Raw genomic sequence first — 115,343 nt, 5'->3', positions numbered from 1 at the left:
GCCAAGCCTTCAAAGTCTTCAGCCGGTTCTCCGGTTTCATCATCCAACACCGTATAAAGCATCTGACCTGTCAAATCATCCTTATGAGGTTCTGCTTCAACTGCCTGACCATCCATATTGGAAAGATGTCCGCCAGGAGTTAAAAGCTGTACCAGAACTTTATTGATACCTGGGTCAGGAAGCAGATTTCCATCTTTATCCGTTCCCCAGTCTGGTTCATACCGGCCGGTATCTTCGTCATAAGTTCTCTTTGGAAGCATACGTGTACGTATGCTCTTGTTCTCATCAGGAATCTCATATGTGATCTCATTTTGCAGACCGTCGCTGTTTTCATCCAGCCAGATATAATCACCGATATATCCCCTGCCTTCCGGTGCGTTGACATATACCATCGCATCGTTGGACTCCGCCGGGTTCAGAGACTGCCAATATCTTACAAAGGTATTGATGGAGGAATAATTCCTTACGGTATTCCTTGCATTCTCCTCTTCCATAGAGATAGGAAGCGTTCCATAGTATACTGGCAGATTCAGAGGAACCTTCTGGTCATATCTGAGCGTAAACTTCGTCTGACCTTTCATCTCGTAGTCATTATTGAAGTTCACCGCAATATAGCGCAGGCCACGTAAAACTTCTTCTGCCAATTCAGGGTCATTTTCCTGAAGCTCTCTGATTTCATCGATCTTTACATAATGATCTTCCCAATCATATCCATAAACAGGGCGATCCTGAATCAAACCAGGGCTAACGGTTTCACCCCTGAATTTCATACGCATCACTTCATAATAATTAACACTGATGCGGTATTCCGGATTAATGAACAGATCTTGATCATTTACTCCAGGTCCGGTGATCGCACCGTCGGTTCTGCTTACAGGTCCAACATAAACCGTATATAAATCAGGATCGACTTCAAATTCATTCTTTCCTGCCTGTCTGTACAGTTTAAATGAAGCATTATTTAACATGCTGTATGGTCCCCACATGGACTTTCTTGGCACTGCTTTAACTCCGTTTTGTGTCTGCAGTCCAATAATCTTGGAATCTCCCAGTTCCGGCAGCATATCGAAGATCATCGGATCACTATAGGAATTGTCCGCACTGTTTTCAAGATATGGCTTCTTGTTCAGGATTTCATCTCGGTAGTGATAACGCTCTCCCTCTAAAACAGGAATCGGATATGTGAGAGGTCCTCCATCCACATTTAACAGGGATTTTACAAGTTTACTTCCCGCAGTTTCAGTACCAGGTTCAAATTCTATCTCTCCTGACTGGACAATGATCATGTTATCCTGAGTGGATTTATCTTCGTCGTAATCGTACTGGTCAGCCGCGGTACTATATGGGATTTCTTCATCGCCTAACGGTGGATTCTTTTTCAAGGTTCCATAAGCATTGGTACTATAAATCGAAGTAACCGTGGTCTTGGTTCCGTCCTTATTTTCGTTGGTTGCAGTAATTCTGCCCATATATTCAATGATAATCCTGTCTCCCGGCATCAATTGTCCATCGAATTCGAAGCGGACAAAACGTTCGCCGCTGGCTAAGGATTTACTGAATATTACGGAATCCTTTGGTTCTTCCGTTCTCAGTACAATCGATGTTTCTTCATTCTTTTCTCCGCCGTCTAAAGATTCAACATGGTAGGTCCAAAGCAGGGTTCGCTCCGTCGGATAATCAAATTCGGTAGTATAATCATCGTCCAGCGCACTTCCCTTCACTTTTTCGTAAGGTACATACTCTAAGGAATCGATGGTGAATATGGAAGGAATGGTTGCCGTAGTCGTAGGCTTGTCCATAACATCCTCTTCATCATGTTTACCTTTCAGGTGTTCCTCATCGATATTATCCAGTTCCACCTTGAACTTCATGGTTCTTCCCTTTGTCAGAACCGTGACGCCGCCTGAAGTATCAACCCAGTTATAATGCTCTTTACCGTCAATATCCCTTGAATACTTATAGTACTGATGGCTGAGGTAATGTTCCAGAATCGGAAGTTTCTGAACCATTCTGAAACCTGCCCTTTTCTTGGAATCCAGCGCCTGAGTGCTTATATCGTCAAGCTGGGTAAACAGTCTGTGATAATGGGCGGAATAGGAGATCGCACCGCTGTCCGGTGTATTGGAATTTAAGGAAACCAATATACCGTTCTTATATACGTCATCCACGCCTTCCCTATAGTCAGTAATATGATACGGTTCCTGGGTATTAGGGTTGGTATTTTCTCCGTCCTCATTCAGCTCCGCCTTCAGATCCGACATGTTCTTCCTGTCTTCTCTCTTTTCCTTCGGCGTTCCGTCGCTGTTAGGATCTGCATCGATATCCAGCATGAAGCCTTCCGGTATCGGATATTTCTCCGGATCATCTGTGGAGATGTGCCACAGAAGCTGGTTCATATCCTGTCCCACGGTCTGCAGTTCGGCAGATGGGATCTCATACACCTTATTCGTTTCCACATCGCTTTCCACAAGCTTATTCCATATTCTAGTGCCGTCCTCATACTCTGCGTCGACATCAAAGTCATCGTCTATCGTCATACGCTGTTCTTTGGTCTTCGACCGGCTGGAATAATAAACAGTCACTTTCAGATGTTTTTTAAGCTCATTTCTATAAGCGTTTGATGCGGATGCCACGAATTCCGGCTGTTCTTTCTCATCATAAACGAGACAGACTTCCTCTGGAATATACCATTTACCGGTAGAAATCTTTTTCACCGTATTCAGCACTTCAATTGCACCAGGATAATCCTTATTCAGGTCATTGTACATCTCCGCTTTATTAATTACGGAATAAAGCGGCAGGTCATTCAGCAGATATGCATTGGCCTGGTTGCCTTTCTTAATTCTCGCCTCATCAATATAAATATCAATTGGCGTGAGGGCCTTAAAGTCGGGAACAGTCAGGCTTCCGTTGCTCTGAAGCACAACCGGTTCATCCGTATTGATTCTGGAAATTCCGTCGGCTCTGGCGATCTTAAATCCGAATGCGCTGTCATATGCATAACGATCCGTTTCTCCTTCGTCCTTCACCTTCTGGTTCCAGTTATCCTTAAACTGGTTCAGCCTTCTCTCTTCGCTGCCTTTCACCGTCTTTCCGTCTGTCATGAATGCGTCCTGTTTCACCGTAATTCCGGCCGCCCCATCCACATAACGGCTGGTGTCTTCACCGCTGTAATAGCGGATGCTGTCTTTATTCTGTCCGCCTAACCGGTAATCGGCAAAGGACTGATCAGTAATTTCGGAATAATCTCCATCCAGACAATCCAGGTTGACAAAGACTTTATTATAGTAAGTATCCTTACTCAATCCATCCTCGTCATAATCTTTTTCATCTGTCGGAACCGTATCCACACGGGTTCTGATCTTCAAAGTGAAGTCGTCTCCCGTTTTCAGATATCCGGCAGGATGTTTACCGCCAATCATCTGTTTGTAAGCGTCTTCCTGACCGGCCGCTCCCTCAATGGTAGCAGGCGGGATTACGGTGATGCTTACGAATTTCACACGGTCGTGTCCTTCTTCCGGCTTCTCAGCAGAGTTATCAATGATGGTCCATCCAGCTGCTTCGGCTTCTTCCTTCGTTAACAGAGTTCCGTCCGAAGTTTCGATCATGATCGCTCTGTCGTATGCCAGAGTGCTTGGCAGATAGTCGGAGAATACAAATGCTCCGTGAGCCACGCTTCCGCTTTCAGACAGTTTCTGTGATCTCAGAATCAGGTTATCCCTATATTCTTCCTCCAGCTTCATCTGCTCTTCATAATCATCTTCATAATAACCGGTTTCTGAAGGAATAGCTTTATCCAGTTTTCCGTAAGAGGTATCCCATTCGGAATCCGAAGCTTCATTCTTTACTTTCACACTATACCAAAGTCTTGTGCCATAAGTAATTTCATGGTCGGTAAGTTTCTTTAATATGGTTTCCGTATATGTATTTTCTTCGAAGTCTGCACCGCAGGAGTTCTTGCCAAATGCATGTTTTCCCTGTTTATAGTCTTCATGGTCATGAATATCATTTCCATGGTAATCCGGGCTTTGATCCGCATCTCCTCCGATGTATCCATCAGGTAGGATGCCCTTAGGATCTTCGTGAATCTGCTTATCCAAAGTAATTCTCGGATTCTTGGTTCTGATCTGCATAACATTGGATACAAACCGATCGGCCACACCGCCGCTGTCTTCCTTATAACCGATAATTCCGTTTCCGTTCACATCAAGGACATCATAACTTACGTTTAAAGCTGTCCTGTCTGCATAATCTTCCACATTCAGGCTAAAATCAAATTCCGTTCCCTCTGTCATTTTGCCAATCAGGCTCGGATCCTTAATTCTGCCGTTCATACCGGTACTGTCAAGACGTTTATCATTGAGAACATGCTTCTTGCCGCAAACCGGGCAATCCCAATCAATCTGGCTGTATTTAATGGATTCTTCCCCTACATAATAAGGATTATAGCCATACATTTCGGCCAGTTTCTCATCCGTAAAGAACTTGTATCCAGGAACTTTACTTCCGGTAAAGCTGCGGTTCTGCTGCCATCTTTCCAGATAAGCATCCACTTTGTTGCCGTCTTTATCCACCGCCTCAGGCATCTCAACCGCCATGGCATCAAACCTGATATTCAAGCGGTTATTCCATTTTAACGCCGGTGCATATACGATATTATACATATCCGCATATGTGAGTTCATATTGTGGATTCATACTCAAATCTAATGAAGAATAGACCCTCATATAAGGAACAAAACGGACTAAATAGCGGTTTACAGGATTTCCGTTCTCATCTTTATCGATGAATTGGACTTCTGTTATATATTTATCTTTGGTAACAACACTAGCCTTGTTATCAACTGCCGGTTTGCCGTTTACCACATCTGTAACATCCAGTTCAAAGGAAATTCCTCTGTCCTTCACTTCCCGGCTTGTAAAGTCGATCAGTTTGCCGTCCTCACCTAATCCATTGCGCGGATAAGGTACTCCGTCTTTATCCACAGGTACGATACCGTATGGCAGCAGATCTGTGAATACCGGCATAGAGTAGTTTCCTTTGCCCGTCGCCCAATGGTTGCTTGCATCCATTAGCGAAGGAACTGATTTGGTATAGATGCCTTCCCCGTCTTTGTAATGGATATTATTATCGACATTCTGCATCTGCTCCCAAACAAACTGGTTTTCAGCAAACATGCTTACTTTAAAGGTACCGTCTTCCATCGCCTGATAGAATTCATCGAATTTGCTCTCTCCATACTTATTATGAAGCGCTGCATCCTCGCTGCCGTCCACTTCAGACCAATGCCTGATTAACGGGCTCTTAACTTTGGCCTCCGTACCGCTGACCGCATACTTTCTGTTATTACCGGTTCCATCTCCCACCGGAATATAGTTTATATATTCCTGATCCGGGATATGCGGATTAACAATCAGTTTCTGGTCATCATTTCCCGTAGCCATTCCATCAATATAAGTTCCGCAAAGCTGATTCCGATAATCGAAATACATCACATTCGGAGAATAGAACTGCGGTTTCATATACAGGTAGGTGGTAGGATAACTATAGTAAGTCCTGTAATTCCGGATACCATCCATGCCATACGTCTGGCTGTGAAGCTGGCTGTAATTACCCATCTTGATAATATCGCCGCGCCAATGGTTTCTGTCATAAATCTGATAGTAATCCTCATTGTGAATACCTGTGTCAGTTTCTGAATCCGCTTTCTTCTCAGTATATGGAGCTACGTATAAAGTGTCATGGTACAGGTTGTTTTCACTTTGTCCATAGACAACACATCCAAGATCCACATACATCTGATAATGGTCTTCATCATCACCTCTGTTCCACCATTTTGTCAGAGGATCTTTTATGGTGATCTCTACTACCCACGGCTTCATAATATCCTCACCGCTGTAAGTAAACATCTTGCCACCGTAATATTCTTCTGCCATCTGCGGATCCATCGGTGAATTGGCTGCCAGATGATTCGTCTGATTCACACCATCTTCAACCAGAGCCATGTTCGGAGACTGAATGATTCTGACCTCAAATGATTCAGGATCTAAGTACTCGCCAAGATTAGGATTAATGCTGGTGCCTCCCATATAAACTTCAATCTGTGACTTATCCAGGCCATTTTCCGTAGTATCTGAACCCGGTCGTCCCAGCAACGGCATCACACCTCTTGGAAGTACATAGGTGAATACTACTCCGTCCAAATCCCAGTCGCCATAGTTTGCCGCATACAGACGGGCTATATACGTTTCACCGAACTGGAAGCTTCTGGTCGGTGACATATTCTGTGCATAAGAACTGTTCACACTGCCTGGAGCCTGATCAGTTAAGTTCAGGTCGTATAACGCCACAGCAGGATATTCCGTAAAATTCACCTGTCTGTCATTTGTCTTGTTGTCATAGTATGTATCCGGCAGGAACTGGCTTGTTCCGTAAAGCCATGCTTTCTGAAGATGCAGGCTGTTGGAAGCCCAAATCAGGTTTTCCGGCTTCTCGGTTTGTGCCAAATTGCCTTCCCATTTTTCAACTGTATTATAAGTACGTTCTTTTAAAACATCCTTATAATAATCTCTATAATGGAAATAAGTTCTGTTAGTGCCATAATTTCCATAAAGCGGTTCCGGACGTCCTTTTTCTGTATCATACATACGGTTGGAATCCATAAGGTTCTTACCGACATTATGATTATAGACCGTGGACAAACCATTGGTTTCAGATATCTTGACGATTACCCTCTGCCGCCTTGAACTGTCCATATCGACATCCCATGCTTTACCATTGGCTCCGCTTTCATAATGGCTGTTGGAACCGTTGATGACCTTCTCTATATTTCCATAGGCGCCAGGCATATAGGCCATGGATTCACCCAGGAATTCACTTCTATGGATCATCATATCATCATGATAGATTTTTGCATCCTCCGGTTTTTCATACGGAATAAATTCTTTTACTCTTCCGCCTTCTCTTAAACCGGTTACCGCCACATCGTGAATCAGATTATCCATATCCATCATCTTCTGTTTGGTGTCATCGATCGACGGATATACCACATTATCATTGTTATACGCGGTAGTTCCCGTATAGCTTGTATAGCCATACTGTCCGAAGCTTGGTAGATAGGCGCTGTTGTTCTCATAAGGAAGTTCTGCAATCCGCACTCTTGGGAGACCGTTTAGTTTCGCTTCCACAGGGTAGATCAATTCAATCTGTTCACCCGGAAGCAAAGCAGCCGTATTCTCTTTGGATTCGCTCGCATTATCAAACTTATAAGTATAGATAAAATACGTGATTTCATCTGTTGTCACATCATCTGTCAGGCTGACGGATTTGTTGTTACCGGCTGAGAATGCCTTATTCAGTTTGTCATTGTCAACCGTAAACGCACCGCCGATATCCTTTTCTTTCACCTGGTAAACCGTAACGATTGGTTCTGCCCAAGTTGGATCATTTTCATCCTTCAGGGAACCGTCTGCCCGGTACCATTTAATCTGGAAATCATCCGGGAGGGTTACTTCTGTCGGATTAGACGGATCCTCACTGACGTTCAGTCCCATCTCGCCTGGCATAATCACATAAGATGCAGGCACCTTATCTATGATGGTCGGACTGTAAAGTTCACCGGTTGCAAGACTGCCGTAAGGATCATTAATCGAACATGCTTTCTTGGAATCCTGTTCTTCACGGTTCAGCGCCAGCAGGGTTACCTTGTTCCAGATCTTCTGTTTCGGACGATATCCCTTAATCGTATTGGCTTCGTTTTCAGGCATCATCTCACCCTTGGAAGAATCTTCCGCAAACTTTTTCAACTGATCTGCCGTCTTGGCATTTGTATCTTTATTTTCTTCAATGTCATTGACACCTTGAATCAGATACTGTTCTTTTGCATAGTCTTCCACAGCAAATGACTGGCTGTCTAAAACTACCTGCGGCAGTCTGCGCCTTACGGTCAATTCTGATTTGCCGCTGATCTGGTAACGGTAGGAATCCACCTCTCCCTCATCATTCAGGCTCAAATGGTCATGCCGCCAGTAACCGGTTATGCCGACTGCCAGAACTCTGGTGTACTGGTAGCTGGAACCGTTGTGCAGCTGGTTATTATCCGCATATTTCGCAATACCGATAATCTCAACCGGATCCATTGTCAGATAAGTTTCCTTATTGTCTTCTTCCGGCTGCCCGTAAGCTGCTATGTTGGAATATCTCCATTTGAATCTGGCAATCTGGTATGTGTCGATCGGTTCTGTATCTTCTTTTGGCTGGCCGTTTTCATCTAAATCAGTCAACCTGTAACCGTCTCCGTTTACTTCGATCCAGAAATCATTATAGCTCTTTGTCCACGGATCTTCGTCACTGCCGTCAGATTCCAGGTTATCACGTAGATCATCCCTCAACTGTACAAAATATCTGGCTTCCTGATCCTTCTCGGCATTGGAATTCGTCGCATACATAACCTTAGGAATCTCGTTCATGAAGAATCCCTGCTGATCCAGAGCCTTGTTTCCGGTTACCTGAGTCCGATGGTTGACGTCGGAATAGCCATTATAATCATAGTTATTGCCGATAAAATCTGCCATCACATCGAATTCATCGATATCGTGCCGAACGTCGTTACGAATCATACCGTTTGTCGGTTCGTTTGCATTAAAGCCTTGCTCATTCTTTTCATATGGTTCGCCAACTGTCAGTTTAGCCTCTGCACCGTCCACGTTATTTTCCATATATAAAGTGGATTTAATTGGTATTTCAGGTTTATAAGTCTTCGCACCATAGGATTTCACCCAAGCCTGGGTTGTCTTTCTGTTTATATCCGACTCTTCGGTCAGGTTAATGCCGGCTTTCACCGCATTATACTCTACCGTACTGTCGTTCTTTTTAACCTCCTCTACGATTTCCTTAATACGATCTGCATCATCATTAAATTCGATATTTGATTCATTTCCTGTTCTGTCATCGTTTCCGAAATAGAACGGTTCATATCCGTGAGCCGGAAGAGCTCCGATATAAACATTGGATTCCTTTAATTCCTGACCGCGGTAATCTGCCGGCTTGCCTTCGTCATCCGTAAAGTTGTCCTCTACTTCCAGCACTACCATGATGCGTACACCTTGGTTAATCGGAATTACTGCATTATCAAATCTCCAAACGATATCTGTGGTAATATCCTCCTGCTGTGCAGGTTCATATACCGGAGCAGATCTCAGGAATGCAGGTTTATTAACCGGTTCCTCTTTTTTCTCGCTGCTGACCCGATCCACCAGTTCAGTATCATGAGGCAGACGTTTAAAGACAATGTCACCGTCATCTGTTACTTCTCTTGTAGATGGATCATATGCAATCAATTGGATTCTGTCCTCAGGAACAGTTACATCCGTTTCCGGTTCTGTTACTTGAGGATCTTTGCCTTCCGGATACTTCACTTCCGCACCATTAATATATGGTACCTGGTATCCGCGGTAAACCATCTCAGGTTCGTCTTCCGTACCTTCTTTAATGATCGGTTCCGCATCCACTGTATAGCCTTCTGCCTCACCCATGCCGTAGCTGGTTTCCGGCAGATAGATCCATCTGGCAATTCTGGTTCCTTCCGGAGCCTTAAACCGGATAACCGGCTGATTCCAGGAACAGGTAGCGCGATCCGGATCTTTTTCGTTAATAACGGTGATGAAGTAGTTAAATCTGTCTCCAGGCACCAGGTTACGAATATTAACCTGGTAATCAGGTTTCCTCGGATCGTAATCAAACTCATCCGGATCATCCTGTTTGTTATAGTCACCTGTCATTGGCCGGTTCTTTTCATCTTTTTCCGGCGCATTAGGATCAATCTGTTCTAATTCGGCATCTTTATAAGGAAGCCGGTTTACTGCAATCTCCAGCCTGGTAGCACGATTATAGAAATCGAGTATCCGGTTGTCTCTCACAGTGAGGTATTTCGTTTTGAATTCAGATCCTTCTCCGCTGGCCTGCTGTTCCGGATTTTTGGTTTCAGTCATATTAATCACATGAACGCCTGCTGCCTGAACAGTCAGGGAAACATAATCTTTTACAGCATCTTTCAATCTCAGCGTAAACTGGTCGGTATCAATGGATGGCAGGGAATTGTAAGTATCTGTCCACGGCATCCGGTTCTCCCATGTCTCTTCGACCTGGGCATCGCTTTCTGTCGCATTGCTGTCGGTTGCCTTCTTAAACTTCTCATCCTGTCTTCTGTCTACGAAAACGCCTTCCATCATGATATCGATCGGAAGCTGATCCTTAGGAGTGATTTCTACCTTCTCTCCATCCTTTTCTTCGAAGACTCTCGTACCTGTCAGAGTTGACTCCGGTTGGAAATAGCGGGTCTTGTTCTTCTCATAATCCACCAGCCATTTACTCTTAACACGGATATGGTAATTATAAGAAGCTACATAGTTCTGAATGTAAATCCGCTGCACTCCGGTTTCAGGTTCTGTATAAGGCATCTCGATTGGTTTTAGAACACCATCAAAGAACATCTTCTCCAGATCGATCACATAATACTTGTGAGCATATGTATCGTCTTTCTCAGCAAACCGAAGCAGTTCTTCGTTGCCTTCTTCCGCAGCCTTTTCAGCTTCTTCCATAGTCGGTACCAGATGCATATATTCGCTGTATACAAACCGGTCAATTCCTTCCGTTTCTTCGGTGTCTTCTCTCACTTTAAGAAGTTCCACTTGCGTATCCGGATCAGGAACAACCTTGTATTCCCGCTTGTTACCGACACTGGTTCCACCCTCTATCTTCACTAATTTACCCATAGTCAGATTCAGGCGGTCCGCCTCAAAGCTATAATCGTCATACGGTCCCTTATCGATAAACTGTGCCGGTATCCAGATCTTCTCCAGACGGTATCCGTCAGGAAGATCATTGACATAGTTCATATCTTTATAATAAGCCGTATTCTCGTATTCCGGATTCTTGATTGGATTCCCTTCAGGATCCAGTTTATTGCTGCCATCCGCATTGGTCAGGTAGCGGTTCTGCTTCTTGGTAGTGTTTTCAGCCCAGATACGGTAACGCAGCTTCATAGGCGACTTATTATCACCTGCAAAGTCGTATACCCGTGTCATCTCCGGATCATCCATGGTATCGATGTTGACTTTAGCAGCCGGCTGAACATAATCAGCCCACCAGTATGCATCATCGTTCTTAACTATAGGTGCGCCCAGCTTATATTTCTCATCCTTATCCTCGTTATCAAATCCCCAGAAGTTTCTGTTGATGAATTCTTCAGAAGACATCGGTTCACTGATCATCTTATTATAAGCGGTCTTATAGAACTTGGCCTGTACGCTGTTCACCTTGCTCGGCTCTGCGCTGAGATTCTTCATGCGGTTTTTAATTACATTAGAACGCTCCTGCTGTACCTGAGCGGTCGTCCATGCACTGCCGCCGGTTAAAAATCTGTTGCTGTCATAGCTCTTCCAAATATCGTGAGCCGGTTCATAGTAATCAACAATGATATCATTTATATTACCCCAGATATAGAAGTCCGGAGCCGCACCATTATCGTCTCTGTGCACACCGTTAAACTCACTGGCGTTATCACCATTTCCAGGTATATTCACAGCGGTAAAGGTAACCTTTACAGGATATTCGTTTTTCTTCACCTCGATCACATTGGTAGCTGCCACGATGGAATCGTTAAATTCATCATTGGACATCACTTCCGTGATATCGTCTCCTGCCAGCAATGCATTGCTCTGGGTAGCGGTCATGTTGGTCAGATCAGTTCTCATATCATCATAGTGGAAATAAATCTTTCCTGCGCCGGCCTTATTATAAGTTTCTGACACGCCTGGCATGATGATCGGATTGCCTTCTTCATCCACGTCTACTCCATCACCCGGAACTGCTGCGCTGAATAAGGAAATGCTGCCCCGCGCCCTCGGATTGGATCCAGGTTCTACACTGTGTTTCTGCGTGTTGCCATAAATAGCACCTCTCGGAACTTTTACGGTTCTTGTGGATACGGTTCCGTCAGTGTTTCTGGTTTCTAGTTCAACAGTTACGGATTCCACATATGGGATCATACTTGGAGCAACTTCCAGATATCTGCTGAAGAAGCCCTTGTACCATCCGTCTTCCCTTGTAATGGCCGGAAGAGTGTCTTCGATTTCTACGCGGTCGATATGGGAGAACTTGCCTGCCCACTCATCGTACATCTTCATTGTCTCGACCGGAGCATAATTCCTGATGTAGAGGAACCAATAGCTTGTATTGCCACAGTAATAATAACCACTGCTCGAAGTGTAGTAATGCAGATGATTACATTCCTTGTAGGCTCCCTGATATGCTGCTGTAAAGCCTCCCTTCCAGTAGGATTCCCATCCCGGAATATAGGTATGGCTCTTCTCAACACTGTTCGGGTGAGCCACTTGGCCGATCTTTAATGTATATGGTCTTAAATCATTATAGTTGGCCATGTTCTTTAATCCGGCATACGTTGTCGTATAAGAATCATTCCATACAGAACTGTCATACCACTTATTGTCAAGGCTGCTGTTATTAATTACCAAGCTTCCCTTGGCGTCACGTACCGGATCTCCATCAGCATCACGGACATATCCGTTTCCATCTCCGATTCCTACATCTAACAGATTATCCGCATTCTTAACATTGATGATTGCCCGATCTCTCAGATACCTGCTGTGCCACTCATCCCAATGCTGGTAAGAGGTGCAGTAGTAATATTGAGCATAATAACCATGTCGAATATCTCCATGATAACAGCGTAGTACCGTACCCTCATCCCAGAAGCTTCTACCGCCTTCATTGACCGTATGAGTGAAATAATTATAATATCTGCGATATGACCAGTTGCTCTGCAGATGTTCCTGTGCAGATGAAGCTTTAGAACTGTCAGCCAATGTATCCCCGGCTTTTACACCGGTATCTCTTCTTGGCTTAGATACCCTGTTTTCCGGATCTACCATCAATTTTCCAACTAGTGCATCCCTATCCTCTTCCAGAATTTCATTCTCATTCCGGTTGTCAAACTGTTTGCCAAGTTCTATAGAAGTGGTTAAATTGGCCTCCTGCTGCCCTAATTTGATCATTCTTCCTGTAATCTCAATGGAATGTCTGGTATCCTGTTTCACTTTTGAGTTGAGATTAATCTTGCCGGGATGAACCTGATTGTAATTGGATGCTTCATAACTGCTCTGTCCCATAGCTTTCCACCAAGTAGTATCCAGGTCATCTCTTGCAGCCTGAGAATCGATCCATTCCTCATACCAGGTTCCCTCATCTGCCAAAAGCCTCTGCCACTGGTCGGAGCTGTTTAACGCCGCCGGGTCCTGATTAATGCTCATATGGATAGTTACAGATTTAATATCACCCTTAGTTACATTAATTGATGGCGGCCTGTAATATGGAGTCGCATGGTCATAACCAAACTCTGTCTGCTGAGGATTATAATCATCACCCGGAAGAGCATCCGACATAGTAGAAAGATCTATATCGTCTTTAAAGTTATAACGATTGGTATCGGCTAAACCGATTCTCCACCACATAGTGCCGTTTCCATCTTTTGCCATATCCTCAGTCAAATAGCTTTCCGAAGATTTCGTCATCAATGTATAATCAATTAGTTTGCCGGAGTTATCAATAATCTTGTTGTCTCCGGATTTAATCTTCTTACCGGTTGTATCAAACTGATCTGGCTCAAAGCCTGCATGGAAAGATGTCTCAGATTTCAAATACTCGGACGCATTTGCATTCGCCGCATTTCCGCGCCATCCGCCTGAACCCTCGCTGACATTGGTTTCTCTAGCATTAATAACTAGATCGTCAAATGCCGATCCTCCGCCATAGGTTACATACTCCACAGTTACACTATTGACAAATGGCCTCAATGCAGGACGTAATTTAACATAGTAAGCGTCAAATCCGTCTACAGGAAGATCAATCTTCATGGTAATATCCGCTGCTGCACTCAGATCCTGAGGTTGTACCGCCATATTATCCGAATGCTGTCCGCGCAGATAATTAATCTTTGAAATATCCTGATAGGAGTAATTGCTGCTTCCTGACGTAGCATAAGGTATTGGTGTTGCATAATTTGTAGAATTGGTATCCCAGGAAGTCTGTGCCCATTGCTGGAAATCCACCGTATAGCTGGCTATCGCTTTATAGCCTACTGTCAGCACATTGTTATCCTGATAGTAATGGTCATATCTCCTGTAACCTGTATTCTTATTCTCTGTTCCTGCACCGCCATTCAGCAGATTATCTGTGTATCCTCCATATCCGTATAAGTTTCCTCCCCAATAATGATGGCTGCTCGTCCCGCCATAATTTACATTGAAACTCTGGCCGGAGTAATTAGATCCATAATGATTTCTAGCCGCTGATGCAGGTTCATCATAACGGGCATCCAAGCCATATTCCCTTGCAAGACAGGCAGGATGCTGATACTGCAAATCATCTCTCACCAGACGTCCGGTTCCCCAAACATCGGAAACTGTTTCATCGTCAAATCTGAGGGACGGATCATCGCTGTCTTTAAATACCGCGCTAATCTTGCTGTCAAAGAACAATTTTGGTGTAAAGATGTGGGTCGTGTCATCATCTTCCCTCTCCAGCTTCACATTGTCTTTGTCCTTTTCAATCTTCGTATCCGGTTCTGAAATATCAGGTGTGCCATATACCTGGTTATAATCGCGTCCATACAGGAAGTTTCTGAAATAACCCCAGGTGCTCGTTATGCTCTTCGCGTCGGCATATTCCAGGTTTGTATCGGACATACCTACAAAGATAACTGCCTGATTCGGGTCCACATCACTTTCTTTCTCTACAGATGGCAGTGAGCCGACCGATCCTGCATCATCCCGCTTATTCAAATCTCCGTCAGGATTCCTCATAGGTTTAAAGCTGGTTCCTTCAATGGTTATACGTCCAACGTTCTGGATTTCGCCCCATTTAACAATTACATCTCTTGGGATTACCACATCGCCTTCCCGCAGCTCATAAACGCCTTCTGCCACGGAATAAGGATTACTATTCTTGTAAGTTTCGGCATCCTCTTCAGTAACCGGATGCAGAGTCTTAATTCTTAAATCTTTTTCTTCTTCCGGTGCTGATTCATCACCGGCCTGCTCACCTTCTTCTGTTTCCTTATCTTTATCGTTCCAATCATCTCCGGTAAATTTATTGCCGTGATATTCCACTATCCAGCGTGCCGGTGTAGGAACATCAACGGAAAATCCTCCGTCATCATCTAAATCGCCGAAATCCACAGGCGGCATCGGCATATCTTCCAGTCCATCCGACATAGAAGCATATGGATATTCTCCCTCAGGATACTGATCTTCTCCTGCGTTGTTATGAGCATTGCGGATGATAATGTATTTATCCGAATCATCCTTATCATAGATTACAACCCGGTCAAAGACCGCAGAATCTAAGAGTTCTTTTCTCAGAATCACATCTAACGTATGGAAACCTCGGTTATCCTCTGTGGTATCCGTTTCTGATCCGGTTACAGCATTGAGAATCTTATCCACGGTTCCGACTTCCGTTCTTGGCGTAATCTGCGGAACAAATTCAAAATGGAAGTTTTCACTGGATGAAATACTGTCGTTTGTCAGGCGGTAAATCACCTGGAACTCCCGACCATACGGGATAACGGTCCATTTCTCATTTTTGTCAATCGGCACCAGGGAATTACCCACCCAGGTGTTCGTCCATAAAGAGCTGTGATCCTTTGTATAGATATCGCGCTCATAGAACTTCAAATCAGCGTGTACTACCGGCCTGGATTCTTTGATGATAAAGGTCGGACTGCTGGAGTCGGAATTCAAGTTCACATCAGGCATTCCTGCCGGATGATCCACAAATGTGGCCGGAGCGGTCATCTTGTTATTGATATTGGATACATTCCAGTAATCCTGGCGGGTCACATCATCTGCATAGCGGTCGATCGTTCCATAGAACTGGAGGATTCCCCTATCGTTTCCGGTAACACTGTTATCAAAGGAGTTAAACTCTATAATAATCTGATAAACATCTTTTACCTGATCCTTATCCGGATAGGAGTAATAAATCACTTTCTTCAGCCGTCCGCCCTTAGTGGCATCCGACATGGAGGCCGTCTGCGGTTTCAGCAGAACATCCGTTACTTCCTCAATCTGTTCCTTATTCTGATCGGTATATACATAATCCCATTCGGATTTGTATTCCCTGAAATCAATTTTAGTGCCCAGTTTCCGGTAGGTTCCGTCTAACTCCCCAAACCAATCTTTATTCTCCATGTATAAATAACCGTCGTCGTCGATCCAGCAGGTGTCTTCTACCGGATTGCCTTCCAAATCGGTTTTCTGGGATGCATACCAAACGCTTCTCGGAATCATCAGATCGCCGTTTTCATCCACATACATCTTTCCGTGCTGCTTTCGTTCTGAATTGGTCATCGCATCGTTTCCGATGGACGGCTGATTCGGAATTGCATTGCTTGCAGTGGAAATGCCGTATTTTTCATTATGGTACGCAAGCATTGCGGCCATAATATCCTGCTGGCTGATGGTGTATTCAAGCGGATACGTCTTTTTAGTTTTTTCATCATACCAGGTGTTATTCCGGTCAATAAGACGGATCGTTCTGATCTCCGTTAAATTATTATAGTTCCTGTCAGCCTCATTCAGCACTTTAACGCCATAGAACATATTCGGACTGTAGAAGAGTTTCTTATCAATCCGGATCGTATTCAGATGGAATCCTCTTCCGGCTTCTACCGCCGTCTTAGTGGCATTATCCCCTTCCACGTTGCTGTTAATCGGGAAGGTTACGGTAAATGTTGGTCTGGACATAATACTTTCGCTGGTATTGCCCAAACGGTATTGGTAGCTGAGCCCCTGCTTCTGGTCATTGGATATGGTAAGTGTGGTCTTTGCTCCATCATACAGACGAGTCGGGCTATTGGGATATTTAGGATTATAGTTATCCTTAACCGCCAATCCGTCAACGCTTGGGTTGGACGGACCTGACCGGGCCAGATTCATGACGCCCGTACTCATCTTCTCCAGATAGGAAAGATCCAGAATGCTAAGCGGATTGGACCAGTCCCCTTTCACCATCGCCTGCTCCGCCGTATCTCTCAACTTTCCGTCGGAAGGAAGAGCTTCTTTATGTAATGGTTTCCAGGTGTCGTCGTTCTTTTCATATTCATACAGGAATCCGTTCGGATTACCCTGGAAGTACATGAGACTGCGGTTGGAATACCTCTGAGTGATACCAGGCGCCAGGTTATCATTGTAGAAGGTATTTTCCTTATACCGTCCCACTTCGATAACGATCTTGCCTACATTATCTACATATTTCTTCCTGTCCTCATACTCAGTTTCAATCTCTTCCTGATCTTCTCTCGCTGCATTGGAATCGGATGCCACCTCAACCTTTTGCTGAGAAATTCCTCTTCCCCATGCGGCCTTAGGAATATCAAGGATTAATTCGTCTGCATCGTTCTTCTGAATAAAGTCGCTGATTATAAATTCAGCGTCAGCATCCCCAAACTGTTCTGCAGCATATTCCTTATCCTCATCACTCAATCCGGTCAAACTGTCGACATAAGCTTTTCTCTGTTCAGCAATAATCTCCTCCAGAGTCTTATCATGAACAAAATCTGTGAGTCCTTCCGTATCAGAGTAAGAAACTATCATACCATTGAATACCAGCAGTTTGAATATCTCAGTTAAACTACCGTCAGACTTGTACTTGACAATCTTCTTATTGATGCTGTCCCAGCCGTTCTCCTCACCAGGAGTCCAAAGTGCATATGTCTGGGCGATTTCCGGTGCCCGGTAATCATAGATATCAATCGTCTGGATGTCAATTACTTCTTCAGCCTTGTAAATTATATTACCATCCTCATCAAACTGGTAATTTCCCTCTTCATCCAACGCAGGAACAATCCTGTCATGGGTGATCTGTTTGATGAAATTCGGATCTGAGATCATGTGTTCCAGTCTGAATCCGGTAGCCGTTACCTCATCAGGGATCTGGCCCAAAGGAAGATCGAATACAAATTCGCCTCCCCGCATATAGCTTGGGCTGTCATTACCTATGGTTGCCCGGTAATCATTGTCCTTTCCTATGTAAACCTTTGAATTCTGGACATAATTGTAGTTATCTACATTGTTATGTCCTTCCATCAGCATATATGGCTTAGCAGGCAGGATTCTGAGAGTTCCGCCGCCGCTGTTGCGATGGCGCATATCTTGCCTTGCTTCTTCGTCGGCATTCGGATTAATAACCGACAGTTCATACAGCTTCATATTAGTCTCATAGGTGTCTTCAAAGCTGGCTTTCAGTTTCAGATCCCGGTTAGCCTTCAGATAATCTTTTCCGTCCTCTTCATATAGATATCCGTTAGGGATTCCTTTAACGAACAGTGCGGAATCACGGAAGCTGGCGCTTTCAGCCTTTGTATTCTTACCATCGTATTTGGATGTTTCGATAATGATCTTGGCCGGATAAATGATATTGCGTTCCTTGTCCGCATATCGGCTGTCATCCCAAACTGACTGAGGTATATTCAGATACTTCACTCCCGTATCAGTAGTCTTTATCAAGTCGGCAAGTTTAATATGAATATCTCTTTCTTCAAATTTTACCGGCGTATCCTTATGGTCTATCAAACCTTCCTTATCGTCAATGACCATAATCAGACCTTTATCCACCGCATCCTGATATTCTTTGGTCACAATTCCGTTTCCGTCAAACCGGCTCACGTCTTTAACTCTGAAATCACGGATCTCCACACGATCCAAATCGATCTTAGGCTTAACCGTCTTCACCAGATTGCCTTCCTCATCCCGTGATTCGATCACCACATTGGATGTAATCCGGCTGATGAAGTTGCTTATAGCCTTTGTCTGCGGATTGACAGAACTGAAGCTCGAAACCTGATATCCCTGTATCGTGCCTCTCTGAATCAGCACGCGTCCCGCCTGATCCTTGATCTCCGGAGTCGTGGACAATGGAATATCTATAATTGTTTCGCCGTTCTTTACGTTGCCAATGCTCTGATTTCTCAAAAGCACTTCGTAGAACGTATTTTGTGCATCCAGACCTGTTTCCACAATGCTGATGGAATCATTATAGCCTCCGTTCGGCCCTGATTTTCTGGCAGTATCCCATGCCTGAACCAGTGCCCTAGGATCTGATGCCACAGCTCTCAGCGTTGCGTATCCGTTTCGTCTGTAACGCACGCTTTCTCTCTCTTCGGCCGTTGCATTCGGATTAGTCAGAGACTGGTTATAAAGATTAATATTCGTCTCATACTTATCTTCAAAGCTGGCTCTCAATTTCAGATCCCGGTTCATCCTCAGGTTTTCTCCATCCGATTCGAACAGATAACCGTCAGGCGTTCCCTTAACATACAGGATGGAATCTCTGGAATAATAGTAATCACCCGGTGAATTTTTGCCTTGGTACTCTTTCAGGCTTATAATCACTTTAGCCGGATAGGACACATTACGGCTGTTATTTAAATTGTTCCGGTCATCCCAGACACTATCCGGAATATCCAGATATTTAACACCACTTGCCGTAGTCTTAATCAGATCCGCAAGTTTAATATCAATATCTTCTTTCGTGACATTCTTACCTGTATCATGATGGTCGATCAATCCCTCTGTATCATCCAATACTACAATCAGACCCTGATCCAAAGCAGCCTTATATTCATCCGTTTCCTTACCGTCTGCATCGTACCGTTTGATATCTTTTACCCGGTAATCCCGGATTTCGATTCTTTCTAGTCCGATTTCTTTTTTCGTTACAGTCACCGGCGTTCCATTGGAATCCGTGGCTACAACTTCTACATCCCTTGTAATATAAGGAATAAAATTGTTGACAGTTCCGTTCTCAGGATGGTAAGAACCGATGGATTCTACCGCATATCCCTGAATATGATTCTTCTCAATTGCAATACGTCCGTCAATATCCTTGATCTCCGGCGTCATGGAAAGCGGTACATCAATCACAACTTCACCGCCGCTTACTCTGCCAATGCTTTGGTTCCGTAAAACCAGTTCGTAGAAGGTCTGCTCTGCATCCAGACTGGTTTCCACCACATTTGCGCTGTTATAGCCTGATTTTTCATAGGCGGAACCGCGCTGCGTATCCCATGCCTGAATCTGCATCTGAGGATCAGACGGTGTAATAGCTAACGTAGCAAAGCCTGATCTTCTGTGTTTTTTCGCTTCCTTCTCATCTGCCGTTGCATCCGGTTTAAGAATGGAAAGCTCATACAGATTGATCTCAGATTCATAGGTATCTTCAAAGCTGGCATTCAGCTTCAGATTCCGGTTAACCTTCAGAACTTCACCGTCCAGATCAAACAGGTACCCATTAGGAACACCTTTAACAAACAACGCGGAATCCCTGATAGTTTCCGCATCCTCAGTTCTCGGCTTTCCTTCATAGTTCTTCATATCGATAATCACTTTAGCCGGATAGAGAATATTGCGGCGGTTATTATCCTTGTTGCCGTCATTCCATGCTTCTTTCGGAATATCCAGGTATTTCACACCTGTGACAGTTGTTTTAATCAGGTTTTCCAGTTTAATATCCGCAAGCTCTGATGTAAAATCCATCTCACTGTCTTTATGATCCAGCAAACCGTCTGTATCATCAAATACTACGATCAGTCCCTGATCCAATGCGGTCTGATATTCACTGGTTATCTGCCCCTGGCTGTTATACTGTTCTACATCCTTAACACGGTAATCGCGAATTTCAATCCGTTTCAGATTGATCTGTTTCTTTATCACAATAACCGGTTCACCATTTTCATCCAGTTCCTTCACTTGAACATCCGATGTAATATAAGGAATAAAGTTGCTGACTGCACCGCTCTTTGGCTGATAAGAGGTGATAGCATCTGCTGCATATCCCTGAATCGTGCCCTTTTCAATTGCAACTCTGCCGTCAATGTCCTTTATTTCCGGTGTTTCGGATACAGGTATATCGATAACCACCTGACCGCCTGCCACTGCTCCGATGCTCTTATTTCTCAAAAGCAGTTCATAGAAAGTCTGCTTTGCATCCATACTGGTATTCACAACTGCATTGGTGTTATATCCGGCATTCTGGTAAGTGCCTCCCCGCTGTGTATCCCATGCCTGTACATACATATAAGGCTCAGATTTCTGCAGTTTTAAAACAGAATAATCTTCTTTCTTGGCCGTCTCAGACTTGGGATTTGCTTCCAGCTCGAAAGCATCCGCCCACGCCGCATTAATCTTTAAGTTTGTATTCTTATTATAGATCTTTATATCCTGGCCGTTCTCGTCTTTGCCGTCCGTCAAATCATAAAGATATCCGTCCGGACTTCCCCAGAACTGCAGTTTGGAAAGGTTGGTAGGAGTCGTATTTGCCACTTTATAGTTGCCGTTAGGTTTATACTCATCTACCGTAATCTCTACGGTTCCCACATCCGGAATCAGATCTTTCCATGCGGTATCAGGAATTTCCAAGGTTCCATCCTTTATAAACTCGGACAGTACCTTGTTGGCTTTTTTCCGTTTTGCATTTTCTTCTTCTGCTTCTTCTCTTTCCGCATCGGACATGGAAGCGGTATCGATTGGATCTTCAAACAGGTATTCTACATATTTAATCTCGTCTTCTTCGTCTTCCGGCGTTTTATCACGCTCTACAAAACGGAGTTTTCTGATACCTGTATAGTAGTAATCCTGCCACAGAAGATTTCCGTCGTCATCCCTCTGTCCAATATTCTTCAGGAATTTATCGTCAGAAGTAATCTTGCTGAGGATAAAGCCGCCGTTTGTTTCCGGCCCTCCGTTAAGTGTAATGGAAGTCGGCATAATTGCTGTGAGGCGTCCTTCAAATATGGTAGCCGCACTGTCATTTCCCAAAGTCAGCTGATATCTTGACTTCTTGGCGCCGATGGCACTTTCAATGGTCTTATCTTTGCTGTGGGTCTTATCGTTGGCGTAATGGGTATCATCGTGATAAGCCACCGCCTCAATCGTAGGTGCGGAAGAAACCACATCCATTCTTGCCCAGCCGTAATCTGCTTCTTTACTTCCTTTATGTGCACTGCCCTTAACGTCGGTTTCCCACAGATCCTCAAAGCTTGTGGTCACTTTCAACTGGTTGCTCGGCGTGTACTTATTGGTACCGTCAGGTTCCGTAGTCTTGGTATATACATATCCGGACGGAGTACCTGCTACAGTAATCATACCTAAATTGTCCGGAGCAATACCGTTAACTCCAGGAAGCGGTTCTTTCTGGGACCATACCGTACCGTTCCAATTCAGAACATAGGTCGGGTAATGCCATCCATAATCATAATACTCAGTCTTACAGCTTTCTCCGTCATAACCGTTACTATAAATCACAGTGTTGTTGTCATTAGCAGTATTTCTGCGGTATTCATCCACTTCGATGATAATTGTCTTAACATCCTTCACCTTATGGCCCGTATCATACAGGAAGTACCCGTTATTCGGATCTTTCTTATCGTCGATTCTGTTCCAGATAAACTGTCCATTCTTAAACAGGCTGCTGATCACATCGTAATCATTTAATTCTACATATGCGTCCGCATACTCCGGATCATTCTTATTATAAGAAATATCTTCGATTCTGATGGATCGGATATTGTATCTCTTCTCTGTCTCAATCTCTTCATAGCCGATATTATTTAGGAATGCAGCGTTCAGAGAGATTGAATTCGTCGTATATCCGCTAACCTTCTTCTCATCAGAGGAATAGGTTATTGGCAGATTGATCTGTATTCTGCCGCCGTCCTGAATCATGGTCCGGCTTTCATTTCCTACATCGATACAGAATTTGGTATTCTTGGCTCCAACTGTGGTAGCCACCCAACGGGTCACATTGTTATACTGATCCCGGTCTGTCGAGTGAGTGCTGCCGCTCCAGGCCACCGCATTAGTATACGGATCACTGGCGTTCAGATGAAGATAAGCGCTGAGAGAATCGGTTGTATAATCGGATTTAACCGGGGCAGGAGACAGACTCGGAGAAGCCAGTTTAGCCGCACGCTCTTCATATGCGTCTTTCCATATGCCATAAGCTCTGAGGTAACGTTTTGCATTGAAGGCAGTTTCTCCCTCTTTCTCATACAGGTAGTTATTAGGATATCCTATAAATCGGATGCTGCCATTTGCATTTTCAAAAGGATTCGTGGCGGTTGTATACTTATAAGATCCCGCTTTAATCACAACTCTGGATGGGTTTTTCACCTTTCCTCCGGTATCAGATAACTCATCATTCCAGGCCTTCGCCGGAATTACCAGAAGACCGCTCTTAATGTAGGACTTTAATTCATCTCCCTCGATCACGTAAACTTTATCCGGACCCGGGTCTTTGTCCACATCCGGGTCATAGGAGAAATCATACAGTGTGACGCTTTCCAGAGAATATTCTCCGTCATTCCATCTATCTCTGATATTCTCCATAAATACGGAATCCGATCTGATCTCCTGGAGCACATAACCGCTGATCTCATCCTTCTTATCCTTGCTCAAATCCAATGTGACATCCAAAACCGGTTCGCTCATATAGATATTCTTATATGGATTTTCATAACTGGCAGTTGAACTGCTCATATTACCTACCCGAATGGCGTCTCTGCGGTTAATGTTCATCAGGTTCATACGATATGTATTGGAATCGAACGGCACTCTTGTGATCGCTCCGATACCGGTCTGAGAACCTCCCTCGGATGCATAGTTCGTGCCGTGGCGGCCGGTTTCATGAGAACGGTAGCTTCCGATTGCCAGTACATCTTCTTCAGGAGACGGAGGCTCGATCTTCAGTGACGCTTCTCTCGCATCGGATGCAATGACCGGTTTCGGATTTCCGTCTTCGGAATTCTTCATTTCATGAGTATCCTGCCATTTGATCTTCATCTTCAATTCTCTGGTATCCAAACGGTAGGATGGTTCATCATCCTCCGCTGCACCCGGAAGCTCCGTGAAGACATATCCGGTAGGCCGTCCATAGAAATACATGCTGCTGAGATTATCCGGAGCTGCATTGGAATCGTCAAGTCCCCTCAAACCATATTTATTTACCCACTGGTATTTCGTATTTGCACGGTAGAAATCCACTTTAAATACGACTTTGGAAGGTTTTGTAATTCCATGTTCCAGCCAGACTTCTGCAGGGATGGACAATTTTCCTCCAGTTATGTATTTCTTCAGTTCTTCACCTTTGATTGTATAATAATCTTCGCTGTCGAACTGGTACAAGGTTACTGCATCAAGCCCCTGTTCCTCAACCTGCTGGCCATTCTCATCCATATATTTATGGGTAGTAACGGTGATCCATGAAGTGTCGGATTCAATCTTCGTCAGTTCATATCCCTTTACATTGCCATCCATATCACGGCTGATTGGAAGGTCTACTACCAGGTTACCATTATAGATATGGGATGGGCTGTGGTTTCCAATAACCGCCTGGAAGTATGTTCCCTCGGCATCAATTGAACTGTTTGCAACTCCGATACCATACTGGTTATATACTGCTCTTCCGCTGGAATCTGTCGTCCAGCGCTTTTTATCTATGGACTCTTTATCCATCTCAAGGGTATTGCCTTTTACATAGATTGACAGCATTGGCAGGGAAGCCGCCTGGGTAAAGCGCGCCTGACGTTTTGCATAAGCGTTCTGCACGACTATGGATTTTGGATCATAATCTTCCGCCTTCATGGTTCCGGCAGCTACGATTCCTTTTGCTTCATAATCAGTTGCGCTGCTGCCTGCTCCGTCATATGTGGTCAGCATACCGTAGAAGACCATCTTATTCCGCTTTAAGGAGTATTCCGTATTGTTTCCTTCATAATTATCATAGGCAACATCTACCTTTTTCAATATGAAGTCTTTGTCAATCTCAATATCTGCTCCCTTGACGCCGTCCTTTTCCACAATCATAGATTCCAGACGTGCGGTATCGTAAATCTTCTCTTCTCCGTTCACATCATACAGAGTGAGAACCGGATTCTTTCCATATTCTAATAAATTGTCAATGTGCACGATGCTGGTAAGGAATCCTTTTTTCTCCTTATCCACATCGATGTCAACCGTAAATACCGGATGTGGCATATCGGAAACATTATCATAACCGGCTATATTTCTGGAGGTATAGTAATGCTTTTCTTCCGTCTGCTGGAAATTGCCGAATTCAAACTCAAAACGATGCTGGTATCTGTCGTATTTTTCCAGATCCAGAGTATTGCCCATCGGAGCCCACAAATAGTTATCGGCTGCATTATATCCTCTATAGTCCCCATAATAATACTCTGAATTTCCCGTATTATTTTCATATATCCAGCGTCTCATGTAATCGCCGTTATAGCTGTCAGGGGTTTGTATCGTATCCTGAGTGATATATTTCTGCCTATCCTGGAACTTGGAATAAGCATCCACCTGCATACGTGGTCTCTGAACTACAATCCTGTCTCTGAAATAGGTCTTCATCCAAAGAATCTCAGGAATATCCTTATTTAGCATAAAGTTATAACCTTTACGGCGGTAGAAATATCCCTTGGCAAAAATACCTGTGTTATTCGACAAATTATAATTAGGAGTTTCTCCCGTAGCTCCTGAAGAAACTGTATCCTGTGTATATTCATTGATCCGTCCGTTAACTATAACTTTTACCGCTCCGCCCGCAATATCTTTATTCAGCTTTATGCTGTTAAAATTAACGCGGATGAATTTAACGGCTTCCATCGGTTCCTTGTTGTCCTTAGCCAGAAGTTCATCCAGATCTTGTTTCGTGATCACCAAATCTCCGTCTTCTGTTATGTATTTCCGGATATCATATTGGTTCGCTTCCTTCTTATCCGGTATAGAGCGGAAAATCTGGGTGTCGTTGATTATAGGCTGGTTATGGCTGGTCCAAACGCTTTCGCCGGAACCAAACTGCAGTTCATATACTCCGGTGGTCTTATCCAGCTCTTCCTTATCAATCCTCAGTTCTTCAAATATAAAGCCCCGGTATTCCTCAACCTCAGTGCCTCTCGGATTGGCATCCGTTTTCTTTTCCGGATCCAATACCTTTTTCTTTTCCACCGGCAGTGTGATATCCAGCAGCACATCCAGCACATTGTGCGGACTGCGGTCAAACACATCTGCCGCATTCGTATCATAAGATGGTCCTACAAAATATTCATAGCGCTTGATGAAATTATTATACGGAGCATAGATAGTAGGCACTTCATCTGCCTTTACGGAGTATGATATGGCATCTTTGCCCAGGATCTTCTCTACATTATTTTCATCTTTTTGTTTTGCCGTATAAGCGGACTGATGTTTCACATAAAGAAGATTTGCATTCTTAATGCTGAGAACATGGCTGTCCGTACTCTTGCCATAGTAGGAATCCTTTGTATTTGGACGGGCTTCTTTCGTTCTGAACTCACTGTCCACTTTAAAGTCTCCGCCTACGTTGGCTCCGCCGATTAACCGGACAAAAACCTTGGACTTATCGGTATCTCCTTCAACGGAACGGAAGGTGATAACAACCTGGTGAGGTACGGCAATACCATTGTCAAACCACATGCCTTCATTGATCACAAGGTCTTCTTCTTCGGTGTAAGTGCCGTTCTCAGGATACGCTTCTCCATATAATTCGCTGTCTATAGGAGTTACGCCGCTCCATTCATAGATCGGTTTTCCCTCGATATCGTACATCAGAGTCCCCTTACTTACTGTAACAGGATCTCCGAAACGGTCGTATGTCTGAGTACCGTCTTCTTCAGCGGTCTTTTGGAAATGGCCGATGGTATACGGGGTTTTTATCACAGTCGGCGTTACCGGATCAGCATCGTAGATGTCGATCTTCTCAATATCCGCATATTCATACATTTCCTTAGGAATCACAATCTTTTTTGTGATAAATCCTTCCGGCCTGTCGTGAACATCCGGGTTCAAGCGGTTCATAATATCTAAGTTCAGCACCGACGGCTTCATTCTGGAAGCGTTCTTCGTATAAATCATGGTGGTAAAGGAAACGTCTTCCGCTCCCGGATCACCATCCTGATAATTATATCCGTTGGACTTATATACGCTGCCTAAACTGCTTCCATTTGGATAATAGCTGTCATATCCTTTCATCACTTCCAGATAAGTATCTGTAACCGGATCAGGATTCAGGTAGGTCTTAATTGCATCGTAATCCACCTTTTTAACCTTTGCCTTTTTACTCTCATCTGTACGTGCGGAGAACAGACCGTATAAATCCAGATCCTTTTCATAAACATTGGAACTTCCCGACAGTTCCGCATTAATTCTGGTATCTGTTGTGACACCCGTTTCAAGATCCGTGCCCTCTTTCAGATCGGAGTCTACATTAATGAATTCAACTACGATCTTGCCCAGATGCTCAATCGCTGTTCCATATTTAGAATCCGGTTTTGCCCATGCTTTTTCCGGAATGATATACTGTTCTGATTCCTCATCATAGAACTGGTTCAGCTGGTGGTCATTGGACCAATCCAAGATCTCCACCTTTTCCTTATGACCGTTTACAGTAACCTCATACTCTTTCATATTCGTCTTGTAAACGACCACATGATTCTCGTCATCCGCATCGATGAAACTGATCTTGCTGATAATACCTTTTGGAGAATGTTCAAATACTCCTTTATCTGAAAAATCAGTTACCTCCACATATTCCTTGGTTTCCTGATCAAGGTAGAACCGGTCAACCGCATCGATCGTAAACTTTCTGGAAACAAAACCGCGATGATTTTCCTGCTGTGTTTCCTGATTGCCATCCGTCAGAGGTATCTCAAACTCAATCTTGCCAATCGGCATAACAGCGGATGAATCATTTCCCATTTTTATGTGGTGGCGGTATAACTGGTCGTATGGAATCTCAAGTTTCTGTTCACGAACCGCAGGATTCTGATCCTTGATGCTCTGATATGTCTTATCCTTATAATCATAGGATAGGCTGATCTCCAAAGTTGGATTTGCCATCTCAAATTTCAGGATCGCTTTATCTGATCCCTTATATGGTTTAGGTTCCAACTTCTTCTCATCTTTAATATAACCTGTGATGTCATGCTTGACTTCCGTTTCACATTCACGAAGGCTGTGGCAGGTTCCAAAAAGCTGATAAATCACATTTTTCGTAAGCTCATCCAGAATTTCCTGATCTTCTTCATTTTCAAGAGGCTTGAACTCATCCCAATTGGGAACTGCATCTTCTCCTATAATCTCATCCACGCCATAGACTTCATCATAGTTTATCGTAATTTTACGCAAAATACCGTCCCAAAGCCCTTCGACAACCGTTCCGTCTTCCTCTTCATAGGTTGCGTACAAGTAGATTTCATCTTCTATCAGGTTACCGCTCTCATCCACTCCAAACAGATTCAGCAAATCCTCATTTTCAAGGGTTACCTGTAGCAGATCGGATTCTTCTGTCTCCCCATAGTCAAATACAATATCTTTAATATCTCCCGTAAGCATGATCTCTTTGGGGATACGGAATTTCGAAGCCACAAATCCAGATTTATCCACTACTTTCTTGGTACCGTCTTCCTGTTCTTCTTCCTCCCGGATCGTTTCAAAAGGAACTTCAATCTCAACTTTCGTATTGTAAGCCCGGCCCCTTGTGCGGTTCTGCAGACGGTAAACGTAACTGCCATACTCCAAATCCATAGGAGTCTTCAGTTTTTCGTCATCCTCTTTTACAACTCCCTTGATCTCAGTATGAGCCCAAGCTTTAAAATAAACATCTGATTTTTCCGCATCGGTTTCAGCAGTTTTGTCGTTGATCTCATACTCTTTCTTTGTATAGAAGTAACCCTTCTGATCACTGATGTAATCTTTAACTTCCACATCCGTATTCAGATCGCCAAACTCCTGGTAGTCCATACGCGGATATCTAAAATCAGCTGAGTTTGTAAATTGACCGCTGATTCTGGGAATACCAATGATTTTTACGTATCCCGGACATTCATCGCCAGGCAGGAAAACGCTCTTATAATTAATGCGCAGATCCTGTCCTAATTTCATATTGCCGTTCAGTTCCAGGTAATCTTTTATCTGTTTATCAACTTTAAGTGTCCAAACCGTCTCCTTACTTCCGTCTTCATAAACTATAACTTCACGTTCGATTTCATCTTCCACAAAGTCAAACCAGGACTCTTCCTCATTTTCATCAAGCACCTGAATCTGGAACTTTGGAACATCATAGTAGCTTTCGTCGCCCTCTTCATGCGGTACCCGGTAATCTACGCCGACTCCTCTCAGGTAATCTTTCGTAGCCAGCCAATAGTTAATTCCCTTTTCATCCGGCACGTCCCCTTCCATGATGAACTGAATCTGTGTCAGATCGTAAAGCTCCGGCAACGTGTCTAAAACGTAAGGGCGGTAGATCGGAACGGATGTGTGATTTTCATTATCCGGAGTTTTAAGCGGGTTCAACCTATATCCCAACGGACGTCCCACAGCTGACATCTTTGTCTCCAGCTGCTTATCTCCTTCAAAACCTTCTGCGCTCTGCACCTGGAAATAAGTTCTGGCATCCTTTTCCTTATTCCATAAAATATTATTGCCGTAACTTACCGTAGTATCTGCGCTGACACTGGCGGAATACTCTTCTCCTGCCATCTTAGCCGGGAACTGGTTGTCATACGGAACATACATACGGTAGCGTTTTTTAGAAGGATATTCCATCTGATTGCTGGTGTCGGCTTCCTGCTGCTCCAGGTCCTCTTCTTTCACAAGTCTGGAAGCAGGTCCTTCAATCGGTTCCTCTTCTTTTTCTTCTTCCACTGCCGCAGCCTCTTCAGGCTGTTCCTCAGGAGGAAGATCATTAATCAGCAAAATACCCGTTTCATCAGATCCATCTTCACTCATCAGCTCTGCGTCAGGTGTTTCCTCCAAAAATTCTTCAGGATGATAGATCTGGTGCTGCATATGTGGCGGATATAATGTCTCTTCTCCATGAATGCGGATCGTAGTATCACCATTCATATAGTAAGGCACGATCTTAACCAAGGGCTCTCCGCCCGCGCTGAATCTGGGGTCGTCCAAAACAGCATAAGGATTTTCTTCCGCTTCAAAAGCAGCCGCCAGTTCAGGATCATTCAAATTATAAATACCGGAAGCGTCCAGAATCAAAGCGCCGCCCAGATTGTCATATTCGGAGACATAATCTTCTGTCAGCTCATGCTTTGCCATCAGATCCGGTCTCATAGCTTTTAAGTGGTTATCTCCCCAAACGCCGGAAAATGTCTGGTCTGCCGAAAGGTTATCCCGTCCCAGCAGATATGTATCATTGAGCATTGGGTCTCTTAAACTGTCCGGATCTTCCGGATCACAGAGCCATTTGATCAGCTGGTTCTGGTCAGTTTTAACGCTTCCGCCCGCAGGAAGCCATAACGCCATATCAAATTTTTTAAAGATAGCCGTATCCGGCGGCAGATCGTTGGGATCAATTTTATTTCCTTCTTTTCTCGGGAAGTCCCAAGTACCGTCCGGCTTCTGTACCATACCGGATGTGTTGGATATCTCAAAGTCATAGGAAGCATAATTGTATTTCTGCCAGCCTAAAGCGAAATTATTGACAGGATCATCCTGTCTGGCGTCCAGCTTGCAGTCCCAGTTTAAGTTGGTGTAGAATAAATTCAGTTTATTCGTTTCCGAACTGTCCAGCTTATTACCGGGGGTAACGCAGCTGTCAAGTAAATATGCATCCGCATAGATAGCGCTATTAGATATATTAGTTAGCGGCGCATAGCGGTCGTAGTGAGCCCAGGTAAATACTCTGGCCTCTACGCCTTCCGGCAGGCTCTCTCCCGGCACGGTCCAAAACCGGAAAGATGTTATGAAAGTAGGAGTTACGTTCGAAGTGATGATATCTTTTTCCAGTACTGTTAAGGCTCCTCTGTACCATCCAACCGAACTTCCCATCTCCGGATTTTCTCTCGGCCATGCTGAATTGTCATATCTCGGAAGTTTGATTCCGCCAAGTTCTTCATGTACAAAACCATCATCGGCGACCGGCATAATGCTGTTCTGCAGACTTTCCAATTGCTGTCTCAGTGCATCGCTTCCTGTTGCCTCCGAAATAACGTCGGCTTTATTCTTCTTTTTTGCATTGCTGCCGGAAGCCGTATCAGTTTCCTCTTCTTCATCCGTCTCATCCAAATCATCTTCAGACACTCCCAGAGTTTCGGCTTCCAAAAGATTTAATTCCTGCAGCGCTTCCTCTGGATTTGGGAAAAAGATATTCCAGCGGTCTGTAGAAGCCATATTCATCTCCACGCCGCCTAAAAGCACATCTCCCGGCTTTTCCGGTTCAGAGCTGTAGGAATAGTAATAGTGGGTTTCCTCACTCTCTTCATCCAACGTGCTGAAAATATAAGGCAGTTCAAAATGGACACCAATCTGGGCAAAGCTTCCTTCACCGCTGGCCGTAACGCTGGATTCAGTCGTCACGATCTCTCCCCGCTTTAAAGCCACCGTCCCTTTGGCTATCGCAAGTCCCGGATCAAAATCCGTACTTCCTCCGCTGGTTCGGGCTAAACTGGTTCTTAAAATGGTATACTCTTTGTCTCTGATATCCTTTCGAGAACTGTTCTCCTCTTTAATCTGCGAATACGGCTTCTGTACAGCTCCGAAAGCCGTAGTCGGCAAGGCAGTCTGCAGCAGCATGCAGAAGGCCAGAATCATGCTGACAAATCTCCTCCCATAATCATGCCATCGCTTCTTCCACTCGTTCATGAAAATTTCCCTCCGTTATCGTATTTATACGATTTTTTAAGTAAAAAAGCTCTTTGAACGCTAAAAAAATTTAACATATCAATGCTAAATTCCAAGTCCTCATTTATGCTATTTTACATTTTCTGACAATTAATATAGGGCTATTATACCTCCATCGTATAATTACGTCTACCGTTTTTGAGTAATTTCTTTAATTTTTTTTTAATTTGTAACCGTTTTTTTAAATTCTTTCTTAATTTTTATTATATCGATGCAGGATTTTTATCTATATACAAGAGAAAAAGTCAAAAAAAATGCATGATCTGACGGTTTTTCCTTAAAACCGCGCCGTAGATCATGCAATTTATGAATGTCGTATAAAAACCGTGGGACTTCCCCTTCTTCATACGGTATTTTCTACAATTTCAAATCATTCCCGCCAAACACCGATTCCGCCTTCCGCGTCTTTCTGTCCACCCTGTACTGGGCAAATCCCCGGAAGGATTCCGGCCGGTCTATCTTTCCTACGGTCAGCACAATGGTTGACTTTGTTACGGATTCAATCTTAATATCCAGATTTTCTTCATCCTGAAAAAGCCCGGCGTCTGCCAACGCATTCTTCATCAGGTATATCGCGGTACTTTCATTGACAGGAGGAACCGTCCACGCTCCGGTAGATGCAGAGAGATAATACCAACGGCCCTGATCCTGAATCCATCCGGTCTTCATCCATCCGTCTTCATCAAAATAATACCATGTTCCGTCTGTTTCCAGCCAGCCCACCGCCAGGCTCTTATCCTCATTCTCATACCGGTATCTTCCGCCGTCATCCATGATCCAGGTTCCCGCATAAGATACGGCCGCCTGGCTGAGAGCCAGAATCATAACGGTACCGGCCAGGGCAGCCATATTCTTTCTAGTTTTTCTCATCTTCCATTCCTCCCAGCTTAATATCAATGTCCACCAGTTCTTTTCCGTCTTCCACCTCATACAGGAATAGGTCGTTCAGATGTTTCCTTATCACCCTTCGCCCCCCTACATCGCCGCTTAACTCCATCAGTTCTTCTCGGTACTTCATGGAAAATACGGCCGGGTTGCCGAATTCCCCCTGATGGGCCAGACATCCGATTCCCTTCTGGCTTTCCTGCCACGCTCCAATCAAGTCCCTGATCGTATCCATTTTCAGATATGGCTGATCGCAGACGGCAAAGCACACTCCTCCGTCAAAATCCTTCAGGCATTCCAGGGCCAGATGTATGGAATGGGAAATCCCCAGTTCCGTATCATAGTTAAAGATCACCTCATATCCCTCTTTTTCCAGATCATCTGCAATCTCCTGATACTGGGTGACGATGATCCTCCTCTCAAACAGGGAGTCCGGCAGCTTGGCCAGCTGGTCTATAATATGCCTGTACATGGGTTTTCCCGAAAACTGATATAAAAGCTTATTGCCATGAAATCTGCGGCTGCTCCCTGCAGCCAGAAGTACCAATGAAAGACGCATTCCTTCCTCCTTCTGTTTCCCATCTGTTCTATTTTTTTAAAAACAAAATGCTCTCTTCCGGAATCACAATCTCCTCAGGAAGATGTCTGCAATATTGTTCCTTCCATTCTCTCTTAGGAATTTTCCACCAAATATCATTATCCAAAACCGCTGTAACCTCAAACGGATCTTCCAGCATCTGCTTCACCCTGCAGGGAATCACATTTTTCACATCTGCCGCAGTGCTCCGCCTGAAATAATGAGCGCGGATGCCGATATGATCAAATTCTTCCGGAACCGCCTTTTCAAAAATAAGTTTCGTATTCCACTCAGGCACATCCACCTCATGATCCGATAAGCGCAGGGCAGGCACAATATTCTTACAGCCGGTCAGCTTCGCAGCGGCCACAGCCTTAGGATCGGCGAACACGTCCTTTGTCATGCCGGACACCACCATATTGCCCTGTTCCAGCACATGAATGTTCCGGCAGAAACGGTAAATCTCATCCCTGCTGTGAGTCACCATAAGAATATCCCCCTGATACTCCTTCAAAATATTCAAAAGCTCCAGCTGGATATTCTCCTTCAAATAATAGTCCAGAGCTGAAAACGGCTCGTCCAACATCAGCACGTCGGGGCCGGAAGCCAGAATCCGTGCCAGAGCCGCTCTCTGCTGCTGCCCCCCCGACAGCCGCCCCGGGTAATTATCCGCCAGATCTTCCACCTGCAAAAGCTTCATACACCGGTCGGCGTTCTCCCGCCTCTCTCTTTTGTCCTTTCCGTCAGCGGCGATTTCAATATTCTGCCTTACCGTCATATTAGGAAATAATGCATAATTTTGGAATAAATAACCAATTTTTCTATCCTGTACTCTCAGATTAATCTTTTTCTCCGAGTCAAACAGCACCCTGCCGTTCAGGACGATTCGTCCTTTATCCGGGGTGATGATCCCGGCAATACATTTTAACGTCATGCTCTTTCCGCAGCCGGAAGCCCCTAAAATCCCATGGATTCCGCTGTTTTCATCCGTTTCAAATGAAATGCGGAGAGTGATGTCTTTAAGCTTTTTTTCCAAATCAACCGATAAACTCATATCCGCTCTCCTATATTAATACTTCTTTCATAAATGCGCAGAATTACTTAGCAGTTACCCTCTTTCTTCTTATTACATAGTAATTCATACCGCCTACGATCAACAGAGACATCACTACAATAATTGTAACATAATCTCCGGCCTTGTCCATATTTCCGGCCGCAACTTCTGAATAAATTGCTAAAGGAAGGGTTCTGGTCTTCCCCGCTATATTGCCTGCGATCATAGCTGTGGCCCCAAATTCTCCAAGCCCCCTTGTAAATGCCAGCACTCCGCCGGACAGCACTCCCGGCATGGCTGCAGGCATGATGATCTTTCTGAATATGGTCCACTCGGAAAGTCCCAGCGTTCTTCCGGCATAGATCAGGTTTTCATCCACCTGTTCAAATGCTCCCCTGGCCGAGCGGTACATCAAAGGAAAGGAGATTAAGACAGCGGCCAGTACCGTGGCCCCCCAGGAAAAAGCGATCTTAACCCCAAAATACTCGATAAAAAAGCGCCCTATAGGCCGTTTCACCCCGAACAGATACAGAAGAAAAAATCCGGCCACCGTAGGCGGCAGAACTAGCGGAAGGGTCAAAACCCCATCCAAAAACATTTTCAAATTTTCGTTTTTCATATTCACGACTATCCTGGCAGCCGCAAGACCCAGAAAAAAGGTAATGCAGATCGCCGCTGACGCCGTTTTAATCGATATCACCCAAGAAGCCATTTTTAACCCTTTCCTATGCTTATAGAACATAAAAACTGAAAAGCGGTGCGCCAAGGCTTTAACACATTGCTTGGCGCACAGCCGCTTTTCAGATCCCTGATCTCTGTTACTTTAATTCTTTGTAAACCCATATTTCTCAAATACCGCAGCCGCTTCGTCCGTCTGCAGGAATTCCACAAACTTCTGCGCTGCATCTTTATGCATCGATGCGGAAACCACGCCCACCGGATAAATCACCTTTTTTGCCAGGCTTCCTTCCGGCGCTTCCGCTATGATCTTCACATGTTCGGTTGTGGCCGCATCGGTAGCATATACGATTCCCGCATCTGCGCTGCCCTCAGCAACCCAGTTCAAAACTTCCGTAACATTGGTTCCCAAACTGGCTTTTTTAACAACCTCATCCCATAACCCGAGGCTGGTCAGCGCTTCTTTTGCATATTGGCCTGCCGGAACGCTGTCCGGATCGCCTACCGCGATGGAATCAGCGTTTGTGATATCCTCAAACGAGCTGACTTTAGAATCCGTTCCCTCCGGCACGATCAATACGATCTTATTCTCCAAAAGTTCCACAATGCTGTCTCCATCAATCATGGACTCATCCTTCAGAGCGTTCATCTGTTTCATCGCCGCCGACATGAATATATCCGCTTCCAGACCTTCTTCGATCTGAGTCTGAAGCTTTCCTGAACTGTCGTATGTAGCTTCCACTTTGATTCCCGGATATTTTGCTTCAAACATGGGAATTAATTCATCATCATAAGAATACTTCAAGCTGGCCGCTGCCGCAACAAGAATTTTTTCTTCTTCACCGGCTGCCTTTGTATCTTCCGGTGTTTCCGCTTTTATTTCTTCTTTGGTTGTCTTAGCTTCCGTCGTTTTTTCTGTTTCTGCTTTTGACTCCGCTGTGGTTTCCGCCTTTGATGCAGGCTCCTCTGTCTTAGCTGAACCCTGGCAGGCTGTTAATGCCATCATTGCCGCCATCATAACGGCCGCTGTCTTCATCATGCTGCTTTTTCTCATAATCTTTCTTTTCTCCTTTTTCATTTACTTTGCGGCACCCATGTACCCGATTGAGGCCGCTTTCGTTATTCTCAATCAAGAATAACGAATCTATAAAAAAACACCTTAAAGTGTTTTTTTATTCTCATAATAGAAATGATGCAGAATCCCCTCCAGCACACCGCCGCCGATGGCCGTAGCTTTATCTGAAATGGTAAAACAGTTTTCCACATTTCCCCTCGGATCCACATCCCCGGACTTCATTCCTGTTTTCACCATCACTCCATCCTGCAAAAGCCCCCGTACTACGCCGCCGACCTGTGCATAGATGGGCGAATCCCCGGAATATCCCACCAGATCGCCCTGGCTGACCAGATCTCCAATGGAAACGCATCCCTTAAATACACCGTCCGCCGTGGCCCGGATAATCCGCTCTTTATCGTATCCTCCGATCATCCCCGGAACTCCTGTATTAGGAATGGCGCTTCCGCTCCAGATACAGCGGCCCAGATTATGCCCTCTTTTTGTTTCAACGACGCAGTGGCAGTCCTCTCCGGCCGTAAATCCCGGCCCCACGCCGATGACCATATCCGCGTCCGTAATCTTCGTTCCCAGATTGATTTTAGCCAGGATGGCATCCACCACCACATCCGGCTTCCAAGTTTGGCGCACAGACGCCTGCTCGTCCGCCACAACCGCGATCTGTCCATTCTGATGCGCCTGTTCAATCTCGTCCAAATCCCGGCAAAGCACTCCTGTAATATCCTCCACCTGCATGGTTCCCTGGTATACGGCCGGTGAAAATGCCACCGTCCTCCTCACCGTAGTCGGCACCGGAATATCCGTCATCACCACTAAAAAACCGCTTCTGTAAAGCCTGGCCCCAATTCCGCTGGCCAGATCCCCGGCTCCTTTTATCAATACCTTCATCGCGCGCACTCTCCCGCCTTCCCTGTCAATATATCGATTCCGTGAGGCAGCGTGTCCAGCACATATTCCAACGCCTCTTTAACCGCCTTAGGGCTGCCCGGAAGGTTAAGAATTAAAGTCTTTCCCCTCATGCCGCAGACCGCCCTGCTTAACATCGCCCTCTTTGTAATGCCCATGCTGTAAGCTCTGATGGCTTCCGCAATCCCCGGAGCCATGCGGTCACAGACGGCCAGCGTCGCTTCCGGCGTAACATCCCTTTGAGAGAATCCCGTTCCTCCGGTGGTGAGAATCAGATCACACCGTTCCTCTCCGGAAAGCCTGATCATCTCCTCCTTTAAAACCTCGATCTCATCCGGCAGTATCCGGTAACTCACAATCCGGTATAAATCGTCCGGCAGTATCTTTTCAATGGCCGGACCGCTTAAATCTTCCCTCTCTCCTACGGCTCCCTTGTCACTGGAAGTAATAATTCCTACTCTGTACATACGTTTATCTCATCTCCCGCCTTTAAGGTTCCTCCATGCAGAACCCTTGTAAATATCCCGTTGGTAGGCATGATGCATTCGCCCATCTTCTTATAAATTTCACAATGGCTGTGACATTCTTTTCCGATCTGCGTCACCTCCAAAAGCACCTCGCCGCTTCTTAACCTGGTTCCCACCGGAAGATGGATCAAGTCGATTCCTGAAACCACCAGGTTTTCCCCGAAAGCTCCGTCTTTCACCTCCGCTCCCCGCGCTTTAAATGCTTCTATAGTCTCATAGGAGAGCAGACTTACCTGACGGTGCCATTTTCCCGCATGGGCATCTTTTTCAATCCCGAATTCCTCGATTAAATTGGCCGATTCTATCCGGCTTTTCTGAGTACCTTTTTTCTCACTGATACAGATTGCCATTATCTTTCCCACAACTCATCCTCCTATCTGGTTCATATTAAGGGCCTTAACCCCTGCCTCTTCAAAATGGTGGCTCAACGGTTTTCCCGCAATGGTACGTTCCATCAATTCCGTCAATCCCTTTTCATCCATCCCGGCCCGGATCTGATCTCTCAAATTGACCCCCTCTTCCGAAGCCAGGCAGAGCTTTAAAAATCCGTCGGAAGTCAGGCGGACCCGGTTGCACCGGTCACAGAACTTATGATGAACCGCACTGATAAATCCAACACAGCCCCGCTCTCCAAATTCATAATATCCGGCCGGCCCGTGTCCCCGTTTCTGTGCTGATTTCCTGATATCCGGGTAACGGCTCTTTAATATGTCCAAAAGCTCCTCATTATCCAATGCGCTAAATCCGCAGCCCTGTCCGATGGGCATCATCTCGATAAACCGGACCGGAATCCCCTTCTCCTCCGAAAAAGCCGCAAATGCCAGCACATCCTCCCTTGTCAGGCTTTCCATCACCGCACAGTTCAGCTTTACATTCAGCCCGCAGGCCATCGCCTGTTCAATGCCGCCCATCACCAGATCAAAACTGTCCCTCCTGGTGATCTCGGCAAAACGCTTCTTATCCAGCGTATCCAGACTCACATTCACGCTGGATATTCCGGCATCCTTCAGCGCCCCGGCCTGTTCGCCCAAAAGACAGCCGTTGGTAGTAATGGTCACATCCTCGATTCCCTGCAGACTGCGAATCCGTCCTGCAAGATAAGGCAGGTTTTTCCTGACCAAAGGCTCTCCTCCCGTCAGTTTCACCTTTTTAATCCCAAGCGTAACGCCACATCTCACAATCATCTCAATCTCTTCAAAGGTAAGAATCTCCTGGTGGCTGATTAACGAAGTGCCCTCCTCCGGCATACAGTAACAGCACCGCAGATTACACCGGTCGGTCACCGAAATCCTGATATAATCAATCTCTCTCCCTGCTTTGTCAATCATGGCAGCCTTCTTTCAGATAGAGGCCGCTCTTTCCGCCGTCCTTTTTCAAAAGGCAGATATCGCTGATCCTCATCCCCCGGTCCATGGCCTTGCACATATCGTAAATGGTGAGCAGCGCGATGTTCACGCCGGTCAGCGCCTCCATCTCAACCCCGGTTTTTCCAAAGGTTTTTACCGTGCAGACCGCTTCTACGGAGTGCTCTTCCTCATTTAGCTGAAATTCCACGCTGCACTTGGTGAGCAGAAGAATGTGGCAGAGGGGAATCAGATCCGAAGTCTTTTTCGCTCCCATGATGCCGGCCACTCTGGCAACTCCCAGCACATCTCCCTTTTTAGCCGTCTTATCCCTTATGGCTTCAAATACCTGGCTGTTCACATAAATCTTTCCGCAGGCAACCGCAATGCGTTCCGTTTCCGCTTTCTCTCCCACATCCACCATCCATGCATTGCCGTCTTTATCAAAATGTGTTAATTCTCCCATAATTTATCTTCCAATCTAATGATTAATATTCGTCCGGCTGTATTCAGCCCCATCTTACCATCCTTTTCCAAATCCGCAGTTCGGATAAGTACAGACATCACAGTTCAGGCAGAGCCCACCTCTTCCCAGCTTGTCGATCTCTTCCTTTGTCACCGGATCATCGGCCAAAAGCCTGGGCAGCACCAGATCGAATATGGTTCTCTTCGCATACATCACACAGCCCGGAAGCCCTGCCACAGGAACCGGCTTTTCCTTGTCCCTTTCTACATAGGCCAGCATAAACATGGCCCCCGGAAGCACCGGCGCGCCGTAGGTCACCACTCTGGCTCCCGTGTTCTTAATGGCAAGAGGCGTCTTGTCATCCGGATCAACGCTCATTCCGCCGCTGCACAGCACCAGCTCAGCGCCCTGGGCAATAAACGCTTCTATGGCCTCTTTCGTGTGTTCCGGATCGTCATCCGTCAGCGTCTGTCCCAGAATCTCACATCCGTACTCCTCCACCTTTTTCCTCAGCACCGGTCCGAATTTATCTTCAATCCGGCCGTGAAACACTTCGCTTCCGGTCGTCACAATTCCCACCTTTTTCTTATGAAACGGGAGCAGGGTGAAAATGGGACGGCCTTCGCATACGGCCTTTGCCTCTTCCATCCTCTCCTTTTTTATCACCAGCGGTATGATTCTGGTTCCGCAGATCTTGTCCCCTTTTTTCACCGGAGTGTTGGGATGGCGGGAGGCGATCATCATATCTCCCAGTCCATTGATCCGGTCCAGCAGTTTTGTATCTATTTTAAGCAGGCCGTCAACGGCTGCCGATAATTCAATTTTACCTTCTTTTACTTCACTTCGGTTCATGTGTTCACTGCGGCACAGTTCATATAAAATCTCAGCCGCTTCATTTTCATGGTACATGGTCTCATCATTTTCCCATATGTAAAGATGTTCTTTGCCCAAAGACAAAAGCACCGGAATATCTTCCTCCGTCACCACATGTCCCTTGCGAAACCTGGCGTCTTTTACCACGCCCGGTATAATCTGCGTTATATCATGGCACAATACTTGCCCGACCGCATCCTCTGTGCGAATTTCCTTCATATTATCCTCGATTCCGCCGCCTTCTGCGGCATAAATATCCAGCCGTTATTTTCAAGTAAGAATATCCGTATTAAAAATAAAATGCCGGTTCACCGTCTCCTATTCAGCCCCGTTAAATACCCGGTCAAAGATCTCCTGGGCCGCTTTCTGCGTCTCCTCCTGAAACTCCAGATAGCGCTTTAAAAATTCCTCTCCCCGCTCCGTAAGAACCGTCCCTCCGCCGCTTTCGCCGCCTCTGGTTCCTTCCATCAGTTCGAATCCAAGATCCTGTTCCGCATTCTTTATGATCTTCCATGCCTTCGAATAAGACATGTTCATCTCCTTACAGGCAGCTGACAGGGAAGAGCTTTCCCTCACCAGCATCATGAGAGTGGAGACTCCCGGCCCGAAATTCCGTTCTTCCTTATAAACCCGAAGTCTCATATGAAACTTCAGCTTTTCATCATCCATCTGTTCCTCCGGCTCATAAACAGGTTTCGTAACTGCGCAGACCTGCCAGACAATTAACAAGTTTCAAATAGTATATCCACCTCGCCGCCGCACCACATACCAAGAGAACCGGCGGTTCCCGTATCCAGCCGGTAAGTCCCGACCTTCAGTTTCTCGCCTCTGGCAATCATGCCGACAGCATATTCCACTGCCTTATATTCTATCATACCTCCGCCTATTGTGCCACATAAAATTCCTTCTGATCCGACGATCATCCGGCTTCCGATCCCTCTCGGGGCAGATCCCCGTTTTCCGATAATCCGAAGCAGCATTCTGGGGGAGGCATTTTCCTGTTCCAGCGCTTCCTTCATCTCATTTTCTATGTAGCTGGCCGGATGGTCAGCATTTTTCCTCTGAATCAGCTGGGCTATGATGCTGATAGCGATCTCCCTGGGCGTCTCTCCGCCGATCGGAAGGCCGATGGGCGCATGGACTTCGTCTAACTGCTCCTGGGTAAATCCCCGCTCTTTCAGAGTTTCCATGGTCTTTTTCACCTTATTCCTGCTGCCGATCATCCCCACATATCCGTAAGAACGTTTTAATATCAGCTCCAGGCATTCCAGATCCGCCGAATGGCCTCTAGTCACAATTACGTAATAAGCATTGGGCGAAAACTCTCTCTCCTCCAACGCTTCTTTAAAACTCTGACAAATGCATTCCTTCGCCTTAGGGAAACGCTGCCTGTTGGCAAATTCTTCCCTGTCGTCCATGACCGTGTAAGGATATTCCAGATAGTCCGCCATAAAGGCCAGTTCCTGAGAGATATGTCCGCCTCCGCAGATCACCAGTTCCGGTTCCTGAACCATCCGTTCCACAAAAATCTGTTCTCCAAACGCCTCATACTGATAAGGACAGTTTGTCAGATCCGCAAGCATCACGGCCGCACTCCAGAATTGATCCATTCCGGAATTGAGGGAAATGAATTCCCCCTCCTGTAAGATCACCTTTTCTCCCAGCGAAGACCCGGATACTACGGTAAACAGGTAAATCGGCCCTTTTTCCAGACGTTTCATTATTTCCTTGTATTCATTCATCCTGATCTCCTTTCCATGGCCCGCTTTTTAACGCCAGCGCCATTTTTCCTTGTTCAAATGCGGTTACTGCAGTAATTCCAGTATATTCTTTTCTGCAATGGCCGATAATCCGCTCCGCCATCCGTTTTCGTTCCTCATCATCCGCTTTATTCAGGATGATTCTGTATTCCCGGCCTTCCACCGCTTTCCTGCTTCCCTCCGGGGAACACAGGATCTCAGCCACATCTTCTTCAGTAATCATATCCTCCGGCCCTTTTTCCAGCAAACCACAGGCTTTCTCATGCCGGAAGCAATACTCCTTAAAGGGCCTGCCCACGCAGTCCAGTCCCGCGCAGGCGATCACCATCTCTGTAGCTGGAATGATCACAGGTTCGTGAATCATGGGAACCTTTAGCGGGAGACATTTCGCTCCGTCCGCTTCAATTAAAAGCACATCGCAGTAAGCGCTCAGTTTTTCCAGCTCTTCCTCCGCCATTCCTTTTAATTTGCCGTCCTCAGCTTCCCGCCCGGTCACAAGGATTCCATGATCCCATGGTATTTTCTCCAGTTCCTCCGCCCGTTCTGCCGTCATGGTCCGGTAATCCGTTGGCTTTCTGATATGGGTGCTGGTGGTTACAATTACCTTTTTTCCAATGGATTCAAGCTCCTTAGCCAGCTCATACATCACCGTAGTTTTCCCCCCTCCGCCAACCAGGGAGATGACCCGGGGTATCCGGTTTCTGATATCCAGCGCTTCCAACAGACCTTTATCGCTTAAATCCACCCAAAGGCTCACCTTTTCCCGGTAAGCCTTTGGCGGATACATCGTATGATAAAATTCATCCATGATCGAAAATACCGGCGCTTCCTCCGGTTTCTCCAGCTTCACAGGATACAGAAGAATACTGTAATCAATTCCAAACATGTGACAGCAGGCTCGCGTGAGAACCGCTTTGCAGCGCATATAGAAATCTATACGCCGCCTGCGCAGGAAATATTCCTCTTCATTTTCCGCAGAAGAGGGCGCTTCACATTCCAGCATAATTCCTTCCATACCGGAAAAATAGCTTCCAGCCATACTCATGAACCGGCTGCCGTATCCCCTGCCCCTGAACTCCTCACATGCCGCCAGATAATCCAGTAACACATAAGGAAAACCGCCAATCTTCACAAAGAACCCATAAGCTCTCAATCCGCCGTCCTCAAAGAGTCCCAGGCACATATAAAGCCCCTTCTCCCACAAGGACAGACAGCTGTTCCACGGGCGCAGTTTATCAGAAAAATCCCGTTTCATATGAAGATTATAGACTTCTTCCGCCTGTTTTAGACTTAACTCCAATAATTCCATTCCGTCTGCTCCTGCTGTATTTCGTTTTACATTTAAAACTGCATATATTTCTGACGTTTTATATATTGCCCTGCATGTTCTTTCCGAATCTCCCCGTTTTCAGCCACCAGATTTCCTCTTAAATACACCTGTCCGGCGATACCTTTTACTTCAGTTCCTTCAAACGGGCAGTAATCCGTGTTGGCATGCTGATTTTCTTTATTCATCACCCATAATGCATCCGGATCCCATACTACAATATCGGCATCGCTGCCCGGTTTTATACAGCCTTTTTTCGGATAAACTCCATAGAGTTTGGCCGGATTAGCGGAAAGCATGCGGCACATCTGTTCCAGAGAAAGATCTTTTTCCAGAACTCCGTAGGTATAAAACAGCACAGGGCGGCTTTCCACTCCCGGCATACCGTTTGGAATTTTTGTAAAATCATCGATTCCCGCTTCCTTCTGCTTCAAAGTAAAGCTGCAGTGATCCGTGGAGACCGTCTGGATGTTGTTCTTTCTCAGGGCATTCCACAATCTCGTCTGATCCGTGGTCTTTCTAAGAGGCGGAGAACACACATACTTAGCGCCTTCAAAATCCGGTTTTTCATAATAGCTGTCATCCATCAGCAGATACTGTGGACAGGTTTCCAGATAGACCTCCTGGCCCCGTTCTCTGGCATATTTCACTTCCTGATAACCGGCGCCGGAGCTTAAATGCACCACGATCACCGGCGCTTTCGCCAGATCGGCAATTTTAAGCAGCCTGCTGACCGCTTCCGCCTCCACCAGGTCCGGTCTTGTTTTCGGATGAGCGGAAGGGGCAAAGTTTCCTTTTGCCTTCTGTTCTTCGATCAAAGCCTTGATAAGCCCTGAATTTTCACAGTGGACGCCGGTAATGCCCCCCACTTCCTTCAGCCGCTTTAACACCTGGTAGATCTCCTTATCGTCCAGCACCATGTTGTCATAAGTCATATACACTTTAAAAGAGGTAATTCCTCCGGCCACCAGTTCTTCCAGCTCCTGACTGACCGATTCATTCCAGTCGGAGATGGCCATATGAAATCCATAATCGCAGGAACTCTTGTCATCCGCCTTTTTATGCCAGTTTTCCAGCGCTTCATGAAGAGTTTCCCCTTTATTCTGCGTGGCGAAATCGATGATCATCGTCGTTCCGCCGGCAATGGCCGCCTTCGTTCCTGTTTCAAAATCGTCGGCAGTCACCGTGCCGGACACTTCCAGATCAAAATGGGTGTGGGCGTCGATGAATCCCGGAAACAACAGCTTTCCGGTCACATCCACAACCTCTGCTCCCTCTTCCGGAACAATCTCCTCTGCTACCTGGCAGATGGTTCCGCTCTCATCATCCATCAGCACATCCAGCTTCTCATGGTATGTTTCCATGACTACGGTGCCGCCTTTTAATAATCGCTTCATATTGCCACTTCCTTCCCTAGAACATCTATTTCTTCTTACTATATGCGGTTCCCTCAAGCGGCAGACTGGTTCTGAATTTGCCGTCAAATTTATAATATGCGTTCTGTACTGCCGGTGCAGTCGGGATTGAAGTGATCTCACCGATTCCCACTGCCCCATAAGCCAGGGAATCCTTATTCTTTTCTACAATAATGCTTTCCACATCCGGAGTTTTATCCGCCCGGAACAGTCCCAGCGTACCGAATTTAGCCAGAGGTTTTCCATGATCCAAAGGGAAATCCTCAGTCAGGGCATATCCAAGGGACATCACGACGCCGCCCTCGATCTGACCTTCTACGGACAATGGGTTGATGGCTTTTCCTACATCGTGGGCAGCCACCACTTTTTCCACCTTGCCGTTTTCATCCAAAAGCACAACCTGGGTTGCATAGCCGTAAGCCACATGGGATACCGGATTCTTCTTAGGGCTTCCCATAGGATCGGTAGCCGCCAGATATTCGCCTTTATATTCTTTGCCGTTTAATTCTTCCAGAGTATGAGTCTCCATATCCTTCTTAATATCCAGGGATGCCAGTCTCACCGCTTCTCCTGTTACCAGTGTCTGACGGGAGCCTGAGGTAGTACCTGAATCAGGGGCCAGATTGGTTTCTGCGGCTACATAGACGATATTTTCCTCTTTTAAACCGGTCGTTTCACAGCAAATCTGCTCCAATACGGTTCCAAGTCCCTGTCCGATACAGGAAGCGCCGGAACGGATACAGATTTTTCCGTCTTCGATTGTCAGACGGCAGCGTCCCCAGTCAGGGAGACCGACGCCAACGCCGGCATTCTTCATCGCACAGGCAATTCCCGCCCGTGGATGGTTCTCATAGACATCCTTCACAGCTTCCAGAGTTTCCACCAAAGCGGTGCCCGGTGCTGCTAACTGGCCGTTGGGAAGCTCCTGTCCGGGACGGATGGCGTTGCGGTAACGGATCTCCCATGGAGAAATTCCCACCATCTCTGCCAAAGCGTCCAGGTTGCATTCGGAAGCGAAACAGCTTTGGGTAACTCCGAATCCCCGGAACGCGCCTGCCGGAGGATTATCCGTATAGACAGCCGTGCCGTCGATCTCGATATTCTGGTAATTATACGGGCCTGCCGCATGGGTGCAGAGCCTTTGAAGAACCGGGCCGCCCAAAGACGCATAAGCGCCCGTATCCGTAATGACTTTTGCCTTCATTCCGGTCAGATAACCGTTTTCATCACAGCCGGTGGTAAATTCCATCCAGGCCGGATGGCGTTTCGGATGAATCAGTATGCTCTCTTTTCTGGTCAGTCTTACCTTAACCGGACGTCCCGTATGGTAGGCTAAAAGGGCCGCATGGTGCTGCACCGACATATCTTCTTTTCCGCCGAAGCCGCCGCCTACCAGTTTGTTGATTACATGAACCTTTTCCATCGGATATCCTAACATCTTGGAGCACTCGCGCTGCGTATCGTAAGTTCCCTGATCGGAAGAGTAGATAACCGCCTCTTCCTTTTCCCGGTCCACAACCGCCACCGCGCACTCCGGTTCCAGAAATGCATGTTCGGTAAATGGAGTAAAATACTCTTTTGTCACCACATGTGCGGAATTTTTAATGGCTTCATCCGCGTCTCCGCGGACCAAATGTTCATGAGCCAGGATATTGCCCTCTTTATGAACGAGAGGAGCCCCTTCCTTCATAGCTTCCATGGGGTCAAATACAGCCGGCAGCTCTTCATACACCACTTCCACCAGCTTCTTGGCCTCTTCCACCAGCTCCGGCGTCTCCGCCGCCACCAGGCAAACCGCATCTCCCAGATACCGGGTATGCTCTCCTACTGGAATCAGAGTATCCCAGTCCTGTTTCAGATGGCCCACTTTAACGCTTCCCGGAATATCCTCTGCAGTCACCACCGCATAGACGCCCGGCAGAGCTTTTGCTTTGGAAGTATCAATGGAAACCACAGTAGCCCGTGGATATGCAGCCCGGACGGCGCTTCCGTAAATCATGCCATCCAGTTCCATATCGTCCACATATTCGCCGTATCCAAGCACCTTTTCTTCCACATCGATCCGGTGCGCCCTCTGACCCACGCCGCTGATGGTCTTTCTCTCCACCGGCGTGCCTTCTCTTAAAAGTTTGGCTGCCAGCAGGATTCCGTCGATGATCTTCTTATATCCGGTACAGCGGCAGATATTATTTCTGATCGCAAACGCCGCCTCATCCCTGGTAGGGTCCGGATTCTGATCGATCAGTGCCTTGCCGCAGATCACCATGCCCGGGATGCAGAAGCCGCACTGTACGGCTCCTGCTTCTCCAAATGCATATACAAAGACTTCTTTTTCCCGCTCGGAAAGTCCCTCCACCGTCACGATGGATTTTCCTTCAAATTTTGATACCTTCTGCACACATGCTTTAACCGGCTTGCCGTCCACAAGGACCGTACAGGTACCGCATGCGCCTTCGCTGCAGCCGTCCTTTACGGATTTTAAATGACAATCGTTTCGGAGAACATCAATTAATTTTCTGTCCTCTTCCACAAGAACCTGTTTACCATTAATCATTAAGGTGTACATTCCTGCACCTGCTTTCTATCTCAGTCTTAACCTAATAAATAGGAATAATCTTTACAAACGGTTTCCATAATCTTAGCCAGGCCTTCCGGAAGGTCAGAAGCTTCTCCTGCTTTCCAGGTCAAAATGTTGCCAAGATATCTGACTTTACAGCTGACCGCATCCTTATCCAGTACGGTAAAGCCCTGGTTTTTGCTGTTTTCCATATCCGCTTCATTGGCGAATAATGTGAATTTATCCAGATATGGCGCGCTGTCATATGGGCAGAAGCTCTTACAGTTGCCGCATTCATTGCACATATAATCCACATGGATGATCTGATGTTTCTCCATACCTGGAACGGTGATGGACAGGTTCGCACGGTTCGGGCAGACTTCCACGCAGTTTTCACATACGGAAGAACAGGTGAGGCATCTGCCGGATTCCACTCTTCCATCCTGTTTCTCTAACAGAATGCCCCGTCTTGCATAGATGGTATCCATATCCGCATTTTCGCTGTAATCTTTTGCCACCGATTTGGCTAAGATGGCCTCTGCGGCCTTCTTCGCATCCCGGATGCCTTCCACTACAGTAGCAGGTCCATACAGTCCGTCGCCTACCACGTAAACGCCTTTTCTGCTGCTTTCCAATGTATCCTGGTCAACCATCGCTTTTCCGCGCTCTGTCACATTGATTCCATTGGCCTTTAAGAATTCAGTCGGAACCTGCTCTCCTACCGCTCCAATCACCGTATCAGCCGGAACCGCTACGGTTTCTCCGGTGGCTTTTACGCCTCTTCTGCCGGACGCATCCATCTCGGAAAGCTGCATCACGTCACAGATCAGGGAACCATTTTCCAGTTTCTTAGGAGCCAGAAGTTCTTTGAATTCCACTCCGTCTTCCACTGCCATCACAAGTTCTTCTTCATCAGCAGGCATATAGCGTTTGGTTCTTCTGTAAACCAGGTATACATGCTCCACCCCTTTTGTTCTCTTAGCCGCTCTGGCCGTATCCATGGCCGTGTTTCCACCGCCGATTACGACTACATTTTTACCGACATCAACCGCTCCGTCCTTTGCCTTAAATTCAGCAAGGAAATCAAGGGCGTTCATGGTTTCGCCGGATTCCAGTGTGAGCACGCCGGGTTTGCTTGCTCCGGTAGCCAGAATCACATAATCAAATCCCTGGTTCTTCACTTCGTCTAAATCAGTCACTTTGGTGTTCAGTTGAACTTTCATGCCGTATGCAGAAACCAGCTCCACATCCCTTGCAATGGCTTCGTCGGAGATTCTGAAGCCCGGAATTACGTGGCGGATTACGCCGCCAAGGCTGTCTTTCTGCTCAAATAATGTAACTTCCATTCCCTCTCTTGTCAGGAAGAACGCAGTTGCAAGTCCGGCAGGGCCGCCGCCGATCACAGCCGCTTTTTTATCATAAGAAACCTGAGGTTTCACGATCGTCTTCATGAGGGCGTCAAATCCGCCTTCTGCCGCCGTCAGCTTCACGTCTCTGATATGTACCGGTTCCTCATAGAAGTTTCTGGTACATTTGCTCATACAGTTATGGGCGCAGATGGTACCTGTGATAAATGGAAGCGGATTCTTCTCTGTAATCACCTTTAACGCTTCTTCAAATCTGCCTTCTCCGGCCAGCTGCATATAAGCGGTGATATCCTGATGAATCGGGCATCCCTCTTTACAAGGCGCTTCGAAACAGTCTGTAAGGGGAACCTGTTTTTTCATCTTTCTGGAAGGAAGCGGTTTTACCGCCTTCACATGATGCTCATTGGTGACGGCATCCTCTGCCAGTCTGCTGACTTTATCCACGTCAACGCCCTTAAATTCCGCATGTTCCTGTTCTGTCTGCTCTGCCAGCTGAACCAGTCTCTGATATCCGCCCGGTTTTAACAGGGTTGTTGCAACGGTAACAGGCCAGATTCCTGCATCCACGATCTTTTTAATGTTGAAATAATCCGCGCCGCCTGAATAGGAGATGCGCAGCTTTCCGTCAAATTCCCGGGACAGCTTTGCAGCCAGGGAAATGGACAATGGGAACAGGGATTTTCCTGACATATACATCTCTTCACTTGGAAGTTCCTGCTGTTTTACATCCACCGGGAAGGTGTTGGTGATCTTCACGCCGAATTCCAGATTCTTTTCCTCTGCCAGTGCCATCAGGCGCTTTAACATCGGAACTGCATCTTCGTACTGTAAATCATCCAGGAAATGAAAATCTCCGAATGCCACATAATCGTATCCCATGGTATCCATGGTTTTTCTTGCAAATTCGTATCCCAAAAGGGTAGGATTGCATTTGATAAAGGTATGTAAGCCCTTCTCTGTAATCAGATATACGGCGATTCTTTCAATTTCCTGAGGAGGACATCCGTGCAGGGTGGAAAGCGTTGCCGAGTTGCATATATTGGAAGAAATGCTTTCAATATCCTCAGCGGTCACATGCTTAAAGGAATCCACATGATCCAGCAGATACTGTTTGCAGGTACGGAATTCCTCGGTATCCTTTGCATCCTTCATGGATTCGATAAAGCGGTCAATCTTAGGTGATTTAATTCCCTCCAGATCATATCCGACGCTCATGTTAAACTGGAAACCGTCCGCCGATCCGAGGCCGAATTCTTTGGACATCACATGAAGTAAAAACCACGCTTTAATATATTCTGCCTGAGCCTGCGGAACGTATAATTCGGTTGACCATTCGCAGTTATAGCACTCGTCGTCCGCAAGAATACATGGTTTATTGACCGGAAGGTCTTCACCGTCGATGATCTGTACTGTCTTTAATTCGAAGAAACGGCTTCCCGCATAGTAAGAAGCTGCTATATTCTGTGCCAGCTGGGTGTGAGGGCCTGCAGCAGGTCCTACCGGGGTCTCCAGGTTTCTTCCGAAAATTGTGCGGTTGTTTTCTTCCTTTGCAGCATATGGTTTGTGAACTCCAAATACAGTTCCTCTCTTTTTCTCTTCCTCAAGTATCCACTGTACCAGCTGGGAAAATGGCATTGGGGTCATTCTGTCTGACATTGTTCTTTCCTCCTATTATATAAATGAATGTAATTGTTCAGTACCTTCACAATTACGAGCAAAAATCCATGCGAAATCGCCTGCGGCGATGGGATTTTTGCCTGTTTTCCAAGTTTTATTACGGTCAGCGCAGTAAATGCGCAGACCTACTGAACAGTTACAAATGAATCTTTTTCTATCTGCTGTTAATTGATTTTGCCAGCTCTGCTGCAGCCTGGCGGCAGTCTGCCATAACCTTCTCTTCGTCGATCCGGGTCAGGATTCTGTCTTTCATCAGCACTTTACCGTTGGCTACCGTTGTTACAACACTGCGCCCCGTCATTCCGAACAGGATGTGGCTGTTGCAGTTATCCGCATTCATCGGTGTCAACGGAATATAATCCGTAACGATCACGTCCGCCGCCGCGCCTTCCTTTAACACACCCAAAGGCTTTTTAAAGTAGCGGTTTGCGATCTTCGCATTTCCTTCAAATAACATGGCCGGAACCTCGCCCCATGCCGCGTTGGCATTGCAGAGGTGATGTTTGTGAAGCACATTGGCCACCTTATAAGATTCTGTCATATCGTGGGTATATCCGTCAGTTCCAAGTCCTGTTAAAACGCCCGTATGGAAAATCTCCATAGTAGGCGGGCATCCGCACGCATTGCCCATATTGGATTCCGGATTATGTACAACCATGGTATCCGTTTCCTTTAACAGTTCCATCTCATGTTTATTAACATAGATGCAGTGAGCCGCCAAGGTCTTGCTTCCCAACACATCGCAGTCCATCAGACGGTCGATAATCCGTTTGCCGTGGGCATGCAGGCACTGATGAAGATCTTCGATTCCCTCTGCCACATGAATGTGGTATCCCACTTCTTCCGGTTTGCTGGCCGCACACAATTCCATGGTCTCATCTGAAATGGTAAAGGATGCGTGCATTCCCATCATTCCGGCAATCATATCGCTGTCATCCGCCAGAGCGTGTTTGATAAAATCCACATTCTCTTTCACGGAAGCTTTGGCCTTATCCTTGCCGTCGCGGTCGGAAATCTCATAGCAGAGACAGGATCTCACTCCGGTCTCTTTTGCAGCCTCTTCTATGCGAAATAAGGACCCTTCTATATGTCCGAAGCTGGCATGATGGTCGAAGACTGTGGTAACGCCGTTTTTAATGGAATCCACATAAGTTGCCATGGCGCTTAAATACGTTTGGTCCAAAGTCAGATGACGGTCTATGGTCCACCACATTCCGTCTAATATATCTAAAAATCCGTGGGGATCGTATCCGTTGATGCTGAGCCCTCTTGCAAATGCGCTGTAGATGTGTTCATGTACATTAATAAATGAAGGCATGATCACTCCGCCCTTTGCATCGATGTATTCCGCATCCGGATAAGCCTTTTTTACCTCATCTAAGGAACCCACTTTTACGATTGTGTTCCCATCTATTGCAACTGCCCCGCATTCCACGAATGGGTTGCTGTTATCTCTTGTTATCATTCTTCCATTGCCAATTACCAGCATGTTTTACTCTCCTTTGCTCATATAATGATATTGGATATAATGCACAACCGTCCTTCCCCAAAACGGCAGCGCGAACTACATATTGCCTCATGACTACAGTCTATCATTAATAAATAAGAAATGCAATACACATTTACAATTTTTTTCAGAATACCTAAAAAATTTTTAGAAAAACTATTGATTTTTAATTTTTATATGCTATGATTGGAGTATGATAACATTTCGCGAAAGGGAGTATCAGTATGAATTACCCATTGGATCTGCTGATTCAGATCGCACATGGAGTTGCCACCCAATTTGGCAGCGCATGTGAAATAGTAATCCACGATCTCACCAAAAAAAATATCGAAAGTTCTATCGTCTACATTGAAAACGGAAACATCACAAACCGTTCCGTGGGCGACGGTCCGTCCGGTATCGTTCTGGAAACTTTAAACAAGGATCCGAAGCTATTGGAAGATCGCCTTGCATATCTGACTAAAACAGATAACGGCAGGATTTTAAAGTCCAGTACAATGTATATCAGAGGTGCAAATAACGACGTAGAATACATTTTTTCACTCAACTACGACATCACCGGTCTTCTCACCTTCGACTCGGCTCTCAGAACTCTCATTACCACCGAGACGGAGAACTCCAAAGAACAGCCGAAGAAGATCACTCACAATGTAAACGATCTGCTGGATACCTTATTAGAACAGTCCGTCGCATTGGTGGGCAAACCGGTGGCTCTCATGAGCAAAGACGATAAGGTGGCCGCTGTCCAGTATCTTAACGACGCAGGCGCATTCCTTATTACCAAGTCGGGTGATAAAGTGTCCAACTACTTCGGTATTTCAAAATTCACCTTATACAGTTATCTGGATTCCATCAAACAGGCTCAGGCCGCACAGCGCGACGAAAGCAGCACGCAGCATGATTAATTAGGAGGTTTTCAACATGAAAGCAATTGAATGGGCTGTCAATAAGATGCCCAAAACAGACGACAGACAGTTACCTGTTATGGCAATTTCTGAGATCAAAAAGGCAAGAACATTTCACGAGAGTTTCCCACAGTACAGCGAGACACCGCTTGCTAAGCTGGACCACATGGCTGAATTCTTAGGACTCGGTGAAGTATATGTTAAGGATGAATCTTACCGGTTCGGTTTAAACGCATTCAAAGTGTTGGGCGGTTCCTTTGCGATGGCCCGTTACATAGCTCAGAAGACCGGAAAAGACGTATCCGAACTTCCATACAGCGTCCTGACTTCCGATAAACTGAGAGAAGAGTTCGGTCAGGCAACTTTCTTTACCGCTACAGACGGCAATCATGGACGAGGTGTTGCATGGGCAGCCAATAAACTGAGACAGAAAGCAGTTGTATTTATGCCTAAGGGTTCCACAAAAACCCGTCTGGAAAACATTCAGAAGGAAAATGCCACCGCTACGATCGAAGAAGTCAATTATGACGAATGCGTCCGCATGGCCGCTGCCGCTGCTGCCGAAACTCCTAACGGAGTCGTTGTTCAGGATACAGCCTGGGATGGTTATGAAGAGATTCCGGCCTGGATTATGCAGGGATACGGAACCATGGCTTTGGAAGCCAACGAACAGCTGGAAGGATATGGCTGCGACAGACCGACACACGTGTTCATTCAGGCAGGCGTTGGTTCATTAGCAGGCGCGGTTCAGGGATATTTCGCAAACCGTTATCCTGAGAATCCTCCGAAAGTTGTTGTTGTGGAAGCCGATGTGGCTGCATGCCTTTACAAAGGCGCAAAAGCCGGCGATGGCGGCATCTACATCGTAGACGGCGATATGCAGACCATTATGGCAGGTCTTGCATGCGGCGAGCCAAACACAATTTCCTGGGATATTTTAAAGAATCATGTAGATACATTTGTTGCCGCTCCCGACTGGGTTGCTGCAAAGGGTATGCGCATGCTGGCTTCTCCTATTAAAGGCGATCCGCAGGTTACTTCCGGCGAATCAGGAGCCGCACCGTTCGGTGTTTTAGCATGCATCATGCTGATGGACGAATATAAAGAGTTAAGAGAACATCTTGGCCTTAACAAAGATTCAAAGGTACTGCTCTTCTCCACAGAAGGCGATACCGATCCGGACCGTTATAAATCAATTGTCTGGGATGGAAACGAGCGTTAATCAAATTTCAACTATATATTCTATATTAAATGGAGGGTATTTCATTATGGATTTTAACAAAATCAAAGAAGCTGCTAAAAATTACGAAGCTGATATGACAAAATTTTTACGTGACATCGTAAAATTCCCGGGCGAAAGCTGCGATGAGAAAGCTCACATCGACCGCATCGCTGAAGAGATGAGAAAACTGGAATTCGACAAAGTAGAGATCGACCCGATGGGCAACGTTTTAGGCTACATGGGAACCGGCGCAACATTAATCGGCTACGATGCACATATCGATACCGTAGGTATCGGCAACATCAGCAACTGGGAATTCGACCCATACGACGGATTCGAATCCGATTCTGAAATCGGCGGCCGTGGAACTTCCGATCAGTTAGGCGGCATCGTATCAGCTGTTTACGGCGCTAAGATCATGAAAGACTTAGGACTGTTAAGCGACAAATACACCGTTTTAGTAACCGGTACGGTTCAGGAAGAAGACTGTGACGGACTTTGCTGGCAGTACATAATCAACGAAGATAAAGTAAGACCTGAATTCGTTGTTTCCACAGAGCCGACAGACGGAGGTATCTACCGCGGACAGAGAGGACGTATGGAAATCCGCATCGATGTTAAAGGCGTTTCCTGCCACGGCTCCGCTCCTGAGCGCGGCGACAACGCAATCTACAAGATGGCCGACATTCTTCAGGATGTACGTTCCCTGAATGAAAACGATGCAGCAGACAGCACAGAGATCAAAGGTCTCGTAAAGATGCTGGATGAAAAATATAACCCACAGTGGAAAGAAGCCAGATTCTTAGGACGCGGTACTGTTACCACATCCGAAATCTTCTTCACATCACCAAGCCGCTGTGCAGTTGCAGACTCCTGTTCCGTTTCCTTAGACCGTCGTATGACAGCCGGTGAAACATGGGAAAGCTGCTTAGACGAAATCCGTAACCTGCCAAACGTAAAGAAATACGGCGACGACGTAAAAGTATCCATGTATGACTACGCACGTCCTTCTTATAAGGGACTTACTTATCCGATCGAATGCTATTTCCCAACCTGGGTAATTCCTGAGGATCATGCAGTAACAAAAGCTCTGGAAGAATCCTATAAGAGCATGTTCGGTGACGAGCGCACCGGTTCTGAAGAGACAGTGGAGATGAGAAAAGCTCGTCCTCTTACAGATAAATGGACCTTCTCAACCAACGGAGTTTCCATCATGGGACGTAACGGAATCCCTTGCATCGGTTTCGGACCTGGCGCAGAAGCTCAGGCTCACGCTCCGAACGAGAAGACATGGAAAAAAGATTTAGTAACTTGTGCAGCTGTTTACGCAGCACTTCCTACATTATATTGTAAATAATTTTTTACACAATGCCTTTCACCCTTTAAGTAAAAGGACCAGGTCATTCGCATTAAATGGTGAAGGCATTTCCGAAAAAGCCTTCGTTCCTTCCCCAAATTAACGAAGTGCAGAACGGGCCCCTTATGTTAAATCAATAAAACAAGATAAAACCAACAAATCAAATTTAAAATTTCAGGAGGCTATTAAAACTATGAAAACTTTACAGGATTACATCGACAAACTCAACGCGTTAAACTTCAAAGAAATGTACGAAAATGACTTCTTCCTCACATGGGAAAAGACAGACGACGAACTGGAAGCAATCTGGACCGTTGCTGACGCTCTCCGTTATATGAGAGAAAACAACATCTCCACAAAAGTATTTGAAAGCGGCTTAGGAATCTCTTTATTCCGTGACAACTCCACACGTACACGTTTCTCCTTCGCATCTGCCTGCAACCTGTTAGGTCTGGAAGTTCAGGATTTAGACGAAGGCAAATCTCAGGTAGCTCACGGCGAAACCGTTCGTGAAACAGCTAACATGATCTCCTTCATGGCTGACGTTATCGGTATCCGCGATGATATGTACATCGGAAAAGGCAACGCTTATATGCACGAAGTTGTTGATGCAGTTACTCAGGGACATAAAGACGGCATCTTAGAGCAGAAACCTACTTTAGTTAACTTACAGTGCGATATCGACCATCCTACACAGGCCATGGCTGATATGCTTCACATCATCCATGAATTTGGCGGAATTGAGAACTTAAAAGGTAAAAAGCTGGCTATGACATGGGCTTACTCTCCTTCTTACGGAAAACCATTATCCGTTCCTCAGGGCGTTATCGGATTGATGACACGTATGGGCATGGACGTTGTTCTGGCTCATCCGGAAGGATACGAAGTTATGCCGGAAGTTGAAGAAGTTGCTAAGAAGAACGCTGAGAAATCAGGCGGAAGCTTCAAGAGAACCAACGATATGGCAGAAGCATTCAAAGATGCTGATATCGTATATCCAAAGAGCTGGGCTCCATTTGCAGCTATGGAAAAACGTACAGATCTGTACGGAAAAGGCGACAGCGACGGAATCAAGGCTTTAGAGAAAGAATTATTAGCTCAGAACGCAAACCACAAAGACTGGTGCTGTACAGAAGAGCTGATGAAGACAACAAAAGACGGAAAAGCTCTTTACTTACACTGCCTGCCGGCTGATATCAACGATGTAAGCTGCGTAGACGGAGAAGTGGAAGCATCTGTATTTGACCGTTACAGAGATCCTCTTTACAAAGAAGCAAGCTACAAACCATATGTAATCGCAGCCATGATCTTCCTCGCTAAATTCCAGGATCCGGCAGCAATCTTAAAGAAACTGGAAGAAAAAGGAACTCCAAGAATTTTTAAATAATAAATATTCACAGGAGCCGCCTGCGCTTTGCCGGCAGGCGGCTCTTTTTCACTCAAAAAAGGAGATTTTATCATGGAGAAGAAACAAAGAATCGTTATTGCGTTGGGGGGCAACGCACTTGGAAATACCCTTCCTGAGCAGATGACTGCTGTAAAGATCACTGCAAAAGCGATCGTAGACCTGATTGAAGAAGGCTGCGAAGTTGTAGTTGTTCATGGAAACGGACCTCAGGTCGGCATGATTAATAATGCTATGGCCGCTCTTTCCAGAGAAGATCCGAATCAGCCGAATACCCCACTCTCCGTTTGTGTTGCCATGAGCCAGGCTTATATCGGCTATGACCTCCAGAACGCTTTAAGAGAAGAATTGCTGAACAGAGATATTGACAATATTCCGGTTACCACTATGATCACTCAGATGCGCGTGGATTTAGACGATCCTGCATTCCAGAACCCGTCCAAACCGATCGGCCATTTCATGACCGAAGAACAGGCCCGCATCGCGGAAGAAAAATACGGTTATATTATGAAAGAAGATTCCGGACGCGGATGGCGCCGTGTAGTGGCTTCTCCTAAGCCTGCACAGATCATCGAGCTGGGAGCAATCCGTTCCCTAGTGGATGAAGGCCAGCTGGTTATCGCCTGCGGCGGCGGCGGAATCCCTGTTACCCTGAAAGGAAATCATTTAAAGGGCGCCAGCGCTGTTATCGACAAAGACTTTGCAAGCTGCCTCTTAGCTGAGGAACTGGATGCCGATTATCTGATCATCCTCACTGCTGTTGAAAAAGTTGCCATTAATTTTGGAAAACCAGATGAAAAATGGCTTGATTCCATAACACCAGACGAAGCGAAACAATACATGGAAGAAGGTCATTTTGCACCGGGTTCCATGCTTCCTAAAGTTCAGGCAGCCGTTAAGTTTGCCGAATCCAAGCCTGGACGCAAAGCATTAATTACCTTACTCGAAAAAGCAAAAGACGGAATCCAGGGCAAAACCGGTACTAAAATTCAAAAAGCATAAGGAGGATTTACATGGATCACGGAAAACAGCAAGGGTCAATCTTTGAACTGAATGGTGTCCCAAAATTCTCACAAGCGATCCCCCTGGCATTACAGCATGTAGTCGCAATGATCGTCGGCTGCGTAACACCTGCCATTATCATTGCCAGTGTTGCCGGTATTGATGAAGCCAGCCGCGTAATCCTTATCCAGGCGGCACTTGTAGTATCCGGACTATCAACATTATTACAATTATTTCCGATTGGAAACAAAAACGGCTTCCATATCGGTTCCGGCCTGCCCGTTATCATGGGCGTAAGCTTCGCTTATCTCCCCAGCATGCAGGCCATTGCAGGTGACTTCAATATTGCCACTATTTTGGGTGCACAGATAGTGGGCGGCATTGTAGCCATCCTGGTGGGACTTTCCATCAATCAGATCCGTAGATTCTTCCCTCCGTTAATTGCCGGAACGGTAGTATTTACCATTGGTCTGTCCCTGTACCCTACTGCGATCAACTATATGGCCGGCGGAACCTCCAGCCCAAATTACGGTTCCTGGCAGAACTGGTTAATCGCTATCTTTACTTTAGTTGTTGTTACACTGTTAAATCATTTTGGTAAAGGCATTTTTAAACTCGCTTCCATCTTAATCGGCATCATTGCGGGATATTTAGTTTCCATACCGTTTGGAATGGTGAATCTTACCGCAGTCGGTGATGCAGGCATATTCCAGCTTCCAAAGCTGATGCATTTCGGAGTTGAGTTTGAAATTTCTTCCTGCGTAGCGATCGGACTCTTATTTGCGATCAACTCCATCCAGGCGATTGGCGACTTCTCAGCCACCACCATAGGAAGTATGGATCGGGAACCAAGGAATGAAGAGTTAAAAGGAGCTATCGTAGGATATGGTATCACCAACATTCTGGGTTCCCTGCTTGGCGGTCTCCCTACCGCAACTTACAGCCAGAACGTAGGTATTGTTACCACTACAAAAGTTATCAACCGCTGTGTACTTGGCCTGGCAGCAATTTTAATCCTTATGGCCGGCCTGGTTCCCAAGTTTTCCGCTCTCCTCACCACAATTCCTCAATGTGTTTTAGGAGGCGCAACGGTTTCTGTATTCGCTTCTATCGCTATGACTGGTATGAAGCTTGTTATGTCAGAGGATATGACCTACCGGAACACTTCCATCGTCGGACTAGCAGCCGCTTTGGGTATGGGTGTTTCCCAGGCCTCCACATCCTTATCGGCATTCCCATCATGGGTGACCACCATTTTCGGGAAATCGCCGGTTGTAATCGCAACGATTGTTGCCGTATTACTCAATATTGTCCTGCCCAGGGATAATAAAAATAATTGCCATTTAAAAGCGGAAGAACTGCCAATTCTTTCACTTTATCCTCTATTTTGTGTAATCATATACTATACAGAAAAAGCCCCATACAGGAGTTTGCAAGCGCCTGTATGGGGCTTTTTCTGATTTTAAATAGCTACACCCTGCCCTTTTCCACCTTTTTCCGGATCAGCAGGTAGCAGATCATATGAGCAGCAGCCGTAATGGCCCAGGATACGGGATAGGACAGATAGAGGGTTGTCATGGTATGGTCCGCCGCAAATATGGTAAAGATCCACAAAACCCTAAACGCACAGGCTCCGGTCAGTGAAACAAGCATCGGCATAACGGAAAATCCCATGCCCCGCAGCACGCCCACCATGGTATCCATCAGCCCGCAGATAAAATACGTGGAGGCGATGATCTCAAGGCGGTATAATCCGTATCTGATCACTTCCGGGTCGGAGGAATAGATTCCGAGCAGGTGTGGACCGGCCAGTATCGCGCCGAATCCCATGACCGCGCCCACACAGGTTACCAGCCCAAGGCAGATATACATCACCTTTCTCATGCGCCGGTACTCTCCCGCCCCATAATTCTGACTGGTAAAGCTTAAAGCGGTCTGATAAATCGCATTCATAGAGTTGTAAATAAATCCCTCGATATTGGAAGAAGCCGTATTTCCCGCCATCGCCACCGAACCGAAGGAGTTAATGGATGACTGGATCAAAACATTGGACACGGAAAAGATCGCTCCCTGCAGCCCTGCCGGAAAACCGATCCTGGCGATTGCCTTCATCTTCGCAGGCACAATCCTTAATTTTCTCAAACAGAGTTTATAAGAGGATTCTGATTTCATCAAGCACATCACGATGAGCGCAGCGGAAATGCATTGGGATATCACAGTAGCCCAGGCAACTCCCGCAACTCCCATGGAAAATACGATCACAAAGATCAGGTTTAATACAACGTTGACAATTCCAGCAGAAAACAGAAAATACAGCGGCCTCTTGGTATCCCCCACCGCCCGCAGAATCGCAGCCCCAAAGTTATACAAAAGCATGACCGGCATACCCACAAAATAGATCTTCATATACAGCGTGGAATGTTCGATCACATTGTCCGGGGTTCCCATCAGCGTCAGCAGAGGCCGGGCCAATATCACTCCCACCACCAGCAGAATCCCGCCACTTATTATGGACAGCAAAACCGAAGTATGTACGGTTTCCTCCACTTCTTTATCCTTTCCCGCCCCGTAAAATCTGGCCACCAGCACATTAGCACCGATGGACAGGCCGATAAATACATTGACTAAAAGGTTGATTAAAGAACTGGTAGACCCCACCGCGGCCAGAGATTCACTTCCCGCAAAACGCCCCACGACAATGATGTCCGCCGCATTAAAAAGCAGCTGTAAAATTCCTGATAATATCAGTGGTACTGCAAACACGATGATCTTTCCCAGCAGAGGGCCGTGGCACATGTCCACTTCATAACCCCTCGCCGCCTTTTTTCCTTCCCTGCTCATACTCATAATCTCCTCGTATATTATCTTGTTACGCAAGAAGAAAGGCACCCGTTATCAGAATGCCTTTCCACTGTAAATCTTATGAATGGCAATGGTGGTCATCGCTATGGCAATCATGGTCACCTTCGTGATGATGATTGCACATGGTATCAGGATCGTAATTCAGGCTGCCTTTTAATAAAGCGTCAACTGCCTCATCTGCATTTCCTGACACTCCCGGATATAAATCAATATCGGCTTCTGATAAGGCCATTCTGGCGCCCATACCGATGCCGCCGCAGATCAGGGTATCAATTCCCTTATCCTTTAAAAATCCGGCCAGCGCGCCGTGTCCTTCGCCTACCGTATCGATCACCTGGCTATTAACGGCTTTTCCGTCTTCCACTTCATATACCTTAAACTGTTCTGTATGGCCAAAATGCTGAAATACCTGGCCGTCTTCATAAGTTACCGCTATTTTCTTCATTGTGAAACCTCCTCATCTTTTCCTTTGCTGCAGCAGTGCTTTCCCCGGTTTTCCCGCTTCCTGCACGCATGTTCGCAGCACTGTCCGGAATGAGGGCAGATTCTGTATTGTCCGCCTCCGATTTCCAGCCGTTTCCCATTGATTAAAGCATCCGCCACTTTCTTTCTGGCACTATCGTAAATCGCCTGAACCGTGGTTCTGGCAATCTCCATCTGGTTGGCGCACTCTTCCTGGGTACAGCCTAAAAGATCAATTAAACGGATCGCTTCGTATTCATCCAGGGTCATATCCACTCGTTCCGCTTCCATATCCCTGTGACACGGTGCAAATGCTGCAAATTCAGGCATTGCACATATTCTGCGTTTCTTCTGTGGACGGGGCATAACAGTTCTCCTTCATTTCTGACATATGTCATATATTACTCTTGTTACCGGCATATGTCAAGTATATTGTTATAAATTGTTTTGGGGGAAGTTACTGTTGGTTAATATTGATTAATATTTAAATGATTACGGCCGTATGTGTATTGCGGTAAGCAGTTTTTCCTGATATAATAAACAGCACAATATTTTTTTCTATATTTCAATTCTGCGGGATATGACCGCAGTCGTTTGGCCGTTTCGGCCGCAGTTTTCCATTTAAAACAAATTAAATACAGGAGGTGGCACAGCGTAAAACTTGATTCTGATATTGAAAAATAATATAATAAGGAGAGACAGATGAAGACAGAAATTTTACAGTGGCATCCCGCTTTTTATGCTGCGGCTCAGATCGAATTTGGTGATGAATTGGATAAACTTCATTTTGAAAATGAACATCAGCTGAGCAAGAAGCCATTATTAATTGATGCGCTGATTATTAAGCTTCGGCGTGGAGACAGGATTCATAAAAATATTGGTAAGATATTCAGAGAACATAATATTATCGAATATAAAAGCCCGGAAGATTATCTTAGTATCAACGATTACTATAAAGTTCTGGGGTATGCCTGCTTTTATCAGTCGGATACGGAAAAGGTATGCCAAATACAGCCGGAGGAGATTACAATTACCTTTGTATGCACTCACTTTCCTAAAAAACTAATGAACTATTTATCCGGACGAAAGGACTTTTTTATTGATTGTGTGGAAACTGGTATCTATTATGTAAATGGCGGTGTATTTCCCATGCAGATCATAGTAATTGACCGGCTATCTTCTGAAAATAATATTTGGATGAGCAGGCTGAGAAAGGATCTGACGATTGCGGACGATATTGACCGGCTGGCAAGGGAATACAGACAGAAACGAAACAGCCCCTTGTATTCGGCTGTTATGGATGTGATAATGAGAGCAAACCATGAGGTAGTAGAGGAGGCAAAGAATATGTGTGATGCAATCAGAGAATTATTTGCGGATGAGTTGGAAGAAGGCGTTAAGCGGGGCGTTCAGTTAGGAAAAGAGCAGGGTTTAGAGCAGGGCCTGGAACAAGGGCTGAAACAAGGGGTACAGCAAGGTCTGGAACAGGGGTTGGAGCAAGGCATTCGTGCATTGATATTAGATAACCTGGAAGAACGGAAAACCAAAGAACAAATCACTGCAAAATTGATAAAACGCTTTGAACTAAGTCCGGACAATGCGGAAACTTATTTTAATAAATATGGTAACACCACAGCTTTATAAGTCAAATCTAATAGTCTTTTCTTTCCTCGGCTAAGCTGATATCCATCCTGAAAAGCGTGGGATTGACAACTATGTCGGCTTTTAATTCTACGCTTTTCAGGCGCATTAATTCAATCAAACATAATAAAGAGCTCAAATACTGTCATATACGTATTGTAAAAGCTTATTACCCGATATTTAAATAGCAAAATATATTTTCTATATTCTAATTCTGCGGAATTGAACCGTAGTCGTAAGGCCGTTCCGGCCGCAGTTTTCCATATAAAACAAATCAAAAACAGGAGGTAGCTCAGTACAAAACTTGATTCTGACATTGAAAAATAATATAATAAGGAGAGACAGATGAAGACAGAAATTTTACAGTGGCATCCCGCTTTTTATGCTGCGGCTCAGATCGAATTTGGTGATGAATTGAATAAACTTCATTTTGAAAATGAACATCAGCTAAGCAAAAAGCCATTATTAATTGATGCACTGATTATTAAGCTTCGGCGTGGAGACAGGATTCATAAAAATATTGGTAAGATATTCAGAGAACATAACATTATCGAATATAAAAGCCCGGAAGATTATCTTAGTATCAACGATTACTATAAAGTTCTGGGATATGCCTGCTTTTACCAGTCGGATACGGAAAAGGTATGCCAGATACAGCCGGAAGAAATTACAATTACCTTTGTATGCACTCATATTCCTAAAAAACTGATGAACTATTTATCCGAACGGAAGGAATTTTTTATCGATTGTGTGGAATCTGGTATCTATTATGTGAACGGTGGCGTATTTCCCATGCAGATCATCGTAATTGACCGGCTTTCTTCTGAAAACAATATTTGGATGAGCAGGCTGAGAAAGAATCTGACGATTACAGATGATATTGACCGGCTGGCAAGAGAATACAGACAGAAACGAAACAGTCCTTTATATTCGGCTGTTATGGATGTGATAATGAGAGCAAACCATGAGGTAGTAGAGGAGGCAAAAAATATGTGCGATGCAATCAGAGAATTATTTGCGGATGAGTTGGAAGAAGGCGTTAAGCGAGGTGTTCAGTTAGGAAAAGAGCAAGGTTTGGAACAGGGTTTGCAGCAGGGTCTGGAACGGGGCCTGGAACAAGGGTTACAGCAAGGTCTGGAACAGGGCCTGGAACAAGGGTTACAGCAGGGTCTGGAACAGGGCTTGGAACAAGGCATTCGGGCATTAATATTAGATAACTTGGAAGAACGGAAAACCAAAGCACAAATCACTGCAAAATTGGTAAAACGCTTTGAACTAAGTCCGGAAAATGCGGAAACTTATTTTAATAAATATGATAACACCACAGCTTTATAAGCCAAATCTAATAATCTTTTTAATGAGAGCAATCCATGAGGTAGTAGAGGAGGCAAAAAATATGTGTGATGCAATCAGAGAATTATTTGCGGATGAATTGGAAGAAGGCGTTAAGCGGGGTGTACAGTTAGGGAAAGAGCAAGGTTTGGAACAGGGGCTGAAACAGGGATTGCAACAAGGTCTGGAACAAGGGTTACAGCAAGGTCTGGAACAGGGCTTGGAACAAGGCATTCGGGCATTAATATTAGATAACTTGGAAGAACGGAAAACCAAAGAACAAATCACTGCAAAATTGGTAAAACGCTTTGAACTAAGTCCGGAAAATGCTGAAACTTATTTTAATAAATACGGAAACCCTACAGCACAATAAACCAAAATCCCATATGCATAAGTCGGCCTATTTAATTTTAGCTTCAGCATATTTGATATCCATAACACATTCAAACTAAGAACGTCATCCGACACCAACGGATTATGCATAAATCCTATATCAGTAACGCGATTTAGTTTTACCCCAGGAAGTAAAAGCCGGCAAGAAAATACAGAGGCCTGTATGAGAAATGAGATCAATAAAACAAGGGCAGAAAAGTGTATAAACATTTTTCCGCCCTTGCATCATTTTTTTATAATTTATAGTATCTGTAAACAACAATGCACCAACTACGGCCCAATTGTAAGCGGCACTCCCACCTGACAATATTCCCATAAGATATCCATCACGGAATTATCGACTGCGATACATCCTGCAGTCACACCTCCGGGATACCGGTCGCCGTGAATCTCAATGGCTCCGCCAAGAGCGGTATCCCAAGGCGGCGTCTCTCCTGCCTCATTAGCTTTAATGATGGCATCCCGTTCTTCTTCGGTAATAAGTCCTGCCTCATAGCCTCGTTTAGCATCCGGAATGGCGGGATAAGAAACACCTAACGCGAGATAATAGTCACTTTTTTCATTTTTCAGGCACACGTAAAAGCTTCCGCTGGGTGTTCTTCGGTCTCCCTGAACCTCTTTATCGCCCGAGCCGGATTCCTCTCCCAATGAGGCCGGATAAGTGCCGATCACAACTCCGTTCTGCTTTAAAATCACTTCCTTGTTGATCTTACTCACATAAATGGTAACTCCGTTGGTAGACGGCTTGATCTTCGCTCCCGGTCCCACGACGCCTGCCTGGCTTCCTGCTGTAAAGGATAAGGTAAGCACCGCAGTCAGTATGGCAGTCAGAACCCGTCTCGTTCTTTTTCCTGTCTTTTCTTTCATGTCCTGCTCCTTGTCATATTTTTTCTGATAGCATAAGTATACCATCTTCTATGGCAATTGCATGTTACAAAATTCTTAATTGTTCAGCGGTTACGATTCACTGCCCTTACAATTGCAGCTCTCCGCTATTTAATCAGATTTTCCGCTAAAATCCGGTCCACATACCGCTTAGCTTCTTCCCCTAACTCCATAAACGGACTTCTGGGGCTGCCCACAGGATTGCCCTGGGTTTCCAGCACATATTTTACAGCCGGAATCAGTCCCACATTGCAGAACGCTTCCATAATATGATTGGCTTTATGCTGCATCCGGCGGGCATCATCGATTCTTCCCTCTAAAAATGCATCGAAAATCTTCTTATAATGAGGCAGCATACAGTTAAAAGTGCTTCCAATAGAACCGTGAGCCCCCAAAGCCAGGCCGGCCACCATCGTCTCGTCAAATCCATTCCAAATCTTCAGATTCGGATTTAATTCCAGAAAACGTTCCATCTGATACACCACCTGATTGGTATGTTTCACGCCTTCAATGGCCTGGCTGGTAAACAGTTCTCTGTAATCCGGCTGGTTTAAATCAAATTCTCTTTTGGTATTTCCCGGGAAATTATATACGATCACCGGCATATCCACTGCCGCTGAAATCTCATAATAGTATTTGCACACCTCTTTTGGTGAAAAGCCGTAATATAACGGCGGAGTTGCTGCAATCCTGTCAAATCCCAATTTTTTTGCCTCTTTGGCAAATTCGATGGATTCCTTTGTGGACAGGCTGCCCACATGGGCAATCAGGTCGGTTCTTCCCTTTGCAAAAGAAGCGGTTTCAAATGTTTTCACCCGCTCTTCATGGGAAAGTAAAAAGCACTCCGCACTGCTTCCTCCGATAAAAAATCCGGCCGCACCTTCCTCTAAATTGCGTTCCATCAGCTGTACAAGTGCATCCCCCCATACCTGGTCATCCTGTGTAAACGGGGTCACAGAAGCTACATAAATTCCCAACTCACCTGTATTCATATTCGTTCCTGTTCCTTTCTCCTTTTATTTCCAAATGTCTTTTAATGGCTTAAAATAAAGCCCTTTTTCCATTCCGATTATATCACAAAATATCTTATTGTGATATCTCTTTTCTATTGAACAAATATATGTTAAAATAGACAAGATTCGACTTAATGAAAGGACTGTGAAGATGACTAAAAATAAAATTTATAAACCTCTGCTGTTAGCCGCTGCCCTGTCCGCCTGTATGCTTTCTGCCTGTACCAAGGCGAAACCCATCACGGCGACTCCTTCCGACGCAGTGGAAACCGCTGCCGCTTCCAACGAACTGCAGATGCCTGACGGCATGAAACGGTTAACACCTGACGGACCAGAATATGAATACATAGAAAAAATGAACATACCGGAAACAGAACCCGCGCCGGAATATCTGCGAAACGGCGTCCAGCATGCAAAAGTTGCAGAACTCCAGGCCCGGCTGATGGAATTAGGCTTTATGGAAAATGATGAGCCTACAGAATACTACGGCCCAGTTACCGAAGCCGCTGTCCGCTCCTTCCAGAGACAGAACGAACTGGCTATGGACGGCATCGTGGGCAGCACCACATGGGATTCCATCATGAACCCGGACGCAAAGTATTATGCCGTGGCAAAAGGGGTTTCCGGTGAGGATATCAAGAGAATCCAGAACCGTCTCTATGAACTGGGGTATCTCCCCACCGCTGATCTTGTAACCGGTAATTTCGGCGATACCACGGAAGCCGCAGTATTAAAGCTTCAGGAAACCAACGGAATCAACATGGATGGCAAGGTGGGCTGGCAGACCTTGAACCTGATGTACAGTGATGAGATCAAACCGAACATCCTGGCATTTGGAGAAAAGAGCGAAGTGGTATTGGCCGCCCAAAACCGTTTGAATGAATTGGGCTATATGACTTCCAAACCGGATGGAACATACGGCAGCGACACATCCGTAGCCGTTAAACAGTTCCAGTCCAGAAACGACCTGGTAGTGGACGGTTATTTAGGGCCATCCACCAGAATTGCCTTAAACAGCTCCAGTGCCCGCCCTAACGGCCTTGTATTGGGCGACAGCAGCGATGCAGTGGAACGGGTTCAGCAGCTTCTCAGCAAATACGGCTACCTCTCCTCTGCCAACGCAACCGGATATTTCGGTGAACTGACAGAACAGGCGGTTAAATCCTTCCAGTCCAACAACGGCTTGTCCGCAGACGGATCGGTTGGAATCATGACCATGGCGAAACTGACTTCCGATAAAGTGAACAAAGCCCCGGCTAATTCAGGAAAAACTTCCTCCGGTGGGGGCTCTAAGAATAACACCGGAGGCGGTTCCGGTGGTTCTTCCGGCGGAGGCGGTTCCTCCAGCGGCGGTTCTTCCGGTGGCGGCGGAGCCGGTGCAAACGCTTTGATCTCCATTGCCAGTTCCAAGATCGGCAGCCCTTACGTATGGGGCGCCAAGGGACCGAATTCCTTTGACTGTTCCGGTTTCGTCTACTGGTGTCTGAACCAGGCCGGCGTCAGACAGAGTTATCTGACCTCCTCCGGATGGCGGAGCGTTGGAAAATATACCAAGATCAACAGCATCTCCGCTCTCCAGCCTGGAGATATCATCGTGGTAAGCGGCCACGTAGGCATCGTTGCAGGCGGCGGCACCGTAATCGACGCTTCTTCCAGTAACGGAAAGGTAGTTCATAGAAGTTTGAGCGGATGGTGGTCCAATAACTTTATCTGCGGATGGAGAATCTTTGGATAGGGGGTAAAATCTTTGTTTATTGACTAAGGTACGCCGGAAAGAAGGGAGGAGCCGGGCGGCCGGAGAACATAAAAAGGGATAGGGGATTCGAGTTTCGCCCCTAAGTGATACTACGGCTTCCAAGAACGAAAAAAGGCAGCGCGGTGCCCATTCGCGGTGAACTCTTGATGACTTCATCGCTCAGAGGGCACCTCAAATACTGATTCGGAATTCAGTATTTGTCTGCCTTTTTTCATTCTTGGCAGCCAAGTATCACTAAGGGGCTGCAAACGATCCCCTATCCCTTTTTATGTTCTCCGGCCGCCCGGCTCCTCCCTTCTTTCCGGCTGTTGCTTGGCTAGCTGGGGATAAAAAAGATTTAGCAGGTAAGAGTAATTATTACGGCAACCATGTGTATTCTTGCCGCCATAGGTCAGCCAATCACGCCTGCCACATAAACTTCTCCACCATTAATCTTAAAAATATCGTCCTCAAGTTTTTGGTCTCGGTTAATTTTCTTTACATATTCCACTACCTCATTAAATTTCGGATCTTCGGAAGATAAGATGTAGGGGGAGCCGTCTTTTGGAAGGTAGGCGGGGAGATAGGATACGGTTTGGAGTTTTTTATTTTTAACGGTCCATTTTACAACCATGGATAAATAGCAGTCCATGGGAAAGCTTCGCTTTGTGGTTTGGAAGGCGGGGCTGATGGCGGTCATTTCCGTGTGGTTTTTAGAGGTCTTCATATCCTGGCCGATGGCTTTTTGGTCGCGGAGCATGTCTGTTACTTCTTCCATGGCAAAGTTGCCCAGGCTGTAAAAAATTGCCTTTCCCCTGTATACTTCCACCGGCTTCAGAATATGGGCATGGTGGCCGAGGATCAGGTCGGCTCCGTGATCGATGGCAAAATGTGCATAATATTTCTGATAATCAGCCACCACCGCCTCTTTAAAGTGGATTCCCCAATGAATCGATACGATCACCAGATCGGATTTCTGTTTCGCTTCTTCAATGTCCTTAATCATATGATCCAGGTCTTCCGGATGAGGGAAGGTGTAGATCCGGCATGGTGTTCCCGGCTGGTCATGTTCAACGGGGACATAAGCGGATATGCCTCTGGCCGGATTGCAGCCCGGACGTTTTTCCTGGGCCCAGAAGCCTTGGGGCAGAATGCTGTTGTAGGCCAGCACTGCCACCTTAGTTCCTTCAACATCGATTACAGGATATTTTCTGGCTGTTTCTTCATCCTCTCCCGCTCCGGTTAAATACAGGCCCGCAGCCCGTATATGGCCGCAGGTTTCACAAAAAGCATCTCTTCCATAGTCCAGAGCGTGATTGGATGCAAAAGAAATCACATCAAAGCCGGCGTCCTTCATCACCCCGGCAAGCTCCGGTTTCGAACTGCATGGCATTCTGGTACAGGAGGATAAAACACCGTTTTCACTGAGCACAGCCTCTAATTGCCCGAATGTCAGATCTCCTTTTCTGAACCGGTCCGCCACATGCACAAATGACGATGACAAATCCTCTCTGTAAGGGGCACAGTCCCCTACTCCATACATGACTAATTCACGATTTTCCATCATTTCCTCCATTTCTTTTGTTTTATTCCGCAATCCGGTGCATCCATTTTTTCGAAAGAAGGCGCCAGATACACAGCACACTCTTTAACACCGTATGACCCATAAGCGCAAAGTAAATCCAAAATGCCGAAAGATGCCACACCAAACCGGCCATATATCCCAAGGGAATGGAGATCACCCACAAGAAGATGATGTCCGCAATCATCAGAAATCTGGTATCCCCGCCTGCCCGCAGCACCCCTTTTGTTAAAATCATGCTGGTACAGCGGAAGAATACAATGATTGCAATTGCCTCCATCAGCTGTCCGGCAATCATTACCGTCTCCTCTTCCAAAGTGTACATTCCAAGAATGGGACCGCTGGTCACCAATATCAGCACGCAGCCGAATATTCCCAGCAAAACTGCCAAAAAGAAAAACGTAATTCCTTCTGTAAACGCCCGGTCTTCTTTCCCTTCTCCCAACGTATTTCCCACCACAGAAGAAGCCGCAGTTGCAAATCCCATCACCAGAATCGTGCTGATATGGGATGTCACATTGGTCACCGAATTAGCAGCCACAAAACCCGCGCCGATATGCCCCATAACCACAGACACCGCGCTGTTTCCAACCCCTAAAAGCATGTCGCTGACCATTACAGGGATGCTGTATCGGGCAAATTTTCCCAGCTGGGCCATGCAGGGCCGGAACAGGTCTTTGATCCGGTACTGTATCTTTTTGTCCACAAACAAGATATAACCCATAATAAAACACATCTCAAACACACGGGCCACTAAGGTACCGATGGCAGCTCCCTGGATTTCCAGCCTGGGCATTCCGAATTTTCCGAAGATAAAGACGTAATTAAAAAAGATATTGAGAAAAAATGAAATACAGGAGCTGTACATGGGGATCTTCATCATTTTCACACTTCTGAGCACCTGGGTGGACACGATGGAAACTGCATAGAAAATCAGCGTATACTGGAGAATTTTCATATATTTTACGCCGTATATGATCACCTGTTCATCCTTTGTATATACGGACAAAATCCAGGCTGAATTTCCCATCACAAATAACATACAGGCCGTTCCCGCGATCAGCACGATTCTGAACATCAGGGTCATGACCTGTTTAAGCTTTGACAATTCTTTGCTGCCCCAATACTGGGCGGTGAGAACAGCGGCCCCGCAGCCAACCCCCATACAGAAAATCTGAAACAGCATAACAAATTGGTTTGCCAGAGCGGACGCCGATAACTGCAGTTCTCCAAAACTGCCCAGCATCACGGTATCCATCAGGTTGATCCCGGTGGTGATCAGGCTTTGAACCGCTACAGGAAGTACCAGTTTCACTACATGAATATAAAAGTCTTTTTCTTTAATAATGGGCATATCATTTTATTCCTTCCATGCCGAAGCGTTTTGCGCAGGCACACGTTAAAATGCCGGCTTCTGGCCAAAGCGGGCAGGATTTTTGTCATCTCCGGCCAATGTGAAAATTGATATGGAATCAGCCTTATAAGCGAACTTAACGTCTGATTCCATATCAATTTTCCCGCCTCTTAACTGTTACTAATTATTCAAAATACAGATATTTAACGAATAAATCGTTCTGTCCCCAAACGTTAAATCCCTTTAACTCTTTCACCCAGGCCCAGTTTACGGCCAGACGGGTATAAGCATAAGCAGGAACATCATCCTGAAGGATCTGCACGATCTTATCGGTCAGCTCTTTTCGCTTTGCGTCGTCCGTGATCTGCGTGCTGGCAACTACCGCATCTTCCAGTTCCTGATTGAAATAGCAGGAGCGGTTGATTCCATCTTTCGCAAAGTAGGCATATCCCATATCTGCCACATAACCGGACGGAGCGGTAAAGGAGTTGGTAGCCATATCCCAGCCGCCCGCTTCATCGTCAATTGCGGAGTTATAAACCGCTTTTTCATAAGATGATATCTCAGCTGTCAAACCGATCTGAGACAGCATCGCCTGAACGATTTCGCAGTTCGACAGAAGGGTTTTATCCTCATTTGTTATGATCGTAATCTTAGTGCCTTCTGCGATTCCCGCATCCTGCAGCAGAGCTTTTGCTTTCTCAACATCTAATGCATAGTAACCGCCCTCTTCCCATTTCGGATCATAGTCGATCATGCCGTTAGATGGAAATGCAGTCGATATGGAACCGAATTTGTTCTGATAGACCGCCGCAAAAATTGCAGCGTTATCAATGGCATAAGCCACCGCCTGACGAACTCTTACATCGTTAAAAATGGAATGTTCGCTGCAGTTAAAGTAGAAAGAGTTGGATTTGTATCCCGGTTTGATGATTGCGTTAAAACGGTCGTCTGACTCAATACGGCCATAATCCGTCTGCCCCAGTTCCACAACCAGATCCACTCCGCCTGTTTCCAATTCAATACACCGTTGTGATACATCGTTAATTACTTTGATATTTACATTTTTAATTGCAGGCGTTCCTTCCCAGTAATCTTCATTGGCCACCAGCTTAGCTGAATTTCCTCCGATATAGCTTTCCAGCTTATATGGGCCGGTTCCAATGGGTTTTTCTGAAAATTTATCAGGGCTGTTGTTGTAGGACTCCTCATTCATGATTACGCAGCTTTTAAAGCAGCTCATAAAGTATGCATCCGGTTTGGTCAAAGCGATTTCAATGGTGTGATCGTCGATAATTTTGGTATTTTCAATGTCAATCGTCTTCACATACTGTTTTTTAGCCGGATCGTCCGCATACATTTTGATGGAGAACAAAACATCCTTTGCAGTAAAATCTTTGCCGTCCGTATATTTAACGCCTTGTCTCAAATGGAATGTATAATGGGTATCATCCGTCTGCTCCCAGCTTTCCGCCAGAATAGGGACCACCTCATAGTTAAATCCATAATCGAATAAAGGTTCACAAATCTGTTTGTAAATGATATTGGCCGACTGGCCGCCGCCTGTACTAAAGGGGCATAAGGATCCCGGATCTGAAGAAACCTGGATGTTGACCGTATCCCTGGAGCTGGCGGTTGGCATCACCATCTCCTGTGCCAAGGCATCCTCATCGCCGGCAGCTGATTTTGCATCTATCGTAGCCGGTGCGGATGTGGTTTCCGTCTGTGACGACTCCGCCGCTTTCGCCTCGCTGCCCGCCGCCGGCTGGCTTCCTTTGCCGGAACCGCCGCACCCGGCCATGCTGAACCCCATCACTACAGCCATAGTCAATGCCATAACCTTTTTTAACTTCATAAATACCCTCCATTCTGCCTTCTCAGGCATTATAATTTACAAATGATTAATCTCTTCCACCTTGCAGCAGGAAACAAAATGTCCTGGCATAATTTCCTTCAGCTCCTGCGGCAGATGGCATTTTTCTTCCACATAAGGACATCTGGCCGCAAACCGGCAGCCCGGCTTCGGATTGATTGGAGATGTGATCTCCCCTTTTAACAAAATACGGTTTTTCTTAACATGAATATCCGGTATTGGAATCGCCGACAATAACGCTTTTGTGTAAGGATGCAACGTATATTCAAACAGTTCATCCGAAGTGGTTTTCTCCACCATCTGCCCCAGATACATAACCGCGATTTCATTGGATATATACTTTACTACCGACAGGTCATGGGTGATGAAAATGTAGGTCAGCCCCCGCTGTTCCTGAAGATCCAGCATCAGGTTCAGGATCTGTGCCTGAATCGAAACATCCAGCGCGGAAACCGGCTCATCGCATACGATAAAGCTGGGGTTTAACGCCAGAGCCCTGGCGATGCCGATTCTCTGCCTGCGGCCTCCGTCGAGTTCATGGGGATAGGAGGTTGCAAGGCGTTCCGCAAGGCCTACCGTTTCCATCAGATTTAACGTTTCCTTCTCCATCTCTTCGTTGCTCATACCGCCTCTTAGCACCAGCGGTTCCTGTATGATCTCACTTACCGACATACGGGGATTCAGGGAAGAAAAAGGGTCCTGGAAAATGATCTGCATCTTTTCCCTTAACTGGCGCAGCTTCTGTTTGTTCACACTGGTCACATCTTCGCCTTCGAACATGATTTTTCCGCCTGTACTGTCCAGAAGATGTAAAATGGTTCTGCCAAGGGTGGATTTTCCGCATCCCGATTCCCCTACAACTCCCAGCGTCGTTCCTTTTTTCAGTGAAAATGAAACATCATCCACCGCATGCAGCGTTCCCTTGGGAGTAGGAAAATATTTTTTTAGGTTTTGAACTTCCAAAATCTGATCCACTCTATTTCACCTCCCCTGTTCTGATACAGCGGCTGTAATGCGTGCCGCCTAAATGAGCGAGCTGGATTTTATTGTTCCGGCATTCTTCCGTGGCATAAGGACACCTGGGTGAAAAAGAGCATCCCTTTGGAAGGTTCATCGGATCAGGCATCATGCCCGAAATGGGTTTCAGCCGTTTTTCTTTACTTTTTAAGCTGGGAAGGGAGCCGAAAAGCCCTTCTGTATAGGGATGGCTGGTATGGTCAAACAGTTCTTCCGCCGAACCGATTTCAACGATTTCCCCCGCATAGGCCACAGCCACCTTATCGCACATCTCCGCAACGATTCCCAGATCATGAGTGATGAGTATCATGGAGGTGTCCAGTTCTTTCTTCAGATTATTCATCATATCCAGCACCTGAGCCTGAATGGTTACATCCAGTGCGGTGGTTGGCTCGTCCGCCAGAAGCAGTTCCGGATTACACGCCAAAGCCATGGCGATTACCACCCTCTGCTTCATGCCGCCGGAAAACTGGTGGGGATATTCGCCGAACCGTTCTCCTGGAATTCCTACCATTTCCAGCATTTTAACGGCTCTGATTTCCGCTTCTTTTCTGCTGATATTTTCATGAAGGCCGATGGCTTCCGCAATCTGGAATCCCACCGTGTAGATGGGATTTAAGGCCGTCATCGGATCCTGGAAGATCATGGAGATCTTGTTTCCGCGAATCGTCCGCATCTCCCGCTCCGACATTTCAAACATATTTTTGCCTTCCAGAATAATACTGCCGGCGCGGATCTTGGCCGGAGGATCCGGAAGAATCCTCAGTATTGCCTTTGCTATTGTGGTTTTACCCGCTCCCGTCTCGCCTACCAGGCCCAGCGTTTCTCCTTTATTCAGAGAAAAGGAAACTCCGTTGACGGCATGGACGATATTGCCGTCTGCGGTATACTCCACCACCAGATCATTTACTTCGATTAATTTTTCCTGACTCATAGGTACCTCCTAGTTTTTCAGACGGGGATCAAGCGCATCCCTCAAACCGTCTCCCAGCATATTTAAGGAAAGTACGGCCATCATGATAACCACGCCCGGAATGATACAAAGGTATGGATAATCTCTGATATATGTTCTTCCTGCCGACAGCATAGCTCCCCATTCAGGCAGCGGCGGCTGGGCTCCCAGCCCCATAAAGCTGAGGGAAGCAGCAGCCAGTATAGATGACGCCACGCCCATGGTAATCTGCACGATCATGGGAGAAATGGCATTGGGCAGAATATGTTTTAAAATGATGCGGAAATCCGTGGCATTGATGGCGGTTGCCGCCTCCACATATTCCATTCCGCGGACGCTCATAAAGGAAGCTCTTGTCATTCGCGCATAGCCGGGGATCGTGGTAATACCGATGGCCAGCATTGCATTATTGATTCCAGGCCCCAGCGTGGTTGCAATGGCGATGGACATGAGCAGCGCAGGAACCGCCTGGAAAATATCCAGAAAACGCATCAGCAGGTTATCCACCCTTCCTCCATAAAAACCCGCAACAGATCCGATGATGATTCCCAGCGTGGATGCAATGGCAACCGATACGATACCGATTTTCAAAGACTGCCGTCCTCCATATAAAAGCCTGCTAAGTATATCACGGCCCAGGTTGTCCGTCCCAAACAGGTGGTCGCCTCCGGGAGCGGCAAAGATATGGTACAAATCCTGCTGCTCATACCCAAAGGGCGCAATAATGGGAGCAAATACAGCGGCCAGTGTCATGAGTACAATAACTACCAGGCCCAGCATAGCCATTTTATTTCTTTTCAACCGGTGCATGATGATTGAAAACTGGCTTTGTTTTTTCTTTCTCTCTTTTACTTCCGTCACGTTCCTTTTCCCCCTCTACGCAGTTCTTTTCTTCGCCGTCTGATACCTGGATTTCATTCGCGGATCAGCGAAAGCGTACAGAATGTCAACGAGCAGCATGGACAGTGCAAATATAACGGCTACAAACAGCACTCCGCCCTGGACAACCGGATAATCACGGCTTTTAATAGCTGTAGACATATAAGATCCGATTCCCGGTATGGAGAAAATGGATTCTGCAATAATGGCTCCGCCCATCTGGTGTCCAAGCATGGTTCCCACCTGAGTGATGATGGGGATCAGCGCATTGCGGAGAGCGTGGCCGTAAATAACCTTTCCTTCTTTCTGCCCTTTTGCCCTGGCAGTTATAATGTAATCCTGGCGTATGACTTCCAGCATTCCCGACCGGGTCTGCCTCGCCAGCCCCGCCGCACTATGTACCCCAATGGAAAAACACGGCAGAATATAACAGGTCCAGTGGCCGATTCCCGTAGCCGGCAGCCACCCCAGTTTCAGTGAAAACAAAAGCACCAGCATGAGCGCAAACCAGAAGTTCGGCATGGACATACTGAAAAGCGCCACCAGCATGGATGCGTTGTCCTTCCATGTATACTGGTTGACCGCAGCCATAACTCCCAAAGGAATTCCGATTACCATGGCGATCAAAACGCTGATTCCCGCAACTCTGAAGGTATATGGAAATCTCTGCAGCAGTTCAGTCATAACCGGGCGGTCATTGATATAAGAAGTGCCCAGGTCAAAATGGAAAAACGCATTGTAAACATAGAGCAGGTACCGTTCAAAAAACGGTTTATTAAGTCCTAATTCCACCCTGCATGCCTCCAGTTCCGCCGGGGTGGCTTCCGCTCCCATAATAATTGCGGCGGGATCTCCCGGTGTGAAATACATCAGCGTGAACACCAGAAATGATACGCCCAATAAAATGGGAATCATCCATAAAATTCGTTTTGCTACATAACGCCCCATTCCCTTATTCGGGTTTTATGAAAACTAAAACCCTACTCTCCTTTCCTTTTGATTTTTCAATCATTATTTATCTTTATATAAGCAAAACCCGTGCCAATTTTTCTGCCTATTTGATACTTTTTATTTGTTTATTTTTGCAATAAAGTGTTTTAATATTTAATCTCTTTTACCTAAAAGACTTCATTTTTCCAAACACGGTCTATTGAAATGAATATTTCACATTTCAAACGATGAAATACTCATTTCATTAAGCGGATTTTACGCAAAATAAAAAAGACCTATTGCAGGTCTTTTCTATCCTTCCCTTTCTGGTACTATATTCTTCTCTCCCGATGCGTACCTTCATTTCTAAACTGATCCTACACAAATTCCTTTCTCCCTGAAGCGTCGGCTATCATCAATTCCCCTCTATACTTGGCGATTGTCCGCCTTGATATTTCAATTCCTGCTGCCTTTAACTGATCCGATATCTTCTGGTCGCTTAAAGGCTTCCGTTTATTCTCCTGTTCAATCACTTCCATGATCTTCTGTTTCACATCTTCCGGCGTAACAGGGCTTTCGGAAGCGCCCGCCACTCCCTTCACAAAGAAATAGTTAATCGGGAACACTCCCCTGGAGCACTGCAGGAATTTATTGCGGATCGCCCTGCTCACTGTGGACTCATGGATCTCCAAACGGTCTGCAATCGTCAAAAGGTTCATAGGCACCCGTTTTCCGTTCGGATTCTCAAAAAATTCATGTTGAATGGCAACAATTTCTCTCGTCACCTTCCTAAGGGTATTTCCCCTCTCTTCCACACAGTGCTGCATCCACTGGGCCTGATGATACTTATTCTTTATGTATTCCTGGACTTCCCGGGAGGAATCCTGATTCATCATCCTCAGATAATACCGGTTAAATGTAATTCTCGGAGTGTTCAAGTCATTTACCAGAATCTCAAAATAATCCTCAAATTTAACCACTGTGACATCCGGTTTTATATACCGCAGCTTCTCTCTGGAACTGAAACTGTTGCCCGGTATGGGATTCAGCTTCTGTATCATCCGGTAACAGAGATCCACCTGTTCCACCGTAATCCCCATCTGTTCCGCCACCTGGACAAAACGGTGTTTTCCCAGATCTTCCAGATGCTGTTCCACCAGCTTGGAAACCTGACCGAACAGTTCCTCTTCGATCAAACCTCCGTCCCTCATCCGCTCTAACTGGATCATCAGGCACTGGCCGGCATTCTGAGCTCCGACACCGGCCGGTTCCACCGACTGAAGAATCTTTATATACTGCATAAGGCGGCTGTGACTGATCTTCAGACCCTGGGCCAGCGCCCAAGTATCCTCTTTCAGATATCCCTTGGAATCCAGGGAACAGACCAGAAATTCCAGGAATTTCCTGTCTTCCTCCGTATCAGCTATCATAATCAGCTGGCTCATCAGATAATCTTCCAAACTGTTTTCTTCCATTGCGAAATTCCACGGCGTCTTCTCCTCCGACTCCTCATACTCCTGGGCATAATACAGCCGGTTCTGTTCGTCCGCATGATTCAGCCATTCCAATTTCCTCTTTAAATCTTCATTTTCATTGGTTTCATTTTTCTCATTTCCATATAAAAAACCGGAAATCCCCTTTTCCATCTCTTCCAAATCGATCAAAGGATTTTCAAGGGCCTGTTTTTGAATATATTCTTCCAGTTCCTGCACATCCATCTGAAGGATTTCAGCGGATTGGATCATTTTCTGCGATAAAACCTGTTTTTGTTCCAACGACTGCTGGTAACCCAGTTCTAACATTTCCATCATCCCGTTTCTTTTGTGTTATCAAGCCTGCAATCAAAATTCTTCAAAAAATGCAAAGATGCTTTCCAGCTCCTGCACCCAGGCGTCCGAGTGATATCCGCCTCCTATCATCTGAAATCGGATGTCAATCCCCTGTTCTTTTAATTCCAAATACCTCCGCCTCATGTCCTCCGGATCATTGGAATCCTCTGTCCCAACCAGAAAATAAATAGGTGATTTCTTCAAAGCTTCCACATCCAGATATTCCGTAAGCGGCATGGCTCCCGTAGGAACGCCTGCCCGAAACAGCCAGGGCCATTGGGAAAGCACATGAAATGTACCCACGCTCCCCATGGAGTTGCCCATTACAAATATATGATACCTGTCAATATTCCATTTTTCAAGCACTATGTCCAAAACCTGTTTCAAATAATTTTGAGCCACCCTGTTTTCCCGTACTACCTGAGCCGGATAGAACTGGGGCTGATCCGTCTTTACCTCCGGCTCGGGAAACATGTGGACAGGCGGGATCACCCCTCCGTAATTGCTTCCATGCACAAAGGAATTGGGAGCCAGCAGGATATAACCGAATTTTTCCGCATAATACTGGAGCTTTTGACCGCTTCTGATAAACACCGTATCGGAATTTCCATTGCCTCCGTGAAGGCAGAGCAGCAATTTAAACGGCTTCGTTCCATCGTAAGAAGACGGTATATACATGCGGTACACATTAAGCCTGTTGGCCTCCGGCATCCATACCGTGTCATAGATATCCCCGATGGTCTTATTAAACCGGAAATCAAGCCTGCGTTCCGTAAAATCCTGGCTGGACGGGCCGTCGAATTTCAATGCGCTGTCCTCTTCCCTGTCACAGATTCCTATATATTTCCCGATGCGGTACACATATCTTCCGAATATCTTTTCCATGGTTTCAGCAACCGGTATATAAAGCCATTCGTCCTTTTCAAAAGGAACCCGCTTTAACATGATCATCTCTTCACCGCAGTCCACATTCCGGTAATTGGCTTCAAACTGTATTTTAATGCCTCCGCACTCAACAGTGCCGGTACCGGACATTTTCCAATCCGGGCTGAATATCTTTACAAGATCAGGAAGAGCCATATAAATATCCCCGTCATCCTCCACCGTCTGACGGCTCAAAGTATGGGTGTATTGGTTTAACATCACCTTTTTGCTGCCCGGTGAAACGATCATTACTCTCTGTATAAAGCAGTAATTTCTTCCTGTATAAGGTGATTTCGTATCTTTTATTCCTATCAATTTCATATGCCGCTCCATTTCTGCGCCGCTGACTTTACCTGGGCCCATGGCAGCAGCGCAGACATGGGCTTATGTAGGAACGCCGGTATACCGGGCGTTTCGCTCCGGTGCCTGAATTCTATCGTCTCAGGGTTCACTTTATATATTATGTATTTTACAATTCACTATTTAAACAAGCAAAAAGCGTGCCAACAATTATCATTGATACCCGTTTACATCCGGGAACGGTAAATATTGGCACCATTATTGCTTTGAATTGTTTAGAAGTAGATAAAAGAAAAAACCAGCTGTGAACAGCAGCAAATCAGAAGGAGGTTATTAAAATGGGAGTGATCCATTATGACTATTATTCAGCCGTCTTAAACTGTGCAACCAGAATCACCATCACCCTTCCCGATATCGGCAGAGGCCCTCTCCGCGGAAAAAGTCTGGATGAAATCTATAAACCAGGGCGTAAGTTCCCCACCCTCTATCTCTGCCACGGCGGATCCGGAGATTCTACAACCTGGTACAGAAACACTCAGTTAGAATTATTCCTAAATGAAAAGAATATGATGTCCGTATCCATTGACGCTCCGGAGACATTTTATTGTGATATGAAATATGGAAGGCCGTATTTTACTTATCTGACCGAAGAAATCCCAAGACTTATTCAGACCCTTTTTCCCTCATCCCCATTGAGGAAGGACAACTTCATCATGGGCTTTTCCATGGGAGCCCACGGGGCCATGAAAGCCGCTCTGCGCTGCCCTGATAAATTCGCCGCAGTTATGTCCATCTCAGGCGCCAAGGACCAGGTAAAAATGAGAGAATTAGCAGAACAGCGGGGAATTAAGGCCAGCTTCAACGTGATCGATGCGGCCTTCGGCCCCAAAGAAGAGGTAAAGGGAAGTGAAAATGATCTGATCTGGCTGGCAAAACAGCTTGCTCAGTCAAATGCAGAGCCTCCCATGATCTTCACGGCCTGCGGAACCGAGGATTACGGTCTGCCATTATGTACGGAATTCCATGAATACCTGGACAGCCTGGGGCTTAAAAATAAATTTATAACCCAGCCTGGAATTCACGATTATTATTTTGCCAATAAGATACTAAAGCTGACTTTGGATGAATTGTTCGAGGTTGATGATCCGGTTAAACTTATTTGACCTCTTCCTGAGGAGTACTACAACCTCGATAATTTGAAAATAGCGTGTCATTTCCAAAGGACTGTGAAGTGTAACTTTAGTTCCTTCACAGTCCCTAATTGCGTAACAGAAACAGTTGTTTTTTCTTTTATAAATTGATATACTTACTATACAAATTCCCGGACGTTAATTCTAATTACGCCCGGAATCCATCGGCAGAATCCTGCTATAAATCCCATTTTATTTATGAAGTAAAAAGTGTACTCAGATAGTTACTCTTCACGGCTCCGGGAACCTCTGCTGTCCGGCCTTGTACCGGCAGTTTATACGGCCTTTCCTGTGACTTTGCAGGGCATTAGCAATTCTTAATGCGCAGAATTTTTCGTTCAAGGGAAATGTCCACCTGTTTGAGCGTCAGCGAGTTTGGGCATTTCCCTTGGTTTTTAGAAAGGTTCTGCACGTTTAGAAGCGCTTATGCCCGAAACCGGAACTGGAAGGGCCGTATAAACTACCGGTACAAGGCCGGACAGCAGAGGTTCCCGGAGCCGTGAATTGTAACATCAGATACTGTAAATTCGGTAAGACATAGAAGAATTCAATTGTATTATCCTGCTCATTTCTGATATAATGGATGTAACAGGAAGATTTCTTTTATATCTTATCGTTCACAATGAAAGGAAAAGGATATGAAAGAAAAGAAAAACAGTACAATCAGGGAAATCCATGACCAAGGAGCCAAAGCGGTGTTCGAAGATCCCATCTTATGCGCAGAATTTTTACGGGATTATGTGAATCTGGATATTTTAAAGAACATTACACCAGAACAGATTACGAATATATCCGAACGTTTTGTGTCCCTGTGGGACGAAGAACGCAATTCGGATACGGTGAATAAGATTGAACTTGGGGATGGAAGCATGTTGTATTTTATCGCTCTGATCGAACATCAATCATTAGTGTCATTTGAAATGTGCATGAAACTCCTTCGTTATATGGTAATGATCTGGAATGATTATGAAAAAGAGATGGAGAAGCTTTCTAAAGGAATAACAAAAACCAAAAATTTTAAGTACCCTCCCATCCTGCCCATTGTATACTATGAGGGGACCGGCGAGTGGACAGCATCCAAGAGGCTCTCCGAGAGGATTTATCTTTCAGATATCTTTAGAGAATTTATCCCTGATTTTGCATATAAAGTGGTACGGTTACATGATTACACCAATAAAGAAATCATTGATTTCGGCGATGAACTGTCCTTAATCATGCTGATAAATAAATTGCGCAATTCAAACGATTTTAAAGATCTACAGGAGATTCCTCCAAAGTATTTTGATCATTTGGAGACTCATACTCCAGATTATCTATTGAATCTGATCAGCGCAATTGTAGCAGCATTTCTGCACCGACTGAATGTACCTAAGAACGAAGTAGCCGAATTCACTGATATGATTAAAGAAAGGCGGATCAGTATGTTATTTGACAGTTTTGAGGCATATGATGTGCAGGAAACCAGGAAGGTGAGCCGGGAAGAGGGTAAGATAGAAGGCAAGATAGAGGGAATACGGACATGTGTAGTTGATCTTTTACAGGAACTTGGTGAACTTCCGGAAGAACTGGCTTCGCGGATTACTGATGAAACGGATATGAGTGTTTTGAAATATTGGCTAAAGCTGGCTGCCAAAGCGGAGACCATTGATGAATTTGAAAGCAAAATATCCGAGTGATCTTATATACCCATTCATCTGATAAGCGCGGATCAACGTTTTCTCCTTATCAGCGGCAGCTTCCCTCCTCTTTTAATCCTCCCACAAGAAAAGGCAATACGCTGCCCCATAAGGTTCTTTCTTGGCTTTGGGTGCGGGGCTGTGCCGGAGGGTTAATATCCCAGTGTACCGCCATCTGAATACGAACCGTAAAAATGAACGTGACTGACGAACACATGCATTTTGTGTCCGACAGTCACGTTCATTTTTATGGCGAGTAGGAAGCCCAGCGGACACGGGATATTAACCCTCCGGCACAGCCCCGCACCCAAAGCCAAGAAAGCCCCCCATAATGGCACGTACCGCCTTTTCAATTCACCATATTTTTTATTTTCCTTCTCTGCTTGGCGCCGTCTTTTCCTGTAAGGCGCTTATCGGCGCCAGCACTGCCATATTCTTATCCGGATAGTATTCCATACCGATTCCTGTCCCAACGAGCCGGTCCGGCCCGACGTAGATATGTCCGTTTATCTCCATTTCACCGGAAATTTCCATTTGAAATCTTTCTTTCACATAATCCACCGAAACCAAAATCTGATTCTGATCTGTTTTCACTGCCGGAGGGTATTCCATCATCCGGTCTTTATAATCTTCCACAATGCTGGAACTTCCCGGAACCATCACGCTCTTTTTCACCACCGGTCCATTTTTTAGATGCCGGTCAAAAAAGAACCGTATTGCAGTTGTTATCTCAGGCTTCATTCCGTATTCACCGTTTGTATTGCTGAACATAAAGCAGTCCGCGCCATACCGGTTGCATTGTTCGAATGTTCTGTAAGTCTGTCGGTTGGGAATATCCACACGGGTCATGCCCAGGCCGGCGTATAAAACCATGGGAGGACAATCCGGGCCGATGTAATTGACCGGGCTGGCTGCTCTGGCACGATTAAGCATTTCATCCATTTCCGGATCTGAGCCCTCTTTACCGCTCTCCATATAATCCCTGAGCACTTTAACCCCTTTTCCTTCCCCTGCAAATCCGATCACTTGAGCTAAGGGGGAAAATGGGCCGTCCGTATTTTTAAATTTCTGAAGCTTTAATTCTTCGCCGGCATGGGAATATTCATCCAGCAGATCTTTTCCCATATAGAGCAGATCCGACCAGCCAAATCCCACTGCCGCCGCTTGTACACGGCTGGAAATGCCTTCGTTTCCGCCTACATTCCCTTCCAGCTCTTTAACCGATCCTGATGCCGCCAGCATGAGAGCCGAATTTCCGCCCAAAGACTGACCATAGCATCCAATCCGGTCCGGATCAATTCCGAGTTCTTTTGCGTGGGCACGGATATACCGGATATTCGCCTTTATATCGTAGATATAATCCGGAAAACAGTTCGGCGGATATGGCCGCAGGTCAATGCTCACCACCGTGTAGCCATTTTTGATGAAATCCATTATCTGCGGGCGTATCATGGAAGGAGTGGCGCTGTATCCGTGTATGTACACAATGCAGGGGGCTTGATTACTGCCGTCCATCGAACGGAACACTTCCATATACAGTGTCTTGGAATCCGGAACAAACAGGATATCTTCCCTGACGCTCACCGGAACCCGGTCCAGATACAGGCTGCGTTTTGCCGGAAACAGGAAATTCCCTTTATCTCCACCCCGGTAATCCTGGAGAATGCCGTCCATCACCGGATACCCTTCCTGCCGGAAGCGGAACCCGGCTTTAAAACAGGCGGCCCCATCCTTCATCTCATACTCCATTTCAAAGGAATCTGACCGGAACTTATGCCAAATGCCGTCGCAGTAAAGATAGGTATGCTCCTTAAAAAAGTACAAGGATCCGGGGCCTTCATAGTCTCCCATCTCCACAATGCCGTTATAAACATTTTCCGTATGCTCTATAAATGGTATCCGCACAAAGGAAGCCAGCTCTCCCCCCTGATACAGCCTGATCTCAGGCAGATTTTCCGGGTCGTACATGTTGTGCTGGAAACACTGGTCGTTGGCACAGGTAATGGTAATCCTGATCCTGCTTCCCTTTTGGAATACATAAGAAACAGGTTCTATATGAAACTGCAGATGCACCGGATTATCCATTCCTTCCTCTAAACAGGCTTCCATATCCGCCCGCATACAAGGATGGTAATAAGCTCCGCACTCATTCCACGCTTTCCTTGGCACGCTGGTTCTGTGGGAAGCCCTTTGACAGCCAAATGACACGTATTTGGAGGTCCCGTCCGGCATCACTTCTTCCAAATAGACGATGAAATCAACATCCTTTTGGGTACATGTGACCCATAAATCCACGCTGGTCTCACCTGTCATCTCATTTTCATACATCTTAAAAAGAGGAGCGCTGGTAAACGTCAGCCCTTTTTTGTCCACGCCTTCCGCCATATCCCCGTCCCAGGTCAGATGCATCCGGTCCATGGTGCCGCCGTCTCCATTGTCAAAAACCTGAATGGAGGTATCAACCTGATACTCCGCGCAGACGGTTTCCTCCGGTTTATGCTGAACCAGGCTGCCGTCATTGACAGACGCTATGCTGCCCGATTTTTTTCCCGACAGATAGAGCGTCATCGGCCTTACCGTTTCCAGAGGCCACGTATCGCTGCACCTCCAGTATTCCCCCGGGTTCGCCTGCTGGGTATAATAGATGAACGGCGGTTTCTGGAAATACCCGTTGTCTTTGTCCTTTAATACCGCATCAAACCATTTTAAATGCTCTGATTTAAAGTCAAATTCCCCTTCCGGAAATCCCTTGGTGCCCCGCCTGCTTTCCCGGTGGTCCCAAGGCCCTATGATAATGCTTCCGCCCCATTCTTTCGCTGCCATCATCTGCCCAAAAGCGCCCGATTCTATAAATCCTGCAAACTGATGCACCTTGATTTCGCTGTTTTTAAATACGTCCAGGTCCGTGTCCGGCGGGATGGTCAGGTTGGTGAGTTCCCCGTTCAGATTGGGATTGGGGTCATCCCTGCACATATCTTCCAAAAGCAGCCAGCCCATAAATGCATGATTTTTACCGTATTGTCCGCTCTCATATGCCTCATACGCCATGGTTCCGTCCGGGTCGTCATCTACCGGAACCACAATTTTTAACAGTTCTTCCTTAGACAGTTTTTCTTTCGGAACCCGGCTTCCCGACTGGGTTCTTCTGCGCGGAAGGGCAGAGACCCCGTTAGGATAATCCTGATAATAAAAATCGGGATTTGCAACCACCGGAGTAATGGCCTTCAGAGCATTCCCCGGGGCCGGTTTTGCTACCGCTGAAGCGAACTGAATCAACCCGCGGTTCGATCCCCCGTAGGTAGCAACTTTCCCATTGCTCCATTCCTGGGCCTCAATCCAATTCAGAATGCAGGTAACATCCTGTCTGTTGTCAATGCTGCAAAAACTGTCATTGGTTCCGTAGGATGCGCCGCAGCCCCGCATCTCTGCCACTACTCCCACATATCCGTAAGGTACGCAGTGATGGATGATATCCGGTCCGCTGGCATCCGTAATATCTCCAAATCTTCCGCCTCTGGAAATCAGCAGGATAGCCGGAAATGGCCCCGGCGCCAGTGTACCGTCTTCGTTTACAGGCCGTATGATGTCGACAGCCAGTCTCGTATCATCAAAACCGGGTACATATAAGGAACGTTTCTGATAGGATGGATATACTGGTTCTCCAAATCCTGTGTATTGGCCCGGCAATGTGTTTCTTTGCATAACAGGTCCCCCTTCTCATTTCAATTATTTTCCTGTTATTATTACAAGCAAGAAACGTTCCAATATTTTAACAAAATAAGGATTCCCCCACTAACATGAGGTCAAGACTATCCGGCACCGGATAAAAGGCAGCAAAGCTGCCATGTCATTTTGAACGATATATGGGTTCAGAATGTGGATTGAAATAATATTGTTCTTCTATCCCGAATTTTTTCATCCGTCTCCATAAGCTAGTTTTGCTGATTCCCATCAGTTTGGCTGCCTGTTCCCGATTTCCCTTCGCCTGGTTCAGGGCTTCTAATAGGCGCTGCTTTTCTTCGCTGTCACCGGATGACCCGAGAGCGGACGGTCTTTTTTCCGGTTCCTTTAAAGCACTGTGAACCGCTGTTTCTGCGGCTGCTGCCATATCCGCTTTTCTCCCCGCATTTTTGTCCGCACTTTTGTCCGCTTCCCCATCTGCTTGTCCAAAATCGGCTTCGATCACCTCGAAATAACTGTCATTTAACTGCTGTATAACAAATTCCCTATCCACGGTCCGTTTGTTGGAGATGATGACCAGACGCTCGCAGAAATTTCGAAGCTGCCTTACATTTCCCCGCCACGGATATCGGTCCATCACCTCCATCGCTTCCCGGCTCAGCTCAATCTGCTTCTTGTTCAGTTCTCCAAAATGCTGGATAAAATGATCCGTCAATATTTTAATATCGCCTTCTCTCTCCCTGAGCGGCGGGATTTTCAGCATAAGCACATTCAGCCGGTAGTACAGATCCACCCGGAATTTCCCCTCTTCCACCAGTTTCTTCAAATTTTTATTGGAAGCTGCCACAATCCTCACGTCCACCGGAATCACCCTGTCGTCCCCGATTCTGGAGATAACGCGTTCCTCCAGCACCCTTAAAAGCCTGATCTGCCCCATGAGATCCATTTCCGATATCTCATCCAGAAAAATAGTCCCTTTATGGGCTAATTCCAACAAACCTTTCTTTCCATTCTTAGCCGCTCCGGTGAACGCTCCGCCCACATATCCGAACAGCTCGCTTTCCAGCAGATTATTGGGAAGCGCTCCGCAGTTGACCGCCACAAACGGCCCGTTTTTCCTGGAACTCTGATTATGGATGCTCTGCGCAAATAACTCTTTTCCCGTTCCGCTCTCCCCATAGATCAGCACATTGGAACTGTGTTTGGCGAATTCTTTGGCATAAGATTTGGCCAGCTCCATTTTCTCAGACTGACCGATAATATCGTCAAAGTTATATTTGGCCACTAGGCCCCTGTTATAAAATTCGGCTTTGATCTTCTGTTCCACCCGCTCGATCTGCCTCAGCTCTTCAAAATGGAGGGCCGCGCCGCTGACCGATCCCTTGGTATAAATGGGAAAACTGTTCATAACTAATATACGGTTGTCAAACTCCACCAGTTCCCCGTAAAATCCGGTGGCTGTATCCACTACCTTCTGCACCAAACCGGGCTCCAGGCTGGGTATGAACTCATAAATGCTTTTCCCGATAATATCGTTTAAATCCCGCTTAAAATACCGTTTTAACTGTCCGTTGCCCTGCCGTATGATTCCATCCCGGTCCATGGAAATAACCGCATTAAAGCTGTTGTCCAGAATGTTTTGTATCTCATCATTCTTCTCCTGAAGCTGCTTTCTGGACTGGGCCAGGACATCCGCCATCATAAAATTATCATGCAGAGTTTGGATTTCGGGATTCACCTGATAGTAAGAATTGATTCCCAGCCTCTTCATCACCGCATTATGCCTATTTCCGCAGATCACCAGATCAAATCCACGGGCCAGTTTGATCATGTCATCACTCACTTCCCGGCCTTTAAAACACACATTTACAAATTCCGCATTAAACAATTCATCCAGAATTTCCATATTCAGAGGCAGTTTGTAACTGGAAATGAGCAGCACTTTTTTCCGTTCCACACCGAAAAATCCGGGATTATTCTTCTTATAGCCGCAGAGGATTGCAATTGTTGTTTCAAAAGAGAATTTCACGGGCATCACATAGGCCCTTTTTGCCATTTCACTGATCCGGCTGGCCCAGCTTCCCCGGCACAGGATAATATCAACTCCCATATCTTCCCACTGGCTGACATAGGCCTTTATTTCTTCGTTGGCCGCATCTCTGGCAATACGGAAGGGAATTACTTCCATTCCTATTTCTTCCGCTATTTTATAAATCGGCTCTTCCAGATAATCCTCAGTCAGCATGTATAATAATTTTGTCATACGCTTATCGCCCCGTTCCCCTCTTTTATCTAATTTAATCTTAAACGCGATTTTTTTCACTGTCAACATGATATGAAATCAATCATTCATTCCCTCATCATTCCTGAAAGAGCAAAAAGGTGAAACACTCATTTCTCATTTGAAATGAATATTTCACCTTCCTTTATCAGATCCGGGTTCCGGTGATTTGATGCATTACCGTTTTGTCAGCCTCTTTTCTCGGCACAACTGCATGATCCGGTATGGATATCTCAATCTCATCGCCAAGGAAACGGCATTTATATGTATAACCGCAGAGCAGGGAATCGCTCCGCAGCGTAAATACAAATGTATCCGGGCTCTCCCAGCCTCCGCTCAGCATGGTCTCCCATTCGTCATAATAAAAAATCCGGTCCAGATCCGCAATGTGATCCGGGTCATTTTTATTCAGCAGATAACCCGCACCCGGATTCTTGATCCAGTGGCCGTCTGTGCCGCAGCGAAACTCCGTCTCTTTATTCCTCCAAACAGAATGAATCCGCACTTCACCGTCTAAAAATTCAAAGCCGATCTCCTGTTGTCCGACTTCATTTTCTTCCAGCTTGTATCTGCTGTTCTGCACCATTTGAGCCGCCGTATCCTCAAATATCCCCGTATCCGGAGCCAGATTCAGCTCCCCGCACATCCTTGTCATCGTCTCATATGCTTGAGGATCTTCCTGCCTCGGCATCAGATAAAGGTGAGGGAATATCTCTTCAAAAAACACATCCAGGATACGGCGGTTTTTATGTTCTGTAGCCATGATTCCCACAGCCATATTCTGATCCGGCAGCACGATACCGAACTGCCCCTGTCCGCCGGAAAAACGGAAACCGCCCACCCGGTTTCTCCACATATGAAAACCATAGCCTGAATTGGAATCCGGCTGCCCCGAATTGGCATCATTGTAATGATGGCTGGGAGAATGGTGCATCCCTGCCATTACCGCCAAGTCCTCACGCAAAAGCTGTTTTCCTTCCCAGGAACCTTTCTGCAGATAAAACTGGGCCAGCTTTGTCAGTGCATCCGGGTGGAATTGAATGGTGGAAGAAAAAAACAGCCCTTCCGGCTCCGTGTAATTATTAGTAAATTCAATGCCCAAGGGTTCAAATACTCTCGGAGTCAGATATTCTCCCAAATCCATTCCCACAGCCAGACGGATCAATTCATTCATCACATACTGCGCCCCCATATCATACCGGAAATACGTCCCCGGCTCATAGGCCGGACGCACTTCAAAGAACGTCTTAATCCAGCAATCGCTTTTCCCCCACATCTGAAACAGCGTATCACAGTCATGTCCTGTATTCATGGTAAGCAAATGGTATATGGTAAGCCGGTTCCACCGCTCGTCTAAATCCTCAGGAATCCACTCTTTTGGAAGTTTCGGCACCACCAGATCATCAAGATTAAAATAACCTTCCTGAACCGCAAACATCATACCGGTAGCCACAACACCTTTAGCCGCAGAAAATATCCGGTGAAAGCTGTTTTTTGTATAAGGAGCCGCCACCGCATCCACAACCAGACTGCCGTTTCTCACAATCTGAATGCTGTGCAGTTCAAGCTCTTCCCGCTTCATCCGCTCAAAAAAATTGCTCACCGCCCAGGACGGAATTCCCTGAGCTTCCGGCGTGCTCGTCGGCATCCTGCCGTTTACCAGCATCATATCTTTCATATTTTTCCTCCATCCCATAGATTGTTTAATTGATATATAGCAAAAAGCAAGCCAATATTTTATAAAACGTGACACGTGACGGAGGAATGCCGGGCAAAACATAAGCCCGGGAATGATTATCTGAAAATCATTCCCGGGCCGGCTGCATATCCGATCTATTCTATTTACCTGTTCAAAATCTCCATAAATTCTTCCCCTGTCAAAGTTTCCTGCTCTAACAGGTATCCGGCCAGTTCATTTAACTTGGCCGCATTCTCTTTCAGGATTTCCATGGCACGATCGTACTGCTCCTTCACAACCCGTACCACTTCCTCATCAATAATTCTGGCGGTTTCAGGGGAACATGCTAAGGACGTATCACCGCCTAGATACTGGTTGCCCACAGTCTCTAATGCCACCATACCGAACTGATCGCTCATTCCATATCTGGTGATCATAGCTCTCGCCAGCTTTGTCGCCTGTTCGATATCATTGGATGCTCCTGTGGTAATGGAATGGAAGATCAATTCCTCAGCCGCACGTCCGCCGGTAAATGTGGCGATCTTATTCAATGCTTCCGTTTTACTCATAAGGAACCGTTCTCCGGCTTCCACCTGCATGGTATATCCCAGCGCTCCAGAAGTTCTCGGTATAATAGTGATTTTATGAACCGGAGCCGAATGGGACTGGCAGGCGGCCACAAGAGCGTGCCCCACCTCATGATAAGCTACAATCCTCTTCTCCTCTTCAGAAACCATGGCGTCCTTTCTCTGATATCCGGCTATAACCGTTTCCACGCTTTCTTCCAAGTCGGACTGATTCACCACTTTTCTGCCCATTCTTACGGCCCTTAATGCGGCTTCATTGACAATATTGGCCAGTTCCGCACCGCTGGCTCCTGATGTGGCTCTTGCAACTCCGTTATAATTCACATCATCGGACATCTTTACATCTCTTCCGTGAACGCGCAGGATGGCCTCACGCCCTTTCAGATCCGGCAGTTCCACAGGAATTCTCCGGTCAAAACGGCCCGGTCTCAACAGCGCTTTATCAAGGGATTCTGGCCGGTTGGTGGCCGCCAGGATCACCACGCCCTTTCGTCCGTCGAAACCGTCCATCTCGGTTAAAAGCTGGTTTAAAGTCTGCTCTCTCTCATCATTGCCGCTCATACCGGCTCCATCACGCTTTTTGCCGATGGTATCAATTTCATCGATAAATACGATACAAGGCGCTTTTTCATTGGCCTGTTTAAACAGGTCTCTGACCTTAGCGGCACCCATACCGACAAACATCTCTACAAATTCAGAACCGGAAATGGAGAAAAACGGCACTTTTGCTTCCCCTGCCACCGCTTTTGCCAGCAGCGTTTTACCGGTACCCGGAGGGCCCACAAGAAGAGCTCCTTTTGGAAGAACAGCGCCGATATCCGTGTATTTCTGAGGATTATGCAGGAAATCCACGATCTCCTTTAAGGCTTCCTTCGCCTCCTCTTCCCCGGCCACATCCGCAAAGGTCTTCCCTGTTTCCGATTCCGCATAAATCTTCGCATTGGATTTTCCAAAGGTCATGGCATTGCTGCCGCCCATCCGCTTCTGCATCATCCGGCCCATCAGCTGTCCTATAATCACAAACATCAGAATCGGCATAATCCATGTCATAATAAAGCTTACAAACGGAGACGCCTTCTGTGGAATTTCCTGGTAAAAATTAACGCCTGCGCTTTCCAGACGCTGAACCAGCTCTGCGTCCGGCCATGTACCGGTCTTATAGGTAACTTCTTTTCCCTTTTCATTTTCAGCGCCAAATGTAATCTGGTCATTGCCCCGGACCACCCAGGTGATCTCCTTATTATTCACCATTTTTAAGAAATCGTTGTATCCCACCTGTACGATGGACCGCTCCGTCATCCAGGGCACCACCAGCAGATTCAGCAGCAGCGTCACAATCATAACAATGGTGTAATAATAGATCCAGGGCTTTTTAGGACTTCCCGGTTTCTTATCCTCTTGTATTCCCATACTCATAACTTCCCTTCTTCTGCAATATTTCATTTGCAAACTTTTTTGCATTCATCAGATCTTCATGATCCGGATGAAGCATGGCTTCTTCATAGTTTTTAATCATCTTTCTCATCTGCGGAGTATCCGATATCCGCTGCATGCGCCTGTACTTCTCCAATACTTGAGGCGGCATCTTGCCCGGACAAAGGAAACTGCCAAGATAAATGCTGTCGTCCGGTATAAAAGCCGCCACCTGATTGGCCGTTCTTTTATAGTATTCCGAATCCTGCCCCATCCCACATGTGCCGAATAATGCGATCTGCTTTCCATGAAGCGTTCCCAAAAAATCCATGATCTCACTGCTGCATGTTCCCCTGTTATTCCAGAAACCGACAAAGTATAAATCAGCCTCATCATGCTCCACTTCTTCCACTCTCTGAATGTCTTTTGACTTTCCCGGAAGAGTCTCGAATATCTCCATGGCAATCTTTTCCGTGTTGCCTGTTATACTAGTATAAACAACCAGGTATTCCATTATTATCCCTCCTTTTCAGGATATATAAACAAAGATATACCTATTCTTTTAAGAGATCAAGGCTTTATACGAATTGTTTACCACTCTTTAGAATCTTTTAAGATTTCTAAAAAGTATCTTTCCCGTATTTTAACATAAGGGGTGAAGGCATTTTGAAAAATGACTTCACGTTTTACTTTAAAGCCCAATGCATTTCAAAAAATGCCCTGACGATTTAATATAAATAACCACGTCACAGTATTGAAATAACACGGAAATTTATCATAGAAAAAAACTCAGTAATTCTGATAGATCCATCACGAACCAAAAGACCATAAAAGGAGCCGGAACCTCCTTCCCCAAAAAGGAAAATCCCAACTCCACACGAACAATAACCTCTATATTTTTACAATCGGATGCCTAATCACTGTTTTCAATTTCTCAGCAGCCGTTTTCCTTGGATCGCTTAAATAGATCTCATGATGCCTCCGTTCACCGGTAAGATCATTGCGGTATCCATTCTGCTCTAAAAAATCATCCATAGCCCGAACCGTTGCCGGCTCATCATCGTAACTGCCCAGATGCATGGACTGGACGCACAGTCCTTCATTAAACAGAAACAGCTCTGCAGAGCTTGTATCGATTTTCTTTTTTCCGGCCGCTTCCTCTTTCGCCCAGTTAAAAACATCATTTGTCACAAAATCAGGGAGACGGATCATGGAAATCCAACAAAAGCCCTCTTTATTTCGGTAATCGATGGTCACGCTCTCATCCTCCATCCACCAAAGGCCTTCCAAAGGAGGAACCGTATATTCAAAAAAGCCTTCGATTCCATGACCGCTCTTACCGCTCATTCTGATGGTATAGGAAACCGCATAGAGAATGCCTACCGCTTTCTGATAACTGCCGTTTTCTTCATTTGGATTTCCCTTGCCCCGTACAGCCACAAACTGTGCGGGAGGCACGTTTATCACGGATGGCTGTATTTTGGGAACATACAATTCTTTTAACTCTTTTTTGAAATCATATACTGCCATATTCACCCTTCTTTCCACTTTATTTACATGAAGCGTGAAGGCATTTTCCGAAATGCCTTCACGATCGATGTAAAATGATCTATGTAAAAAATACCATACCAAACATGACATCAGCATGTCATCTTAAAAATCCCCCATCACTCCACTCCCATCCATATTCTCCTCCTCCCATTCAACAAAAAAATCAGGCCCCTCATGTCCCAACAGCCAAGCTTCTATCCCGGCCTCCCGCTGTTTCCATAAGGTTCCTGATCTTATCAAACTATAAAACTTTACTTAAAAATCCCTTTAACCGCTCATTCTGCGGATGCTCGAAGAAATCCTTAGGATTATTTTCTTCCATAAAATATCCTTCATCCATAAACATAACCCTGGTCGCTACTTCTCTTGCGAATCCCATCTCATGAGTTACCACAACCATGGTCATCTTATCTTCCGCCAAGTCCCTCATAACATTCAGAACCTCTCCTACCATCTCCGGGTCCAAAGCTGAGGTAGGCTCGTCGAACAGCATCACGTCTGGCTTCATGCAAAGGGCGCGCACGATAGCGATACGCTGCTTCTGCCCGCCGGAAAGCTGGTTCGGGTATGCCTCGGCTCTGTCGGCCAGGCCGACTCTTTCCAAAAGCTGTAAAGCCGTAGCTTCTGCATCTTTTTGGGACACGCCCTGAAGCTTCATGGGAGCCAGCGTAAGATTCTTCATAATCGTCATATGGGGAAACAGGTTGAACTGCTGGAAAACCATTCCCATGCGCTGACGGTGTTTATCAATGTCCGTTTTAGGATCCGTAATATCCACGCCTTCGAAAAATATATGGCCGGATGTAGGTTCTTCCAAACGGTTTAAGCAGCGAAGAAATGTACTCTTTCCGGAACCGGACGGTCCCACCACAAATACCACGTCGCCCTGATGGATGTCCACGGAAATTCCCTTTAATACATCCATATTTCCAAAACTCTTTCCTAACACTTTTACCTGGATTAAAGGCTGTTCCATATTACCGCTCACTCTTTCTCAACCTCCTCTCCAGACATTTTACAAAGTAGCTGAATACCATTACCATCACCAGATAGATAACCGCCACTGCCATAAGGGGCAGAAATGCATTATAAGTACGGCTTCGGATAATATCTCCCCCTTTTGTAAGATCCTGGAGGGCGATATAGCCGGCTACTGAAGTTTCTTTTAAAAGTACGATAAATTCATTTCCAAGGGTCGGAAGAACATTTTTAAATGCCTGAGGCATAATGATATACCACATGGTCTGAGAATAATTAAAACCAAGGCTTCTTCCCGCCTCAAACTGCCCAGCGTCTATGGACATGATTCCGCTTCGGAAAATCTCCGCCACATAAGCGCCCGAGTTGATGCCGAATGCCAGCACCGCCGCTATCACTTTATTAATATTAAAGCTTCCGAAAATAACGAAATAGATAATCAGCAGCTGCACAACAACCGGTGTTCCACGGATTACGGTCAGATAGATGCTGCAAAGTACGTTCAGAATTTTGAGTTTTCCGGTCTTTTCATAGGTAGACCTGATCATAGCAATCAGAAAACCCAGTACAATACCGATCAGTACCGCAAAAAATGTGACCGTCAATGTAACCTTTAAACCGTCGGTAATGTATCTCCAACGCTCTTTTTCTATGAAATTGAGATAGAGTGCCCGTTTAAAATTTTCCCACATGGTAAACTTCCTTTATCAGATATTTATTAATTAGCAGAAATGTATTTATCCACAATCTTCTGCAGTTCGCCGGATTCTTTTAATTTGGCAATTGCCGCATTGATTCCGTCCACCAGCTCTTTATTGCCTTTTTTCACTGCGATCGCATATTCTTCTTCCGTATATGCCTCGTCCAGAATTGCAAGTCCCTCATTCTCGCTTACAAATACTTTTGCAGGTTCGCCGTCGATGATAACCGCGTCCACTTTTCCCTGCTGAAGTGCCTGAACAGCTTCAAATCCTTTATTGTAACGGTCTACACCGTCATCGCCGAACTCATCGGTAGCATATAAATCACCGGTGGTACCAAGCTGAACGCCGATCTTCTTTCCTGTTAAGTCAGCAGGTCCTGTTACTTCGCTGCCTTCCTGTACGATGATAACCTGGGTTGCTTTTGCATATGGATCAGAGAAATCAACATTTTCCTGACGCTCCGGAGTAACAGTCATACCTGCTGCTCCAAAAGAAGCCTTGCCGGACTGTACGGCCGGGATAATGGAGTCAAACGCCATATCGGAAATCTCAAATTCCTTGCCCATCTCAGAAGCGATGGCTTTTGCGATCTCAACGTCAATACCTACGATCTCGTCTCCCTCATGATATTCATATGGCGGAAATTCTGCGTTCGTTGCCATAACCAGCTTATTGTCCTTCTTGCCGCAGGCTGCCATAGATGCTGCCATGCATACCACCATGGCGAAAGCGAAAATTTTCTTTTTCATAACATATCCTCCTCTTACTTCATCCGTTCTCTTCCTTAAATATACAGAACAAATGCATAATTATAAATGTGTCTCGTATACATTATATAGTATTTTATAAATTAATCAAGTGGGAACTTTCTTTACTTCTGTGTTTCTTCCTATTTTATCTTCCATTGTCGCAATTTGACGACCTCTTTTCCTATAAAAATAAATATGCCTGTGGTATACTATGAGAATTAACTCGCCTGCAGGAGGATATTATGTCTATTTTAAATCATCCGATTACCATTGCAGCCGCGATAGCGCTGATTATTCTGATCACCGTCCCCCTTCTGTCCTATCTGTTAATGGCGGAGTGGTTTTCAATCCAGAACAAGGCGCTGCGATGCGATGATCTGACTGGACTATACGACAGAGGGGCGCTGAGAACAAAAATACAGCACACCCTGAAACACCAATCGATCTGCCAGCTTCAAAAACAGGACAACCGGATTTCAGATGCATTTGTGCTCATTGACCTGGACTGCTTTAAGCAGGTCAACGACACCTATGGGCACCCTTGCGGAGATCAGCTGCTTTCCCACATATCAGAAATTCTTAAATCCAATAACCGAAGCACTGACATCATCGGGCGCTTGGGCGGAGATGAATTTGTCATCTACCTGCCCCACATCAAATCAATTTCAAACGTAAAAACCCACATTTCAAGGATCACCTACGCCATTCAGACTTCTCTGCGTTCCATTCCTGAATGGGAAAATGTAACCGTCAGCATCGGAATTGCGCTGGCTCCAAGAGACGGCACAGATTTCGATACCCTGTATAACTGTGCGGACATCGCACTTTATGAAGCCAAAAAAGCGGGTAAAAATCAGGCAGTAATTTATGAAAGCGATCTATACGATTAAACATTTCATATTTAAATAGATTCGATTGCCAAAAGGTCTTGCCAACCGAATCTTAAATGGAAAACCGAACCGAAAATTGACATTTTTCTTCCCCGGTGTTATCATAAACTTCATCTCAATAACCTTATTTGGTTCTGAACACTTAATAATATACCGGAAAGAATGAGAGGAAATCATGACAAAAGATTCAATCGATGCAAGAGTACTTACTGCTCTGGAAAAACACAGCAAAGGATATAACTGCGCACAGTCCGTTTCCTGTGCGTTCAGCGATTTGGTGGACTTAGATGAAGCCACCATCTTTCGCATAACCGAAGGTCTGGGCCTTGGAATGGGAAGCACGGACGGAACCTGCGGAGCTATCTCAGCCGCAGCAGTATTGTCAGGCCTGAAACTGAGCACCGGCAATCTGGATGCGCCCAATTCCAAAGCCATATCCTATGAAAATTCAAAAGCCTGTATGGACGCATTCAAAGAGCAGAACGGAAGCCTTGTCTGCCGGGAATTAAAGGGATTGGACACCCAGAAAGTGCTCCGCCCCTGCAATGACTGCATCGCAGACGCAGTAAAGATTATCAGCGAACAATTATTTGACGAATAATCAGATTATGGAAGGGATCGTATGGATACTCAAAAGATGCGTTATCTGTTAAAGATAGCCGAACTGCAGTCGGTTACGGAAGCCGCAAAAGAACTATATATCTCCCAGCCCGCTTTAAGCCAAATTATCGCCTATATGGAACGGGAACATGCGATTAAGATATTTGAGCGAAAAGACAGGAAACTGGTGCTCACCCCTGCCGGAACAATTCTGATCGACAGCATACGGCAGGAACTGCGCATCGAAGAAAATCTGAAGAGGCAGCTAGATGATGTAAAAAGCGAACAAACCGGAACCATAAATATCGGGTTATCCCATGCGCGGGCGGCACAGTTTCTGCCCGTCGTCCTTCCCGAATTCACGAAATTATACCCTAAGATCGTTCTGAACATCAATACCAATTCCAGCTTAGGTTTTGAAACAATCGTGGTGGACGGAAAGGTGGATTTTGCATTTGTAATGGATACCGCAAATATTTCTCCGGCCAAAAAGGCCCAGCTGGTCTATGAGCCTCTTTTCCCTTACTGCAGCCTCCTTGCCGTTCCTCCAAACCACCCTATTGCAGAGGAAGCAAATGGAATATTCAACTGGACGAAGCGCCCGCCCATCGATCTGTCAAGAGTAAAAGACGAACCGTTTATCCGCCTTATTAAGAATCCCAGAAACACCTTGCTGAACCAGAGTATCTTTAATAAATACGGATTCGAGCCTAAGGAACGCATTGTCATGACAGACGAATCCATGATCTGTCAGCTGGTGGAAGCCGGGGTTGGCTTTGCGTTAATTCAGGAACATCACGCCTTGGCCCGGAAATCCGGCGTTTATTTTATGTTGGACTGCAGTGATGTTACATCCACCCTTTGTCTGATTTACCGCAAAGACGCCTATCTTACAAAACCGGCTAATGATTTCATCGAGCTGATCAGACATCATTCCCAGCTGGGTACCTGGCAGGTTTCTGGTTATTAGGCTGATTGTGAACAATTTTTCTTTATAAAAAAGGTGATATAAAACATAGAAAATGTTTTATATCACCTTTTTAACTTTACTCATTACATTTCATACCGCTCATATGACCCTTCGCAGGGATTTCCCCAACAGATATAGGCAATTCCCCGGTCCAAACAATACAGCATGGAAGCAATCGTCTGACATTCCCGGTTAGCCGTATGATTGCACACGGACCCAGGATATCCCTCATGATCTTTCAGACATTCCATAATATATTCAGGAGTGATCTCTCCCTGTTTTTTTCGCAGCAGATAATCCAGACGCTGCCCGCGAAAATGTACCGCATGGGTATCATCCGCCGGAATAAAACGCTCGATTTCCGGATTTATTCTGATGTCATTTCCCTGAGTAACAATTCCTTTGTGGGGTTCTATCATATAATTTTCCATCGGATTTGTTTCACAGACAAATCCGTCTCCCTCCCTGGAAGCAATAACGTAATTGATAGAGATACACGGCTTCAGTCCCTCCACAAGAGCGCGGGCCTCTTCCAGCCGTTTGCACTGCAGTATCCTTCTCCTCATAAAGTTAGTAGGTATAGCCAGCCCGCGCCGGTCCTTTTTAGACAAAAGCGTGCTGCAGTTCACGGACAGCCCGTAGGAATTCATACCGCTGCGAATCAACTGGCCTGGTTCTGTCAGCCCCAGAATTTTCGTTCCATTTTCCTCGTCAATATGAAGCACATAGAGATTTTCTCCGATGAATACGGAATTGTCCCAGTTCTGACCACCGATCGTCTCTTTCTCTTTGGTAGCTTCCGGTGTTACCAGATAACAGGTGCATTCATTGCTGTCAAAATAATTCTGGCCCTTCTGAAATTTTAAAAGTTCATACCTGGTATTCATCACCATTACCAGACTCAAATCAACTTGGGCGCCCCTGGCGATCCCTCTGATCTCCTGCATTAGTTCCGGCATTTCCCCATCCAGATAGTCCGCATATTCCATCGCCATATCCAATGTTTCTTCCCAAGTGTATCCCTTTTTCTCAAATAATTTCTTATAATTTTCACTGGTACTCAAAAGTTCCTCTCTGATCTGGCTCCCGTGCTGGACACCACGTTCAAATGGATCAGATGATTTAATATAGACCTCTTTTAACCGTTTCATAATTATTCTCTCCTTTTAATTAAAATACGGATATACTACCGGAAGTATCAGCTCACAGCATAAATGCCCTTATTGCCGCCATCGAATTGTCATTTGTCAATTCTCCATCCACCCCATTGTTATGTAAGATCTGAAATTCCGGAATCAATCTTATACCTGCATTATAATATTCCATGTATTATTTGTCTAATATGCATTTTTTCATTTTTTCATAAGTAAATGCTTATAATACCAGTATCTTCACTCACGCATTTCCCCATATCAAAAACGAAAAAAGCCTGTGTATTCGGATCACATCTCCGAACGCACAAGCCTTTTTCTATCTCTTTATAATATCAATTACTTCCCTCGGATCATCCACGATAAACTTAGGATGATATTCTTCTAACTCTTCTCTGCCGCGAAAGCCCCAGGTCACACCGACCGTATCTATCCCGGCTGCCAATCCGGTTTTCATATCCGTACTGGTATCGCCCAGGTACAATCCCTGTTCCGGTTTCAGCCCCAATTCCTGAAGAATCGCAAACACTCCGGCCGGATCAGGTTTCCGGTTCACTCCCTCTTTTTCCCCGGAAATCACATCAAAGTATCCTTTGCCAAACACAGTTTCTATATTTTCAACCGTTCTTTCATGGGCTTTATTGGACAATACCGCAATCTTAACGCCGCTGCCCTTTAAATAATCCAGTAATTCCCGGATGCCGTCATAGGCGTCGATCCGGTACAGACAATTATCCTTAAAATACCGGTTATAGGTGATAAGCGCCTCTTCATAGTGGGTAAGCTTCTCATCCCCGCTGTAAACCAGCGCCCGTTCCACAAATTTCTTATATCCGTCGCCGACAAACACTTTCGTATGCGCATCGTCAACCGGCGCATATCCATACTCATTCAGCGTCAGGTTAATTGTTTTTGTCAGCGCATAAATAGAATTAATCAACGTGCCATCTAAGTCAAATATACAACACTGATACATGATTTCCTCTCATTCCGCCTAAGATCACGGCATTTTATTCGAATAATGACAAGGTTTCATGCATCCGGCCAATTCCATCACAAGGCCGCCGGCTGCTCCCCTGCCTGCTCACCATTATAATGGAATTACCGTTCATTTGCAATAAAAAAGCTTTTATGAAAACCGGTCTGCACAACCTTTCATCCTTATTCCACGTCTTTTTTAAGAACTCCAAGAAGCAGACATCCGATTGCCGCACCGATCAGAACCGCCGCCAGATAAGCCAGCGGATTGCCGATAGTAGGAAGCACGAAGATTCCACCATGAGGCGCTCTCAATGTGCAGTCAAAGAACATGGAAAGCCCGCCGGCCACCGCTGATCCGATGATACAGGACGGAAGCACGCGGAGCGGATCCTGCGCTGCAAATGGAATCGCACCTTCCGAAATAAAGGAAAGGCCCATAATATAGTTCACAATACCGGACTGTCTCTCTTTATCCGTAAATTTCTTCTTGAAAAATGTAGTACAGAGCGCAATTGCCAAAGGCGGAACCATACCGCCCGCCATAACGGCTGCCATAACCTCGAAATTTCCTTCCGCCAGCTGGGCAGTGCCGAATACATATGCAGCCTTATTCACAGGACCGCCCATATCCACCGACATCATGCCGCCTACAACCATGCCCAGAACCACTTTGCTGGTTCCGCCCATTCCGTTCAGAAAGCCGGTAAGCCCGTCGTTAATCATGCCCATATAAGGATTGATAAATGTGGTAACCACACCCACCAGCAGAATGCCGAGCACCGGATACAGAAGCACCGGTTTGATTCCCTCCAAAGATTTAGGAAGCTTGCTAAACAGCTTTCTCAAACCAACTACAATATAACCACCCACAAAACCTGCGAATAATGCGCCAAGGAAACCTGCATTCACCGCTCCGCCTGCCGGGTTTGCAAAGGTAGCTCCCATCTTTGCCACAAGTCCGCCAACAAAGCCCACAGCCAGACCGGGACGGTCCGCAATGCTCATGGCAATATAACCGGACAGAACCGGAAGCATCATTCCAAATGCCTGTTCACCGATTGTCTTTAAATAAGCGGCTAAGGGCGTGTTCTTACCAAAATTAGACGGATCAATCTCATAATTATCGAATAAAAATGCCAATGCGATCAGGATACCGCCGCCGATTACGAAGGGCAGCATATGGGAAACACCGTTCATCAGATGTTTATAGATGGTCCGGCCGATTCCGTCTCCGCCTCCTGATACCTCAGCCGCTCCGCCTCCGGCGTGGTGATACACAGGAACCGTTTTGCTCACCGCTTTTTGAATCAACTCTTCCGCCTTATGGATTCCGTCCGAAACAGGCACCATAATCACCGGTTTTCCGTCAAATCTGGCCATCTCCACATTCTTATCGGCAGCAATGATGATACAGTCCGCCGCTGCGATCTCATCCTTTGTCAGCACATTCTGAGCCCCACCGGAACCGTTAGTCTCCGCTTTCAGTGCAATTCCCAGCTTCTTCCCCGTATTTTCCAGATTTTCAGCCGCCATAAATGTATGTGCAATTCCAGTAGGACAAGCGGTAACCGCCAGCACGCGGTACCCTTCTTTGGCCGGTTTTTCTTCTGCCTTCACTTCCTGAGACTCTTTTTTCTCTTCTTTCTCATAGCGTTCAGACTCTGTATCATCTATGATCTTCAAAAATTCTTCCTTTGTTTTCGCTGCGATCAGGGCGTCCTTAAATCCCGGATTCATCAAAAGCGTGGACAATTTGGACAATGCTTCCAGATGAGTATCCGCCTCTCCGTCCGGCGCCGCAATCATGAAGATCAGATTTGCCAAAGAGCCGTCAAACGCTTCATAATCAACTCCATCCGGTACCACGACAGCTGCCAGGCCCGGTTCTTTCACCGCCGCCACTTTAGCATGGGGAATGGCGATTCCTTCCCCAACCGCAGTGCTTCCTAAGGCTTCTCTCGCCAAAATGCCTTCTTTATAGCCCGCTTTATCATTCAGCCTTCCGCCTGCCGCCATCAAATCCACCAGCCGGTCAATTGCCTCTTCCTTTGTAGACGCGCTTACGCCCAGCGCAATGCTGTCTTTTTTCAAAAGCTCCGTAATTCTCATAATACCCTCCTGACTATGATATCTGTTTTAACAACTCCATAATAAAATCCTTCTCCGCTATTCCATCGGAAAATGCCGTTGCGCTTCCGGCCGCAGTTCCCAGCCTTAACGCATATTCATAATCCTGCGTTTCCAGATAACCGGCTAAAAATCCGGCCACCATGGAATCCCCGGCACCCACGGAATTTTTCACAACACCTTTCGGAACTCCGATTTTATGGAATTCACCTGATTCTGTGACCAGGATCGCACCGTCTCCCGCCATGGAGATCAGCACATTTCCCGCTCCCATTTCCTGCAGCTTCCTGGCGTATTCCGTTATCTGCACGTCCCCGTGAAGCTCCACTCCGAACATCTCGCCCAGCTCGTGATTATTGGGCTTTATCAGGAACGGTTTATATTTCAGCACATTCATGAGCAGATCTTTGGTCGCATCCACAACGATGCGAACTCCCTTGTTCTGAAGCCGCTCCATAATTCGTTCATAAATGTCGTCACTGATGGTCTTTGGTATGCTTCCGGACAAAACCAGCACATCCCCTTCTTCGATCCTGTCCAGCTGGCCGAACAGTTCTTCCACGTCCTGATCCGTGATCTCAGGCCCCATTCCATTCAGCTCAGTCTCTTCCTCAGACTTGAGCTTCACGTTGATTCGGGACATTCCCTTCTCCACATGGATGAATTCCGACTGAAATCCCAGGCTTTTCGCCCCCCGCTCAATCTCATCACCTGTAAAACCTGCTACAAATCCAAGCGCCGTCGTTTCAAAACCAAAATTGGCAAGAATCGCCGATACATTCAACCCTTTTCCCCCATAAAAGATGTGTTCCTCTGCTGTCCTGTTGATTTTCCCAAGGGTGAAATGATCTACTTTTACTACGTAATCCAATGCCGGATTAAACGTTACCGTGTAAATCATATGTCACTACTCCTTTACTTAATGAAATTTTATTTCATATTCATGGATTTATAATAATACACTTTCCACGATCCGTCAATACACTAATTACCTTTTTTTAGCATTTTTTTGCAGTAGTTCAGCCTTCCGATTCTATAGCCAACAAAGTTGGCATGGGAAGGCTTTTTTATATCATAGGAGCACTTTCCTATGATATAAAAAAAGCTGCTGCACTTAGTATGCAACAACTTTCTCTTTTTTATAGATTATTCGTAATTGTTCAGTATCCCTCACAATATCAATTATTCTTTAATTTTATCATCCGCAATCGCCATCTCATTGCGCATCTGGATCTTATAGGCGTCCTTTTTATTCGCTGCGATCAGCAGATACAGCATCTCCACCACAGCGGTGACGGAAACTCTGGAAAAACAGAAATCATCCATCAAAAGCTTTTCCCTGGTGGCCGTTATGATGTGATAATCGCTGGCAAGAGCGATGGGAGAATCCGGATTATTGGTGATTGCGATAACCGTCGCCCCGTTTTCCTTCGCTCCCCGGATCAGGGTCAAAAGGCGCTTGGAATAACCGGAATTGGATAAAACCACCACTACGTCTTCTTTTTGCAGATTAAAAGCATAGGACATCTGCGTTTCAATGACCGGACCAGCAGTGGCCAGAATGCCTACCTGGTTAAATTTATAAGCGGCGTCCATGGCAACCGGGATGGTATTGCCCACGGCCACAAATTCCACAACCCTGGCGTGTTCTAAGGCTCTTAATATCCGTTCCAGATTATTCACATCCATCATGGCAACGGTCTGTTTCAGTTCTTCCACCTTATTGGCTAAAATGTTCTGAAGCGCCTGTCCCAAATCCGCCCGGTCAATGTCATTATACGCCTGAATTCCATTTCCCTGCCCCTCTGCCAGTTCCCGGGTCAGAGTGATCTTCAGATGATGGAATCCTTTAAACCCGCATCTTCTGCAAAATCTGGATACGGTAGCGTCGCTGGTTCCGCTGGCCTGAGCGAGTTCGGCAACCGTCATATCGATCACTTCCTCTTTCCGCTCCAGAATACAATCCGCAATCTTCTTCTCCGCATCAAAAAAGAAATCATAGTTGGAGCACAAGGTTCCAAGTACACTTTTACTCTCCTGCATTTTCATCGTCCTTCAAATCCGTGTAATTTTATTTCATATTCCTAACTATATCACTTTTTTAAAGAAAATGCAAACACTATACAGCCCGGCCCTCCATGAGTTCCGATGACTGTTCCGATCGAACTGACAAGGCGTTTTTCCTCATCTGCCTTACCTTCCAGATAGTCCTCAAGCGGCTCCAGCACAGCCCTGTCGCCGGTATATCCGATGCAGTATTCCTCATCTGTATCTCTTCCTCCTGCGGCTTCCACCATTTTAAGGACTTTGGAAAATGCTCCGTTCATCCCTCTTGCCACTCCGATCAGCTTTACAACTCCATCTGTTGTAATCGTAATGATTGGCTTCAGCTTCAAAGCCGTCCCCACCACCACGCCGGTCTTTGGCAAGCGGCCGCCACGTTCCAGATAAGTTAAATCATCAATTATGCCGTAGAACCGGAACCGTGCTTTTTCCTGTTCTATTATATCGGCGATTTCTTTTCCCGATTTTCCCTCATCCTTTAACTCCATCGCCCGGCGCACCATCAGCTGAAGGGAAAGTGTCACCTGTTTGCTGTCCACAATATAGATTTTATCATATCCGCACTCCTCTTTTGCAAGACATGCGCTCTGATAAGTTCCGCTTAATCCTGAACTGATTGTCAAAACTACGGCTTCATCTCCCGAAGCCTTTATCTCTTCAAAAACCTCTATAAATTCCTCCGGCGACGGCTGGCTGGTAGTGGGCAGTGTACTTCCATGTTCCAATTTTTCGTAAAACTGCTCCAGCGGCAGATCCACGCCGTCCCGGTATTCGTCCTCGCCGAACAATACCTTCAGGGGCACCAAGGTCACTCCCCATTCTTTTGCTCTCTCCTGTCCAATATCAGACGTGGAATCCGATAGAATTCTTACACTCATTTAATCTCCCTTCTGCCAAAAACCAGCTGTAAACGTGTTAACTGTTAAAAATGAAATCATTGTTATTATGACAGTTAGGGGTGTCTATGTCAACTAATTCATGATATAATAAACTGATTAATTGTTACTATTCACAGCTCCCGCGGACCCGGCCGTCCGTTCCGGTTTGGGCAGTTTTGCAGGAACTTTCCTGTTCCGTTTTCGGGCATAAGCATTTCTAAACGTGCAGGATTTTTCTAAAATCCAAGGGAAATGTCCAAACTCGCATACGCTCAAACAGGTGGACATTTCCCTTGAACGAAAAATTCTGCGCGTTAAGAATTGCTAATGCCCTGCAAAGTCACAGGAAAGTTCCTGCAAAACTGCCCAAACCGGAACGGATGGCTGGGTCCGCCAAAGCTGCAAATAGTAACAGTTAATTTAATAATGAAATGTTGCAAAAAGCATTAGAATGTGAGGAATTATGATAAACCACAGAGAAAAAGCCAAAGAAAACTTCATGGCCGGCTACAATTGTGCCCAGTCTGTATTTCTGGCATTTTGCGATGAAACCGGGCTTGACAGAGAAACGGCAGCCAGGCTGGCCTCCTCGTTCGGCGGAGGAATGGGACGGCTGCGGGAAGTATGCGGAGCTGTCAGCGGAATGTTTATGGCCGCCGGAATGATAAAAGGATATGAGGACCCCAAAGACCAGGACGGAAAAAAAGCCCAGTACCAGCTGGTTCAGGATCTGGCAGAAGCGTTCAAAGAAAAAAATGACAGCATCATCTGCCGGGAGCTTTTGGGGCTTACCCAGCACTCCGACTCGCCGGTTCCTTCAGAGCGGACAGAAGAATATTACCAGAAACGCCCCTGCGCCGAACTGGTCGCAGATGCAGCTGAGATCTTAGAAAGGATGTTATATGATTAAAATCGGATGCCACCTGTCTTCTTCCAAAGGCTATCTCGCCATGGGAAAAGACGCAGTAAAAATAAACGCGGATACCTTTCAGTTTTTCACCAGAAATCCGAGAGGCGGCAATGCCAAGGCCATCGATCCGGAAGACGTTAAAAAATTTCTGGATTTCGCCGCGGAACACAATATTTCCAAGATTCTGGCCCACGCCCCTTACACCTTAAACGCCTGCTCCGCCGATCCCGGCCTGCGGGAATTCGCCTGCAACACCATGGCGGATGATTTAAGCCGTATGGAATACACCCCTGGAAACTGCTATAACTTTCATCCCGGCAGTCATGTAAAGCAAGGCGTGGAAGTAGGAATCAGCTATATCGCAGATATGCTGAACCAGATCTTAAAACCCAAACAGCGCACCACCGTGCTTTTAGAGACCATGTCGGGAAAAGGAAGCGAGATCGGAAGAAATTTTGAAGAGCTCCGCGAGATTCTGGACCGGGTTACCCTGAGCAGCCACATGGGCGTCTGTCTGGACACCTGTCATGTCTGGGACGGAGGATACGATATAGTAAACCATTTAGACGAGGTGGTTGCCGAATTTGACCGGGTGGTGGGCCTTTCCCGCCTGAAAGCAATCCATCTAAACGACAGCCAGAATCCCTTAGGCGCCCATAAAGACCGCCACGCCAAAATCGGAGAAGGCCACATCGGCTTCGAAGCCATGAAACGGATTGTCAACCATCCCGCCCTGAAGGACCTCCCATTTTATCTGGAAACCCCCAATGAGCTGGACGGATACGCCAGAGAAATCCAAATGATGCATGAAGCTTCCATGAACAGCTAAAAAAGGAAGTGTCCGGGTAAGCAAAGCCGCTTTTATCCCCGTGACACTTCCTTCTTTTTTCTTCCCGCTAAAGATCGAATAAGCTCAGCTGTGAGATCTCGTAATTTCTCTTATACGCATGAATAATATCCTTCATATCATACAAAATACCATATTTCCTGCATTCCTCAGTAAACTTCTTCCAAAGCGCGGCCGCCCTCTTGCTGCGGCACTCATACTGGTTTCCATACGTTTTCATATACCGTTCTGCCAGCCCCTGTCCCGGAAATATCTGGTTGAGTTTATCAAAATACCATTCCCGCTGATTATTCCTGAGCGTCATCCCAAATGCGGCATAGATGAATTTAGCCCCTGTTTCATGCGCCCTTCTGACAATTTCCAACACATTTTCTTCCGTATCCTCCAAAAATGGAAGAACCGGCATCAAAAGAATCCCGCAAAAGATACCCCGTCCGCTCAATTGTTCCAGCATCTCAAACCGTTGGGACGAAACCGGCGCGCCCGGCTCAATCTTTTTAGAAAGCCCGTCGTCCGCCGTGGTGATGGTTATCTTGCACAGCACCGGAGAATGTTCTTTGATCCCGCAAAGAATATCCATATCCCGCAATAAAAGCGTGCTTTTAGTGGCAATTCCGATTCCGAATCCAAACGCATCCACCAGCTCAAGCGCATGGCGCGTCAGCAGAAGTTCCTTTTCAAACGGATTATAAGGATCGCTCATGGCCCCGGTTCCTACCACTCCGGTACGCACCTTTCTTCTGAGATCATCGCGGATGATGGAAAGGGCATTTTCCTTGGCTTTTACCGTATCAAAATCCTTGATTTTATAGCAGTCCGAACGGCTGTCACAATAAATGCACCCGTGGCAGCAGCCCCGGTAGATATTCATATTATAATCCATTCCAAACCACTCCGAGCTTTTTGTCTTCGTCACAATCGTCTTCGCCGGCACATATTCCATGGTATTTTGATTCCCCCTTACATCTGTATTATCTTTGTAGCTATCCTCTCCGTAAACGCCGCATCATGCTCCACAAAAAGCAGAGACGGCTTCCATTTCAGAAGAAGCTCCTCAATCTGCATCCTGGAATAGATATCGATAAAATTAAGCGGTTCATCCCAGATATAGAGATGGGCCTTTTCACACAAACTTCTGGCGATTAGCACTTTTTTCTTCTGCCCCTCGCTGAAGGACTCCATCCTTTTTTCAAACTGGGCTCTGGAAAAATCCAATTTTCTGAGAATGGCCTTAAACAGACTTTCATCAATCCCCCACTGGGCCGCATAATCCTTTAAACCCCCCTTGAGAAATGAAGTGTCCTGAGACACATAGGAAATCTTCAGCCCGCTTCCCACTTCCAGTCTGCCGCCATAAGAAACCGGCTCTCCTAATATCAGTTTCAGAACACTGGATTTTCCGCATCCATTTTTGCCCTGAAGAGAAACCCGTTCCCCACATTCCACGGAAAAATCAATGCTGCTGCACACTTCCCTGTCCCCATACCGGATGCTCAAATTCTCTGCAGATACCATCCGCTTTTTATGATAAATGAGCGGCTCGATCCTGAGATTCTCCACCTGCTCCACATTCTTTAACAGACCCGTTTTTTCTTCCAAAGCCCGTTCCTGGCGCTGTTCCAGATTTTTTCTTCTCTGCTGCATCCGCCTGGACTTTTCCCCGATATAAGCCCGGTTCGGCATATTTTCATTGATTTCTCTGGATTTCCGGCCGATCTTGGTGGATTCCACCTGATCCCCCCAGACCTTTGTCCTCTTAGCGGATGCGGCCAGGCGGCTGATGTCCTTTTTCAGCCTTTCATTTTCCTGAAGCTCAAATTCATCCCGCATGACTTTATTTTGATACCAGGACGAAAAATTCCCTTTCTGCACCTCGATATCCGTCTTGTTGATGGACAAAATATGATCCACGCAGGAATCCAGAAAGACCCGGTCATGGGAAACCAGCAAAAATCCCTTCTTGCTGTTCAAATACCGGCTGACCAGCTGCCTGGCCTCCAGATCAAGGTGATTGGTGGGCTCATCGATCAGCAGAAAATGATTTTCCCGGGAAAACAGAGCCGCCAGCATCACCTTGGTTCTCTCCCCGTTTGACAGCGTGTTAAACGGCCGGTACAGCACCTCGTCCTCCAGCCCCAGCTTATCAAACTCCTTTAAAACCTGCCAGATAGGAATCTCCTGAGGCAGTCCGCAGATCAGATCAATCCCATCCTTCGAAGGATCATCCACCGGAAACGGAAAATAATCAAAAACCGTGCCGGAAGTTATAGTACCGCTGTACTCATATTTTCCCTGTAAAAGATTCAAAAATGTGGTTTTTCCCCGCCCGTTCCGCCCGGTAAACCCCAGCTTCCAGTCCGTGTCAATCTGAAACGACACATGTTCAAATATTAAATCATAACTGTCTTCATAAGAAAAAGACAAATCGGATACTTGTATTAACGACATAAGGCATTCCTCCTTTAAGAACGAATCCCGCCAGCGGGATTCTCCGCCCGGAGCGGACCGCTACAGCGGCATGATACTTCACAACCGCATTGCGATCCGGCACCAAGGGCCTTTTTATACCACATGGCAGCTTCCCTATGGTATAAAAAAAACGACCGCAAGAAAGCTCATTCCCACAGTCGGTTTCCGCCGCAAAATACCGCAAATTACCTGCGGTAATCCTTATGCCGGGCACCAGGAATGAAATAGCGTTCTTGCATACAGGCATGAAAAAACAAACGGTTTTCACCGCGCATTTTCTTCATGCAGTTACATAAGCAAGAATCATTATTTCATCCTTTCACCCCTCTCTGCCGTAGTTACGGCAATACTTTAAATCTTTTGGCATCAGTCTATCATAGTTTTAAAGCTTCGTCAACAGCTTGTATAATTACTGCTGCACTTCTATTGCAGGTCTTTATATTTCAATGCCTTTTCAAGGGCCTGGTTAAAGAAATACCAATCATGCTGACCTTCCCATTCCTCGAATGTGAAGTCAAAGTCCCGGTTCTTCATCTCTCCCGCAAATCTCACATTAAATTCCCTGAGATAATCCTTATATCCGCAGGCCATATAAATCCTTGGTTTTTCCTTCTCTTTTTCCGCCCGGTCCGCCAGACAGAGGATCTCATGTTCCGGCTTCCACTCCAGCTCTTCCCCATGAATAGCAAGAAAATCCATCACCATCTGATCCCCAAACGCAGCCCGTACCTCATCCCATTTTTCTTTCGGACGGTATTCATCCAGATATTCTTTAAGATAAAGACAGGCCGCCGAAAATGCGGCGCAGTATCCGTACTGCTCCGGTTTGGACAAGGCGCATTTTAACGCCCCATATCCGCCCATGGACGCACCGATCACAGCCGTATCCTGCCTCTTTGCCGATATATGAAACACAGTTTTACAGATCATCGGAAGTTCTTCCGCCACATAGGTGAAAAATTTCTGCCCGTATTTCATATCCGTATAAAAGCTTCGTGCAGCTTCCGGCATGATAAATATGGTATCATAATCTCTGGCATAGAGTGTGAGCATGGTATGGTCCACCCAGTTTCCGCTTCCTCCGCCCAGGCCGTGAAGCAGATAGGCCGCCTTATACTCTTTTCCCTCTTCGTATTTATCCGGAACCACAATGGTAATCCCCGTATCCATCTGAAGTATCTGAGAAAATACACTGCCTCTCAAGATCATACGATCATCCTCCTTCTTTCTGCAAAAACAATCCTTTCCGTTTCATCACCCAGTATATAAACAGAGCCGATGCCGTTCCCAGCGCCGCTCCCCCTAATATATCAGTCGGAAAATGCACGAACAGATATAATCTGGAAAATGCAATCAATACCGCCAGCCCGACCGCAAAAATCCCCCACCTCCGGTTCTGTAAGCAAATGCTCACCGAAGAGGTAAAAGATGCCAGCGTATGCCCGGACGGAAAGGAATAATCCCTGGGATTTTGAATTAAGAGCGCCACGCTCTCATCAATCCAGCAGGGCCTGCTGCGGGCGACAAGGTTCTTCAGTATTACATTTCCAATCAAAACAGACAGAATCAGGGATGCGATCACCGCTATTCCTATCTTCCTGCTCTTTTTAAAGCAGAGAAACGCCAGCCCCAGCAAAATCCAAAATTGTCCGTGGTCTGCCAGGCTGGTGATCTTCACCATCAGCTGATCCAGCCATGGAGTATGAATCTTTTGAAGGCAGTACAGCCAGTCAAATTCCCAACCCATCCGTTATTCTCCTCATTGCATATTATTTACAATCACGTCTTCCGCATAATTGACAGAAGCCATAGCGTCCCTGCAGTACTGATCCGCTCCAATAGTTTTGGAGTATTCCTCCGTCATGACGGCTCCTCCCACCATGATCTTCACCCACGGCGCCGATTTTCTCAGCTGCTTTATGGTTTCTTCCATGCTCGGAACCGTAGTTGTCATCAATGCGCTCAGCCCTACAAGAGGAACCTTCTGTTCCACTGCCTTTTCCACGATCACTTCCGGAGGCACGTCTTTTCCCAGATCGATCACATCATAGCTGTAGTTTTCCAAAAGCACTTTTACAATATTCTTCCCAATATCATGAATATCACCCTTAACCGTGGCAAGAATTACCTTTCCCTTCTTTTCCTGGGTCTGGCCGGAAACCGCCATGTGATCCTTTATCACCTCAAACGCCGCTTTCGCCGCCTCTGCGCTCATCAAAAGCTGTGGCAGGAACATGGTTCCCTTTTCAAAGCCCTTTCCCACCACATCTAAAGCCGGAATCATCTCTTCATTGATAATATCCAGGGAATCTCTGGTTTTCAAAAGTTCCTTAACTGCTTCAGACGCCTGTGCCTTCAGCCCTTTTATAATGATTTCACCAAGATCCGCCTGTTTTTCGCCCGTCTGATCCTTTTTCTTATCATTTTCCCTGCCTTTCACTGCGGACTGGCCCAACGTAGCGGTCTGACCGCTGTAAACGCTGATATAATCGCCGCACTGAGGATCTAAATCCGCCAAGGCCCGGAAACTATAATAAGACCGCATCATAGCCTCTGAATTCGGATTGATAATGGCCGCGCTCAGCCCATTTTGAAGCGCCATCGTGAAAAATGAAGCGTTAATGATTTCCCTTTGAGGAAGTCCAAAGGAAATATTGGACACGCCCAAAATGGTCTTGCCCCCCAGCTCATCCCTCACCCTTCTCAACGTCTCAAGAGTGGTCAAAGCCCCTTTGCTGTCAGAACTTACAGTCAGACAAAGAGCGTCGATGATAATATCCTTCTGCCCAATCCCGTACTCAGCCGCCTTCTTATAAATCTTTTTTGCAATCCGAATCCGCCCCTCTGCCGTTTCCGGAATTCCGTCTTCATCCAAGGCTAAAGCAACCACAACGCCGCCATATTTCTTCACCAGCGGAAAAATGGCTTCCATAGATTCCGCCTTGCCGTTTACGGAATTGATTAAAGGCTTCCCGTTATAGATCCGCATCGCCCGTTCCATGGCTTCAATGTTGGAAGTGTCGATCTGAAGGGGCAGTTTAATGATGCTCTGAATCTCCTTTATGACCTCTTCCATCATGGAAGGTTCGTCGATTTCCGGCAGCCCCACATTCACATCCAACACATGAGCCCCATGCTCTTCCTGAGCCACGCCTTCATCCAGAATATATTCCAGATCGTGATCCCTGAGGGCCTGTTTGAACTTGGACTTACCGGTAGGATTGATCCTTTCGCCGATAATCACCGGATTCTTATCAATAACCACCGCATGAGAATAAGAGGAAATCACCGTTCTCTTTTTATCGGTTACCGGCAGTAACGGCATATCTTTACACAATTCCACCGTCTTTCGTATGTGTTCCGGGGTGGTGCCGCAGCAGCCGCCGATCACGCAGGCGCCCATTCCCGCAATTTCCTTCATCACCTCTGCAAACTGATCAGCATTGATGTCATAAATGGTCTGCCCGTTCACGCTTCTCGGAAGCCCGGCATTGGGATTGACAATCACGGGAACCGAAGACACCCGGAGAATATCCTTTAAGATCTCCTTCATCTGTACCGGTCCCAATCCGCAGTTAATTCCCAGCGCATCCACTCCCAAGCCTTCCAGCAGCGCCACAGTGGCCGCCACATCCCCGCCCGTAAGCAGTTTTCCCTTGCCATCAAAGATCATGGTAACAAATACGGGAAGATCACAATTTTCCTTCGCAGCTAAAACCGCAGCCTTGGCCTCGTAACCGTCGCTCATGGTCTCAATGAGAACTAAATCAGCTCCCTCTCTGGCCCCGCAGACCACGCTTTCCCGAAACAGCTCATATGCCTTTTCAAAAGGCAGCTCTCCAAGGGGCTCCAACAGCTTTCCGGTAGGTCCCAGATCCAGGGCGATGTATCCCCGCTTTCCGCCGGAACGCCAAACCTCGTCCACCGCCTGTTTTGCATTTTCCAAAGCGGCGGTTACGATCTGTTCCACCGTATAATCCGTTTTTTCATTATACTTCAGGCCGTTTGCCCCAAATGTATTGGTTGTGATGATATCGGCTCCCGCCTCTAAATAACTTTTGTGAATATTTAAAAGAACTTCCTTATGTGTGATATTCCAAGTCTCAGGCAGCTCGCCCGCTTTAAGACCGTTTTCCTGTAAAAGGCTTCCCATTCCGCCGTCGCAGAATAAAATACGTTTTTTTAACTCTTCAAGTATTCCAGTTCTCATGCTATCCTCTCACTCTGCCGTTTTCGGCGGTTCTCACTACAAAATCTCTGACAAACTTTCCTGAATCTTAGCCGCCACTTCCGGTTTATTCATAGAATAAATATGTATTCCGTTCACCCCATTGGCAATCAGATCGATAATCTGCTCCGTGGCATAGGCAATACCAGCCTGCTTCATAGCCGCCGGATTTTCTCCAAACCGGTCCACAATGGCTTTAAAACGGGCCGGCAGATAGGTGCCTGACATGGAGCAGATTCTCTTGATCTGTGCCACATTGGTAACCGGCATGATTCCCGCCACCACCGGAACGGTAATCCCCTTTTCCCGGATACGGTACAGATAGTTATATAAGATATTATTGTCAAAAAACATCTGCGTAGTAACAAAATCACATCCCGCTTCCACTTTTTCCTTCAAATGCTGGATATCCGCCGTCTTATTCACCGATTCCACATGGCCTTCCGGATAACACGCCGCGCCAATGCAGAAATCACCGGACTGTTTGATCTCATAAATCAGCTCAGACGCATAACGGTAATCCGTCGCAATCGCACCGTCCGCCGGAATATCCCCGCGCAGAGCCAAAACATTCTCAATATTTTTTTCTTTTAATTCCTCTAAAACATGATGCACTTTTTCTTTCGTTGAGGAAACACAGGTCAGATGGGCCAACGGGGTCACATGGCACTGGTTCTGCAGCGCCGCTGCAATATCAACCGTATAACGGCTGGTCCCTCCGCCGGCTCCATAGGTAACGCTCATAAATGCAGGAGATAATTTTGCGATTTCCAAAGCCGCTTTTTCAACGGATTCGTATTTATCTTCTGTTTTCGGGGGGAACACTTCAAAAGAAAGTGTAGGCTTTCCCTGTCCTAAAATGTCCTTTATCTTCATAATTACTAATCTCCTTCTGATTGTTTCTCCCCATTATACTAAAAAATCCCAAATGTTGCAAAAACATTTTTCACAATAAATATTCCGCTGTAAATCTTTATTTAATCGGCGAAGGTACGCCGAAAAGAAGGGGAAGCCCAGGCGGGCGGCGGAAGTAATCGGCGAAATGGGATTCGGGATTCGCCCCTAAGATGTACTAAGACCCGCAAGGACAAAAAGAGACAGG

72 protein-coding genes (1 of these 72 running past the window's edge) are annotated in these 115,343 nt (G+C 46.1%); 17 read left to right on the top strand and 55 right to left on the bottom strand.

Going from position 1 to position 115,343, the window contains the following annotated elements; all coding sequences use genetic code 11:
• From C0033_RS17485 to ssnA, 19 genes are all read right to left on the bottom strand, one after another.
• Positions 1-31,751: the 5' portion of a hypothetical protein gene (locus C0033_RS17485; protein WP_146043784.1), read on the bottom strand. The gene continues 4,495 nt to the left of window position 1, outside the view; 31,751 of the gene's 36,246 nt are visible here — the first part of the coding sequence; the start codon lies at positions 31,749-31,751; its stop codon lies beyond the left edge, outside the window.
• Between the two features lie 396 nt (positions 31,752-32,147).
• A complete protein-coding gene (locus C0033_RS27670) occupies positions 32,148-32,660 on the bottom strand; it encodes a hypothetical protein (RefSeq protein WP_278320760.1) in 513 nt (170 codons plus the stop codon).
• A complete protein-coding gene (locus tag C0033_RS17475; RefSeq protein WP_103229185.1) occupies positions 32,647-33,234 on the bottom strand; it encodes a nucleotidyltransferase family protein in 588 nt (195 codons plus the stop codon). Before C0033_RS17475 ends, C0033_RS27670 begins: the two co-directional genes overlap by 14 nt.
• Positions 33,235-33,262: 28 nt before the next feature.
• Positions 33,263-34,306, bottom strand: a complete 1,044-nt coding sequence (locus C0033_RS17470; protein WP_103229184.1) for an ATP-binding cassette domain-containing protein — start codon at positions 34,304-34,306, stop codon at positions 33,263-33,265.
• 43 nt (positions 34,307-34,349) lie between these two features.
• Positions 34,350-35,048, bottom strand: a complete 699-nt coding sequence (modB, locus tag C0033_RS17465; protein WP_103229183.1) for a molybdate ABC transporter permease subunit — start codon at positions 35,046-35,048, stop codon at positions 34,350-34,352.
• An 81-nt stretch (positions 35,049-35,129) separates the two neighbouring features.
• Positions 35,130-36,062 carry a molybdate ABC transporter substrate-binding protein gene (gene modA, locus C0033_RS17460; RefSeq protein WP_347501172.1) on the bottom strand — a complete coding sequence of 311 codons (933 nt, stop codon included), beginning with the start codon at positions 36,060-36,062 and terminating at the stop codon, positions 35,130-35,132.
• A gap of 81 nt (positions 36,063-36,143) precedes the next feature.
• Complete coding sequence (gene yqeB / locus C0033_RS17455) at positions 36,144-36,947, bottom strand: selenium-dependent molybdenum cofactor biosynthesis protein YqeB (RefSeq protein WP_103229182.1); 804 nt, start codon at positions 36,945-36,947, stop codon at positions 36,144-36,146.
• Entirely contained in the window at positions 36,944-37,432 is a 489-nt protein-coding gene (locus C0033_RS17450; RefSeq protein ID WP_103229181.1) for a MogA/MoaB family molybdenum cofactor biosynthesis protein, read from the bottom strand. Before C0033_RS17450 ends, yqeB begins: the two co-directional genes overlap by 4 nt.
• Entirely contained in the window at positions 37,420-37,854 is a 435-nt protein-coding gene (locus C0033_RS17445) for an MOSC domain-containing protein (RefSeq protein ID WP_103229180.1), read from the bottom strand. Before C0033_RS17445 ends, C0033_RS17450 begins: the two co-directional genes overlap by 13 nt.
• Before the next feature lie 3 nt (positions 37,855-37,857).
• Entirely contained in the window at positions 37,858-38,820 is a 963-nt protein-coding gene (gene moaA, locus C0033_RS17440; protein WP_103229179.1) for a GTP 3',8-cyclase MoaA, read from the bottom strand.
• Entirely contained in the window at positions 38,813-39,301 is a 489-nt protein-coding gene (moaC, locus tag C0033_RS17435; RefSeq protein ID WP_103229178.1) for a cyclic pyranopterin monophosphate synthase MoaC, read from the bottom strand. The genes moaA and moaC overlap by 8 nt, the downstream gene beginning before the upstream one ends.
• Before the next feature lie 54 nt (positions 39,302-39,355).
• A complete protein-coding gene (locus tag C0033_RS17430) occupies positions 39,356-40,393 on the bottom strand; it encodes a molybdopterin-binding protein (RefSeq protein WP_103229177.1) in 1,038 nt (345 codons plus the stop codon).
• A gap of 99 nt (positions 40,394-40,492) precedes the next feature.
• Positions 40,493-40,903, bottom strand: a complete 411-nt coding sequence (locus C0033_RS17425; RefSeq protein ID WP_347501171.1) for a LysR family transcriptional regulator — start codon at positions 40,901-40,903, stop codon at positions 40,493-40,495.
• Positions 40,897-41,916: an XdhC family protein gene (locus C0033_RS17420; protein WP_103229176.1), complete on the bottom strand. Its 1,020-nt coding sequence runs from the start codon at positions 41,914-41,916 to the stop codon at positions 40,897-40,899. The genes C0033_RS17425 and C0033_RS17420 overlap by 7 nt, the downstream gene beginning before the upstream one ends.
• Positions 41,909-43,243, bottom strand: a complete 1,335-nt coding sequence (yqeC, locus tag C0033_RS17415) for a selenium cofactor biosynthesis protein YqeC (protein WP_103229175.1) — start codon at positions 43,241-43,243, stop codon at positions 41,909-41,911. The genes C0033_RS17420 and yqeC overlap by 8 nt, the downstream gene beginning before the upstream one ends.
• 32 nt (positions 43,244-43,275) lie before the next feature.
• Positions 43,276-44,658 (bottom strand): dihydropyrimidinase, encoded by a 1,383-nt coding sequence (gene hydA / locus C0033_RS17410; RefSeq protein WP_103229174.1) that lies wholly within the window; start codon positions 44,656-44,658, stop codon positions 43,276-43,278.
• A 25-nt stretch (positions 44,659-44,683) separates the two neighbouring features.
• A complete protein-coding gene (xdh, locus tag C0033_RS17405) occupies positions 44,684-47,242 on the bottom strand; it encodes a selenium-dependent xanthine dehydrogenase (RefSeq protein ID WP_103229173.1) in 2,559 nt (852 codons plus the stop codon).
• A gap of 26 nt (positions 47,243-47,268) precedes the next feature.
• Positions 47,269-50,256: a putative selenate reductase subunit YgfK gene (gene ygfK / locus C0033_RS17400; protein WP_103229172.1), complete on the bottom strand. Its 2,988-nt coding sequence runs from the start codon at positions 50,254-50,256 to the stop codon at positions 47,269-47,271.
• Positions 50,257-50,431: 175 nt separating this feature from the next.
• Complete coding sequence (ssnA, locus tag C0033_RS17395; protein ID WP_103229171.1) at positions 50,432-51,766, bottom strand: putative aminohydrolase SsnA; 1,335 nt, start codon at positions 51,764-51,766, stop codon at positions 50,432-50,434.
• A gap of 242 nt (positions 51,767-52,008) precedes the next feature.
• Here ssnA and C0033_RS17390 point away from each other — a divergent pair, with 242 nt between their 5' ends.
• From C0033_RS17390 to C0033_RS17365, 6 genes are all read left to right on the top strand, one after another.
• On the top strand, positions 52,009-52,689 hold the full coding sequence (locus C0033_RS17390) for a helix-turn-helix transcriptional regulator (RefSeq protein ID WP_103229170.1): 681 nt from the start codon (positions 52,009-52,011) through the stop codon (positions 52,687-52,689).
• Positions 52,690-52,705: 16 nt separating this feature from the next.
• A complete protein-coding gene (gene dpaL, locus C0033_RS17385; protein WP_103229169.1) occupies positions 52,706-53,911 on the top strand; it encodes a diaminopropionate ammonia-lyase in 1,206 nt (401 codons plus the stop codon).
• 46 nt (positions 53,912-53,957) lie between these two features.
• A complete protein-coding gene (locus tag C0033_RS17380) occupies positions 53,958-55,268 on the top strand; it encodes a YgeY family selenium metabolism-linked hydrolase (protein WP_103229168.1) in 1,311 nt (436 codons plus the stop codon).
• A 193-nt stretch (positions 55,269-55,461) separates the two neighbouring features.
• On the top strand, positions 55,462-56,655 hold the full coding sequence (gene ygeW, locus C0033_RS17375) for a knotted carbamoyltransferase YgeW (RefSeq protein ID WP_103229167.1): 1,194 nt from the start codon (positions 55,462-55,464) through the stop codon (positions 56,653-56,655).
• 72 nt (positions 56,656-56,727) lie between these two features.
• Entirely contained in the window at positions 56,728-57,675 is a 948-nt protein-coding gene (arcC, locus tag C0033_RS17370; protein ID WP_347501170.1) for a carbamate kinase, read from the top strand.
• A gap of 11 nt (positions 57,676-57,686) precedes the next feature.
• The gene (locus C0033_RS17365; RefSeq protein WP_180994791.1) at positions 57,687-59,135 is read left to right on the top strand and encodes a nucleobase:cation symporter-2 family protein; all 1,449 of its coding nucleotides are present in this window, start codon (positions 57,687-57,689) and stop codon (positions 59,133-59,135) included.
• A 10-nt stretch (positions 59,136-59,145) separates the two neighbouring features.
• Here the strand turns inward: C0033_RS17365 and C0033_RS17360 are convergent, their stop codons facing one another.
• The 3 genes from C0033_RS17360 to C0033_RS17350 all read right to left on the bottom strand — a co-directional run bounded on the left by C0033_RS17360 (position 59,146) and on the right by C0033_RS17350 (position 61,365).
• Complete coding sequence (locus C0033_RS17360; protein ID WP_103229165.1) at positions 59,146-60,516, bottom strand: MATE family efflux transporter; 1,371 nt, start codon at positions 60,514-60,516, stop codon at positions 59,146-59,148.
• A 79-nt stretch (positions 60,517-60,595) separates the two neighbouring features.
• A complete protein-coding gene (locus C0033_RS17355; RefSeq protein ID WP_103229164.1) occupies positions 60,596-60,982 on the bottom strand; it encodes a NifB/NifX family molybdenum-iron cluster-binding protein in 387 nt (128 codons plus the stop codon).
• Positions 60,979-61,365 carry a DUF134 domain-containing protein gene (locus C0033_RS17350; RefSeq protein WP_103229163.1) on the bottom strand — a complete coding sequence of 129 codons (387 nt, stop codon included), beginning with the start codon at positions 61,363-61,365 and terminating at the stop codon, positions 60,979-60,981. The genes C0033_RS17355 and C0033_RS17350 overlap by 4 nt, the downstream gene beginning before the upstream one ends.
• A 336-nt stretch (positions 61,366-61,701) precedes the next feature.
• Here C0033_RS17350 and C0033_RS17345 point away from each other — a divergent pair, with 336 nt between their 5' ends.
• From C0033_RS17345 to C0033_RS17335, 3 genes are all read left to right on the top strand, one after another.
• Entirely contained in the window at positions 61,702-62,643 is a 942-nt protein-coding gene (locus tag C0033_RS17345) for a 3-isopropylmalate dehydrogenase (RefSeq protein WP_103229162.1), read from the top strand.
• Positions 62,644-62,985: 342 nt separating this feature from the next.
• Positions 62,986-63,975 carry a 3-isopropylmalate dehydrogenase gene (locus tag C0033_RS17340; RefSeq protein ID WP_103229161.1) on the top strand — a complete coding sequence of 330 codons (990 nt, stop codon included), beginning with the start codon at positions 62,986-62,988 and terminating at the stop codon, positions 63,973-63,975.
• Entirely contained in the window at positions 63,953-64,345 is a 393-nt protein-coding gene (locus C0033_RS17335) for a hypothetical protein (RefSeq protein WP_180994790.1), read from the top strand. Before C0033_RS17340 ends, C0033_RS17335 begins: the two co-directional genes overlap by 23 nt.
• A 290-nt stretch (positions 64,346-64,635) precedes the next feature.
• Here the strand turns inward: C0033_RS17335 and C0033_RS17330 are convergent, their stop codons facing one another.
• Together C0033_RS17330 and C0033_RS17325 are read right to left on the bottom strand one after the other, a co-directional pair.
• Positions 64,636-65,232: a L,D-transpeptidase gene (locus tag C0033_RS17330; protein ID WP_103229159.1), complete on the bottom strand. Its 597-nt coding sequence runs from the start codon at positions 65,230-65,232 to the stop codon at positions 64,636-64,638.
• A gap of 125 nt (positions 65,233-65,357) precedes the next feature.
• The gene (locus C0033_RS17325; protein WP_103229158.1) at positions 65,358-66,242 is read right to left on the bottom strand and encodes a dihydrodipicolinate synthase family protein; all 885 of its coding nucleotides are present in this window, start codon (positions 66,240-66,242) and stop codon (positions 65,358-65,360) included.
• Between the two features lie 172 nt (positions 66,243-66,414).
• On the opposite strand from C0033_RS17325, the gene C0033_RS17320 reads away from it, so the two are divergent.
• Entirely contained in the window at positions 66,415-67,998 is a 1,584-nt protein-coding gene (locus C0033_RS17320; protein ID WP_103229157.1) for a peptidoglycan-binding protein, read from the top strand.
• A gap of 412 nt (positions 67,999-68,410) precedes the next feature.
• On the opposite strand, the gene C0033_RS17315 is transcribed toward C0033_RS17320, so the two are convergent.
• The 9 genes from C0033_RS17315 to C0033_RS17275 form a co-directional block, all read right to left on the bottom strand.
• Positions 68,411-69,562, bottom strand: coding sequence for a CapA family protein (locus C0033_RS17315; protein WP_180994789.1), 1,152 nt, complete (start codon positions 69,560-69,562; stop codon positions 68,411-68,413).
• Between the two features lie 22 nt (positions 69,563-69,584).
• On the bottom strand, positions 69,585-70,934 hold the full coding sequence (locus C0033_RS17310) for an MATE family efflux transporter (RefSeq protein ID WP_103229155.1): 1,350 nt from the start codon (positions 70,932-70,934) through the stop codon (positions 69,585-69,587).
• 184 nt (positions 70,935-71,118) lie between these two features.
• On the bottom strand, positions 71,119-72,789 hold the full coding sequence (locus C0033_RS17305) for an ABC transporter substrate-binding protein (protein WP_180994788.1): 1,671 nt from the start codon (positions 72,787-72,789) through the stop codon (positions 71,119-71,121).
• Between the two features lie 36 nt (positions 72,790-72,825).
• Positions 72,826-73,782 carry an oligopeptide/dipeptide ABC transporter ATP-binding protein gene (locus C0033_RS17300; RefSeq protein WP_103229153.1) on the bottom strand — a complete coding sequence of 319 codons (957 nt, stop codon included), beginning with the start codon at positions 73,780-73,782 and terminating at the stop codon, positions 72,826-72,828.
• 1 nt (position 73,783) lies between these two features.
• Positions 73,784-74,758, bottom strand: a complete 975-nt coding sequence (locus C0033_RS17295; protein WP_103229152.1) for an ABC transporter ATP-binding protein — start codon at positions 74,756-74,758, stop codon at positions 73,784-73,786.
• A gap of 9 nt (positions 74,759-74,767) precedes the next feature.
• Complete coding sequence (locus C0033_RS17290) at positions 74,768-75,637, bottom strand: ABC transporter permease (protein ID WP_103229151.1); 870 nt, start codon at positions 75,635-75,637, stop codon at positions 74,768-74,770.
• A 15-nt stretch (positions 75,638-75,652) separates the two neighbouring features.
• On the bottom strand, positions 75,653-76,603 hold the full coding sequence (locus tag C0033_RS17285) for an ABC transporter permease (protein WP_103229150.1): 951 nt from the start codon (positions 76,601-76,603) through the stop codon (positions 75,653-75,655).
• Positions 76,604-76,962: 359 nt separating this feature from the next.
• Entirely contained in the window at positions 76,963-78,396 is a 1,434-nt protein-coding gene (rpoN, locus tag C0033_RS17280) for an RNA polymerase factor sigma-54 (protein ID WP_103229149.1), read from the bottom strand.
• 30 nt (positions 78,397-78,426) lie between these two features.
• Positions 78,427-79,659 carry a hypothetical protein gene (locus tag C0033_RS17275; protein ID WP_103229148.1) on the bottom strand — a complete coding sequence of 411 codons (1,233 nt, stop codon included), beginning with the start codon at positions 79,657-79,659 and terminating at the stop codon, positions 78,427-78,429.
• Between the two features lie 317 nt (positions 79,660-79,976).
• On the opposite strand from C0033_RS17275, the gene C0033_RS17270 reads away from it, so the two are divergent.
• The gene (locus C0033_RS17270; protein ID WP_103229147.1) at positions 79,977-80,801 is read left to right on the top strand and encodes an alpha/beta hydrolase family protein; all 825 of its coding nucleotides are present in this window, start codon (positions 79,977-79,979) and stop codon (positions 80,799-80,801) included.
• A gap of 665 nt (positions 80,802-81,466) precedes the next feature.
• The gene (locus tag C0033_RS17265) at positions 81,467-82,504 is read left to right on the top strand and encodes an Rpn family recombination-promoting nuclease/putative transposase (RefSeq protein WP_103229146.1); all 1,038 of its coding nucleotides are present in this window, start codon (positions 81,467-81,469) and stop codon (positions 82,502-82,504) included.
• Positions 82,505-82,870: 366 nt separating this feature from the next.
• Here C0033_RS17265 and C0033_RS17260 read toward each other — a convergent pair whose 3' ends face one another.
• The 9 genes from C0033_RS17260 to C0033_RS17220 form a co-directional block, all read right to left on the bottom strand.
• Positions 82,871-86,206, bottom strand: a complete 3,336-nt coding sequence (locus tag C0033_RS17260) for a CocE/NonD family hydrolase (protein ID WP_103229145.1) — start codon at positions 86,204-86,206, stop codon at positions 82,871-82,873.
• A 145-nt stretch (positions 86,207-86,351) separates the two neighbouring features.
• A complete protein-coding gene (locus tag C0033_RS17255) occupies positions 86,352-88,517 on the bottom strand; it encodes a sigma 54-interacting transcriptional regulator (protein WP_103229144.1) in 2,166 nt (721 codons plus the stop codon).
• A 97-nt stretch (positions 88,518-88,614) separates the two neighbouring features.
• Positions 88,615-90,144, bottom strand: coding sequence for a serine hydrolase domain-containing protein (locus C0033_RS17250; protein WP_180994787.1), 1,530 nt, complete (start codon positions 90,142-90,144; stop codon positions 88,615-88,617).
• A gap of 164 nt (positions 90,145-90,308) precedes the next feature.
• Positions 90,309-92,141: an ATP-dependent zinc metalloprotease FtsH gene (gene ftsH / locus C0033_RS17245; RefSeq protein WP_103229142.1), complete on the bottom strand. Its 1,833-nt coding sequence runs from the start codon at positions 92,139-92,141 to the stop codon at positions 90,309-90,311.
• Positions 92,122-92,658, bottom strand: coding sequence for a flavodoxin family protein BilS (gene bilS / locus C0033_RS17240; protein WP_103229141.1), 537 nt, complete (start codon positions 92,656-92,658; stop codon positions 92,122-92,124). The genes ftsH and bilS overlap by 20 nt, the downstream gene beginning before the upstream one ends.
• Before the next feature lie 377 nt (positions 92,659-93,035).
• Positions 93,036-93,674, bottom strand: coding sequence for a GyrI-like domain-containing protein (locus C0033_RS17235; RefSeq protein WP_103229207.1), 639 nt, complete (start codon positions 93,672-93,674; stop codon positions 93,036-93,038).
• 262 nt (positions 93,675-93,936) lie between these two features.
• Positions 93,937-94,671 carry an amino acid ABC transporter ATP-binding protein gene (locus C0033_RS17230; protein WP_103229206.1) on the bottom strand — a complete coding sequence of 245 codons (735 nt, stop codon included), beginning with the start codon at positions 94,669-94,671 and terminating at the stop codon, positions 93,937-93,939.
• Position 94,672: 1 nt separating this feature from the next.
• On the bottom strand, positions 94,673-95,365 hold the full coding sequence (locus C0033_RS17225; RefSeq protein WP_103229140.1) for an amino acid ABC transporter permease: 693 nt from the start codon (positions 95,363-95,365) through the stop codon (positions 94,673-94,675).
• Between the two features lie 26 nt (positions 95,366-95,391).
• A complete protein-coding gene (locus C0033_RS17220; protein ID WP_103229139.1) occupies positions 95,392-96,126 on the bottom strand; it encodes a basic amino acid ABC transporter substrate-binding protein in 735 nt (244 codons plus the stop codon).
• Between the two features lie 242 nt (positions 96,127-96,368).
• Here C0033_RS17220 and C0033_RS17215 point away from each other — a divergent pair, with 242 nt between their 5' ends.
• The 3 genes from C0033_RS17215 to C0033_RS17205 all read left to right on the top strand — a co-directional run bounded on the left by C0033_RS17215 (position 96,369) and on the right by C0033_RS17205 (position 98,586).
• Positions 96,369-97,016, top strand: a complete 648-nt coding sequence (locus tag C0033_RS17215) for a GGDEF domain-containing protein (RefSeq protein ID WP_103229138.1) — start codon at positions 96,369-96,371, stop codon at positions 97,014-97,016.
• Between the two features lie 175 nt (positions 97,017-97,191).
• Positions 97,192-97,617, top strand: a complete 426-nt coding sequence (locus C0033_RS17210; protein WP_103229137.1) for a C-GCAxxG-C-C family protein — start codon at positions 97,192-97,194, stop codon at positions 97,615-97,617.
• Between the two features lie 21 nt (positions 97,618-97,638).
• On the top strand, positions 97,639-98,586 hold the full coding sequence (locus C0033_RS17205) for a LysR family transcriptional regulator (protein ID WP_103229136.1): 948 nt from the start codon (positions 97,639-97,641) through the stop codon (positions 98,584-98,586).
• 83 nt (positions 98,587-98,669) lie between these two features.
• Here C0033_RS17205 and C0033_RS17200 read toward each other — a convergent pair whose 3' ends face one another.
• From C0033_RS17200 to C0033_RS17175, 7 genes are all read right to left on the bottom strand, one after another.
• Entirely contained in the window at positions 98,670-99,737 is a 1,068-nt protein-coding gene (locus tag C0033_RS17200) for a C45 family peptidase (RefSeq protein WP_103229135.1), read from the bottom strand.
• 52 nt (positions 99,738-99,789) lie between these two features.
• Entirely contained in the window at positions 99,790-99,912 is a 123-nt protein-coding gene (locus C0033_RS27665) for a hypothetical protein (RefSeq protein ID WP_278320759.1), read from the bottom strand.
• 144 nt (positions 99,913-100,056) lie between these two features.
• The gene (locus tag C0033_RS17195) at positions 100,057-100,713 is read right to left on the bottom strand and encodes an HAD family hydrolase (RefSeq protein WP_103229134.1); all 657 of its coding nucleotides are present in this window, start codon (positions 100,711-100,713) and stop codon (positions 100,057-100,059) included.
• Positions 100,714-100,898: 185 nt separating this feature from the next.
• The gene (locus C0033_RS17190; RefSeq protein WP_103229133.1) at positions 100,899-102,827 is read right to left on the bottom strand and encodes a fructose-specific PTS transporter subunit EIIC; all 1,929 of its coding nucleotides are present in this window, start codon (positions 102,825-102,827) and stop codon (positions 100,899-100,901) included.
• 13 nt (positions 102,828-102,840) lie between these two features.
• Positions 102,841-103,746 (bottom strand): 1-phosphofructokinase, encoded by a 906-nt coding sequence (gene pfkB, locus C0033_RS17185; RefSeq protein WP_103229132.1) that lies wholly within the window; start codon positions 103,744-103,746, stop codon positions 102,841-102,843.
• A gap of 281 nt (positions 103,747-104,027) precedes the next feature.
• Positions 104,028-104,888: a MurR/RpiR family transcriptional regulator gene (locus tag C0033_RS17180; protein WP_103229131.1), complete on the bottom strand. Its 861-nt coding sequence runs from the start codon at positions 104,886-104,888 to the stop codon at positions 104,028-104,030.
• A gap of 50 nt (positions 104,889-104,938) precedes the next feature.
• Entirely contained in the window at positions 104,939-105,787 is an 849-nt protein-coding gene (locus C0033_RS17175) for a DegV family protein (protein ID WP_103229130.1), read from the bottom strand.
• Between the two features lie 463 nt (positions 105,788-106,250).
• Here C0033_RS17175 and C0033_RS17170 point away from each other — a divergent pair, with 463 nt between their 5' ends.
• Entirely contained in the window at positions 106,251-106,697 is a 447-nt protein-coding gene (locus C0033_RS17170; RefSeq protein WP_103229129.1) for a C-GCAxxG-C-C family protein, read from the top strand.
• Complete coding sequence (locus tag C0033_RS17165) at positions 106,690-107,526, top strand: deoxyribonuclease IV (RefSeq protein ID WP_103229128.1); 837 nt, start codon at positions 106,690-106,692, stop codon at positions 107,524-107,526. Before C0033_RS17170 ends, C0033_RS17165 begins: the two co-directional genes overlap by 8 nt.
• A gap of 67 nt (positions 107,527-107,593) precedes the next feature.
• Here C0033_RS17165 and C0033_RS17160 read toward each other — a convergent pair whose 3' ends face one another.
• The 6 genes from C0033_RS17160 to metF form a co-directional block, all read right to left on the bottom strand.
• Positions 107,594-108,487 (bottom strand): radical SAM protein, encoded by an 894-nt coding sequence (locus C0033_RS17160; protein WP_103229127.1) that lies wholly within the window; start codon positions 108,485-108,487, stop codon positions 107,594-107,596.
• Positions 108,488-108,504: 17 nt separating this feature from the next.
• Positions 108,505-109,992, bottom strand: coding sequence for a ribosomal protection-like ABC-F family protein (gene abc-f / locus C0033_RS17155; RefSeq protein ID WP_103229126.1), 1,488 nt, complete (start codon positions 109,990-109,992; stop codon positions 108,505-108,507).
• Between the two features lie 444 nt (positions 109,993-110,436).
• A complete protein-coding gene (locus C0033_RS17150) occupies positions 110,437-111,222 on the bottom strand; it encodes an alpha/beta hydrolase-fold protein (RefSeq protein WP_103229125.1) in 786 nt (261 codons plus the stop codon).
• 4 nt (positions 111,223-111,226) lie between these two features.
• Complete coding sequence (locus C0033_RS17145; RefSeq protein ID WP_103229124.1) at positions 111,227-111,760, bottom strand: phosphatase PAP2 family protein; 534 nt, start codon at positions 111,758-111,760, stop codon at positions 111,227-111,229.
• A 12-nt stretch (positions 111,761-111,772) separates the two neighbouring features.
• Positions 111,773-114,223: a homocysteine S-methyltransferase family protein gene (locus C0033_RS17140; protein WP_103229123.1), complete on the bottom strand. Its 2,451-nt coding sequence runs from the start codon at positions 114,221-114,223 to the stop codon at positions 111,773-111,775.
• A gap of 36 nt (positions 114,224-114,259) precedes the next feature.
• Positions 114,260-115,117 (bottom strand): methylenetetrahydrofolate reductase [NAD(P)H], encoded by an 858-nt coding sequence (gene metF, locus C0033_RS17135; RefSeq protein ID WP_103229122.1) that lies wholly within the window; start codon positions 115,115-115,117, stop codon positions 114,260-114,262.
• Positions 115,118-115,343 lie beyond the last annotated feature (226 nt).

Origin of the sequence: Clostridium sp. chh4-2 (assembly GCF_002899675.1) — a bacterium.
Lineage (GTDB): Bacteria > Bacillota > Clostridia > Lachnospirales > Lachnospiraceae > CHH4-2.
Note: the sequence above shows the minus strand (reverse complement) of the source record. Positions and strands in the feature narration are given on the sequence as shown.

Bases quoted from the DNA above. Each gene is read 5' to 3' on its own strand.
- C0033_RS27670 (WP_278320760.1), bottom strand. From the start codon at position 32,660: ATGAGAAAAACTAGAAAGAATATGGCTGCCCTGGCCGGTACCGTTATG.
- C0033_RS17475 (WP_103229185.1), bottom strand. From the start codon at position 33,234: ATGCGTCTTTCATTGGTACTTCTGGCTGCAGGGAGCAGCCGCAGATTT.
- C0033_RS17470 (WP_103229184.1), bottom strand. From the start codon at position 34,306: ATGAGTTTATCGGTTGATTTGGAAAAAAAGCTTAAAGACATCACTCTC.
- modB (WP_103229183.1), bottom strand. From the start codon at position 35,048: ATGTTCTATAAGCATAGGAAAGGGTTAAAAATGGCTTCTTGGGTGATA.
- modA (WP_347501172.1), bottom strand. From the start codon at position 36,062: ATGAAAAAGGAGAAAAGAAAGATTATGAGAAAAAGCAGCATGATGAAG.
- yqeB (WP_103229182.1), bottom strand. From the start codon at position 36,947: ATGAAGGTATTGATAAAAGGAGCCGGGGATCTGGCCAGCGGAATTGGG.
- C0033_RS17450 (WP_103229181.1), bottom strand. From the start codon at position 37,432: ATGTACAGAGTAGGAATTATTACTTCCAGTGACAAGGGAGCCGTAGGA.
- moaA (WP_103229179.1), bottom strand. From the start codon at position 38,820: ATGATTGACAAAGCAGGGAGAGAGATTGATTATATCAGGATTTCGGTG.
- moaC (WP_103229178.1), bottom strand. From the start codon at position 39,301: ATGGGAGAATTAACACATTTTGATAAAGACGGCAATGCATGGATGGTG.
- C0033_RS17430 (WP_103229177.1), bottom strand. From the start codon at position 40,393: ATGAAGGAAATTCGCACAGAGGATGCGGTCGGGCAAGTATTGTGCCAT.
- C0033_RS17420 (WP_103229176.1), bottom strand. From the start codon at position 41,916: ATGAATGAATACAAGGAAATAATGAAACGTCTGGAAAAAGGGCCGATT.
- yqeC (WP_103229175.1), bottom strand. From the start codon at position 43,243: ATGGAATTATTGGAGTTAAGTCTAAAACAGGCGGAAGAAGTCTATAAT.
- hydA (WP_103229174.1), bottom strand. From the start codon at position 44,658: ATGAAGCGATTATTAAAAGGCGGCACCGTAGTCATGGAAACATACCAT.
- xdh (WP_103229173.1), bottom strand. From the start codon at position 47,242: ATGTACACCTTAATGATTAATGGTAAACAGGTTCTTGTGGAAGAGGAC.
- ygfK (WP_103229172.1), bottom strand. From the start codon at position 50,256: ATGTCAGACAGAATGACCCCAATGCCATTTTCCCAGCTGGTACAGTGG.
- ssnA (WP_103229171.1), bottom strand. From the start codon at position 51,766: ATGCTGGTAATTGGCAATGGAAGAATGATAACAAGAGATAACAGCAAC.
- C0033_RS17390 (WP_103229170.1), top strand. From the start codon at position 52,009: ATGAATTACCCATTGGATCTGCTGATTCAGATCGCACATGGAGTTGCC.
- dpaL (WP_103229169.1), top strand. From the start codon at position 52,706: ATGAAAGCAATTGAATGGGCTGTCAATAAGATGCCCAAAACAGACGAC.
- C0033_RS17380 (WP_103229168.1), top strand. From the start codon at position 53,958: ATGGATTTTAACAAAATCAAAGAAGCTGCTAAAAATTACGAAGCTGAT.
- ygeW (WP_103229167.1), top strand. From the start codon at position 55,462: ATGAAAACTTTACAGGATTACATCGACAAACTCAACGCGTTAAACTTC.
- arcC (WP_347501170.1), top strand. From the start codon at position 56,728: ATGGAGAAGAAACAAAGAATCGTTATTGCGTTGGGGGGCAACGCACTT.
- C0033_RS17365 (WP_180994791.1), top strand. From the start codon at position 57,687: ATGGATCACGGAAAACAGCAAGGGTCAATCTTTGAACTGAATGGTGTC.
- C0033_RS17360 (WP_103229165.1), bottom strand. From the start codon at position 60,516: ATGAGCAGGGAAGGAAAAAAGGCGGCGAGGGGTTATGAAGTGGACATG.
- C0033_RS17355 (WP_103229164.1), bottom strand. From the start codon at position 60,982: ATGAAGAAAATAGCGGTAACTTATGAAGACGGCCAGGTATTTCAGCAT.
- C0033_RS17350 (WP_103229163.1), bottom strand. From the start codon at position 61,365: ATGCCCCGTCCACAGAAGAAACGCAGAATATGTGCAATGCCTGAATTT.
- C0033_RS17345 (WP_103229162.1), top strand. From the start codon at position 61,702: ATGAAGACAGAAATTTTACAGTGGCATCCCGCTTTTTATGCTGCGGCT.
- C0033_RS17340 (WP_103229161.1), top strand. From the start codon at position 62,986: ATGAAGACAGAAATTTTACAGTGGCATCCCGCTTTTTATGCTGCGGCT.
- C0033_RS17335 (WP_180994790.1), top strand. From the start codon at position 63,953: ATGATAACACCACAGCTTTATAAGCCAAATCTAATAATCTTTTTAATG.
- C0033_RS17330 (WP_103229159.1), bottom strand. From the start codon at position 65,232: ATGAAAGAAAAGACAGGAAAAAGAACGAGACGGGTTCTGACTGCCATA.
- C0033_RS17325 (WP_103229158.1), bottom strand. From the start codon at position 66,242: ATGAATACAGGTGAGTTGGGAATTTATGTAGCTTCTGTGACCCCGTTT.
- C0033_RS17320 (WP_103229157.1), top strand. From the start codon at position 66,415: ATGACTAAAAATAAAATTTATAAACCTCTGCTGTTAGCCGCTGCCCTG.
- C0033_RS17315 (WP_180994789.1), bottom strand. From the start codon at position 69,562: ATGGAAAATCGTGAATTAGTCATGTATGGAGTAGGGGACTGTGCCCCT.
- C0033_RS17310 (WP_103229155.1), bottom strand. From the start codon at position 70,934: ATGCCCATTATTAAAGAAAAAGACTTTTATATTCATGTAGTGAAACTG.
- C0033_RS17305 (WP_180994788.1), bottom strand. From the start codon at position 72,789: ATGAAGTTAAAAAAGGTTATGGCATTGACTATGGCTGTAGTGATGGGG.
- C0033_RS17295 (WP_103229152.1), bottom strand. From the start codon at position 74,758: ATGAGTCAGGAAAAATTAATCGAAGTAAATGATCTGGTGGTGGAGTAT.
- C0033_RS17285 (WP_103229150.1), bottom strand. From the start codon at position 76,603: ATGGGGCGTTATGTAGCAAAACGAATTTTATGGATGATTCCCATTTTA.
- rpoN (WP_103229149.1), bottom strand. From the start codon at position 78,396: ATGATGGAAATGTTAGAACTGGGTTACCAGCAGTCGTTGGAACAAAAA.
- C0033_RS17275 (WP_103229148.1), bottom strand. From the start codon at position 79,659: ATGAAATTGATAGGAATAAAAGATACGAAATCACCTTATACAGGAAGA.
- C0033_RS17270 (WP_103229147.1), top strand. From the start codon at position 79,977: ATGGGAGTGATCCATTATGACTATTATTCAGCCGTCTTAAACTGTGCA.
- C0033_RS17265 (WP_103229146.1), top strand. From the start codon at position 81,467: ATGAAAGAAAAGAAAAACAGTACAATCAGGGAAATCCATGACCAAGGA.
- C0033_RS17260 (WP_103229145.1), bottom strand. From the start codon at position 86,206: ATGCAAAGAAACACATTGCCGGGCCAATACACAGGATTTGGAGAACCA.
- C0033_RS17255 (WP_103229144.1), bottom strand. From the start codon at position 88,517: ATGTTGACAGTGAAAAAAATCGCGTTTAAGATTAAATTAGATAAAAGA.
- C0033_RS17250 (WP_180994787.1), bottom strand. From the start codon at position 90,144: ATGAAAGATATGATGCTGGTAAACGGCAGGATGCCGACGAGCACGCCG.
- ftsH (WP_103229142.1), bottom strand. From the start codon at position 92,141: ATGGGAATACAAGAGGATAAGAAACCGGGAAGTCCTAAAAAGCCCTGG.
- bilS (WP_103229141.1), bottom strand. From the start codon at position 92,658: ATGGAATACCTGGTTGTTTATACTAGTATAACAGGCAACACGGAAAAG.
- C0033_RS17235 (WP_103229207.1), bottom strand. From the start codon at position 93,674: ATGGCAGTATATGATTTCAAAAAAGAGTTAAAAGAATTGTATGTTCCC.
- C0033_RS17230 (WP_103229206.1), bottom strand. From the start codon at position 94,671: ATGGAACAGCCTTTAATCCAGGTAAAAGTGTTAGGAAAGAGTTTTGGA.
- C0033_RS17225 (WP_103229140.1), bottom strand. From the start codon at position 95,365: ATGTGGGAAAATTTTAAACGGGCACTCTATCTCAATTTCATAGAAAAA.
- C0033_RS17220 (WP_103229139.1), bottom strand. From the start codon at position 96,126: ATGAAAAAGAAAATTTTCGCTTTCGCCATGGTGGTATGCATGGCAGCA.
- C0033_RS17215 (WP_103229138.1), top strand. From the start codon at position 96,369: ATGTCTATTTTAAATCATCCGATTACCATTGCAGCCGCGATAGCGCTG.
- C0033_RS17210 (WP_103229137.1), top strand. From the start codon at position 97,192: ATGACAAAAGATTCAATCGATGCAAGAGTACTTACTGCTCTGGAAAAA.
- C0033_RS17205 (WP_103229136.1), top strand. From the start codon at position 97,639: ATGGATACTCAAAAGATGCGTTATCTGTTAAAGATAGCCGAACTGCAG.
- C0033_RS17200 (WP_103229135.1), bottom strand. From the start codon at position 99,737: ATGAAACGGTTAAAAGAGGTCTATATTAAATCATCTGATCCATTTGAA.
- C0033_RS27665 (WP_278320759.1), bottom strand. From the start codon at position 99,912: ATGGAATATTATAATGCAGGTATAAGATTGATTCCGGAATTTCAGATC.
- C0033_RS17195 (WP_103229134.1), bottom strand. From the start codon at position 100,713: ATGTATCAGTGTTGTATATTTGACTTAGATGGCACGTTGATTAATTCT.
- C0033_RS17190 (WP_103229133.1), bottom strand. From the start codon at position 102,827: ATGAGAATTACGGAGCTTTTGAAAAAAGACAGCATTGCGCTGGGCGTA.
- pfkB (WP_103229132.1), bottom strand. From the start codon at position 103,746: ATGATTTACACGGTAACGTTTAATCCGGCATTGGATTACGTAGTAAAA.
- C0033_RS17180 (WP_103229131.1), bottom strand. From the start codon at position 104,888: ATGCAGGAGAGTAAAAGTGTACTTGGAACCTTGTGCTCCAACTATGAT.
- C0033_RS17175 (WP_103229130.1), bottom strand. From the start codon at position 105,787: ATGAGTGTAAGAATTCTATCGGATTCCACGTCTGATATTGGACAGGAG.
- C0033_RS17170 (WP_103229129.1), top strand. From the start codon at position 106,251: ATGATAAACCACAGAGAAAAAGCCAAAGAAAACTTCATGGCCGGCTAC.
- C0033_RS17165 (WP_103229128.1), top strand. From the start codon at position 106,690: ATGATTAAAATCGGATGCCACCTGTCTTCTTCCAAAGGCTATCTCGCC.
- C0033_RS17160 (WP_103229127.1), bottom strand. From the start codon at position 108,487: ATGGAATATGTGCCGGCGAAGACGATTGTGACGAAGACAAAAAGCTCG.
- abc-f (WP_103229126.1), bottom strand. From the start codon at position 109,992: ATGTCGTTAATACAAGTATCCGATTTGTCTTTTTCTTATGAAGACAGT.
- C0033_RS17150 (WP_103229125.1), bottom strand. From the start codon at position 111,222: ATGATCTTGAGAGGCAGTGTATTTTCTCAGATACTTCAGATGGATACG.
- C0033_RS17145 (WP_103229124.1), bottom strand. From the start codon at position 111,760: ATGGGTTGGGAATTTGACTGGCTGTACTGCCTTCAAAAGATTCATACT.
- C0033_RS17140 (WP_103229123.1), bottom strand. From the start codon at position 114,223: ATGAGAACTGGAATACTTGAAGAGTTAAAAAAACGTATTTTATTCTGC.
- metF (WP_103229122.1), bottom strand. From the start codon at position 115,117: ATGAAGATAAAGGACATTTTAGGACAGGGAAAGCCTACACTTTCTTTT.